Source organism: Paraburkholderia sp. A1BS-2L (assembly GCF_051125205.1).
Classification (GTDB): domain Bacteria; phylum Pseudomonadota; class Gammaproteobacteria; order Burkholderiales; family Burkholderiaceae; genus Paraburkholderia.
The window spans coordinates 173015-285922 of sequence record NZ_CP120429.1; the positions used below are offsets into that span (position 1 = coordinate 173015).

Annotated in this window: 108 protein-coding genes and 1 pseudogene (2 of these 109 only partly in view); 58 read left to right on the top strand and 51 right to left on the bottom strand. The window is 64.5% G+C overall.

From position 1 onward, the window contains the following. Positions 1-125: the 3' end of an MFS transporter gene (locus tag P5W98_RS15555; RefSeq protein WP_421042687.1), read on the top strand. It extends 1306 nt beyond the left edge of the window; the window shows 125 of its 1431 coding nt (coding positions 1307-1431); its start codon lies off the left edge, out of view; the stop codon is at positions 123-125. Positions 126-152: 27 nt separating this feature from the next. On the opposite strand, the gene P5W98_RS15560 is transcribed toward P5W98_RS15555, so the two are convergent. The 9 genes from P5W98_RS15560 to P5W98_RS15600 form a co-directional block, all read right to left on the bottom strand. Continuing rightward, the gene (locus P5W98_RS15560) at positions 153-977 is read right to left on the bottom strand and encodes a GntR family transcriptional regulator (protein ID WP_421025407.1); all 825 of its coding nucleotides are present in this window, start codon (positions 975-977) and stop codon (positions 153-155) included. Positions 978-1194: 217 nt separating this feature from the next. Further along, positions 1195-2013: a M55 family metallopeptidase gene (locus tag P5W98_RS15565; protein ID WP_421025406.1), complete on the bottom strand. Its 819-nt coding sequence runs from the start codon at positions 2011-2013 to the stop codon at positions 1195-1197. A gap of 3 nt (positions 2014-2016) precedes the next feature. After that, positions 2017-3141 (bottom strand): P1 family peptidase, encoded by a 1125-nt coding sequence (locus tag P5W98_RS15570; protein ID WP_421025405.1) that lies wholly within the window; start codon positions 3139-3141, stop codon positions 2017-2019. Positions 3142-3182: 41 nt separating this feature from the next. Next, on the bottom strand, positions 3183-4082 hold the full coding sequence (gene gsiD, locus P5W98_RS15575; RefSeq protein WP_421025404.1) for a glutathione ABC transporter permease GsiD: 900 nt from the start codon (positions 4080-4082) through the stop codon (positions 3183-3185). Between the two features lie 11 nt (positions 4083-4093). Then, positions 4094-5014, bottom strand: coding sequence for a glutathione ABC transporter permease GsiC (gsiC, locus tag P5W98_RS15580; protein ID WP_421025403.1), 921 nt, complete (start codon positions 5012-5014; stop codon positions 4094-4096). 70 nt (positions 5015-5084) lie between these two features. Further along, positions 5085-6632 carry a glutathione ABC transporter substrate-binding protein GsiB gene (gene gsiB, locus P5W98_RS15585; RefSeq protein ID WP_421025402.1) on the bottom strand — a complete coding sequence of 516 codons (1548 nt, stop codon included), beginning with the start codon at positions 6630-6632 and terminating at the stop codon, positions 5085-5087. A gap of 30 nt (positions 6633-6662) precedes the next feature. Beyond that, positions 6663-8600 (bottom strand): dipeptide ABC transporter ATP-binding protein, encoded by a 1938-nt coding sequence (locus tag P5W98_RS15590; protein ID WP_421025401.1) that lies wholly within the window; start codon positions 8598-8600, stop codon positions 6663-6665. 50 nt (positions 8601-8650) lie between these two features. After that, complete coding sequence (locus P5W98_RS15595; RefSeq protein ID WP_421025400.1) at positions 8651-9682, bottom strand: isoaspartyl peptidase/L-asparaginase family protein; 1032 nt, start codon at positions 9680-9682, stop codon at positions 8651-8653. Continuing rightward, positions 9679-10554: a MurR/RpiR family transcriptional regulator gene (locus P5W98_RS15600; RefSeq protein ID WP_421025399.1), complete on the bottom strand. Its 876-nt coding sequence runs from the start codon at positions 10552-10554 to the stop codon at positions 9679-9681. Before P5W98_RS15600 ends, P5W98_RS15595 begins: the two co-directional genes overlap by 4 nt. 217 nt (positions 10555-10771) lie before the next feature. Between P5W98_RS15600 and P5W98_RS15605 the strand changes: the two genes are divergently transcribed. Both P5W98_RS15605 and P5W98_RS15610 read left to right on the top strand, forming a co-directional pair. Beyond that, positions 10772-11473 carry an aspartate/glutamate racemase family protein gene (locus P5W98_RS15605; RefSeq protein ID WP_434716986.1) on the top strand — a complete coding sequence of 234 codons (702 nt, stop codon included), beginning with the start codon at positions 10772-10774 and terminating at the stop codon, positions 11471-11473. Positions 11474-11562: 89 nt separating this feature from the next. Beyond that, positions 11563-12345, top strand: a complete 783-nt coding sequence (locus P5W98_RS15610; protein ID WP_421025397.1) for an ABC transporter substrate-binding protein — start codon at positions 11563-11565, stop codon at positions 12343-12345. 88 nt (positions 12346-12433) lie between these two features. Here P5W98_RS15610 and P5W98_RS15615 read toward each other — a convergent pair whose 3' ends face one another. Then, positions 12434-13744 (bottom strand): tyrosine-type recombinase/integrase, encoded by a 1311-nt coding sequence (locus P5W98_RS15615; protein WP_421025396.1) that lies wholly within the window; start codon positions 13742-13744, stop codon positions 12434-12436. 343 nt (positions 13745-14087) lie between these two features. On the opposite strand from P5W98_RS15615, the gene P5W98_RS15620 reads away from it, so the two are divergent. The 4 genes from P5W98_RS15620 (at position 14088) to P5W98_RS15635 (ending at position 18750) form a co-directional block, all read left to right on the top strand. Then, positions 14088-15242 carry a pyridoxal phosphate-dependent aminotransferase gene (locus P5W98_RS15620; protein WP_421025395.1) on the top strand — a complete coding sequence of 385 codons (1155 nt, stop codon included), beginning with the start codon at positions 14088-14090 and terminating at the stop codon, positions 15240-15242. 76 nt (positions 15243-15318) lie between these two features. Beyond that, on the top strand, positions 15319-16110 hold the full coding sequence (locus P5W98_RS15625) for an ABC transporter substrate-binding protein (protein ID WP_421025394.1): 792 nt from the start codon (positions 15319-15321) through the stop codon (positions 16108-16110). A 3-nt stretch (positions 16111-16113) separates the two neighbouring features. Continuing rightward, entirely contained in the window at positions 16114-17538 is a 1425-nt protein-coding gene (locus P5W98_RS15630; RefSeq protein WP_421025393.1) for an FAD-binding oxidoreductase, read from the top strand. A gap of 39 nt (positions 17539-17577) precedes the next feature. Next, on the top strand, positions 17578-18750 hold the full coding sequence (locus P5W98_RS15635; protein ID WP_421025392.1) for an alpha-hydroxy acid oxidase: 1173 nt from the start codon (positions 17578-17580) through the stop codon (positions 18748-18750). 32 nt (positions 18751-18782) lie between these two features. Here the strand turns inward: P5W98_RS15635 and P5W98_RS15640 are convergent, their stop codons facing one another. Further along, positions 18783-19745, bottom strand: coding sequence for a hypothetical protein (locus tag P5W98_RS15640; protein WP_421025391.1), 963 nt, complete (start codon positions 19743-19745; stop codon positions 18783-18785). A gap of 137 nt (positions 19746-19882) precedes the next feature. Between P5W98_RS15640 and P5W98_RS15645 the strand changes: the two genes are divergently transcribed. Genes P5W98_RS15645 through P5W98_RS15665 form a run of 5 tightly spaced genes read left to right on the top strand, consistent with a single transcriptional unit; the run spans position 19883 to position 26859 of the window. Beyond that, positions 19883-20749 carry a M15 family metallopeptidase gene (locus P5W98_RS15645; RefSeq protein WP_421025390.1) on the top strand — a complete coding sequence of 289 codons (867 nt, stop codon included), beginning with the start codon at positions 19883-19885 and terminating at the stop codon, positions 20747-20749. 7 nt (positions 20750-20756) lie between these two features. Next, positions 20757-20960 carry a hypothetical protein gene (locus P5W98_RS15650; RefSeq protein ID WP_421025389.1) on the top strand — a complete coding sequence of 68 codons (204 nt, stop codon included), beginning with the start codon at positions 20757-20759 and terminating at the stop codon, positions 20958-20960. Positions 20961-20967: 7 nt separating this feature from the next. Then, positions 20968-24861, top strand: a complete 3894-nt coding sequence (gene tssM / locus P5W98_RS15655; RefSeq protein WP_421025388.1) for a type VI secretion system membrane subunit TssM — start codon at positions 20968-20970, stop codon at positions 24859-24861. Continuing rightward, positions 24858-25868: a type VI secretion system-associated protein TagF gene (tagF, locus tag P5W98_RS15660; protein ID WP_421025387.1), complete on the top strand. Its 1011-nt coding sequence runs from the start codon at positions 24858-24860 to the stop codon at positions 25866-25868. Before tssM ends, tagF begins: the two co-directional genes overlap by 4 nt. A gap of 1 nt (position 25869) precedes the next feature. Next, positions 25870-26859 carry an OmpA family protein gene (locus P5W98_RS15665; protein WP_421027001.1) on the top strand — a complete coding sequence of 330 codons (990 nt, stop codon included), beginning with the start codon at positions 25870-25872 and terminating at the stop codon, positions 26857-26859. An 81-nt stretch (positions 26860-26940) separates the two neighbouring features. Here P5W98_RS15665 and tssA read toward each other — a convergent pair whose 3' ends face one another. The 9 genes from tssA to P5W98_RS15710 form a co-directional block, all read right to left on the bottom strand. Next, complete coding sequence (gene tssA, locus P5W98_RS15670; protein WP_421025386.1) at positions 26941-28110, bottom strand: type VI secretion system protein TssA; 1170 nt, start codon at positions 28108-28110, stop codon at positions 26941-26943. 2 nt (positions 28111-28112) lie between these two features. Further along, entirely contained in the window at positions 28113-30812 is a 2700-nt protein-coding gene (gene tssH, locus P5W98_RS15675; RefSeq protein ID WP_421025385.1) for a type VI secretion system ATPase TssH, read from the bottom strand. A 37-nt stretch (positions 30813-30849) separates the two neighbouring features. After that, on the bottom strand, positions 30850-31944 hold the full coding sequence (tssG, locus tag P5W98_RS15680) for a type VI secretion system baseplate subunit TssG (protein ID WP_421025384.1): 1095 nt from the start codon (positions 31942-31944) through the stop codon (positions 30850-30852). Further along, entirely contained in the window at positions 31908-33746 is a 1839-nt protein-coding gene (gene tssF, locus P5W98_RS15685; protein ID WP_421025383.1) for a type VI secretion system baseplate subunit TssF, read from the bottom strand. Before tssF ends, tssG begins: the two co-directional genes overlap by 37 nt. A 63-nt stretch (positions 33747-33809) precedes the next feature. Continuing rightward, entirely contained in the window at positions 33810-34289 is a 480-nt protein-coding gene (tssE, locus tag P5W98_RS15690; protein ID WP_421025382.1) for a type VI secretion system baseplate subunit TssE, read from the bottom strand. A 107-nt stretch (positions 34290-34396) separates the two neighbouring features. Beyond that, complete coding sequence (locus P5W98_RS15695) at positions 34397-34900, bottom strand: Hcp family type VI secretion system effector (RefSeq protein ID WP_175196036.1); 504 nt, start codon at positions 34898-34900, stop codon at positions 34397-34399. An 81-nt stretch (positions 34901-34981) separates the two neighbouring features. Then, complete coding sequence (gene tssC / locus P5W98_RS15700; protein WP_421025381.1) at positions 34982-36481, bottom strand: type VI secretion system contractile sheath large subunit; 1500 nt, start codon at positions 36479-36481, stop codon at positions 34982-34984. Positions 36482-36494: 13 nt separating this feature from the next. Further along, positions 36495-37025, bottom strand: coding sequence for a type VI secretion system contractile sheath small subunit (gene tssB / locus P5W98_RS15705; RefSeq protein ID WP_421025380.1), 531 nt, complete (start codon positions 37023-37025; stop codon positions 36495-36497). Positions 37026-37091: 66 nt separating this feature from the next. Continuing rightward, a complete protein-coding gene (locus P5W98_RS15710) occupies positions 37092-37751 on the bottom strand; it encodes a hypothetical protein (protein ID WP_421025379.1) in 660 nt (219 codons plus the stop codon). 362 nt (positions 37752-38113) lie between these two features. On the opposite strand from P5W98_RS15710, the gene tssJ reads away from it, so the two are divergent. The 4 genes from tssJ (at position 38114) to P5W98_RS15730 (ending at position 41963) form a co-directional block, all read left to right on the top strand. Further along, the gene (tssJ, locus tag P5W98_RS15715; RefSeq protein ID WP_421027000.1) at positions 38114-38740 is read left to right on the top strand and encodes a type VI secretion system lipoprotein TssJ; all 627 of its coding nucleotides are present in this window, start codon (positions 38114-38116) and stop codon (positions 38738-38740) included. Between the two features lie 169 nt (positions 38741-38909). Then, on the top strand, positions 38910-40256 hold the full coding sequence (gene tssK / locus P5W98_RS15720) for a type VI secretion system baseplate subunit TssK (RefSeq protein WP_421025378.1): 1347 nt from the start codon (positions 38910-38912) through the stop codon (positions 40254-40256). Next, on the top strand, positions 40253-41047 hold the full coding sequence (icmH, locus tag P5W98_RS15725; RefSeq protein WP_421025377.1) for a type IVB secretion system protein IcmH/DotU: 795 nt from the start codon (positions 40253-40255) through the stop codon (positions 41045-41047). The genes tssK and icmH overlap by 4 nt, the downstream gene beginning before the upstream one ends. 283 nt (positions 41048-41330) lie before the next feature. Continuing rightward, complete coding sequence (locus P5W98_RS15730; protein ID WP_421025376.1) at positions 41331-41963, top strand: DUF4142 domain-containing protein; 633 nt, start codon at positions 41331-41333, stop codon at positions 41961-41963. A 58-nt stretch (positions 41964-42021) separates the two neighbouring features. Here P5W98_RS15730 and P5W98_RS15735 read toward each other — a convergent pair whose 3' ends face one another. Next, entirely contained in the window at positions 42022-42621 is a 600-nt protein-coding gene (locus P5W98_RS15735) for a TMEM175 family protein (protein WP_421025375.1), read from the bottom strand. 87 nt (positions 42622-42708) lie between these two features. On the opposite strand from P5W98_RS15735, the gene P5W98_RS15740 reads away from it, so the two are divergent. Next, on the top strand, positions 42709-43404 hold the full coding sequence (locus P5W98_RS15740) for a cytochrome b/b6 domain-containing protein (RefSeq protein WP_421025374.1): 696 nt from the start codon (positions 42709-42711) through the stop codon (positions 43402-43404). Positions 43405-43439: 35 nt separating this feature from the next. Here P5W98_RS15740 and P5W98_RS15745 read toward each other — a convergent pair whose 3' ends face one another. Beyond that, a complete protein-coding gene (locus tag P5W98_RS15745) occupies positions 43440-44513 on the bottom strand; it encodes a hypothetical protein (protein WP_421026999.1) in 1074 nt (357 codons plus the stop codon). A 133-nt stretch (positions 44514-44646) separates the two neighbouring features. Between P5W98_RS15745 and P5W98_RS15750 the strand changes: the two genes are divergently transcribed. Continuing rightward, a complete protein-coding gene (locus tag P5W98_RS15750) occupies positions 44647-44922 on the top strand; it encodes an H-NS histone family protein (RefSeq protein WP_421025373.1) in 276 nt (91 codons plus the stop codon). Positions 44923-44947: 25 nt separating this feature from the next. On the opposite strand, the gene gudD is transcribed toward P5W98_RS15750, so the two are convergent. The 3 genes from gudD to P5W98_RS15765 form a co-directional block, all read right to left on the bottom strand. Further along, complete coding sequence (gene gudD, locus P5W98_RS15755) at positions 44948-46309, bottom strand: glucarate dehydratase (protein WP_421025372.1); 1362 nt, start codon at positions 46307-46309, stop codon at positions 44948-44950. A 134-nt stretch (positions 46310-46443) separates the two neighbouring features. After that, a complete protein-coding gene (locus tag P5W98_RS15760; protein ID WP_421025371.1) occupies positions 46444-47778 on the bottom strand; it encodes an MFS transporter in 1335 nt (444 codons plus the stop codon). A gap of 279 nt (positions 47779-48057) precedes the next feature. Next, the gene (locus P5W98_RS15765) at positions 48058-48786 is read right to left on the bottom strand and encodes a FadR/GntR family transcriptional regulator (protein WP_421025370.1); all 729 of its coding nucleotides are present in this window, start codon (positions 48784-48786) and stop codon (positions 48058-48060) included. Positions 48787-49296: 510 nt separating this feature from the next. Here P5W98_RS15765 and P5W98_RS15770 point away from each other — a divergent pair. The 8 genes from P5W98_RS15770 (at position 49297) to P5W98_RS15805 (ending at position 56760) form a co-directional block, all read left to right on the top strand. Then, positions 49297-49968: a c-type cytochrome gene (locus P5W98_RS15770; protein WP_421026998.1), complete on the top strand. Its 672-nt coding sequence runs from the start codon at positions 49297-49299 to the stop codon at positions 49966-49968. 52 nt (positions 49969-50020) lie between these two features. Continuing rightward, the gene (locus tag P5W98_RS15775; RefSeq protein WP_421026997.1) at positions 50021-51385 is read left to right on the top strand and encodes a c-type cytochrome; all 1365 of its coding nucleotides are present in this window, start codon (positions 50021-50023) and stop codon (positions 51383-51385) included. 43 nt (positions 51386-51428) lie between these two features. Continuing rightward, a complete protein-coding gene (locus P5W98_RS15780; RefSeq protein WP_245004715.1) occupies positions 51429-51611 on the top strand; it encodes a hypothetical protein in 183 nt (60 codons plus the stop codon). Between the two features lie 77 nt (positions 51612-51688). Continuing rightward, positions 51689-52267, top strand: a complete 579-nt coding sequence (locus P5W98_RS15785) for a cytochrome C oxidase subunit II (RefSeq protein ID WP_421025369.1) — start codon at positions 51689-51691, stop codon at positions 52265-52267. Beyond that, the gene (locus tag P5W98_RS15790; RefSeq protein WP_421025368.1) at positions 52257-53882 is read left to right on the top strand and encodes a b(o/a)3-type cytochrome-c oxidase subunit 1; all 1626 of its coding nucleotides are present in this window, start codon (positions 52257-52259) and stop codon (positions 53880-53882) included. The genes P5W98_RS15785 and P5W98_RS15790 overlap by 11 nt, the downstream gene beginning before the upstream one ends. Then, positions 53879-54667 carry a c-type cytochrome gene (locus P5W98_RS15795; RefSeq protein WP_421025367.1) on the top strand — a complete coding sequence of 263 codons (789 nt, stop codon included), beginning with the start codon at positions 53879-53881 and terminating at the stop codon, positions 54665-54667. The genes P5W98_RS15790 and P5W98_RS15795 overlap by 4 nt, the downstream gene beginning before the upstream one ends. Before the next feature lie 87 nt (positions 54668-54754). After that, positions 54755-55129, top strand: a complete 375-nt coding sequence (locus P5W98_RS15800) for a cupin domain-containing protein (protein WP_421025366.1) — start codon at positions 54755-54757, stop codon at positions 55127-55129. 11 nt (positions 55130-55140) lie between these two features. After that, positions 55141-56760: a GGDEF domain-containing protein gene (locus P5W98_RS15805; protein WP_421025365.1), complete on the top strand. Its 1620-nt coding sequence runs from the start codon at positions 55141-55143 to the stop codon at positions 56758-56760. On the opposite strand, the gene P5W98_RS15810 is transcribed toward P5W98_RS15805, so the two are convergent. Together P5W98_RS15810 and P5W98_RS15815 are read right to left on the bottom strand one after the other, a co-directional pair. Then, positions 56732-58180 carry a cytochrome-c peroxidase gene (locus tag P5W98_RS15810; RefSeq protein ID WP_421025364.1) on the bottom strand — a complete coding sequence of 483 codons (1449 nt, stop codon included), beginning with the start codon at positions 58178-58180 and terminating at the stop codon, positions 56732-56734. The two genes, P5W98_RS15805 and P5W98_RS15810, sit on opposite strands and share 29 nt — an antisense overlap. Positions 58181-58292: 112 nt before the next feature. Next, the gene (locus P5W98_RS15815; protein ID WP_421026996.1) at positions 58293-59966 is read right to left on the bottom strand and encodes a phospholipase C; all 1674 of its coding nucleotides are present in this window, start codon (positions 59964-59966) and stop codon (positions 58293-58295) included. A 437-nt stretch (positions 59967-60403) separates the two neighbouring features. On the opposite strand from P5W98_RS15815, the gene P5W98_RS15820 reads away from it, so the two are divergent. After that, positions 60404-60670 (top strand): hypothetical protein, encoded by a 267-nt coding sequence (locus P5W98_RS15820; protein WP_421025363.1) that lies wholly within the window; start codon positions 60404-60406, stop codon positions 60668-60670. Between the two features lie 125 nt (positions 60671-60795). On the opposite strand, the gene P5W98_RS15825 is transcribed toward P5W98_RS15820, so the two are convergent. Both P5W98_RS15825 and P5W98_RS15830 read right to left on the bottom strand, forming a co-directional pair. Beyond that, positions 60796-61200 (bottom strand): DUF302 domain-containing protein, encoded by a 405-nt coding sequence (locus P5W98_RS15825; protein ID WP_421025362.1) that lies wholly within the window; start codon positions 61198-61200, stop codon positions 60796-60798. Positions 61201-61324: 124 nt separating this feature from the next. Then, on the bottom strand, positions 61325-62401 hold the full coding sequence (locus P5W98_RS15830; protein WP_421025361.1) for a M23 family metallopeptidase: 1077 nt from the start codon (positions 62399-62401) through the stop codon (positions 61325-61327). A 359-nt stretch (positions 62402-62760) separates the two neighbouring features. Here P5W98_RS15830 and P5W98_RS15835 point away from each other — a divergent pair, with 359 nt between their 5' ends. The 3 genes from P5W98_RS15835 (at position 62761) to P5W98_RS15845 (ending at position 64856) form a co-directional block, all read left to right on the top strand. After that, complete coding sequence (locus P5W98_RS15835; RefSeq protein ID WP_421026995.1) at positions 62761-63639, top strand: hypothetical protein; 879 nt, start codon at positions 62761-62763, stop codon at positions 63637-63639. 241 nt (positions 63640-63880) lie between these two features. Then, positions 63881-64498 (top strand): LysE family translocator, encoded by a 618-nt coding sequence (locus P5W98_RS15840; protein WP_421025360.1) that lies wholly within the window; start codon positions 63881-63883, stop codon positions 64496-64498. 55 nt (positions 64499-64553) lie between these two features. Then, complete coding sequence (locus tag P5W98_RS15845; protein WP_421025359.1) at positions 64554-64856, top strand: hypothetical protein; 303 nt, start codon at positions 64554-64556, stop codon at positions 64854-64856. Here P5W98_RS15845 and P5W98_RS15850 read toward each other — a convergent pair. Next, positions 64825-66237 carry a PLP-dependent aminotransferase family protein gene (locus P5W98_RS15850; RefSeq protein WP_421025358.1) on the bottom strand — a complete coding sequence of 471 codons (1413 nt, stop codon included), beginning with the start codon at positions 66235-66237 and terminating at the stop codon, positions 64825-64827. The genes P5W98_RS15845 and P5W98_RS15850 overlap by 32 nt on opposite strands. Positions 66238-66433: 196 nt before the next feature. Here P5W98_RS15850 and P5W98_RS15855 point away from each other — a divergent pair, with 196 nt between their 5' ends. Then, entirely contained in the window at positions 66434-67762 is a 1329-nt protein-coding gene (locus P5W98_RS15855) for an aspartate aminotransferase family protein (protein ID WP_421025357.1), read from the top strand. A 192-nt stretch (positions 67763-67954) separates the two neighbouring features. Next, positions 67955-68203 carry a hypothetical protein gene (locus P5W98_RS15860; protein ID WP_421025356.1) on the top strand — a complete coding sequence of 83 codons (249 nt, stop codon included), beginning with the start codon at positions 67955-67957 and terminating at the stop codon, positions 68201-68203. Positions 68204-68247: 44 nt separating this feature from the next. Here P5W98_RS15860 and pcaC read toward each other — a convergent pair whose 3' ends face one another. The 5 genes from pcaC to P5W98_RS15885 all read right to left on the bottom strand — a co-directional run bounded on the left by pcaC (position 68248) and on the right by P5W98_RS15885 (position 72330). Next, complete coding sequence (gene pcaC, locus P5W98_RS15865; RefSeq protein WP_421025355.1) at positions 68248-68664, bottom strand: 4-carboxymuconolactone decarboxylase; 417 nt, start codon at positions 68662-68664, stop codon at positions 68248-68250. Further along, entirely contained in the window at positions 68661-69452 is a 792-nt protein-coding gene (pcaD, locus tag P5W98_RS15870; RefSeq protein WP_421025354.1) for a 3-oxoadipate enol-lactonase, read from the bottom strand. The genes pcaC and pcaD overlap by 4 nt, the downstream gene beginning before the upstream one ends. 4 nt (positions 69453-69456) lie before the next feature. Further along, positions 69457-70836 (bottom strand): 3-carboxy-cis,cis-muconate cycloisomerase, encoded by a 1380-nt coding sequence (locus P5W98_RS15875; protein ID WP_421025353.1) that lies wholly within the window; start codon positions 70834-70836, stop codon positions 69457-69459. Positions 70837-70953: 117 nt separating this feature from the next. Next, positions 70954-71613, bottom strand: coding sequence for a 3-oxoacid CoA-transferase subunit B (locus P5W98_RS15880; RefSeq protein ID WP_421025352.1), 660 nt, complete (start codon positions 71611-71613; stop codon positions 70954-70956). A gap of 15 nt (positions 71614-71628) precedes the next feature. Continuing rightward, positions 71629-72330 carry a 3-oxoacid CoA-transferase subunit A gene (locus P5W98_RS15885; protein ID WP_421025351.1) on the bottom strand — a complete coding sequence of 234 codons (702 nt, stop codon included), beginning with the start codon at positions 72328-72330 and terminating at the stop codon, positions 71629-71631. 258 nt (positions 72331-72588) lie between these two features. Between P5W98_RS15885 and P5W98_RS15890 the strand changes: the two genes are divergently transcribed. Together P5W98_RS15890 and folE are read left to right on the top strand one after the other, a co-directional pair. Continuing rightward, positions 72589-73512, top strand: a complete 924-nt coding sequence (locus P5W98_RS15890; RefSeq protein WP_421025350.1) for a LysR family transcriptional regulator — start codon at positions 72589-72591, stop codon at positions 73510-73512. A 133-nt stretch (positions 73513-73645) separates the two neighbouring features. Next, the gene (folE, locus tag P5W98_RS15895; RefSeq protein ID WP_421025349.1) at positions 73646-74296 is read left to right on the top strand and encodes a GTP cyclohydrolase I FolE; all 651 of its coding nucleotides are present in this window, start codon (positions 73646-73648) and stop codon (positions 74294-74296) included. A 57-nt stretch (positions 74297-74353) separates the two neighbouring features. On the opposite strand, the gene epsC is transcribed toward folE, so the two are convergent. Both epsC and P5W98_RS15905 read right to left on the bottom strand, forming a co-directional pair. Beyond that, the gene (gene epsC / locus P5W98_RS15900) at positions 74354-75277 is read right to left on the bottom strand and encodes a serine O-acetyltransferase EpsC (RefSeq protein WP_421025348.1); all 924 of its coding nucleotides are present in this window, start codon (positions 75275-75277) and stop codon (positions 74354-74356) included. Positions 75278-75369: 92 nt separating this feature from the next. Next, positions 75370-75603 (bottom strand): hypothetical protein, encoded by a 234-nt coding sequence (locus P5W98_RS15905; protein ID WP_028222781.1) that lies wholly within the window; start codon positions 75601-75603, stop codon positions 75370-75372. A 320-nt stretch (positions 75604-75923) separates the two neighbouring features. Here P5W98_RS15905 and P5W98_RS15910 point away from each other — a divergent pair, with 320 nt between their 5' ends. Both P5W98_RS15910 and P5W98_RS15915 read left to right on the top strand, forming a co-directional pair. Continuing rightward, positions 75924-76238: a DUF3005 domain-containing protein gene (locus P5W98_RS15910; RefSeq protein ID WP_421025347.1), complete on the top strand. Its 315-nt coding sequence runs from the start codon at positions 75924-75926 to the stop codon at positions 76236-76238. Between the two features lie 526 nt (positions 76239-76764). Then, positions 76765-77469: a helix-turn-helix transcriptional regulator gene (locus P5W98_RS15915; RefSeq protein ID WP_421026994.1), complete on the top strand. Its 705-nt coding sequence runs from the start codon at positions 76765-76767 to the stop codon at positions 77467-77469. Here P5W98_RS15915 and P5W98_RS15920 read toward each other — a convergent pair. Then, positions 77453-77770, bottom strand: coding sequence for an XRE family transcriptional regulator (locus P5W98_RS15920; RefSeq protein ID WP_421025346.1), 318 nt, complete (start codon positions 77768-77770; stop codon positions 77453-77455). The two genes, P5W98_RS15915 and P5W98_RS15920, sit on opposite strands and share 17 nt — an antisense overlap. Before the next feature lie 169 nt (positions 77771-77939). On the opposite strand from P5W98_RS15920, the gene P5W98_RS15925 reads away from it, so the two are divergent. Further along, a complete protein-coding gene (locus P5W98_RS15925) occupies positions 77940-78530 on the top strand; it encodes an acyl-homoserine-lactone synthase (RefSeq protein WP_421025345.1) in 591 nt (196 codons plus the stop codon). Between the two features lie 132 nt (positions 78531-78662). Here the strand turns inward: P5W98_RS15925 and P5W98_RS15930 are convergent, their stop codons facing one another. Beyond that, positions 78663-80213: an MFS transporter gene (locus P5W98_RS15930; protein ID WP_421026993.1), complete on the bottom strand. Its 1551-nt coding sequence runs from the start codon at positions 80211-80213 to the stop codon at positions 78663-78665. 357 nt (positions 80214-80570) lie between these two features. Between P5W98_RS15930 and P5W98_RS15935 the strand changes: the two genes are divergently transcribed. The 3 genes and pseudogenes from P5W98_RS15935 to P5W98_RS15945 all read left to right on the top strand — a co-directional run. Next, entirely contained in the window at positions 80571-81041 is a 471-nt protein-coding gene (locus P5W98_RS15935; RefSeq protein WP_421025344.1) for a universal stress protein, read from the top strand. A 224-nt stretch (positions 81042-81265) separates the two neighbouring features. Then, on the top strand, positions 81266-82021 hold the full coding sequence (locus tag P5W98_RS15940; RefSeq protein ID WP_421025343.1) for a helix-turn-helix domain-containing protein: 756 nt from the start codon (positions 81266-81268) through the stop codon (positions 82019-82021). A 160-nt stretch (positions 82022-82181) separates the two neighbouring features. Next, positions 82182-83466 (top strand): annotated as a pseudogene (locus P5W98_RS15945) (SUMF1/EgtB/PvdO family nonheme iron enzyme); the annotation flags it as partial. 88 nt (positions 83467-83554) lie between these two features. Here the strand turns inward: P5W98_RS15945 and P5W98_RS15950 are convergent. Next, entirely contained in the window at positions 83555-83794 is a 240-nt protein-coding gene (locus tag P5W98_RS15950) for a hypothetical protein (protein ID WP_421025342.1), read from the bottom strand. Positions 83795-84256: 462 nt separating this feature from the next. On the opposite strand from P5W98_RS15950, the gene P5W98_RS15955 reads away from it, so the two are divergent. The 3 genes from P5W98_RS15955 (at position 84257) to flhC (ending at position 87298) form a co-directional block, all read left to right on the top strand. After that, entirely contained in the window at positions 84257-86194 is a 1938-nt protein-coding gene (locus tag P5W98_RS15955; protein WP_421025341.1) for an SMP-30/gluconolactonase/LRE family protein, read from the top strand. Between the two features lie 181 nt (positions 86195-86375). Then, on the top strand, positions 86376-86708 hold the full coding sequence (flhD, locus tag P5W98_RS15960; protein WP_421026992.1) for a flagellar transcriptional regulator FlhD: 333 nt from the start codon (positions 86376-86378) through the stop codon (positions 86706-86708). 17 nt (positions 86709-86725) lie between these two features. Further along, positions 86726-87298 carry a flagellar transcriptional regulator FlhC gene (gene flhC, locus P5W98_RS15965; RefSeq protein WP_421025340.1) on the top strand — a complete coding sequence of 191 codons (573 nt, stop codon included), beginning with the start codon at positions 86726-86728 and terminating at the stop codon, positions 87296-87298. On the opposite strand, the gene P5W98_RS15970 is transcribed toward flhC, so the two are convergent. Continuing rightward, positions 87255-88859, bottom strand: a complete 1605-nt coding sequence (locus tag P5W98_RS15970; protein ID WP_421025339.1) for a sensor histidine kinase — start codon at positions 88857-88859, stop codon at positions 87255-87257. The genes flhC and P5W98_RS15970 overlap by 44 nt on opposite strands. Before the next feature lie 179 nt (positions 88860-89038). Between P5W98_RS15970 and P5W98_RS15975 the strand changes: the two genes are divergently transcribed. Together P5W98_RS15975 and P5W98_RS15980 are read left to right on the top strand one after the other, a co-directional pair. After that, complete coding sequence (locus P5W98_RS15975) at positions 89039-89686, top strand: response regulator (RefSeq protein ID WP_421025338.1); 648 nt, start codon at positions 89039-89041, stop codon at positions 89684-89686. 128 nt (positions 89687-89814) lie between these two features. Then, complete coding sequence (locus P5W98_RS15980; protein WP_421025337.1) at positions 89815-90225, top strand: response regulator; 411 nt, start codon at positions 89815-89817, stop codon at positions 90223-90225. 18 nt (positions 90226-90243) lie between these two features. Here the strand turns inward: P5W98_RS15980 and P5W98_RS15985 are convergent, their stop codons facing one another. The 4 genes from P5W98_RS15985 to P5W98_RS16000 all read right to left on the bottom strand — a co-directional run bounded on the left by P5W98_RS15985 (position 90244) and on the right by P5W98_RS16000 (position 93562). Then, positions 90244-91044: a DUF2182 domain-containing protein gene (locus tag P5W98_RS15985; protein WP_421025336.1), complete on the bottom strand. Its 801-nt coding sequence runs from the start codon at positions 91042-91044 to the stop codon at positions 90244-90246. Continuing rightward, complete coding sequence (locus P5W98_RS15990) at positions 91041-91685, bottom strand: DUF1326 domain-containing protein (protein WP_421025335.1); 645 nt, start codon at positions 91683-91685, stop codon at positions 91041-91043. The genes P5W98_RS15985 and P5W98_RS15990 overlap by 4 nt, the downstream gene beginning before the upstream one ends. 185 nt (positions 91686-91870) lie before the next feature. Next, the gene (locus P5W98_RS15995) at positions 91871-92575 is read right to left on the bottom strand and encodes an SDR family oxidoreductase (RefSeq protein WP_421025334.1); all 705 of its coding nucleotides are present in this window, start codon (positions 92573-92575) and stop codon (positions 91871-91873) included. Positions 92576-92656: 81 nt separating this feature from the next. Then, positions 92657-93562 (bottom strand): LysR family transcriptional regulator, encoded by a 906-nt coding sequence (locus tag P5W98_RS16000; protein WP_421025333.1) that lies wholly within the window; start codon positions 93560-93562, stop codon positions 92657-92659. 154 nt (positions 93563-93716) lie between these two features. Here P5W98_RS16000 and P5W98_RS16005 point away from each other — a divergent pair, with 154 nt between their 5' ends. From P5W98_RS16005 to P5W98_RS16015, 3 genes are all read left to right on the top strand, one after another. Beyond that, positions 93717-95183, top strand: coding sequence for a M20 family metallopeptidase (locus P5W98_RS16005; protein WP_421025332.1), 1467 nt, complete (start codon positions 93717-93719; stop codon positions 95181-95183). A 17-nt stretch (positions 95184-95200) separates the two neighbouring features. After that, entirely contained in the window at positions 95201-96481 is a 1281-nt protein-coding gene (locus P5W98_RS16010; RefSeq protein WP_421025331.1) for an MFS transporter, read from the top strand. Positions 96482-96651: 170 nt separating this feature from the next. Next, complete coding sequence (locus tag P5W98_RS16015) at positions 96652-97749, top strand: branched-chain amino acid aminotransferase (protein ID WP_421025330.1); 1098 nt, start codon at positions 96652-96654, stop codon at positions 97747-97749. Positions 97750-97869: 120 nt separating this feature from the next. Here the strand turns inward: P5W98_RS16015 and P5W98_RS16020 are convergent, their stop codons facing one another. Both P5W98_RS16020 and P5W98_RS16025 read right to left on the bottom strand, forming a co-directional pair. Further along, on the bottom strand, positions 97870-98997 hold the full coding sequence (locus P5W98_RS16020; protein ID WP_421025329.1) for a WD40/YVTN/BNR-like repeat-containing protein: 1128 nt from the start codon (positions 98995-98997) through the stop codon (positions 97870-97872). A 24-nt stretch (positions 98998-99021) separates the two neighbouring features. Next, a complete protein-coding gene (locus P5W98_RS16025; protein ID WP_421025328.1) occupies positions 99022-99291 on the bottom strand; it encodes a MoaD/ThiS family protein in 270 nt (89 codons plus the stop codon). Positions 99292-99489: 198 nt separating this feature from the next. Here P5W98_RS16025 and P5W98_RS16030 point away from each other — a divergent pair, with 198 nt between their 5' ends. After that, positions 99490-99744: a hypothetical protein gene (locus P5W98_RS16030; RefSeq protein WP_421025327.1), complete on the top strand. Its 255-nt coding sequence runs from the start codon at positions 99490-99492 to the stop codon at positions 99742-99744. On the opposite strand, the gene P5W98_RS16035 is transcribed toward P5W98_RS16030, so the two are convergent. Beyond that, a complete protein-coding gene (locus tag P5W98_RS16035) occupies positions 99725-100402 on the bottom strand; it encodes a GntR family transcriptional regulator (RefSeq protein ID WP_421025326.1) in 678 nt (225 codons plus the stop codon). The genes P5W98_RS16030 and P5W98_RS16035 overlap by 20 nt on opposite strands. Positions 100403-100609: 207 nt before the next feature. On the opposite strand from P5W98_RS16035, the gene P5W98_RS16040 reads away from it, so the two are divergent. The 4 genes from P5W98_RS16040 to P5W98_RS16055 all read left to right on the top strand — a co-directional run bounded on the left by P5W98_RS16040 (position 100610) and on the right by P5W98_RS16055 (position 105253). Then, a complete protein-coding gene (locus tag P5W98_RS16040; protein WP_421025325.1) occupies positions 100610-101908 on the top strand; it encodes an MFS transporter in 1299 nt (432 codons plus the stop codon). A gap of 55 nt (positions 101909-101963) precedes the next feature. Beyond that, complete coding sequence (locus P5W98_RS16045) at positions 101964-102692, top strand: maleate cis-trans isomerase family protein (RefSeq protein ID WP_421025324.1); 729 nt, start codon at positions 101964-101966, stop codon at positions 102690-102692. Between the two features lie 51 nt (positions 102693-102743). Then, positions 102744-103952 carry a serine hydrolase domain-containing protein gene (locus P5W98_RS16050; RefSeq protein ID WP_421025323.1) on the top strand — a complete coding sequence of 403 codons (1209 nt, stop codon included), beginning with the start codon at positions 102744-102746 and terminating at the stop codon, positions 103950-103952. A 104-nt stretch (positions 103953-104056) separates the two neighbouring features. Next, the gene (locus tag P5W98_RS16055; RefSeq protein ID WP_421026991.1) at positions 104057-105253 is read left to right on the top strand and encodes a serine hydrolase domain-containing protein; all 1197 of its coding nucleotides are present in this window, start codon (positions 104057-104059) and stop codon (positions 105251-105253) included. A gap of 72 nt (positions 105254-105325) precedes the next feature. On the opposite strand, the gene P5W98_RS16060 is transcribed toward P5W98_RS16055, so the two are convergent. Then, positions 105326-106030, bottom strand: coding sequence for an NnrU family protein (locus P5W98_RS16060; protein WP_421025322.1), 705 nt, complete (start codon positions 106028-106030; stop codon positions 105326-105328). 158 nt (positions 106031-106188) lie between these two features. Between P5W98_RS16060 and P5W98_RS16065 the strand changes: the two genes are divergently transcribed. Further along, a complete protein-coding gene (locus tag P5W98_RS16065; protein ID WP_421025321.1) occupies positions 106189-106617 on the top strand; it encodes a DUF3830 family protein in 429 nt (142 codons plus the stop codon). Between the two features lie 7 nt (positions 106618-106624). On the opposite strand, the gene P5W98_RS16070 is transcribed toward P5W98_RS16065, so the two are convergent. After that, entirely contained in the window at positions 106625-107335 is a 711-nt protein-coding gene (locus P5W98_RS16070) for a GntR family transcriptional regulator (RefSeq protein ID WP_421025320.1), read from the bottom strand. A gap of 234 nt (positions 107336-107569) precedes the next feature. Here P5W98_RS16070 and P5W98_RS16075 point away from each other — a divergent pair, with 234 nt between their 5' ends. Genes P5W98_RS16075 through P5W98_RS16090 form a run of 4 tightly spaced genes read left to right on the top strand, consistent with a single transcriptional unit; the run spans position 107570 to position 111852 of the window. Continuing rightward, complete coding sequence (locus tag P5W98_RS16075) at positions 107570-108865, top strand: MFS transporter (protein ID WP_421025319.1); 1296 nt, start codon at positions 107570-107572, stop codon at positions 108863-108865. 41 nt (positions 108866-108906) lie between these two features. Continuing rightward, positions 108907-109635 (top strand): maleate cis-trans isomerase family protein, encoded by a 729-nt coding sequence (locus P5W98_RS16080; RefSeq protein WP_421025318.1) that lies wholly within the window; start codon positions 108907-108909, stop codon positions 109633-109635. A 20-nt stretch (positions 109636-109655) separates the two neighbouring features. After that, positions 109656-111071, top strand: a complete 1416-nt coding sequence (hydA, locus tag P5W98_RS16085) for a dihydropyrimidinase (RefSeq protein ID WP_421025317.1) — start codon at positions 109656-109658, stop codon at positions 111069-111071. Positions 111072-111099: 28 nt separating this feature from the next. After that, a complete protein-coding gene (locus P5W98_RS16090; RefSeq protein ID WP_421025316.1) occupies positions 111100-111852 on the top strand; it encodes an aspartate/glutamate racemase family protein in 753 nt (250 codons plus the stop codon). A gap of 76 nt (positions 111853-111928) precedes the next feature. Here the strand turns inward: P5W98_RS16090 and P5W98_RS16095 are convergent, their stop codons facing one another. Then, on the bottom strand, positions 111929-112908 hold the 3' portion of the coding sequence (locus P5W98_RS16095) for a cytochrome c (RefSeq protein WP_421025315.1). It continues 280 nt past the right edge of the window; the window shows 980 of its 1260 coding nt (coding positions 281-1260); the start codon falls outside the window, past its right edge — the gene reads right to left on this strand; the stop codon is at positions 111929-111931.

Below are 112908 nucleotides of genomic sequence, written 5' to 3' on the forward strand. Positions count from 1 at the left end.
TGGCTGCGATCTTTTTCGTCATCGCAATGCGCAGCTACGACACCGACGCGGCCAGGATCTCCGATGTTCAACCGGATGCGGCGCCGGCCCTCGCCGATACCCTGAGCACCGGCACTGCGGCCTGAGTGCAGGATATGGCCCAAGGGAGCCGCTTATTGCGCAGGGGCGGTTTTCCCTTTGGCGGACGGGATTTTCGCAGCACGCGTGCTGCGAGCGCCAGCGGGCTTTGCGGCAATCGCACTAACCGCTGCATCTCTTGCCTCGTCCAGGCGCGAGGCGGCGAGACTCAGCAGCAACTCGCTGTCTCGCTTGATAGCGGCCTTCTGAAGCGCGCGCCAGACTTTCAGGGAGGCGCGCATCGATTGAGGCGCCGCCACCAGTCCCAGCCGGACGTAACGGAACGTGCGCAACGAGATGGAGTGCAGGATATCGACCAGCAGCCGGTTGCGGCACAGACTGATGGTGGCGAAATTCAACTGGAAGCTTTCCACTGCGTAGGCGTCCACCGATTCGTCGGCCGCCTTGGCCAGCCTCGGCACATATTCGGTCAATAATGCCTCGAGCTCCGAGGGATTCTCGCGCGCCACCTGTTCGAGCATCGTGACGTAAAGTACGCTGCGCACACGGAAAATATCCCGCAGCTCGTTTTCGTCGGGTGCCGTCACGATCGCTCCGCGTCGGGCCTGAAACTCAACCAGGCGATCCCGCTCGAGTATGCGCAGCGCTTCGCGCACGGGCGCGCGGCTCACGTGCAGCACTTCGCTGATATCCGCTTCCAGCAGGCGTTGCCCGGATTTCACCAGATCGAGCGTAATGACCCCGGCCAGCCGGGCAGCGATCTGCTCGGCAATTGGCACCGATGCGGCCGCCCAGTCCTGCCCGCGCAGCACCGCTCGCTCGACGGCCAGCATCAGTGAATTCTTTGGCGTAAGAAGTGCAGAAAGGTCGGGCAGATTTTGCGTTTTATTTCGGGCCATGGCGCAAAGCGGAAACGATATTCATCGAATTTACCGTCTGGCATTATAGTCGGCGGCATAGTAGTGTCGACAAAAATTTCCCGCGATCCCTTCCGGATGCGCCCGGCAAGCTCGACGCACGCACTTCGCCACCTCGATCGATTAGCGCCGCCAGCCGTTACGGGCGACGCACGTTGTGCGAGCACCTCGACGACGCGTTCAACGGGCGAGGGCGGTCCTATCGCAACATGAACGACATCGCCGAGAGCGAGTTGAGCATCCGCACCGCGGACTGCATGCTCTCGGCGCTAAAGCGCAGTGCGCTGGCCTCGGTGCGCTGCAGCTGCGGCCATTGACAGAACAGGTCGGCCAACGCCGGCGTTTGCGTCGTCAGCTCGCACTCGATCGGGCCCGCGACCGTGAACGGCCGCAAGTCCGCGATGTTCGCGACGGCCGCCTTCGCGGCCTCGCGGATCAAGGTACAGGCGCGTTCCGGCGCGAGACTCAGGCACACGCCGTTGCCCAGGGCGCGCTTGGTCTGCACGCCGATCGAGCCGGGAAACGCGGAGTCCGTCTCCGCCAGGAATACGTCGTCGCCGCAGCGCAGCGCCACCGGCACGCCGAACTCGCCGGCCAGCGCACCATATAGATGCGCCTCGCCGAACGGCTGGCCGTTCACGGATACGTTTCGGAATGCAAAGCTATTGATCGTGTGTGCGAGCACGCCCTGGGTTTGCGCGCGCGAATGATAGCCGACCATGTAGACGGCGTCGCAACCGAGATCCACGCCGGTCATCATGCTCAGATAGCGCGGCTTGCCGGTAATGGTTTGCGCGCGGGCATCGAGCCGGTCCAGCAGCAGGTTGCGAAAGCTGCCGTGCGAGTCGTTGACGAATACCTGCGTCGCGCCGCCCTCGAAGGCGCCGCGGATAGCGGCGTTAGCTTCTTCGGTCATCCACGCGCGCGCCCGTTCGTATTCGGGGTTGCCGCTGTGCGTTTGCTCGGCGTGCGTGACACCCGCCACGCCTTCGATATCGGTGGAAATCAGAATCTTCAAGGCTCAGTTCTCGCTGGAGTTCATGTCGGCGAGGCGGCGCCAGTCGGGCACGGCCTCCGTTATCGAGCGGCGGTAGTGGCCATCGCGTCCCGTCACCGAAGCGGCGCGCCACATGGCATGCACGATGGCCTGCTCCACGGCCTCGGCACACGCCTCGAACAGCGCGTCCAGCTGAGTTTCGTGCAGCATGCTCAGCGCCGGCATCGGCGTGTCCGGTAGATGCGGAATCTGGTAGGCCGAGCTGAAGGCCAGCGCGATGTCGCCGCTGCCGTGGCCGTAGACCGAGCCCGTGCGGGCAAGCCCGGCGGCGCTGCGCTTCGCCACGCGACCAAGCTGGCGCACGTCGAGCGGCGCATCGGTGGCGAGGATCATGATGATCGAGCCTTTCTCCGGCCCGCCGCGATCGTCGTCGGTCTCGTTCTCGATGGCGGCGAGTTTGCGGCCCAGCGGCTGACCGGCAATGGTGAGGTTTTCCAGGCGGCCGAAGTTGGCGAGCACGAGTGCGCCGAGGACGAACTCGCGCCCGCCGGCAAGCGTGGCGACGCGCGACGCCGAGCCTATGCCGCCTTTGTGGCCGAAGCAGCTCATGCCGCGCCCCGCGCCCACCGAGCCTTGCGCGAACTCCGGCGCGGCGGCGTCGCAGGCTTGTGCGTAGTGTTCTGCGCTAACGGCCATCGCCTGAATGTCGTTGAGGTAGCCGTCGTTGCACTCGAACACGAGCGGGCTCAACGTCGGCCAGCTGCGGCCGATCTCGCGATGGCGGCTCACGGCGGCGCGAATTTGCGCGGCGGCCAGCGTACCGACGGAGAACGTGTTGGTCAGCGCAATGGGCGTTTCGAGCACGCCGAGCTCATCCAGCTGCATGAGCCCGACGCTCTTGCCGAAGCCGTTGATGATCGCGGCAGCGGCTGGCGTCTTGTGAAGGAAGACGTCGCGCTCGTGCGGCACGACCACCGTCACGCCGGTCTGATGCGCGCCGTCCTGGAGTGTCGCGTGGCCCACGCGCACGCCGGCTACGTCGCCGATCGAATCGCGCGGCCCCGAAGGAAGCACGCCCACTCTCGGCGCGTCGCCGGAGCAGGGGGAGGGAAAGCCAGCCGCGTGGGCCGGCGGTTGTTGTACGGACATGGGTGGGTTGTGCCGATGACTCGCGCCGGAGCCAGCAGGAATCATCGATCGAGTTTGGGGTCGAGCGCGTCGCGCAGGCCGTCGCCGAGCAGGTTGAACGCAAGCACGGTCATGAAGATCGCGAGCGCCGGAAAAATCGCCACGTGCGGCGCGAGCATCATATCCGCGCGCGCGTCGTTGAGCATCGCCCCCCACTCGGGCGTGGGCGGCTGCGCGCCCATGCCGAGAAACGAGAGGCTGGCCGCCGTGATGATCGACGTGCCGATGCGCATGGTGCCGTACACCACGATCGGCGAGATCGTGCCGGGGAGTATGTGCCGAAAGAGGATGACCCAGTCGGACGCGCCCACGCTGCGCATGGCCTCGATATAGGTCATGTGCTTGATCGACAGCGTGCTCGCGCGCACGAGCCGCGCGAAGGCGGGCACGCTGAACACCGCCACGGCGATGATCACGTTGGCCATGCTGGAGCCCAGCACGGCCACCACGCCGATGGCGAGCAGGATCCCGGGGAAGGCGAGCAGCACGTCGCAAATGCGCATGGCGATGCGGTCCCACCAGCCCTCGTAGTAGCCGGCCAGCAGACCCATGACGGTGCCCGCCACCGCGCCGAGCGCGACCGACACGAAGCCCGCCGCGAGCGAGATGCGCGAGCCCATGATGATGCGGCTCAGCTCGTCGCGCCCGAGCGCGTCCACGCCCATCCAGTGGACCCACGAGGGCGTCGCGTTCAGCGCATCGTAGTCGAAGTAGTTCTCCGGATCGAACGGCACGATCCAGGGCGCGAGAATCGCAATGGCGAGCAGCAGCAGCACGAAAGCGCCCGCAGCGAGGGCGAGCTTCTGCTTGCGGAACTTGCGCCAGAATTCGCGCGAAGGGGTGCGCACGCGGCCAGCCGGCACGGCGGTCGCGGCAAGCGCCGGGGTTTGGACTTGACTCATGTTCGCATCCTTTACTTGTAATGGATGGCCGGATTGATGAGTCCGTACAGCACATCCACCACGATATTGATTACGATGAATTCGATCGAGAAGAGCAAAATCAGCCCTTGAATCACGGGGTAATCGCGCATGTTCACGGAGTCGACCAGCAGGCTGCCCATGCCCGGCCAGGCAAACACCGATTCGACGACGATCGAGCCGCCGAGCAGAAAGCCGAACTGCAGCCCCATCATCGTGACGACGGGAATCAGCGCGTTGCGGAAGGTGTGCTTGACGACCACGATGCGCTCGGAGAGCCCCTTGGCCCGCGCGGTGCGCACGTAGTCTTCTTTCATCACCTCGACGAACGCGGCCCGCGTGAAGCGCGCCATGACGGCCGCCACGCCGGCGCCGAGCGTGATCGAGGGCAGGATGTAGTTGCGCCAGGAGCCCGCGCCGATGGAGGGCAGCCAGCCGAGCTGCACCGAGAAGATCTGCATCAGCACCATGCCGAGCGCGAAAGCCGGAAAAGAAATGCCGGACACCGCGAGCGTCATGCCGATCGCGTCTGGCGCGCGATTGCGCCAGACCGCCGAGATCACGCCGATCACGAGTCCAACCAGCACGGACCACACCATGCTGGTCAGCGTGAGCACGAAAGTGGGCATGAAGCGCTCGGCGATTTCGCGCGACACGGGACGCCGCGTGCGCAGCGATTCGCCGAGATCGCCATGCACCATGTTGTCGAAATAGCGCACGAACTGCTCGGGCAGCGGCAGGTCCAGGCCAAGCTGGTGGCGCACGAGGGTCACGGTTGCTTCGTCCGCTTCCGCGCCGGCTGCGAGACGCGCAGGGTCGCCGGGCAGCACGTGGACGAACAGGAAAACGGCGATCGTGACGAGCACCAGAGTGGGGATGGCGCCCAGGGTCCGTTTGACGATATAGGCAAGCATGGCTAGATCGGATGGGCGAAGCGCAGGCGGCCTGAGCCGCCAGCGCTTCGCGACAGGGGAGGCGAGCGGCTTACTGCTTCAGATCGATGTCGCCGTAATTGAACGAGCCGTCGGGCATCACATAGAAGCCGCTCAGGTTCTTGTTCTCCACGGACAGGTTGCGCTGGGTGGTCAGGAACACCCACGGCGCGTCCTTCCAGACGCGCTGCTGCGCGTCCGCATAGAGCTGCTGGCGCCTGCCGGCGTCGGTCGTCAGCAATGCATCGGCCACGTCCTTGTCGACGGCCGGGTTGGAGTAGTAGGCCGTGTTGTAGAAAACGGGCGGCCACGCATTGGTCGTGAGGAGCGGACGCAGTGCCCAGTCGGCCTCGCCCGTCGACGCCGACCAGGCGCCGTAGTACATGCGCACGGGCGCCGTTTTCGCGTCCTTCACCTGCTGCACGCGCTGCACGCGCTGGCCCGACTCCAGCATCTCGATCGACGTCTTGATGCCGACCTGCGCGAGCTGTTGCTGCAGGAACTGCACGACCTTGGCGGAGGTGCCGTCGTTATAGCCCGACCACAGCGTCGTGGTGAAGCCGTCCGGGTAGCCCGCTTCTTTCAGCAAGGCGCGCGCCTTGGCGGGGTCGTAGGGCCACGGCGCCATCTTGTCGGCGAACGCCACGCCTTGCGGCACCACGCCCTGCGAGGGGAACGCATATCCGGCGAAGGCCACCTTCGAGAGCGCGTCCTTGTTGATTGCATAGTTGATGGCCTGGCGCACGCGAGCATCGTTGAACGGCTTTTGCTGCACGTTCATCGACACGTAGTTCGCAAAGATCGACGGATTGACGATCAGATTGAGCTTCGCGTTCGCCTTCAGGATCGGCGCCTGCTCATACGGAACCGGAAAGGCGAACTGCGCCTCGCCCGTTTGCACGACCACCGCACGCGTATTGTTGTCGGTCACCGTGCGGAAGGTGAGCGCATCGACCTTCGGGTAGCCCTGGCGCCAGTAGCCGGAGAACTTCCTGACCTTCAGATATTCGGCAGGCTTCCACTCGACGAACTCGAACGGGCCCGTGCCCACCGGGTGGAAAGCGATGTCCTTGCCCCACTTCTTGAGCGCGGCCGGTGAGATCATCATCGCCGAAGGATGCGCGAGTGCGTTGATGAGCGCCGAGAACGGCTCGGTCAGCGTGATCTTGACGGTGTACGGGTCCACCACGTCCACCGACTTGATGCGGTTGAACTGGTTATAGCGCGCGAGCCCGTTGGACTTGTTGAGCACACGCTCCAGGTTGACCTTCACCGCTTCGGCGTTGAAGTCGGTGCCATCCTGGAACTTCACGCCCTGGCGCAGCTTGAAGGTATACACGAGCCCATCGGGGCTGGTGGTATAGCTTTGCGCGAGCAGCGGCTGGGCCTTGAGATCCTTGTCGAATGCGAACAGCCCTTCGTAGTAGGCCTTGCCCACCGCCTGGGCGAGCGTCGAGTTGGTGTTGTAGGGGTCCAGCGAATCGATGGTGATCGGCACGGCGATCGTCACGTCCTTCGCGGCCATCGCCAGCGGCGCCGTGAAAACACCGAAGGCCAGCGCGACGGCCCCGACCCATTGTTTCGTGCGAAAGGTTCGCATCTTTTTTGCTCCTCGTAACGGGATGGTGTATCAAAACTGCGCGGCAATCGCGTGCTGCGCGACATAGTGGTTCTCGCCGACCCGCTTGAGCGGTGCGACGACAGGCTCGTCGCCCACCTTGCGGATGGGGCTCGGAATCTCGCCCGACGACAGTTTGCGGTCGAGATGGCGCCGGCGCGGGTCCGCGACCGGAACGGCGCTCATCAGCCGTTTCGTGTAGGCATGCTGAGGATTTTCGAAGATGTCGCGGCGCGAGCCGATTTCGACGATCTGCCCCAGGTACATGACGGCCACGCGGTGGCTGATGCGCTCGACCACGGCCATGTCGTGCGAGATGAAGAGCAGGGCCATGCCCATTTCGCGTTGCAGGTCGATCAGCAGGTTCACGATCTGCGCCTGGATCGACACGTCGAGTGCCGACACCGATTCGTCGGCGATCACGACTTTCGGATTCGTGGCGAGCGCACGCGCAATGCAGATGCGTTGGCGCTGACCGCCCGAGAACTCGTGCGGATAGCGCTGTGCCGAATCCGCGGGCAGGCCCACGCGTTCGAGCAGATAGCGCATGCGCTTTTCGGCCTCGTCGCCCGGGTACACGCCGTGGATGCGCATGGGCTCCATGATCGAGTAGCCGACGCTCAAGCGCGGATCCAGCGAGGCAAGCGGGTCCTGAAAGACGAACTGGATATTGCGGCGCAGGTTGCGCAGTTGCGTGCCGCGCAGGCCGCTGATTTCCTGCCCCTCGAAGACGATGCGGCCCGCCTGGCTTTGCACGAGCTGGAGCAGCGAGCGGCCCGTGGTGGACTTGCCGCAACCCGACTCGCCAACCAGCGAGAGCGTTTCGCCGCGATACAGATCGAAGCTGACCTTTTCCACAGCATGCACGCGGCGCGTCACCCGGCTGAACACGCCGGTGCGGATATCGAAGCGCGTGGTCAGGTCGCGCACGCTCAGAATCGGCCCGGCGGTTTTGGCGTCGCTGGGCGCTGCGGCCGCTTCGGGGGCCACTTCGGGGGCCACTTCGGGGCCCACCTCGGCGGCCACGGTAGCCGGCTGCGCCGTCTTGGTCACAGGATTTCCGCTGTCGAGCAGGGTGAAGCGCGCGGGCTGGTCCGTGCCGCGCATCGAGCCAAGGCGCGGCACGGCGGCCAGCAGGGCGCGCGTGTAGGGGTGCGCGGGCTGGTCGAACACTTGCTGCACGTCGCCCGCTTCCACGGGTTCGCCCCGCAGCATCACGAGCACGCGGTCGGCCATCTCGGCCACGACGCCCATATCGTGCGTGATGAACATCACGCCCATGTTCATCTCGCGCTGCAATTCGCGAATCAGCTGGAGAATCTGCGCCTGCACCGTCACGTCGAGCGCCGTGGTGGGCTCGTCGGCGATCAGCAGCGCAGGCTTGCAGGCCAGCGCCATGGCGATCATCACGCGCTGACGCATGCCGCCCGACAACTGATGCGGGAAGCGCCCGAGCACGTTGCCCGCGTCGGGAATGCGCACCTGGTCGAGCATGCGCAGGGCCTCGGCGCGCGCCTCGCGGCCGGAGAGGCCCTGATGCAGGCGGATCGACTCGGCAATCTGCTCGCCAACCGGAAACACCGGGTTCAGCGACGTCATCGGCTCCTGGAAGATCATCGCGAGGTCGGCGCCGCGCAGCGAGCGCATCTGCTGCGCCGGGCATTGCGCGAGATCGACGAGCTGGCCGTTGCGACGGCGCAGCGCCATCTGGCCGCCCGTGATGCAGCCGCCGCCATATTCCACGAGCCGCATGAGCGCGAGCGACGTGACCGACTTTCCCGAGCCCGACTCGCCGACGATGGCGAGCGTCTCGCCGCTATCGACATGGAAGGAAAGATGCTTGACCGCGTGGACCGTGCGTTCGGATCCCCGGAACTCGACGTTCAATTCGTTGACCTGAACGACGCGGTTGCGCGGCATGTCCGCGAATGGGGCGACTGTGAGACTCATCGTAGGGCTTCTGCCGGAAAGCTGGGGACGGTTGAAAGTCGGCGTTCGATTTATGCGTAGATCGCGACGACGGGGGCCTGCCCGGCGCGGATGAAGCCGCGATACATGCCCTCGGTGTTGAAGGGCATGGCGACATTGCCCTGTGCATCGACAGCGACGAGGCCGCCGCGTCCGTCGATTTGCGGGAGTTTTTCGTGCACCACCGTATGCGCCGCTTCTTCGAGCGAGGCGCCGGCGTACTCCATGCGCGCCGAGATGTCGTGCGCCACGACCATGCGGATGAACATTTCGCCGGTGCCGGTAGTGGAAACCGCGCAGGTGCGGTTGTTCGCATAGCAGCCCGCGCCGATGATGGGCGAGTCGCCCACGCGGCCGGGCTGCTTGTTGGTCATGCCGCCGGTCGAGGTGGCGGCGGCCAGATTGCCGTGCGCGTCGAGCGCCACGGCGCCCACTGTGCCGAGCTTGCGGTCTTCTTCGAGCGGCGCGTCCTTCTGGCGGTCCGCAGGGAACGAGAGCGGCACGCCGCCGCTTGCGCCGCTCGTGCCGCCTGCGCCGTTCGCACCGGCGTCGTGATCGAGCGCGGTTTGGCCGTCCTCCGCGCGTTGCACGCGCTCGAGCTGTTCGCGGCGCAGCGGCGTCGAGAAGAAATCGGGCGCCACGCGCTCGAGTCCTTGAGCTTGGGCGAACGCCTCCGCGCCCTCGGCGACGAACATCACGTGCTGACTGCGCTCCATGACCGCGCGCGCGGCGAGCACCGGATTGCGCACGGTTTTCAGGCCCGCCACGGCACCGCTTTTGAGGTTGCGGCCGTCCATGATCGAGGCGTCGAGTTCATGCGTGGCGGCGCTCGTCAACACCGCGCCGTGACCGGCGTTAAAGAGCGGACACTCCTCGAGCAGCCGCACTGCTTCGGTCACCGCATCGAGCGCGCTGCCGCCTTGCTCCAGAATGCGACCGGCTTTCGTGAGGATCCCGGCCAGCGCCGTTTCGTAATTGGTGCGCACCTCGTCCGAGGCTTCGGCGCGCGCGATTGCGCCGGCGCCGCCATGAATCGCGAGTACCGCTTGTGCCGCCTGGGTCATGCTTTGTCGTCCCTATGAATAAGCCATGGCATGACCGATTCGGTCAGTTGAGCCACGTCCTTGAGTGAATCGGCGCAACGGTGCGCGACCGCCGCCGACAAGGCCTCGATCAGACCGAGCACGGCCGTTTCCGAGTTCGACAGGTACTGGCGTTCGCTGCGCGCGTACAGGCAGATGTCCGCGTGCGTGGCGAGCGGCGAGGTGGGCTTGTCGGTCATCGCAAGCACACTGATGCCGTTGGCGCGCACGTTTTTCACCAGCGCGACCGTGTCGGCCAGATAGCGCGGAAAGCAGATGGCGATGACGAGATCGCCCTTGCGCAGCCGCGACGCCTGGCGCGCCGTTTCCGATACGCCGCCGAGCGTGGCGAGGCTCTGGACCAGATCGCAGTGCACCGCGAGGTTGCGCTGCAGGAGGCCCGCGAGGTAGCCGCTCGAACCAAAACCGATGATGAAAATGCGTTGCGCCCCGATCACGGCCTGCACGGCTTTTTCGCACTGCTCAGCACTGAGCGACATGCGGGTGAGTTCGAAATTGCGCTGATCCTCGTACAGCGAGGCCGCAAAAATGTCCGCGGCCGACGCGGTTCGGGAACGCTCCAGCCGCAGACGCTCGACGGGCGCGAGCGCATCCTCGAACCCTTGCGCGAGCAGCGCCCGGAACTGCGGATAGCCTGGCAGGCCCAGCCGGCGCACGAAGCGGTTGGCCGTCGCGTTGGATACCTCGCACGCGCTCGCGAACTCGTCGATCGTCATGACGGCAACCTTGAACGGCTTGGCGAGCACGTAGTCGGCGAGGCGCCGGTGAGCGTCGCTCAAGGCCGGCAGCATCTCGGAAATTCGCTCGACGACGGAAAGGTCGGACTGGCTCATCGGCGGCAATGGATCGGTTGGGGGCTTGCGCATGTAAGTAAATTTTCGCCAGAATATATATATAGAAAATTGATTTTCATTAGGGGTAACCCTGGAGCAGCGCCGGAGACAAACGATGAATACCGCTCCCTTTTCACCCGGAGGCCATTGTCCCGCAACCGCGGCGCACCAAGGCCGGCGGTCAAGGCAAGTCCATCCGGTCGGCATACTCGGCGGCATGGGGCCTGCCGCCGGCGTCGATTTCGTCAGGCTTTTCCTGGAGGCGTGCGAAAGGCATCTGCGCGCGGCCGGTGCGCCTATCGTCGATCAGTCGTTTCCGGAGCACTGGCTCGTGCAGGTCCCGGTGGTGGACCGCAGCCGCGCCTTGCTGGAGCGCGACGCGCCGCAGCCGCTCGAAGGCATGGAGCGCGCAATCGCGCAACTGGCCGCCGTTGGTGCGCAAACGATCGCGATTGCCTGCAATACCGCGCATGCCTGGCACGCCGCGTTGCAGCGCGGCCGGCACGGCGTGGAACTGCTGCATATCGCCAAGGAGACGGCTGCGCATTTGCGAGCCGGCGGCGTGGACGCAGCGGTCTTGCTGGCTACCCAGGGCACTTACCGGATGCGGCTGTATCAGGACGCCTTCGATGAATGCGGTATCCAGTGCGTGCTGCCGCTGCCCGAGGAGCGGAAGACGCTGATGCAAGGGATCTACGAAGGTGTGAAAGCCGGCAGGCCCGACATCGCACGTGAGCGCTTCGGCGCGGTGGCGGACGCGCTGCATCGGCGGCATGGTGCGCTGCCCCTCGTCATGGCCTGCACGGAAATCCCGCTCGCGCTGCCTTTCGTGGAGGAGGCGCGCGAGTGGACGCTGGTCGATCCGGCGGACGTGCTGGCGCGTGCGCTGGCGCGGCGCGCCTATGGAGTCAATGGTTGAGAGGCGTTGGAGTGGCGCCGCCAATGCTCAGGATACCGAAGTCAAGTGTGCAGCAAAACGCAATTTCCCTATCTCTACGAGGAGTTGAAGTGAAAAGACTTTCCGCAGCCTTGATCGTTACCCTGTTCGCCGCGTCGGCAACGGGTGTGCAGGCGAAAACCTGGTCGACCATCCGCTTCGGCGTTGACGCGAGCTATCCGCCATATGAATCGAAAGCGCCCGATGGCCAACTCGTTGGCTTCGACATCGATCTCGGCAACGAAATTTGCCATCATCTGCATGCAAAGTGCGTATGGGTCGAGCAGGATTTCGACAGCATGATTCCTGCGCTGAAGGCGCGCAAATTCGACGCCATTCTGTCCACGATGTCGAAAACTGCTGCACGAGAGCAACAGATCGCTTTCTCGACAAAAGTCGCTCATTCGCCTGATCGCATGGTCGCGAGAAAGGGGGCAACGATCCTGCCCACGCCAGAAGGCGTGAAGGGCAAGCGGATCGGCGTGGAGCAGGGCTCGATTCAGGAGACCTACGCGCGCGTGCACTGGGAGCCGGCTGGTGCGACGATTGTCCCTTACCAGAACCAGGATCTGGTTTATGCGGATCTGGTTTCGGGCCGGCTCGACGCGTCCGTGCAGGACCAGGTGCATGCCAATCTCGGTTTCCTCAACACTGCGCGCGGCAAGGACTTCGCGTTCGTCGGCACGACGCTCGACGACCCGAAGATTCTCGGCAACGGCACGGCCATTGGCATGCGCAAGGAAGATGCGGATCTGCGGGAGAAGGTCGATCAGGCGCTTGCCGACATGCACAAGGATGGCACGTACGACAAGGTTGCCCGGAAGTATTTCGATTTCGACATCTACGGGAAATAAGCCGCGGGTTTTCGATGTCCCGTTGCCGGCGTGACGTCTCGCAGGATTGGCGAGTCATCACGCCGGCGCGGCTCGTATGGCCGCGCCATCAGCGCCAGTTCATCCGGTGGTTCCCGGTCGTTTCATCGTGACGGCGATCGTCCTCTTCATGCGCGTACTGGCTGGTGGTGTTGATCGAGTCGTGCCCGAGGTTGTCGCGCACCGTGCGCAGATCCAGATCGTTGTCCAGCATGTGCGACGCCGCCGTATGTCGAAGCCAGTGGGCGGACGCCTGGCGAATGTGGTCCGCGTGATCCGCATACTCGCCGCCCCGGGTTTCGGTCCAGTCCGCCGCTTTGGCGAACACCGCCTTGATCGCGTTATGCACGGTCTTGCGATCGACGCCTTCGCCTGAAACATTGCCGGCACGCTGGCGAAACGGCAGCAGCAGGGGCGTCAGTTCATTGCGCGCCGGCAACGGCCCCAGGCCATGCGCTTCGCGATAGCGCATCAGTTCGGCGAGCAGTTCCTGGGAAACCGGGATGCGCCGGTACTTCAGGCCTTTGCCCACCACCTCCAGCCACCAGCGCGGCGTACCGTCGGTGCCGATTTCGCGCACAAAGTTGCCCATCGTGCCCGCGGCAACTTCCGAAATCCGCAGACCGAGCAGATAGAACAGGGTGGTGAGCCACCGCGCACGCGCCTTTTCGCGCTGTTGCCGCGGATCCTGCTCAGGCATGGCGGCCACGTAGTCCTTGACGTGCTGCCACATGACTGCCGGGAGATAGCGCGTGATCCGCTGGGCCGGACGGCGCCGGCGCTGCCGCAGCAGGCCGAGCGGATTGCCGCGCAGGTAACCGGCCTCGACCAGCCAGCCGAACATGCTGTCGAGGATCACCACGGCCTGTTTGATGCTGGCCGGCTCGAGCCGGCCCGCGAACGGGCGCCAACGCGGATCGTCCGTGGCGTACCGGGCGCCGCCTTGCGTGACCCACGTGGAGGCCGGCTGGGGATCGGCGAGGAATTGACGGTAACGCGCGAGGTCCTCGTGTGTCAGTGACGACACCGGCTTGAGCTCGGCGATCACCGTCCAAATGGGATTGCGCCGGTCGGGCGCCGCGAGGAATTCACGGAACAGACGCAGGTCTTCCTGCGCGATCATGCCGGGTCCGCTGAGCGCCTGCGCGAGCGCCCAGAGCAGCAGACGGTCGGCTTCCTTGCGGTAGTTCGCGTGCGTGGCCGGGCTGTCGACATAGTTGGCCAGCCACAGGGAAATGGCTTCCAGATCGGTCTCCGCGCGAATCTGCCGGCGCGCGGCGTCGCCCAGGTTCGCGCCGGCGCCGCCAGTCCCGGCTGCGCGTAGCTGGAGCGCCGAGGCGTATCGCAAAGGCAAAACGGGCAAGGAGTTTTCCGCGCTCATCGAGCTTCCTGATCTGTTTGGGTGCGTTTTGGTGTGCGTCTAGCTGCGCCGGACGAGGCTCGGCGGCTTGAATATTGTATCTCCTGCTTCCATTCCTTCAATTCCCCATTATATGCATAATGTGAATTAAATTGAACGTGTGGTTGTATTTTTGCCGTATTACGTTGGATTATCAACTATTTTGGCCTATATGGGCATTGCGCATCCAACCAACGCCCGCGGCATGCATTTAACTCATGCCCACCATGCAAATTAGTCGATTGGCGTCGAATACCGCTCCGAATACAGTGTCGTGATCGTGCGCACGCGCATCGAGCCACACCCGATCCCAGAAGGAGAATTCATGCGAAGCGCCACCGTACCCCGTTCCAAGCTGCCCGATGTCGGCACCACGATCTTCACCGTGATCGGGCAGCTCGCGGCCGAGCACGACGCGCTGAACCTCTCGCAAGGCGCACCGAACTTCGCACCCGATCCGGCGCTCGTCGAAGGCGTCGCGCGCGCGATGCGCGACGGCCACAATCAGTACGCTCCGATGGCCGGCGTCGGCGCGCTGCGCGACGCGCTTGCCGAGAAGACCGAGCGCCTGTACGGCACGCGCTACGACCCGTCCACCGAAATCACGGTGATCGCGAGCGCGAGCGAAGGCCTCTATGCATCGATCAGCGCCCTCGTGCACCCCGGCGACGAAGTGATCTACTTCGAGCCCTCGTTCGACAGCTACGCGCCGATCGTGCGGATGCAGGGCGCGACTCCGGTTCCGATCAAGCTCGTGGCGCCGCAGTTCCGCGTCGACTGGAACGCGGTTGCCGCCGCGATCACGCCGCGCACGCGCATGATCATCGTGAATACGCCGCATAACCCGACCGCCACGGTTTTCTCCGCCGAAGACATCGCCCAGCTCACCCGCCTCACCCGCCAGACCGACATCGTGATCCTGTCCGACGAGGTGTACGAGCATGTCGTGTTCGACGGCGCGCGGCACGAAAGCATGGCGCGGCACCGCGAGATCGCGGAGCGCAGCGTGATCGTGTCGTCGTTCGGCAAGTCGTTCCACGTGACCGGCTGGCGCGTCGGCCATATGCTCGCGCCCGCCGAACTGATGAACGAGATCCGCAAGGTTCACCAGTTCATGGTGTTCGCGGCCGACACGCCGATGCAGGTCGCGTTCGCGGAAATGCTCGCGCAGCCCGCCAGTTATCTCGGCCTGGCCGCGTTTTATCAAAGCAAGCGCGACCTGCTCGCGCGCGAGCTCGCAGGCTCGCGCTTCGAGTTGCTGCCGAGCGAAGGCTCGTTTTTCATGCTCGCCCGTTTCCGTCATTTCTCCGACGAGCACGACAGCGACTTCGTGCTGCGCCTGATCCGCGATGCGCGCGTCGCAACGATTCCGCTATCCGCGTTCTATACGGACGGCACCGACAATGGTGTAATCCGGCTCAGCTTCTCGAAGGACGATGCGACGCTGGTGGAAGGCGCGCGGCGGCTTTGCAGCATTTGATGTGACGGTTGAAGCACCGGCGGGGCAACCATGCGCCGGTCACTGATATTCCCTGGACCTGGAAGAGTAAATCACAATGAGACACCTGAAAATTTGCCTCGCCCTCGCTTGTACGTTCGGCTCCGCGTTCGGTTCCGGCGCGGCGCTCGCCGGTTCGGATACGCTGCGCTACGGCCTTGAAGCCGAATATGCTCCGTTCGAATCGAAGTCGCCGAGCGGCCAACTGGTCGGCATGGACATCGACGTCGGCAACGCCGTATGCAAGACCGCGCAGCTCAAATGCACGTGGGTCGAGACGTCGTTCGACGGCCTGATCCCTGCCCTGAACGGCCGCAAGTTCGACGCGATCAACTCGGGCATGAACGCGACCGACAAGCGCCGCGAAGCCATCGACTTCACGCACGTCATCTACCGCGTGCCGACGATGCTGATCGCGCGCGCCGGCAGCGGCCTGCAGCCGACGTCAGCATCGCTGAAGGGCAAGCGCGTCGGCGTGCTGCAGGCGTCGGTCCAGGAAACCTATGCGAAGGTTCACTGGGAGTCGGCGGGCGTTTCGGTCGTGTCTTACCAGGACCAGAACCAGGCCTACGCCGATCTGGCCGCCGGCCGTGTGGACGCCACCCTCGTGCAGGCGCCGTCGGGCCAGTCCGGCTTCCTCGACCGCCCCGAGGGCAAGGGTTTCGCGTTCGCCGGCGGCGCGGTGCGCGACGACAAGATCCTCGGCGCCGGCATCGCGTTCGGCCTGCGCAAGGGCGACACGACGCTGAAGGACAAGCTCAACGCGGCAATCGACAAGCTGAAGGCCGACGGTACCGTGAAGTCGCTCGGCCAGAAGTATTTCGGCAGCATGGATATCTCCGCGGAGTAATGCATGCCGATTCACGATATGGCGGCCACGTGCGGTGTACCGGGCCACGCGGCAACGGACGCGCTCGACGGCGCGCTCATTGCCGAACTCGGCGCGGACATCGTCACGCGATCGGCCGATATCGATCCGCACTACTTCACCGCGTATAACGAAGCGCCCGGCGCGCGGCCGCGCGCGCTGGTGCGGCCGCGCAGCGTCGACGACGTCTCGCGCACGCTCGCGCTGTGCACCAAGCTCAACCAACCCGTGGTGCCCCAGGGCGGGCTGACCGGCCTCGCGCGCGGTGCGGTCGCGCTCGGCGGCGAGATCGTGCTGTCGATGGAGCGCTTTGCCGGCATCGAGTCGATCGATGCCGCGGCCGGCACGATCACGGTGCGCGCCGGCACGCCGCTGCAAGTGGTTCAGGAAGCCGCGGAAGCAGCCGGCTTCACGTTCGGCGTCGATCTCGGCGCGCGCGGCTCATGCCAGGTCGGCGGCGCCATCGCCACCAACGCGGGCGGCACGCGCGCGATCCGCTATGGCGTGATGCGCGAGCAGGTGCTCGGGCTCGAAGCCGTGCTCGCCGACGGCACGGTCGTTTCATCGATGAGCCGGGTGCTGAAGAACAACACCGGCTACGACCTCAAGCAGTTGTTCGTCGGCAGCGAGGGCACGCTCGGGATCATCACTCGCGCGGTGCTGCGGCTGCGCCCGAAGCTCGCGCCCCCTGCCACCGCGATGTGCCGCGTCGCCGATTACGACGCCGTCGTGCGGCTCTGGGACCGGATGCGCGCGGAGCCGGAGGTCGTCAGCTTCGAGGCGATGTGGCCGTCGTTCTATCGGTATGTCGGCAGCCATACGCCCGATGTCACCGCGCCCTTTTCCGGCGAGGAGGGTTTCGCTGTGCTAATCGAGTGCGCCACGAGCGCGCCGGGCGGCGATGCGGCACAGACGCTCGAAACGTGCCTTGCCGACTGCTTCGACGCGGGGCTCGTCGACGATGCGGCGCTCGCGACGTCGGAGCGGCAAATGCGCGACATGTGGCTGCTGCGCGAGGGTCTCGCAATCGACGCGCTGCCGAACCTCATGAATTTCGACGTGAGCCTGCCGACCGGAGAACTCGGCGAGTTCGCGCGGCGTTGCGAGGCGGCACTGCATGCGCGCTGGCCGGAGGCCGTGTGCCTGTTCTTCGGGCACGTCGGCGATGGCAACGTGCATATCGGTGTGTCGCTCGCCAAACTCGACGAGGCGCTCGCGCACGAAATCGATCGCACGGTCTACGGTGTCGTGCAGGAAATGGATGGATCGATTTCTGCGGAGCACGGGATCGGCGTATTGAAGCGGCGATACCTGGCCTGCACGCGCAGCGACGCCGAAATCGGCCTGATGCGTCGCTTGAAAGCGGCGCTCGATCCGCTGCAGATCCTGAATCCGGGGAAGGTCCTTTGAGCGGCAGTAGCGCTTGACGCGATCAGGACGTACACCGAAATGAAACGCAAGCTCTATGGCGGACGGAATCCGGCCCGCGCGGTCGCGATTGCCGATCTTCAGGCGATGGCGCGCCGGCGTCTGCCCCACTTCGCGCTCGAATACCTCGAATGCGGTGCCGAGGACGAACTTGGGGTCCACGCGAATCGCGCGGCGTTCGAGTCGCTTCGGCTCGTGCCTCGCACGCTGCGCGACGTCTCGGTTCGTTCGATCGAAACGCAGTTCAAGGGCGGCCATTCGGCCGCGACGATGGCGGTCGGCCCGACCGGTTTCAACGGCATGCTGTGGCGCGATGCCGATATCGCATTGGCGCGAGCCGCCGCTCGAAGCGGCGTGCCGTTCTGCCTGGCGACGCTTGCGAGCGCGAGCATCGAGCGCGTTGCCGCAGCCACGCGCGAGTGGCCCGATATGCCCCGCTGGCTTCAGCTCTACATGTTCCAGGACCGGCAATGTACGCTGGAACTGATGCAGCGTGCCCGTGATGCGGGATACACGTCGCTCGTGCTGACCACCGACGCAACCGTGTACGGCAATCGCAACTGGGAGGCGCGCAATTACCGCGGCTTCAAGAAACCGGACTTCCGGAACCTGCTCAATACCGCAACGCGCTGGCGCTGGCTCGCCAACGTGTACGCACCAGGACTGCCGCGCTTCGAGAATCTCGACGGCTTCATCGGCAAGCGCGCAAGCGCCCTAGACGCGGCCGAGTGGATCGAGCGTCAGATGGACACGACGCTCGCGTGGCGCGACGTCGCATGGCTGCGTGAGCGCTGGGACGGCACGCTGATCCTGAAAGGCATCCTCAACGCCGACGACGCGGCGCAGGCCGTGCGCTGCGGCGTGGACTCGATCGTGGTGACGAACCACGGCGGCCGGCAACTCGATGCGGCGATCCCGAGCATCGCGGCGCTGCCCGTCATTGCCGATGCGCTCGGCGGGCGTGCCGAGATTCTGCTCGACTCCGGGGTCCGGCGCGGAATGGATGCGCTCAAGGCGCGCCGTCTTGGCGCGCAGGGCGTGCTGCTCGGGCGCGCCACGCTTTACGGCGTGGCAGCGGCGGGCGAAGCGGGCGCGTTGCGCGCGCTGCAGATTCTTCGCGATGAAATCGACAACGGGCTCGCGCAACTCGGATGTGCGAGTCTGGATCGGCTCGCCGATATTGCAATAGCGTAACGCCCCTGGGTGGGGCGCGCGCCGCTGCAACCTCAATGCTCGTTACTTGCCCGCGCCGCCGAGGGGCATGCTGGATCCAGACCCCAGTGACCATCGCACACGCGCCAGCGGCACAACTGGTCTTCGAAGAAGCCGCGCTCGCCGCATGCCTTCACTTGCTGCGCAAGCGATGCGGTGCTGTCGGCCTTGGCTCCAGCCTTCTGCGCGCGCGCGGCCGACTTCGTATCGGCCGGCTTGGTGCGCGCAACGAGCACGGCCAGCAGATCGACATCGGAATCGTCCTTCTTCACGGCATTGCCCGGCTTCTTCGATTGCGCAACCGTGCTCTTGCTTTCTGCACGACGGGCGGAGGGCGTCTGCTGCTTTGCGCCCTTCTCGTGTGACTGCGCGTGTGACTGCGCGCGTGACTGCACCTGCGCCCGGGGCACCTGCGCCTGCGCCGCTTTAGACGTTGCTGCCGCAACCGTGGCGCCGCTCGCGTTGCCCGCCCCATTGGCCAGTGCGCGCGAAAGCCTGTCCGCATCGCTAGCCGGCGCAGCGGACGCCGAGCTGTCGGCAGCCGACCTGGCATTGGCCGCATCGTCGTCGGCGACGATCTTTGCCGCTTGCGACGCCGAGCCCGCATCGGGCGCGCCCGCCTGTGCGCTCGCAACGACTGCCCGCGATGCAGTTGCGTCCGCAACGGCAAGCGTGGCGCTTGCCGGCGCGGCCACACTCGCTGCCGTGGATGGCGCGCGCGTCATTAGATGCCATGCGCCGAATGCGCCGGCGCCGACCACGAGCAGCGCGACGAGCGCGCCGGTCTTCGAGGAACGCGACGTCTTGCCTGCCGGCGCAGCAGGCGGCACGACGCGCCCTTCGAGGTTCGCCAGAATGCGCGAGCCATTGGGTGCGCCGTTGGCAGGCGCACTGGACGCTTTGGCGGCGCTGTCGGCTAGCAGGCTGGGGGGAGCGCTGGATGAAGCTTTAGGGCGGGAGTTGTCCGGCACACTCATTAGAGTCTCATTCGAATCGTGCACATTGAATCGGGCCTGTTTCGCCGTGATAATACGTGTCGGCCCGACTTCGGGCAAGCCTGATTCTAAAATCAAGCATTACAAAAAACAATTACCTCTAGTTCACGGGGTTGCTTTTGGTCGCCATTGCACTCGTTGTCTATTTCGTCGTTACCGTTCCCCTGGCAGCAATACTGCTTTTCCCGGACGTGCGGGCCGCGTTTACTGAGACAATATTCAATCTGCATAGCCATATTGCACGACGCGCTTCAGCAAGCGCCACGCATGCGCGTAAAGGAATTTCAAAGTCGGCAAAATATTCCCAATCAACTGTAGCCGGCATGCAAAATTTGCTGATTAAACGGCGCTTGCTGATTTTGTCGACGACGGGTATTCTTGCGACGCCGCCGCTAATTGCTATTGCGCTTCGCGGCCACCAGTTATTCCAATACGATGACACGCTTCGTGCGCCCGATGAGAAAATCGCGGCGTTGCTCAATGGCGAGCAGCTCGTCCCGCCGCCGCCATTACCGCCCGAAGCGTTCGCCTCACGGGAGGTCGAACAGGTTCGCCCCGCATTGGTGGATGCGAGCCGCGACTGGAATCTGCTCGATCCCGACTTCCGTACGCGTCTATTGCTCGCTTATAAAATCATGCACGAGCAATACGGTTATCAAATGGCCTTGCTGGAAGGTTATCGGAGCCCCAACCGGCAGGACCGGCTGGCGAAAATGGGAAGCAACGTGACCAATGCCGCGGCATTTCAGAGCTATCACCAATATGGTCTCGCGGCGGATAATGCATTTTTACGTGACGGAAAACTCGTCATTTCAGAAAAAGATCCTTGGGCCATGCGCGGCTATCAGTTATATGGACAGGTTGCCGAGCAAGTCGGGCTAACGTGGGGTGGCCGGTGGAAAATGATGGATCTCGGGCACGTCGAATATCACAAGCCCGGTTTCGTGCTCGGGCGCAAGGCCGCGGCTCTTCAAAAAGTCCAATAGCGCGCCAATGAAAATGCCATTGACACGCCTTATTATTGCCCGCTTCATGGCCTACTTCATGGCCTACTTCGCGGCTCGTTTCACGACCCATTTCACCGAATTCGCTCAATCCGCCAACACGCGCGACACGGTTTCGCAACCGAACGCCGATAAGCTCATGCGGCCCGCCGCCGCGGATCATCAGAACAGCATTCAAAGCACCAGGACCTGACCGGCTTATGCAACGCTTCCTCAACGGGCTGACCGACAAGCGCACGATTTCCATTCTCGGCTTCATTGCGCTGGCCGCGATCCTGTCCTTTTTCGCCGAGTCGGGGCAAATCTCATACGCGTGGGTCGGGGTCGTGCTCGGCGCGGTGCTCGTCCTGTGGCTGCTCGTGTGGATCGTGCGCCGCGTCCGCGTGCGCCGCGCCAATGACAATCTCGGCAACATGCTCGAGCAGCAGGCCCAGGCCGAGAGCCCCAGCAGCGCCGCCACCGCCGCCGCGAGCGGCAAAGAGGCCGAACTCGACGTGCTGCGCACGCGCCTCGTTGACACGGTCAAGACCATCAAGACGTCGAAGATCGGCCAGCTTTCGGGCGGCTCGGCGCTCTACGAACTGCCGTGGTACATCGTGATCGGCAATCCGGCGGCGGGCAAGAGCAGCGCCGTGCTCAATTCGGGCCTGCAATTTCCGTTCGCCGACAAGAAAGACGCCATCGTGCACGGCATCGGCGGCACGCGTAATTGCGACTGGTTCTTTACGACCGAAGGCATTCTGCTCGATACGGCGGGCCGCTACTCGGTGCACGAGGAAGACCGCGGCGAATGGCTCGGCTTTCTCGGTCTGCTCAAGCGCTATCGCCCGAAGGCGCCCATCAACGGCATCATCGTGACGGCCAGCATTGCCGAGCTCACGGGCAACCGCCCCGAGTTCGCGATCAATCTCGCAAAGAACCTGCGCCAGCGCGTACAGGAGCTCACCGAAAAGCTTGAAGTGTTCGCGCCTGTCTACGTGATGTTCACGAAGGTCGACCTCATCACGGGCTTCACCGAATTCTTCAGCGGCAGCGACCGCAACGAATATGACCGCGTCTGGGGCGCCACCCTGCCCTACGAGCCCGACGAACAGCGCGACGTCGTCACGCTGTTCGACGAGCGCTTCGAGGAGCTCTATGACGGCCTCAAGGAAATCAGCATCGCGCAGATGTCGATCAGCCGCGGCAACGCGCTCACGCCGGGTCAATTGAGCTTCCCGCTCGAGTTTTCCACCATCAAACCCGCGCTGCGCGCGTTTCTCGCTACGCTGTTCGAGAACAATCCCTTCCAGTACAAGCCCATTTTCCGGGGCTTCTACTTCACGAGCGCATTGCAGGAAGGCGAGACCAATAGCGCCGCCGCGCAGCGCATCGCCAATCGCTTCACGCTCTCGACCGATAGCCTGCCGAAGCCGCAAGCCGCGTTCTCGAAGAACGGCTTCTTCCTGAAAGACCTGTTTTCCAAGGTGATTTTCGCCGACAAGCAAACGGTCCGCCAATTCATGAGTCCCGCCAGGACGCGCCTGCGCTACGCCACTTTCTTCGGTGTGGTGGCCGCGCTCGCGCTGGCGCTCGGCGGCTGGACGTGGTCGGCGATCAACAACCAGCAACTGGTGGCCAACGTGCAGGCCGATCTCGACAACGTCGAAAAGCTGCAGCGCAACCGCAACGACCTGCAATCGCGCCTGCAGGCGATGGACATCCTCGAAGACCGCATCGAGCAGCTCGAGCAGTTCCGCCGCAGCAAGCCGCTCGCGGTGTCGCTGGGTCTGTATCAGGGCGACCGGGTCGAGCAGCATTTGCTGCAGGAATACTACAGCGGCGTTCGCCAGATCCTGCTCGCGCCGGTCTCGCAGAATGTCGAAGGCTTCCTCAAGGAAGTCGACGCGCATCCCGACCAGCTCGCGCCCATGACGCGCGCGCCCGATTCGGGCGTGGCGCCGGTTTCCGCGCGTGCAGCCATGGCGAACCCGAACCAGGGCGGCCTCTATAGCGACGCGTCGCCCACCAGCGTCGAAGACGCGTACAACGCGCTCAAGACCTATCTGATGCTCTCCGACAAGCGTCACGTGGAAGCCGCTCACCTCACCGACCAGATCGCGCGCTTCTGGCGCGGATGGCTGGAGCAGAATCGCGGCAACATGCCCCGCGATGAAATGATCAAGAGCGCGGAGCGCATGATCACGTTCTATCTCTCGCGCGTGTCCGACGACGACTGGCCGATGATCAACGCGAATCTCGCGATCGTCGACCAGACGCGCGAAGACTTGCGCCACGTGGTGCGCGGCATGCCGGCGCGCCAGCGCGTCTATGAAGAAGTCAAGGCGCGCGCCTCCACGCGGTTCGCGCCAATGACGGTGGCGCGCATCGTCGGCGACGGCAACTCGTCGCTCGTGGCGGGCAGCTACGCGATCCCGGGCACCTTCACGCGCGAAGCGTGGTTCCAGTATGTGCAGCCCGCGATTCGCGAAGCCGCCACGAAGGAACTGCAGGCGAAGGACTGGGTGCTCAACACCTCGGCCAGCGACGACCTCACGCTCGAAGGCAGCCCCGAGCAGATCCAGAAAACCTTGGTCGGTATGTACAAGACCGAGTACGCGCAGCACTGGCAGAAGTTCATGCAAGGCATTGCCGTGCAGGATTTCGGCAGCTTCGGCCAGGCCGTGGACGCAATGAACCGCCTCGGCGACCCGCAGGATTCGCCGATCCGCAAGATCCTCGAAACCGCGTACGACCAGACCTCGTGGGACAACCCCTCGCTCGTCAACACCACGCTGAAGCAAGCGCAAAGTGGCGTCACGGGCTGGTTCAAGAATCTGTTCTCGCGCGCCACGAGCGGCCCGATCCAGGCCAACATCGACATCAACGGCAATCCAGTCCAGATGCCGATGGGGCCGGTCGGCCAGGCGTTCGCGGGGCTTGGGCGCATTGTCGTCACGCACGACAACGGCTCGATGCTCAAGGGCTATATGGACTCGCTCTCGAAGGTGCGCACACGCTTTAACACCATCAAGAACCAGGGCGATCCGGGGCCGGGCGCGCGCCAGCTGATGCAGCAGACGCTCGACGGCAGCGGCTCGGAACTCGCCGATTCGCTGAAGTTCGTCGACGAACAGATGCTCACCGGCCTCACCGACGACCAGCGCAAGGCGCTGCGCCCGCTGCTCGTGCGCCCGCTCATGCAGGCGTATGCCGTGGTGATCCAGCCGGCCAGCGCCGAAGTGAACAAGGTTTGGAACGCGCAGGTGTATCAGCCCTTCCAGGCGTCGCTCGCGAGCAAGTATCCGTTCTCCAGCACGGCGAAGATCGAGGCGGGCTCCAGCGAAATCGCCCAGACCTTCGGCCCGGACGGCGCGATCTCGAAGTTCGTGAGCACCACGCTCGGGCCGCTCGCGGTGCGCCGCGGCGACACGCTCACCGCGCGCACATGGGGCGACATGGGTCTCACGCTCATGCCCGACTTCACCAACGGCTTCGCGCGCTGGGTCGCGCCGCTCGCGGGCGGCGCGGCAAGCACGAGCGCGGGCTCGAGCGAGCCGCAGACCGTGTTCCAGATCCTGCCGCAGCCTTCGAGCGGCACGACCGAATACACGATTGCGATCGACGGCCAGCAACTGCGCTACCGCAACACGCCGCCGCAATGGGCCAACTTCGTGTGGCCGAACCCGCAGGGCACGCCGGGCGCGACGCTTTCCGCGACCACCTTCGACGGCCGCACGATCCAGCTCGTGAACGAGCCGGGCCGCTACGGCCTCGAGAAGTTGATCAATTCGGCGCAGCGCAGCCGCAAGCCGGACGGCACCTTCGACCTCACGTGGACGCAGGGCAGCGTGACGGTTTCGGTGAGCATGCGCATCATCAGCACCTCGCAGCCCACGGCCTCGGCCGGCAATGCGCCCCAACCGCAGGGACTGAGCGGCGTGCAGCTGCCGTCCTCGATCGCGAACGTAGGCCCGGCGGGCGGCAACCCCAATGCGCAGGGTGCGCCTGGCGTGCCCGGCTCCGGCAACGCGCAGAACAACAACGCGTCCGGCGGCGCGGTCACGACGGCCAACGCCACAGGCGCCAACAATAACGCGGGAGAGGCGCAATGACGCAAACCGTTCAGGCGCAGATCGCCTACTTCGGCAAGATCCCGTCGCGCGGCGACTTCGTGAAGAGCCCGCACAATCCGCAGCTTCTGCAAACGCTCGACCGCTGGATTGCCGAAGCCATGGACATGCTCACCGACGATCCGCGCTGGAAGATCGTCTACGAAGAAGCGCAGCCGATGCACTTCGCCTTCCTCGGCTCGCAGAGCAAGCTCGCGATCGCGGGGCATATGGTGGCGAGCCACGACCAGTCGTCGCGGCGCTTTCCGTTTCTCGCGGCCACGGCGCTCGAAGTCGAGCAGCCGCTCGCGTTTCTCGCGCGCAGCCCGCTCGCGCTCGCGCGCCTGTGGTCGCGCGTCTCCGCGCAGATGCAGCCGCTGCTGGGCACGAGCGAGCCGTCCGGCGCGCTGCAGGCGCTCGGCGAAATGCACGTGCCGGTGGACGTGGGTGGCGCAGGCAATCCGCACGACGGCACCTTCGCCGATTTCGTCGACCATCAGACGCTCTCGGGACTCGAGCAAATGCTGCTCGCGAGTGGTCATCCGGTGCGCCTGCGCGGCGCGATGCTCGCGCTCGGCTCGCTGCTGCGCCCCGTGATGACGAGCGGCACCGCGCATCTCGAACGCGGCCTCACGCTGCCCTTGCCCGTCGATCCGTTCTATCGCAGCCTCGTGGCGGCGTTCTGGCTCGAGCTGATCGCGCCGTTCGTCTCCGGGGCCGATTTCGAACTGGCCATTTTCATGGGCACCATCGCGCAGCGCGAACGGCTTATCGTCGGCTTTAACGGCGCGTCCCCGAAAACCCTGCACAGCGTGGTCGATCCGCAAACCTACGCCGCCCATAACATCGATATCGACGATCCCGAGTGGGTCGACGAACATGCACAGAACGACCATGGCATCAGCAAACTCGTCAGCTACCTCGACCAGCCGCAACTGTCGCTGCGCGTCTCGATCGACACGTTCCGCGAGGCGTTCATCGGGGAGACGCCCGATGGCCGCCGTGCTTGAGATGCATAAGCGCGGCGCGCTTGCCGCAGCCGTCGCGCTGGCGCTTGGAACCTTCGGCGCGCTCGACGCATTCAGCGCGCCCGCGGTTGCCGATGAGGCCAGCCCCGCGCGCGTTACGCCCGTGGACACCAGCGGCGCACAGATCCGCACCACGGCGCTGCTCGCCACGGCATCCTCGGGCGATGTCGCCAGTGCAACTGGCCTCGCGGATGGTGCTGGCAATCCTGGCAATCCGGTAAATCCGCCCTCCGCTTTCGGCGCGCGCGGCGCCGCGAGCCCGGCGCCCGCGAATACGGTGCCGGGCCAGGTCGTGGTGGGCGGCAAGGTGCCAGATGAAGCGACTCATTCCGCCGTGCTGCAACGCCTGCGCGACACCTATGGAGCGGCGAATGTGGTCGACCAGATCGAAGTGGGCGACGTGGCCACGCCGCCCAACTGGTCGGCGAACGTGCAGAAGCTGATCAACGCTCAGCTCAAGCGGGTGCACAAAGGACAACTGAAGATCGACGGCACGCAGATCGAAGTGCGCGGCGAAGTGGGCAACGAAGCGCAACGCCAACAGATCGCGAGCGACATGGCCAATGCGCTCAATCCCACTTACACCATTCGCAACGGCCTGCGCGTGAGCGCGTCCGAGCAAGGGCTGCTCGACCAGACGCTGGCGAACCGCACGATCGAATTCGAAACCGGCAGCGCCACGCTCGCGCCCCAGGGCCGGGCGATTCTCGACCAGATGGCGGCCGTGCTCGCGAAGATGAACACGCGCACTGTCGAGATCATCGGCCACACCGACAATTCGGGTAACCGCGCGTCGAATATCGCGCTGAGCCAGGCGCGCGCGGATACGGTAAAGGGCTACCTCGTCGGCAAGGGCATCTCGCCACAACAGCTCACGACGGATGGCGTCGGCCCCGACCAGCCAGTGGCTTCGAACGACACGTCCGAAGGGCGCGCGCGCAATCGCCGAATCGAGTTCCGCGCGGGGCTTTGAGTCCTTTGAAGCCTTCGAGGCTTCGCCCGCGCCGCCTCAACGCGGTCGACCGGGTGTGCGTTTCCCCCGGTAGACGCCGCATCACTCTTCGTTCTTCACGCCCAGCATCTCGCGGATATGCGAGAGCGTGCCGTCGTCCTTCACCACCGTCGCCAACCACTGATGCAGTGGCATGCCGGCCCATTCGGCGGCCTTGTCGGCGAGATAGGCCACCGGGCTGTGCGGCTCCGTGGCGCGGAAATAATCGGCCACTGCGCGCAGTTGCGCGACAGCATCGGCACGGCTCTGAATGCCGCCATGCGCGTGGCCATAAATACGATGGGCGGTCTGCTGCACGGGTTCCTCGTGAGGCAAGGCTGTCTTGAAGCTCGGTTCTGTGCGCTCCGGCGTGGCGCGCGCATCGTTTTGGACTGCTTGTGAGGCATGCTGCTGGGCATCTGCGGGATGCGGTGATTCCGCCTGCTTCGCCGCCGCGTCGAGATCGACACCGACGTCGCGCGCAAAACGCGTCACCAGACCGTAAACGCTCTCGAATGCATCGCGCGTCTGCCGGAAGCTCGGCGCGGCGTCGCCCGCACGGCTCTCCAGCTCGTAGTCGAGCGCCGCAAGCGCCGTCTGGAACGCCCTGAATTGCGAGAGCAGCGCATCATAGAACGCAGGCGCGGTAGCGCGCCGCGAGGCGTCGATCTGCTCGACCGACGGTTTGCCGCGCGCAATGTCAGCCGCGTTGTCGGGATCGCGCTTGATGGCCTGCGCGACATGCTGCGCGACCTCCCAGTCGAGCGCGCTGAACGGCGTGCCCGACTGCGTGAGCGGCACGGCGCGCAGCAGTTCGGCCGAACGCCCCGCTAGCCACGCGACGTTGCCGAGGCGCGACTCGATGTCGTCGCCTTCGGGCAGTGGATGCAGATGATCCCAGAAACGCTCGACGAGCCCGGTGAGCACCGCATAGCCCTGGGTGAGACCGGGCATGCCGTCCTGGATCGCCAGGGCCTCGGTGAGCCACACGGCCACGCGCAGATCCTTGGTTTGCGCGGCAAGCAGCGCCGTGCAGCGTTCCGCGACGAAGCCCCAGTCCGCCTCCTTGATCTCCGTGACCCATTCGCCCTGATCAAGCGAGGGATCGTCGAAACGGCGCGCATGCGAAATCGCGTCGAAATCCGCGGAAAAGAGCAGGTCCTCGCCGCACGGCGAGCTTTCGTTGATAGGCGCGAAGATTGGTGCGAGTTGCGTGGTGTAGTCGGTCGACATGGTCAATTCACGGTGTATTCGAATTCGCCGGCCTCATTCGCGCGCACTGCCACGCTCGCGAGTGCGGTACCCTGCGCAATGCGTTCGAGCACGTGCTGCGCCAGCTCGGGCAGCAGCGTGCCGTTCAGGATGTGGTCGACATTGCGCGCTCCCGAGTCCACTTCGGTGCAGCGGGCCAGCACCGCTTCCACGAGCGAGTCGTCCCACTCGAAGGCGGCGCCGTGATTGACCTCGATGCGCCGGCGAATGCGTTCGAGCTTGAGTTCGATGATCTCGGCGAGAACGTCGTCGGAGATTGGATAGTACGGAACGACTTTCATGCGCCCGAGGAACGCGGACTTGAACGTCTTGTAAAGTTGCGGCCGCAACAATTCGGCGAGCGCATCGGCGTCCGGCAATTCCTCGGCTGGCTTGTTCAGGCATGCCTGCATCACGGCGGTCGAGCCCACGTTCGAAGTCAGGATGATGAGCGTATTGCGGAAATCTATGGCGCGCCCTTCAGCGTCGTCCATCGTGCCTTTGTCGAAGATCTGGAAGAACATTTCCAGCACGTCGGGGTGCGCCTTCTCGACCTCGTCGAGCAGCACGACCGAATACGGATTGCGGCGCACGGCCTCGGTGAGCACGCCGCCTTCGCCGTAACCCACATAGCCCGGCGGCGAGCCCTTCAGGCCCGAGACGCTATGGGCCTCCTGGTACTCGCTCATGTTGATGGTCACGAGCTTGCGTTCGCCGCCATAGAGGATATCGGCGAGCGCGAGCGCGGTTTCGGTCTTGCCCACACCGGAGGGACCCACGAACATGAACACGCCGCGCGGCTTGTTGGGGTCTTCGAGGTTCGCGTTCGCCGTGCGCACGCGCTGTGCGATCGCCTCGAGCGCGTGGTCCTGGCCGATCACGCGCTCGCCGAGCAGCGGGCTCAGGTTGAGCACGGTCTTGATTTCGTCCTTCACCATGCGGCCCAGCGGAATGCCGGTCCACGACGCCACCACTTCGGCCACCACGTGCGCGTCCACCTGGAGCGGCACCATCGGTCCGTCGCCCTGCAGCGTATGCAACTGCTCGACGAGCGCGGGCAGATCCGCGCGTGCGGCATCGGCGTCGCGGCCGAGGTCCGCGACGCTGTCGTTTGCATTGTCTTGAGCGCCCGCTTCCCGTGTCGCGTCGATGCGGCCGCGCAGCGCCGAGATCCGCGCGACCAGTTCGCGCTCCTTCGCGTAGCGCGCCTCATCCTCGGCAACGGCAGCCGCGGCCTCGTCGCGCTGCGCGCGCAATTCGCCGAGGCGTTCGTCGTGCTCGGCACCGTTGGCCGCTTCGCGTTCGAGCGCCGCGATCTCGGCCTCGATGCGTTCGATGCGGCGCTTGCCGTCGTCGATCGCGCCGGGTGTCGAGCTATGCGCGAGCGCGACCTTCGCGCACGCGGTGTCGAGCACGCTCACGGCCTTGTCGGGCAATTGGCGGGCGCTGATGTAGCGATGAGAAAGGCGCACGGCTTCGGTAATGGCCTCGTCGAGAATGTGCACGTTGAAGTGGCGCTCCATGAGACTCGTCATGCCGCGCAGCATCGCCGCCGCGAGCGCCTCGCCGGGCTCTTCGATCTTCACCACCTGGAAGCGCCGCGCAAGCGCCGCATCCTTTTCGAAGTACTTCTTGTACTCGCTCCAGGTCGTGGCCGCGATCGTGCGCAATTCGCCGCGCGCGAGCGCGGGCTTCAGCAGGTTGGCCGCATCGTTCTGGCCCGCCTGGCCGCCCGCGCCGATGATCGTGTGCGCTTCGTCGATGAACAGCACGATGGGCTGCGAGCTCCTTTTCACCTCGTCGATCACGCTTTTCAGGCGGTTTTCGAACTCGCCCTTCACGCTCGCGCCAGCCTGCAACAGGCCCATGTCGAGCATGCGCAGCGCAACCTTGCGCAATGGCTCCGGCACGTCACCCTCGGCGATGCGCAGCGCGAGCCCTTCGACCACCGCGGTCTTGCCGACGCCCGGCTCGCCCGTGAGGATCGGATTGTTCTGGCGGCGGCGCATCAGGATGTCGATGGTCTGGCGGATCTCGCCTTCGCGGCCGATCACCGGATCCACATGGCCGTCTCGCGCACGCTGCGTGAGATCGGTCGTATAGGTGTCGAGCGCCGGCGTCTTCGAGGGGCCGGCACTCGCCTGCGCCGGGGCATCGCCCGATGCGGCGGCGTCTTGCGCCGTGTTGCGTTCGGCATCTCGCGGCACACCTTCCACCGACCCTTCGGTCAACTCGTCGAAGCGATGCTTGAGTTCGGCCCCCGGCACGCCGGCAAGGCGCGTGGACATGCGTTGCGCGAATTGCGCGAGATCCGGCGCGCTCAACAGCGCGAGCAGCAAATGGCCCGAGCGGATGCGGCCGATTTGCGTATCGAGCGAAGCAATCAACCACGCCTGCTCGAACAACGCAACCAGATGCGGCGAGAACACCGGTGTGCGCGCATTGCCCGTCTTGAAGCGCTGCAATTCGCGCTCAAGATCGGCGCGCACCGCATGCGGATCGATGCGCGACGCTCGCAACGCACGCACGAGATCGGACGCAGGCTCTTCGAGCAGCGCCAAAAACAGATGCTCGAGATCGACTTCGTAATGCCCGCGAGACAGGCATGAACTGGCCGCCCGCTCGGCCGCCAGGCGGCTAGTCGTGTTGAGCTTGGTAATCAGGGTTTTAAGGGGCGTGCTCATGTCGTGAAGTCGGAGGAGGCGTGATTCCGGTCAATCGTCATTGGGTGACATGCAATTCGTAGTGTGCATCGCTGCGGTCGCGATCGGCTTCGTGGGTGCAGAGGAACGCGTCCCAGCCCAGCCGCGAGCCCGCGCCTAGCTGGCTCGCGCCCACGTCCGAGCGGCGCAGCACCAGCTGCACTTCGTACTCGAGGGTCATGCGCCCGAGCAGCATGAGCATGCGTTCGAGCGCCATGGCACGCTCGCCGCCAGGCAAGAATGCTTCGTAATCCTTTTTTGTCAGCGGCCCGATCACGAGACGCGCGCGCATGTCGCGCTGCCAGACGCGCTCGCCAGCGAGCGCGGTCGCACCGAGCACGACATTGCTTGTGCCGAGTGAGGAAAGCTGCTCGGGCGGCACGTCGTACCATTTGCCGACGAACTGCTCGACGCGAACCGGCGCATTGAAATAATCGGAGAGCGTGTTCTGCAGATACGCCGCCGACACAGGCCGATGGCGCGCGGCAATCGCGTGCCCGGCAATGGCCTCGTCGAATAGCGCGCCTGGGCCATCATGGCCGTCGCGCAGACTGTCGCGCGAGTCTCCGTTGGCCACGCCCGCGAGCGCGAGCAGCAACGGCAAATAGCGCTCGTCGCGGTCGAGTTCGTAATGAAACGGCAGACGGTACTTTTTCCACGCTGCGTAAAAGAGTGCCGTCGCGCGATTGGAAAATACGTCGAAGAACTCGCGCGCGGCGCGCTCGCGCTTGACTTGCTCGCGCGCAACGATCTGCTCCGTGTAATGGAGCGGCAGCGCACCGTGCGCGCCCAGCAGGCCAAAAAACGCAGGTGTGATGGCGACCTGCTCCAGCTTGCCTTCCTCGAGCGCTGCCGTGCGCGCGGCTTTTTCCGCGAGAGGACGCCCCGCTTCGTCGTACGACATGGCCTGCTCGATCTCGCTGGGCGGAAAGCCGAGTGAGAGCGTATTGCGAAACGTCACGCGCTGCCCGAGCACGTCGCGCTGGCGGTCTTGCGCCTTGTCGGCAAACCAGCGTTCGAGCAGGCGCACCGCCTGGAAAAACTCGAAGCGGTGCGGCTCGTCGAGCAGACGCTCGATTACACCAGGATCGATTCGCCGCTGCGGGGCTTGCATCGCAGGATCTCCTCGCCGGTGAGTTCCGAAATCACCACCAGTTGAATAAAGCTGTTGATATGCACATAGAGCCCGAAAAATACGTCGAGCACGCGTGCGAAGGTGCCGAGGCTCGTGCCGACGAAATGCTCCTTCTGCACGGTCACGCGAATTTCCACGCCGCGCACGAAGGTGGCGAACGGCTTGCCGGGTAGCCATTGCACGGCAGCGCGCTGCTCTACGTTCACGATGCCGTCGATGTGCCGCGACGAAACCGCCGAACGGCGCATGTCGTAGAGCGTGAGCATTTCCTTGAGCGTGGTGGCACCCTCGCTCGCGAGCGACACGTGACTGAGCGAAAGATGCGAGATCAGACGCCAGTGCGCGGCCTGGCGGCGTTCGAAGCGCACGCATGGCGTGGGTCGCGCGAGCAGCGTGATCGGGCTCGTGTGCGAGCCGCCCTCTTGAAACAGGTCCCCGCCTTCGAGCCCCACCGCGAGCCCCCCGGGCAGATCGCGGTTGGTGCAGGTGAGCGCCAGGCTCAGCGTGTCAGTCTGCTCCGCCGACGGATCGAAGTCGATGTCGACGATCGATATTTCGGTTTCGTAACCTGGACTCTTTTGCGCTACCCATTCGTCGCGGCGCGCGAACCAGTAATGGCCCGCGCGCGCGGCCTCGCCGTGGCGCAGCGAATAGAATGGCCGGAATTCCACGACCGATTCCTCATTGGCGCGCTGCTGCACGAGCTTCACGGAATCGATCGAATAAACCTCGTAGGCGAACGCGCGGCGCCCCTCGGCAATCACCGGATATGCAATCGCCTGATGGCTCAGGCGAATCGGCTCGCCGGGCTGCTTGAAGAGATTCACGACCGGCGTGCAGAAGAGCCGCAGATGATGGGCCGCGAGCGTGTCGAGCAGACGCGCCTCGTGCGAGTCGCCACGCACGTCCTTGAGCACGATGTGCAGCGTGAGACGCTGGCAGTGGCCCGTGGCGGCGCTCATGGCGGCAAGATCGAAATCGACGAAATCGAATTTGGCCGGAAACGCGAAGTACTCGGTGAGCACGCGGTAGGCCGGATGCGATCTCGCGGGAAAGTCGATGAGCGCGTCGTGTTCGGCAAAGCCCGCCTGGCTGAACGGCATCTCGCGCAGCGCGCTCCAGCGTCCGCTGCGCTCGGGCTCGACCCATGCCCCCAGCGCATTCACGAACAGACAGTCGCCGAGCGCGGCAATGAACGATTGCTCGCCGTGTAGATAGGTGCGCAATTGCGGCAGGTTCAAACTGACGAGGTCGAGTTGCGGCGAGAGCGACTCGAACGTGATCGAAATGACACCGCTGGCGTCGCCTGGCAGCACGATGGAGGCAGGCGCCATCGCCACGGGCATGTAGCGCGCCTCGGCAATGCGCACCGGCGCGAGCATGACGTCATAAGCGGTGCGAAAGCGGCACTGCACGCCGCGCAAGGGCCGCGATTTGAGCTCGGTGCCGCGCTCGACCACCGTGGGCGCAGTGAGATTGACGAATGAAGCAGCGGTGCCGAGCTGTGCGATCGAGCACGAGGGAAAAGGCCGCAGATAATGCGGATAAAGGACTTCGAGCAGCGCCTCGGTGAATTCGGGGTAATCGTCGTCGAGACGCTTGTTGATGCGCGCGCCCAGCAGCGCGAACGACTCGATCATGCGTTCGACGTGCGGGTCTTCGCAGTGCTCGCCCGTCATCGCGAGCCGGGCTGCGATCTTCGGGTAGCGCTGGGCGAATTCGCACGAATAGCGTCGCAGGAACGACAGCTCGCGCTCGTAATATGGCAACAACTCTTCCATCGCGGCTCCCCGCTCCCCAAAAAATGCCTGCCGCGTGATCACGCAGCGCCGGCCATTGCTGCCTTATGTCTTAGCGCGTGCGCGCGTTACGGAATACTGCAGCGTGGAGGGCTGCAGCAATGCATCGAAATTGACTGGCTCTTCGGCCGGGTGAACGACCAGCATCGCCTGAATAACGAAATTCAGCGAGCTGGTCGAGCGCGAATTCGTCTCGAGCCTCACGTTAACACTCTGCAAACGCGGCTCGTGCCGCTCGATGGCCCGACGGATCGAGCCGCAAATAAAGGTGCGATCGCAGTGGCTCGCCAGACTGAGCCCGGCAAAATCATTCAGCCCATAAGTCAGCAAGGATCGGGTGCATTCCGGAAATTGCCCGAGGTCTTCCTCCGAAAATGCAATGCGCGTGTTCAGGATCGACTCTAGATCGCGCGCGACGGTCGCCTTGAGCTCGTCCAGCGACAATTGCCGCATGGCGGCGGGCGCCGGCACGTGCGGTTCGTCGTCGAACAACTTGTCGAAGAAACTAGGTTCGAAGCGCTTCATCAAACCGGGTGACGCCGTTCCGGCGTCATATAAGGCAACGCCCGAACGGCGCGCACTGCACGCCGTTCGGGCTTTCGGACATCAAATCCGGACGTTGGTCCGGGACATCAGACCGCGTAGGTCTTGTCGTTCTTCGTGAGGCTCCACGCACCCTGAGCATTCCCGCCCTGGTTGCCGCCGATCTTCTGCTGCGTGTACTTCCATTGCACGGCGGCATACTTGAGCGAGAACGCTTCGCTCGGCAGCCCTTCGCCGGCAACCGACGGCGTGATGCTCGAAATGATCACGTACTTGAGCTTGATTTCGAGGTACTTGATGCGGTTGCCTTCGCCGTCCGAGCGCATGAAGTCGATCGTGACTTCGTCAAACGTCGTGCCGCCCGAAGCGTGCTGATACAGCAGCGGGCTGACCACGTCGATGTCCTTCGTGAAGCACATGTCGGCATGCTCGCAGCGCTCCGACGTGTGGCCGCCTGCGGTCGAAGCCGTCGCCGAGCGCGGCTGCAGGATCGAGTGATTCCACGTGTCGATTTCGATCCAGTTCGCATGGTCCTTGTCCTGCGACTCGCCCTTGATCGCCGGATTTCCGAATTTTAGATAGATATCCTTCATAACGCATCGCTCCCCATAGAGGTGGTTTGTACCGCAGTTTTACGCGCGGCTCTACGCAGTTTTACGTGCTTCTACGCGCTGCTACGAATTAGCCGGCTTCGGCAGATCTGCCACGAGCCGCAGCGAAATCGACAGCTCGTCGAGCTGGAAATGCGGACGCAGGAACGCGACCGACCGGTACGAGCCCGGACGCCCCGGAATTTCCGCGACCTGGATCGACGCTTCGCGCAACGGGAACTGTGCCTTCTGCTCCTGCGTCGCGTTGTCGTCGAGCAGCACGTATTGCGAAATCCAGCGGTTCAGGAACACCTCGACATTTTGTGCCGAGGCGAAGCTGCCGATCTTGTCGCGCATCATCGCCTTCAGGTAGTGCGCCACGCGCGACACCGAGAAGATGTACTGAAGCTGGGCGGACAGCACGGCATTCGCGTTCGCACTATCGGTGCTGTATTTTTTTGCCTTCTGCACCGATTGCGCGGCAAAGAACGCGGCGTAGTCGGAATTCTTGCAATGCACGAGCGGGATGAAGCCGAGGTCGCTCAGCTCCTTCTCGCGGCGGTCCGTGATCGCGATTTCGGTCGGGCACTTGAGCGCGATTTCGCCGTCGTCGGTCTTGAACGTATGGGTGGGCAGGTCCTGCACGAGACCGCCGCCTTCCACGCCGCGGATCGCCGCGCACCAGCCGAATTCGTCGAACGCGTCCGTGAGGCGCGCCGCGAAGGCCCAGGCTGCATTGCACCAGAGGTACTTGCTGTGGTCGGTGCCATCGACTTCTTCGACGAAGTTGAAGCCCTCGGCCGTGGCGCCGTCCTTCGGGTTGAACGGCAGGCGGCCCAGAAAGCGCGGCAGTGTGAGGCCCACGTAGCGCGAATCCTCGGCGTCACGGAACGACTTCCACTTCGCGTACTCGACGGTGTCGAACACCTTGCCGAGATCGCGCGGCTTGCCAAGGTCGGCAAACGATTCGAGGCCCATCAGCTCGGGCGAAGCCGAGCAGATGAACGGTGCGTGCGCGGCCGACGCGACATGCGACATCTGCTCGATGAAATACATGTCCTCGGGCTGGCGGGTAATTTCGAAATCGCCGATCAGCGTGCCGAACGGCGCGCCGCCGAAGGTGCCGAACTCTTCTTCATAAACCTTCTTGAAGAGCGCGCTCTGGTCGAATTCCACGGCGGTCTTGAAGTCACGCACGATATCGCGCTTGGGCGCGTGCAGCGCCTTGATCTTGATGGTCTGGCCGGTGTTGCTTTCCTTGCACAGATAGTCGAGGCCGCGCCAGGTGCTTTCGAGGCGCTGGAATTCCGGCGCGTGCATCACGGCGCTCAACTGCGCCGAGATGAGGCGGTCGAGCTCGGCCACGCGGGCGTCGATGGTGGCCGAAAGATTGTCGGACACGACCACGGTGCCGTCGAGCACCTGGTGCACGAGCTCGCCGATCAGATCCTTTGCGCGCGCGTGCTCCGAGTCGGACTTCGCGACCTTGCTTTTCTCGACGATCTCGTCGAGCAGCGACGGCGAGGCTTCGTCGTCGGCCGACTGCGCTTGCGACTGCTGTGCCGCTGTGCTTTGCTGGTTCATGTTGTCCCCTGCCTCATTCGCCCTTGGGCTCGTCTTCTGCAGAACGCTGGCCCGCGTTCTCCGCCAGCGCCTGCAATTGCTGCGTATTGGAGAGCACTTCGCTCAGCAGGTCTTCGAGCTTGTCGTTGCCGGCGAGCTTGTTGCGCAGGTCCGCGAGCTTCGAGCGCGCCTCGAGCAGGCGGCGCAGCGGCTCGACCTGGGCGACGACCTCGTCCGGATTGAAGTCCGCCATCGATTTGAAGCGCAGGTCGACGGCGAAATTGCCGCCCTCGCCGCTCAGGCGGTTTTCCACCTGATACGCGGCGCGCGGCTCGATGCCCTTCATCACGTCGTCGAAGTTATCGCGGTCGATATTGATGAACTTGCGGTCGCGCAGCTTCGGCTGCTCGATTTCCGATTGACCGGCCAGATCGCCCATCACCCCGACGACGAACGGCAGTTCCTTCACTTCGATCGCGTCGCCACGCTCAACCTCGTAGGTCAGCTGGACGCGCGGCGGCCGCACTTTCCCCAAGCGCTTCTGAATGCTTTCTTTCTTTGCCATCGACGGCTCCCTGCTTCCGTTACGAGCTTCGTTGTGCTCGCGTTAGCGAGTGGTGTTATGGGCGGTTTAGCGCAGCGCGCTGAACGGGTCCGCGCCGTTGCCGGCCGCCTTGGCGGGCGCCGCTGCCGCGGCAGGCGTCGCAGGCGCGGTCGCCGCCGGTGCTGCAACCTCGGCCACGACACCGGTTTTGGGCGCGGTTTTCGAAACGTGGCGGACGTACCTCTTTTTCTTCACGACTTTCGCGTTCTGGTCGGGCGGGAACAGTGCGTCCTCGCCAAGCGTGTCGCGCAGCTCCTTGGCGAGCGCCTGGGCGTCGGTCTTCGCATCGCCTTGCAGCGAGGCGTCCTGGCGCAGCTCGCCCAGCGATTGCGTGGCCACGCGCAGACCCGCCACGGCGAGCACGCTCTTCGCGGCGCGGTCGGTCTGGTCGCGCTGCAGGGCTTCCTGCGCAGCGACGATGGCCTGCCCGTAATGCTGCTGCTGGAACTGGATCTGCGCGATGCGCGACCACGGCTCTTCACGCGTGGGGTCGGCCGCAGCGAGCTTTTGATAGGCTGCGATAGCCTGGTCCTGGCTCCCCCCCTTCGAAAGCGTGTCCGCGTCCGCAAGCGCCTTGTTGAAGGCCTCGGGCGATGCCGAAAGAGAGTTGCTCTGGGAAGCGCAACCAGCGATTACACCGCAAGCGATCACTACCCCCGTTAGCCTCGAAAAGACCCGCTTTTTCATCGTTCTTTCACCGCCGTTCGTCGATTAATTTTAATTCAGGGAGAGAAGCCAGAGTTTTACTTATCCCCCAGCGCGCCGTATAGTACAGGCCAATTTTGTTATTTTCAAGGCAGTTTAACGGTGTTTTAAAAACGAGGGAATTGACAATCGCACTGAAATTGTGACGCCGACTATAAGCGGCGTGCAAAGCGAGAAAAAAATACCGGGCACATCATTGGACACTGGGGTATGCGCAGGAAAATTTTTCTGCACATTAAATAATCGAGGCATCACGGGGTTAATGCCGCGCAATGCGCCAGGCATTACCGGCGCCGGGCATATTAACGCAGCAGGAGAGCACGGGCCGAGCGCCCGCGATAAAAATGACTTCGCATATTATTCAATTCGCATCGAATGCAGCGGCGCTGTGCGCCGCTGCCGTCTTGCTGGGCGGTTGTGCAGCGGCCATTCCCGCCATTGGCGGCGCGGCCTCGGCCGCCCTGCAACTCGCCGGAGTGGGCAAGCCTGAGGTGCCGGACAGCCAGAAGCCGCCGCGCGATCTGGGCCTCACGCTTTATGCCGCGCGCAATCTAAATGCGGCGAACGACAACAAGCCGCTTGCATTAGTAGTGCGCCTCTACACGCTGAAGGACCCGACCTCGTTCGAGCAGGCACCTTTTGACACATTTACCGATCCCGCGAAGGAAAAAAGCACTTTGGGCGCCGACTTGCTGAACGTGCGTGAAATCACGCTGATCCCGGGGCAGCGCTATAGCGCGACCGAAAAGGTCTCGCGTGAAGCGCAGGCATTCGGGATCGTCGCGCTATTTCGCGATCCCGCAATGGAACGTTGGAAGTTCGCATTTGATCCGGCGAAATCGGAGAAATCCGGCATAATGGTCGGCCTGCACAACTGTGCCATGACGGTTACGAGCGGCACGGTAATTCCGACGGGCGCGGGGCAATCGACGCAAACGCTCAATCTGCTCTCTTCGGTGACTTGTGGATAAATCGGCGCCCGCGGTCGCATTAAAGCGTGCCGGAAGCAAAGAACAAGCGGCTCTAATAGCGGGCATTTGGAACGCTATAGGGAACGCGATGGAAACGAACCACCTTAACCCATCCAGTCCGTCGGCACGCACGCGGCGAGACTCGATCGACGCATAACGCTGAATCAACATGAGCTATTCCTCGAAAGTGCTATGGGGGGAAGGCCTCTTTCTGAGGCCGCAGCACTTCCAGCGGCAAGACGCCTATCACGAAGCGCGGCTCTTCGAGTCGATCCAGGCCATGCAGCCATATAACTGGGGCGTGCGCTCGGTCCGCATCGACCACGATTCGCTCGGCAGCAACATCCTGCGCCTGAACGAACTCTCGCTTGTGTTTCCCGACGGCACGCTGTACTCCGCGCCGCAGGCCGACAGCCCGCCGCCGCCCGTCGCGCTCGACGCGTTGCCCGAAGGGCTCAACGAATTCACGTTCTATCTCGCGCTGCATCAGGTGCGCGAGAACGGCTCGAATTACTCGGTCGACCGCGACGCCGGCTTCGCGGCGCGCTACGTGAGCGAGCAGGCGAGCGTGGCCGATCACTATACGGATGCCGCGCAGGCCGACGTCACGTTCCTCAAGAACAACGTCAGGCTCGTCGCGCACACCGAGCCGCGCGACCAGTTGCTGACGGTGCCGGTCGTGCGCGTGCGGCGCACGGCGTCCTCGGGTTTCGAGGCCGACGAGAGCTTCGTGCCGCCGAGCCTCGCGATCGAAGCGTCGGCGCTTCTGCATCAGCGCCTGCGCCGCCTGATCGACGCCTTGCAGGCCAAGGTCAATGCGCTCTACGGCTTTCATCGCGAGCCCACCAAGAACATCATCGAGTTCCGCTCGGGCGACATCGCATCGTTCTGGCTGTTGCATACGGCAAGCGGCGCATTCGCGACGCTCGCGCATCTGTACCAGCACGCGGCCCTCCATCCTGAGCGGCTCTTCCAGGAACTGCTGCGCCTCGCGGGCCAGTTGCTCACGTTCTCGAAAAACCACACGCTCGCCGACCTGCCCGCCTATCGTCACGACGATCCGGGCCCGGGCTTCGCACGTCTCGACGCCATTTTGCGCGACCTGCTGGAGACGGTAATCTCTACGCAGTACTTTGCGATCACGCTCGACGAAGTGCGCGCGTCGTTCCACGTCGGCCGTCTCGATTCGGGCAAGATCGACGATAAAACCACGTTCTATCTGGCCGTTTCCGCCGACATGCCCGCGGTCGATCTCGTCGAAGCCGTGCCCGCGCGCTTCAAGGTGGGCGCGCCCGACGACGTCGACAAGTTCGTGCTCTCCGCCATGCCCGGCGTGCGCCTCGTCTATACGCCGCAGGTGCCGCCGGCCATTCCGGTGCGCCCGGGCGCATGCTACTTCGCGCTGGAGTCGCGCGGCGCGCTCTATGAGCGCATGATCCAGGCACAGTCGGCCACGGTCTACACGCCGTCGGGCATCAACGATCTCAAACTCGAACTCATTGCGGTGACGTCATGACGAACGCGCCTTCCCTGTTCGGCGGCGCGACCCCGCCGTCTTCCGCCTCGCCTGCCCCTGCGATGCCCGCGAGCGAGCCTGCGTACCAGGCGCGCTCGCTGCTCGACCTGCTGTACGACGGCTTCTTCATGCTGTTCCTGCTGAAGAACGGCCGCGAGCCCGGCAGCGCGAGCGACTTCGGCTCGCGCGTGCAGCAGTTTCTCGGCGACTTCGAGCGCGGAGCGAAAAAGCTCAATATCGCAGCCGAAGATGTGTATGCAGCGAAGTTCGCATTCTGCGCAGCCGTGGACGAGTCGGTGCTCTCCTCGCCGTTCAAGATCCGCTCGGACTGGGAGCGCAAGCCGCTGCAGCTTTCGCTATTCGGCGAGCAGCTCGCGGGCGAGAAGTTCTTCCAGTACCTCGAGGAATGCCGCGCCCAGGGCGCGGCACGGCTGCAATCGCTCGAGGTCTTTCACATGTGTCTGCTGCTGGGCTTCCAGGGCAAGTACATGCTCGAAGGGCCCGAGAAGCTCGCGTACCTCACCGCGCGCATCGGCGACGAGATCGCTCACATGAAGGGCAAGCGCGCCGCGTTCGCGCCGCATTGGGCGCTGCCCGATCTCATCGCGCACCGCCTCAAGCGCGAGGTGCCGCTCTGGGCCATCGGCGCCGTGTTCGCGCTCGTCGGCATACTCGCGTGGACGGGCCTCAACACCTGGCTGCGTGATAGCACGGTGCGCGCACTCACGCCTTATACGAACATCGTCAAGCTCGGGCCGCAATCGGCCAATCTCACGATTTCGCTGCCTTGATCATGCTTCGATGATGTGAAAGCGGCTCCTGCACGATGCCTGTGACATCACGATGATTCGCGTGCTACCTGCACGCGAATCCCAGCGCCTTTACCAACCGTTACAGAAGCGACGCCATCGTTTCACCTGGTTTCACCTGTACGCATCGAGCCTTTCTAGAATTCATCTGACCGTTGCGCAACACACTCGCACAGCGGTCGCGAACGTTGCCTCGCGCAGTACATGCACCTCGCATTGCACTGGGCCTCGTTTGCGAAACCGATAATTCACGAAAGGAGTTCGTATGTCTCGCCTCTCGCTTGCTTCGCTCGCCACTGCATCCGCTGCCGGCCTGCTTGTCCTTTCGCTGGGCGCTCAGGCCCAGACCACGGCGCCCGCCGGCACTGCCGCAACCAATACGGCCACCGCCGCCGCGGCCAGCTCTACCGGCACGACCGCTATGACCGCTACAACCAATGCGGCGGCGGCCGGAGAAAAGCTCCATGGCTCCGACAAGGCGTTCATCGCGGACGGCACGCAAACCGTCGCCACGCAACGCGACGCCGCGCGAATTGCCAATTCGCGTTCGAGCGACCGCGAAGTGAAGGCCTTTGCCGATCAGATCGTCGCCGACTACACCAAGCTCTCTAACGCAATGCGCGCCGCGAGCCCGCGCGGCGTGGATGTACCGCGCAACGACCCTGATACTGCGGTGCTCGACAGCATCAAGAATCTGCGCGGCGCCGATTTCGACAAGGCATATATCGAGCAAGTGGCGCTGGGCGGCCAGCAAAAAGCGCTGTCGGCCTTCCAGGCGGAAATTGCCCAGGGCCGCGATGCGGGTCTGAAGAAGGTGGCGACCGAAGGCCTGCCCGTGATTCAGGCGGACATCGCCAAGGCGAAGGAACTCGCGCAACGCAAGCATATGGCCAGCTAATTCATCGGCCTGCAGCGCGGAAAGAACGGGCCCGGTCTTCTGAACCGGACCCGTTCTTTTATTCTTTCGGCGCTTCGTGCGCGGCCATCACGAGCCGCTCCATGCGGCGGTCCGGCACGAACCACAGCAATGCCATCGCTGCGAAGAACAGCGTGCCGACATGCGGCCACCCCAGCGCCGCCAGTATCATCCCCAGCACATATCCCGCCACCGAGGCCTTGCCCTTCAGGTCGTGCCGCAATGCCTGCGCGAGCGCGCTTTGCGCACCGTGATGGCGCACCAGCGTGCCCTGGAGCATCACGTAGGCGAGCGCGCAGAGCAGCAAATTCAAGCCGTAGAGCATGGTCGGCCAGCGCCCGAAATGGTTTTCGCCCATCCACCCGGTCGTGAACGGCAGCAGCGAAAGCCAGAACAGCAGATGCAGATTCGTCCACAGCACCGCACCGTTCACGCTGCTCGAGGCGTGCAGCATGTGATGATGATTGTTCCAATAGATGCCGACATACATGAAGCTCAGGATATAGCTGAGCACGGTCGGCCACAGCGGCACAAGTGCCGCGAGGTCCTCGCCATGCGGCACCTTGAGTTCCAGCACCATGATGGTGATGATGATGGCGAGCACGCCATCGCTGAACGCTTCGAGTCGGTTCTTGTTCATCGGCTTTGCAGTTCGAGGTCGGGTCAAGCTGGCGCAAGTATGGCCGAAAGCGCCCTCGCGCGCGAGCCGCAACGCAGAGGAAATGACATGGATGCCGGACCGCATGCCTCGCCTGAGCCCGGCGCTTCGCCCGCGCGCCGTATTCGCGTTTGGGACCTGCCGGTGCGGCTCTTTCACTGGCTGACCGTCCTGCTCGTGGCCGTCGCTTATGTCTCGCAGCGCATGAACTGGATGCAGCTGCACGTGCGTGCGGGCGAGATGCTGCTCGCGCTCGTGCTGTTCCGTTTGCTTTGGGGCTGCTTCGGCAGCGAGACCGCGCGCTTTGCCCGCTTTGTCGCGACGCCGATGGCCGCGTGGCGACATTTGCGTCATTTCTCGCGCCGCGAGCCCGACGTGCAGGTCGGCCACAACGCAGCAGGCGGCTGGATGGTGCTGCTACTGCTCGCGCTGCTGTTCGCCGAGACGCTCTCCGGCCTCTACGACTACAACGATATCGCCGACGAAGGCCCGCTCTCCGAAGTCGTCCCCGCCGCCGTTGCGAACGCAATCGCTGCGATCCACGCCTGGGGATGGGACGTGCTGGCCGCGGCGATCGTACTGCACGTTTGCGCGATCGCGGCCTATGCGCTCGTCAAGCGCCACAATCTGATCGGCCCGATGGTGACGGGCGCGAAGCGCCTGCCCGCAACGGCGCAGGCGCCCCGGCGCGGCCCGTTCTGGCTCGCGGCGCTGCTGATGGCGGTTGCCGCGCTCGTGACGGCGCTGCTTGCCGCGTATCTGTGAGCGCCCGCCCGCACGTCGATATCGGCAACGCGCCCCTAGCCCGCCGGCACCGTGAGTATCGGCGCCTTCTGATCCTGATTGGCCTGCGCGAGCGCGATGACGTTCTGCAACACCGTCAGCGCGTACTTCGAATCGAAGTCGTCGTTGTCGATCCAGTAGGTGGCGTTGTGATAGACGACCGCTGCGTAGGCATCGGGCGGCGGCTTCTTGCCCACATGCACGACGACGGTGGGCCGCGTCTCTCCGCCGACGAGATGCACGGTCGGAACGGTGGCACCGCGCTTGACGTCGTCTTCGGGCACCGCGATCTGAGCGCCGAGGTTGGTCAGGATGCCCATCACCGATCTCGTCACCATGTTGATGGTGCGTCCGTTGCCCGACGCGGGGCCATACATCACCGCATATTCGCGCATGGCAGGCAAGAGCCGCAGCAGCCGGCGCACTTCGGCGAGGTCCCTGGCCGTGCCGGGCGGCGCGGCGTCGCTGCCGAGCGTCATCGTCACCTGCGCCGAGCGGTCGTGCGCGCCCTGCTTGTAGTTCACGGTGAGCTGCCCCGCGAGTTGCAGGCGGCGCAGCGCGCGCAACAGCGCAAAGAAGCCGGGGCTCCCGTCGCTTTCGGGGCCGCCGAGCGGCGCGGCATTCTGCAGCCCGCCGATCGATTGCACCGAAAGGCGCAGCAGCACGTCGACGGGCACGCCGCTATCGGCGAGCGGCAGCAGCAACTCGGGCGGCAGGGGGCGGATATAGCCGGTAGCGAGCGCCTCGCCCGTGGTGGGCACGAACGTGAAGGTCGGATGATTCGAATACGAGGCGCTCGCGCTGGCCTGGCCGAAACTCGTGCCGGCGGCACTCGATCCGCCCTCGGCGAGCACGCCCGCGCTCGCTTCGAACGTGTACGAGGCGATGATCTGGCTCACCGCCACGAACGATGGCGAATCGCCGAAGCGCAGACCCACGACGGTTGCGAGCATCTCGCGCTTTTTCGCGTCGCCGAGCGCGCGTTCGTAATCGACCTGGTCGGTACGCAGCAGATGCGGGCCGAACCACGCGCAACCGGTTGTCATGAAAAGCGGACACAATGCAGCGGCGACGAGCCGGCGCCGGATCAGCAAATGCAATGCAATCATGCGGGAAGTCCGATGGTGTGAGCACGAAAGGCGATGCGTGCAGCAAGCTCCATGCCTCGCACCGCATTTCGCGTAAAATCTGGCGCTCCTTTCACACCATTCGACAACACCGCAGATGGCTACCTACCTCGAATTGCTCGCCGAAAAACGCGCACTGGACGCGCGCATCGAAGCGATGCGCGCGGAGGCGGCTCAAGAAGCGCTGGCGGCCGCGCGCGCCGCCATCGCCGAATTCGGCTTCACGCCGGAGGATTTGTTCGGCAAGCCGCGCCAGCAAAAGCGTTCACGACAAGGTACGCGGCGCAAGCGCAACGTCGCGCAAGGCGACGCCGCGGCGCAAGCTCCCGACCAGGCCAACTTCGATCTGTTCAGCGACCCGGCCGGGCATTAAAGCCGAACCTTAAAGCACGCGGCGCTCAGCGCACGAGACACGGACGCTTGTTGTCGAAGGTCCAGTTGGGGATGAGGTATTGCATGGCAATGGCGTCGTCGCGGGCGCCGAGTCCGTGCTGCTGATAGAGCGCGTGCGCCTGCTCAAGCGCGTCCATGTCGATCTCGATGCCGAGGCCGGGCTTCTGCGGCACCTGCACCTTGCCGCCCACAATCCGGAGCGGTTCGCGCGTGAGGCGCTGACCGTCCTGCCAGATCCAGTGCGTGTCGATCGCCGTGATCTTGCCGGGCGCAGCGGCGGCCACATGCGTGAACATCGCGAGCGAAATATCGAAGTGATTGTTCGAGTGCGAGCCCCACGTGAGCCCCCAGTCGTTGCACAACTGCGCGACGCGCACCGAACCCTGCATGGTCCAGAAGTGCGGGTCCGCCAGCGGAATGTCCACCGATTGCAGTTGAATCGCGTGGCCCATCTGGCGCCAGTCGGTGGCGATCATGTTGGTGGCCGTGGGCAGGCCCGTCGCGCGGCGGAATTCGGCCATCACCTCGCGGCCCGAATAGCCGTTTTCCGCGCCGCACGGGTCTTCCGCATAGGCGAGCACGTCGTGCTTGTCGCGGCACAGGCGAATCGCTTCTGCGAGCGACCACGCCCCGTTCGGATCGAGCGTCACGCGCGCCTGCGGAAAACGCTCGGCCAACGCCGTGACCGCCTCCATTTCCGCATCGCCCGCCAGCACCCCGCCCTTGAGCTTGAAGTCGTTGAAGCCGTAGCGCTGTTGCGCGGCCTGCGCAAGACGCACGATGGCCTCGGGTGTCATCGCCTCTTCGGTGCGCAGGCGCTCCCAGTCGTTGCGGCCATCGGCGCCGCTAGCATAGGGCAGATCCGTCTTGTTGCGATCACCGATGAAGAACAGGTAGCCGAGCATCTCCACTTCGCTGCGCTGCTGTCCTTCGCCCAGCAGCGCAGCCAGCGGAACGTTCAGATGCTGCCCGAGCAGGTCGAGCAGCGCCGCTTCGAGCGCAGTCACGGCGTGGATCGTCGTGCGCAGGTCGAAGGTCTGCAGGCCGCGGCCGCCTGCGTCGCGGTCGGCGAACCGCTTGCGCACGGCGTTGAGCACGGCCTGGAGATTGCCGATCGACTGGCCGACCACGAGCGCGCGCGCATCGTCGAGCGTCTTGCGGATCGACTCGCCGCCCGGCACCTCGCCCACCCCCGTGTTGCCCGCGCTGTCGCGCAGCAGTACGACGTTGCGCGTGAAGAACGGGCCGTGCGCGCCGGAGAGATTCATCAGCATGCTATCGCGGCCCGCGACGGGCACGACGCGCAATTCGATCACGACGGGCGTGGCGCTCGGCGCGATATTCGGCCGGACGTTCTGTGTAGACATGGAAGCATTACCTCTGGAAATGCGGCGCCACATGGCGCCTGACAAGCATGACAAATCGGATCATCAGGAAACCGCCGGGGGCGCGCCCGGGCGCTTCGCTGCATCCGTGAATCGGCCCGCGCGGCAAGCCCGGCTCACCGCGCGCCGCCCTGCACCGGCGCCTCGTCGCCAAAGGCGCGACGCGAAGGTTTGTTGCGCGCGAGGAACGCGAGCGCGGCGGCGATCAGCGAAGTCACGCCGAGACCGTAAAGCCCGCCCGCGATCGAGCCGGTGTGCTGCTGCAAATAGCCGAACGTGGCCGGCGCGAAGAAGCCGCCCAGATTGCCGAGCGAATTGATGAGCGCAATCACGGCGGCCGCCACGCGCGTGTCGAGGTAGCCCTGCGGGATCGGCCAGAACAGCGACGATGCCGCCTTGAAGCCGATCGCCGAAAAACAGATCGCGACGAACGAGAACACCGGATTCGCCGAGGTCGAGGCGAACAGGCCGCACGCGGCAATCACCAGCGCGACGGCGAGCCAGGCCTGCTGAAAACGGTATTTCGCCGAGAGCAGCGCGAAGCAGTACATCGCGACGATGGCGATCATCCACGGAATGGTGTTGTACAGGCCCACCTGGAAATCCGTGAGGCCGCCCATTTTGCGAATGATGGTGGGCAGCCAGAAGGTGGCCGCGTAGATCGTCAACTGGATCGCGAAATAGAGGAAGCAGAACAGCACGATCTGCGGGTCGCGCAACAGGCGCATGACCGGCACATGCGCGCCCGTCACGGCGACGCGCTCAGCCTGCTCTTTCGCCATGCAGGTTTCGAGCGCGCTCTGCTCGGCGCTGGAGAGCCAGTGCGCGTCGCGGATGCGCGACTTCAGCATGAGCCAGCTCGCGCCGCACAGCAGGACGGAAAACGCGCCTTCGATCAGGAACATCCACTGCCAGCCCGCGAGGCCGAGGCCGCGCACCGAAAGCAGCGCGCCCGTCACCGGCCCGGAGAGCACCGAGGCGAATGCCGAACCCGCGAGAAAGATCGCCACGGCCTTGCCGCGTTCCTTCTGCGGCAGCCACTGCGCGAAGTAATAGACGACACCCGGAAAGAAGCCCGCCTCCGCGATGCCGAGCAAAAAGCGCAGCGCGTAGAACGAGGTGTCGTTGCGCACGAAAGCCATGCACGCCGCGACAATGCCCCACGTGCCCATGATGCGCGTGAGCCAGGCGCGCGCGCCGTACTTCTGCATGAGGATATTGGACGGCACTTCGAAGAGCGCGTAGCCGACAAAGAACAGCCCCGCACCCAGCCCGTATGCCGCAGCCGAAAGACCGATATCGGCCTTCATGTGCGCGCCGGCGAAACCCACGTTCACGCGGTCGATATAGTTCGCGATGAACATGATGAGGAACAGCGGCAGGACGTGGCGCTTGACCTTGGCGCTGGCGGAGTCCAGCAGGTCCTCGTTGTGGTCGGGCAGAGTGGACATCGAAGTTGTCTCCAGTTTCGCGCTTCGCGCCCCGGCCGGAGAATCGGCATCGATGAGGCGCATTGTGGTACGTTGTCTGATGACATTCTAGCGATGTTGTACGATCACCCCAACGGGGTGTTTACCCTCCTTTCCTCCGAAACCTGTACATTACGACGCATGGGCCAAGCCCGGAGCGTTGCTGAATTACCCACGTTGTACGATGACTCATCTCACGAGGTAAACCGATGAAATGGCGGGCAAATTAACTGCGATATAGATCAGCAGCGGACGCCGGTATCAAGCCCCCTCCGCAGCCCGCCGCAGCCGCTCCCTGCTGCTCGACAGATGCATGCGCATCGCGGCGCGCGCGCTTTCGGAATCGTGCCTTGCAATGGCGTCGAAAATGCTCTCGTGCTCGCGGTTCACGAGCTTGGCATAAGCCTTGGGATCGCTGTGCGCGATGCCGGCCGAATCGATGCGATGGCGTGGAATCAGCGCAGCGCCCATCTGCGTGAGGATGTCGACGAAATAACGATTGCCGGTGGCGCGCGCCACCGAGACATGGAATTGCAGATCGGCGCCGGCGCTGTCACCGCCTGCGCGCGAGGCCACCGAAATCGCATCGAGTGCCGCGCGGATATTCGCGAGGTCGCGCTCGCTCGCGCGCTGCGCCGCGAGTCCCGCGCATTCCGTTTCCAGGCTGATGCGCAACTCCAGCACCGAGAGCAGATCGTTGAGCGTGCTCGCGGGCACGACTTCGAGATCGAGCGGCTCGCGGCGCGGCTCCAGCACGAAGCTGCCGATGCCATGGCGCGTTTCGATCACCGACATAGCCTGCAGCCGCGAGATGGCCTCGCGCACCACGGTGCGGCTCACGCCCAGCGTGCTCATGAGACTGCTTTCGGTCGGCAGCTTGTCGCCGGGCTTCAAGGTGCGCGAAGCGATCTGCTCGCTGATGTAATTGACGGCATGCTCCGCAAGATTGCGACTGCGGGCGGGTATGGGCGCGGCGCTCGACTCGGCCATCGTCCTCTCCTTCGAATGCGAATTTCGTTTCATTATACGTCGTCGGACAACCAAGCGCCTGCTGCCGTGCCCCGTTCAGCAGCGGGGATTCGTGCGGTTCGCCGGCGCTCCGAAGACATCGGACAACCGGGTGTGTCAGCTCGGCGATCGGCATACCCATCAATCCCGCGAGCGCTTCTTCGAAAAGCAAGCACTCGCGCAAATTAATTTGGATTCCATATTTATTAGCGCATGCCGCAATGCAGCCAACGAATCGGTGCGTTAGCAAACGTTTTTATATAGAAATCGCTTGAATAAACCTCTGTAAATAATTTGTACACGTTCACTCGACAGATTGCGCTTTTTTACGATAATGTCCCCAAAGAGGATGCGCGCCGGAACGCAAGTCGCCACGCCGGTCGACGCCTCAACTGATATCGAATCGCATCGCGCTTGTGCCGTACATGCCGTCCACAATCCGCAACGAGGGAATCATTGAGAAACCGCATCGTCCGCGTTGTCCTCTGCGCCATGGCATTCGCGCTGCCGTGCGCCGCGTCGTTCGCGGCCCCGCCCGCGGAACCCGCGCCTGACACGATGCAAGCCCGCGTGATGGGCTGCGCTGCATGTCACGGCGCGCACGGCGAAGGCACTGACAACGACTACTTTCCGCGCCTCGCCGGCAAGCCTGCCGGCTATCTCTACAACCAGCTCATCGCGTTTCGCGACGGCGGCCGCAGCTATCCGCCGATGAACTATCTGCTCGCGTATCTGCCCGATGCGTATCTCAAGCAGATGGCCGAGTTCTTCGCGCACGAGCGCCCGCCTTACCCGCCGCCCGCCGCGCCCAAGGTCGATGCGGCCATGCTCGCGCTCGGCAAATCGCTCGTCATGAACGGCGCGCCCAACCGCAAGGTGCCCGCGTGCGCGGCCTGTCACGGCGCCTCGCTCACCGGCATGCAGCCCGCCATTCCCGGCCTCGTGGGCCTGCACGCCGACTACATCAGCGCGCAGTTGGGCGCGTTCCGTTACGGCACGCGCCGAGCCGCCGCCCCGGACTGCATGCACGACATCGCCTCGCGTCTCGCCGAACGCGACATCACGGCCATCGCCGCCTGGCTCGCCTCGCAGTCCGCGCCCGCCAATCCAGCGCCCGCGGCGCCCGCGCCCTTGCCGCTCGCATGCGGCAGCGCCCACAACTAGCCGAGGCCTCGACGTGCGCAAACTTCGATCCCTCTTGCCCATTTTCCCGACGATGCCGGTCCCCGCGCCAAAGCCCGCGCTGGCCGCGCACCTCGCCCGCGCGAGCCGCACGCTGGCGCTGAGCGCCACGCTCCTGTACGCCGGGTTCGCGCATGCGCAAAGCGGCGCGCCGGTAGCCAATTCGGCGGATGCGGCAAGCGCTGCCGCCGCCACGGCAATAGCCAATGCCAAGCCCGTGGCAAGCAATTCCGTATTGCTCGCGCGCGGCGAATATCTTGCGCGCGCGGGCGACTGCGTCGCGTGCCACACGGTGCCTTCGCAGAAGATGTTCGGCGGCGGCCGCCCGATGGAAACACCGTTCGGTACGCTCTATACGCCGAACATTTCCTCGGACAAGCAATACGGCATCGGCGCATGGAGCGCCGACGAGTTCTATCGCATGCTGCACGAGGGCAAGTCGCGCGATGGCACGCTGCTCTATCCCGCGATGCCGTTCGCGTCGTACACCAAGGTCACGCGCGCCGACTCCGATGCGATCTACGCGTACCTGCTTTCCACGCCCGCGGTCAATCAGCCCAATCGCGCGCATACGCTGCGCTTTCCGTATAACCAGCGCCAACTCCTGATCGGCTGGCGCGCGCTGTTCTTCCGCTCGGGCGAGTTCAAGCCCGATCCGAAGCAGTCGGTGGAATGGAATCGCGGCGCGTATCTGGTGGAAGGTCTCGGGCATTGCACGATGTGCCACACGGAGATCAACGCGCTCGGCGGCAACACCGCGTCCAAGGAATTCCAGGGCGGTCTGATTCCGCTGCAGAACTGGTACGCGCCCTCGCTCACCTCGAACAAGGAAGCGGGCCTCGGTGACTGGAGCATCGGCGATATCGTCGATCTGCTGCATGCGGGCGTCTCGAATCGCGGCGCGGTGTACGGGCCGATGGCCGAGGTCGTCTACGACAGCTTCCAGTACCTCACCGAGGACGACGTGCGCGCCGTGGCCGTCTACCTGAAGTCGCTGCCGGGCCATTCGGGCGAAGTCGACAAATCGCCCAAGAGCCAGTTCGTGACCGAGGAAGCCAACCGTCTCTCGCCGCTAGGCAAGAAGATCTACGACGCGCAGTGCGCCACGTGCCACGCGTCCGAAGGCCAGGGAAAGCTGCCGCATTTCCCGCCGCTCGCGAACAACCAGTCGATCCAGATGAATTCGGCGGTGAACCCGATCCGCATGGTGCTCAACGGCGGCTATGCGCCGGGCACGAAGAAGAACCCGATGCCCTATGGCATGCCGCCGTTCGCGCAGTTGCTGTCCGACGAGGAAGTGGCTGCCGTGGTCACGTATATCCGCACGGCATGGGGCAACCATGGCACGCCGATTTCAGGGCGCGAAGTGAACGCGCTGCGCTCGGCGCCGCTGTTCTGAGCTTTTTTGAGCCGCCGTTGCGAACCTTCAAGCTGAGGCCGTGATGATCGAAACACCCGCCCCTCAACAACCGGGCGCGCCCGCGCAGCACGAGCAAGTCGACGAGATCGTGCGCCGCGGGCCATGCGGCGCGCTCGCGCTCGCCGGCATTGCCACGGCCATCGTGGCCGCGATCTGGTTTGCGTTCTACTTCCTGGTGTTTCTGCCTCGCGGTGTCATTCAATAACCGCGACGCATAACCACCACGAATAACCGGACCATCCGCCGGCAACCCTTCCACTCCATCTCGCGCCAACCGCCCTCATGTCCACGCATCCAACCGATCCCCATGCCAGCGCCGAAGTGGCCGCGCGCGTGGAGCGCCGCTGGGCCACGCTCATGGTGGCGCTCGTTCTCGTGCTGGTGGCGATGACCGTCTACACCGGCCTGCACTGGGCGATGATGCCGCCTTCGCGCGTCGAGACCATCGACCCCGAAACGCTGCACGTCTCCGGCGAATTCGTCGAAACCAATCTCGGCAGCGCGCTCGAGCCGGACGGCTCGGTCACGGTGCGCGTGATCGCGCAGCAGTACTCGTTCACCCCGCAATGCATCGTGGTGCCGGCGGGCGCGCCCATCACCTTCCGCGCCACCAGCGCCGACGTCGTGCACGGCTTTCTCGTGACCGACACGAACCTCAATTCGATGGTCGAGCCGGGCTATGTCTCCACCTTCCGCACGACCTTCGACAAGCCCGGCGACCATCTGATGCCGTGCCACGAGTACTGCGGGACAGGTCATCAGGGCATGTGGGCGCATGTGAAGGTCGTCGACCGCGACGCCTTCATGCAGATGGCCGCCCTTCCGGAGAACCATTCGCGGAGACTGAGCTGTGTTAAATAACAAGCGACTCGTGCTCGCCCACTTCTGGCTCGCGTTCATCCTGTTCGGGGTCGCGCTGCTGCTCGGCGCGTGGCAGATGCTCGTGCGCAGCCCGCTGCATCCGTGGCTGCGCGATCCCGAGCTCTACTATCGTTCGGTGACCGAGCACGGCACCGTGATGGGCTACGCATTCCCCACCCTCATCGCCATGGGCTTCGGCTACGCGGTGACCGAGCTCTCGCTCAAGCGCCCGCTCATCGGTGCGCGCTGGGCGTGGCTCGGGTTCATCCTGCTCGCGCTCGGCGCCGTCACCGCCTCCGCACCGGTCGCGCTCGGCCGCGCCTCGGTGCTCTACACCTTCTATCCGCCGATGATCGCCAATGCGTTCTATTACATCGGCGTCGTGTTCGTGGTGGTGGGCTCGTGGGTATGGGTCGCGCTGATGGGCGTGAACTTCACCGCGTGGAAGCGCGCGAACCCCGGCAAGCCGGTGCCGCTCGCGATGTTCGCGACCACCGCGGGCGCGTATCTGTGGGGCTGGACCGCCGTGGGCGCGGCCATAGAAGTGCTGTTCCAGATCCTGCCTGTCGCGCTCGGCTGGCGCAACACCATCGACGCGGGCCTCGCACGCGTGTTCTTCTCATGGACGCTGCATGCCATCGTCTACTTCTGGCTGATGCCCGCGTACATCTGCTACTACACGATCATTCCGCGCGCGATCGGCGGCCGGCTCTATAGCGATTCGATGGCGCGCATCTCGTTCATCCTGTTCCTCGTGGTGGCCATGCCGATCGGCCTGCACCATCTCTTCACCGATCCGCAGGTGGGCTCGGGCTTCAAATTCGTGCAGTCGGTGTTCACGGCGCTGGTGTCGGTGCCCACGCTGCTCACGGTCTTCACGATCTGCGCCTCGGTCGAGATCGCGGGGCGGCTGCGCGGCGGCAAGGGCGTGTTCGGCTGGATCGCCAAGCTGCCGTGGCAGAACCCGCAGATGCTCGCCGTGGCGTTCTCGTTCGTGATGCTCGGCTTCGGCGGCGCGGGCGGGCTCATCAACATGAGCTACCAGCTCGACCAGCCGGTCCACAACACCCAATGGATCACGGGCCACTTCCACCTGATCTTCGGCGGCGCGATCGTCATCATGTACTTCGCGATTGCCTACGATCTGTGGCCGCAGCTCACGGGCCGCGCACTCACGAACTGGCGGCTCATGCGCTGGCAGCTCTGGCTTTGGTTCATCGGCATGATCGTGACGACCTTTCCGTGGCACCTGGTCGGCATCATGGGCATGCCGCGCCGCATGGCCTACTTCGATTACAGCGACCCCGCGCTGGCCGCCCAGGCAAGCCTCGTGACCGCCTCGGCGGTGGGCGGGCTGATTCTCGTGATCTCCGCGATCCTGTTTTTCGTGGTGCTGCTGCAAGGCCATCGCAGTCCGGCGCAGGCGCCCGAGGAATACCGCTTCAGCGCACCCGTGCATGAATCGCCGGTGTTGCCGCGCGCGCTCAACGGTTTCGCGCTGTGGGTCGTGCTGATGATCGCGCTCACGATCACCAACTACGGCTACCCCATCGCCCAACTGCTCGCGGCACCCAACACGGCCGTGCCCGCGATTCCGATTGGAGCGCCGCGATGAGCGAAGAACGCCTGTTCACCTTACGCAATGTGTGGTTCCGCGCGAGCGTGGGCGCGACGATACTCGCGTTCGTCGGCGCCGCGTTGATCGGCTTCGTCTGGCTGCCTTCCGCGCAACGCGATGCGCAGTTCCAGGGCATCTGGAACGCCATCTGCAGCGCGGCCGGCGTGCCGCGCCAATGGTCTCAGGCGGGCGCCACCATCACGCCGGGCTACAAGGTCAGCACGGTCGAGCTCACGCCGCACATGCTCGAGAGCGCCAGCACCCTGTCGATCGGGCGCGGCGCCACGCTCTCGCTGCGCTGCACGATGTGCCACGGCCCGCAGGGCATGAGCCAGGCCAATTCGCCGAATCTCGCGGGCCAGTTCGCGAGCGTGGTGTACAAGGAGCTGCTCGACTTTCAGAGCGGCGCGCGCAAGAACGCGGTCATGACGCCGATGGCGCAAAATCTCGCCGACCAGGACATGCGCGATCTCGCGGCCTACTACGCCTCGCTGCCGCCCGCGGCGCGCGTGGGCGGCACGCCGCCGGGAATCGTCGCGCTCGGCGCGCCGATGCGCAATATCCCGGCGTGTGCCTCGTGCCATGGCGGCGTCGACCACAAGGTGGGCACCCCCTGGCTCGACGGCATGCCGGCGGCCTACACCAAGGTGCAGCTCACGGCCTTCGCGGACGGCACGCGGCACAACGACATTTCCGAGCAGATGCGCAATATCGCGCGCAACATGACCCCCGCGGAAATCGACGCCGCGGCGGCCTGGTACGCGGGCGGTGTGCGTCCGTAGCGCATCCGCCGCGACGGGACACACGCGGAGCGCGGCACGCCGCCTGCACGCTCCGCGCGTTCCCCCACACTCTTGCCTGGAGACATCATGGCCCTTGCTCACGCCAAGCCTGGCGAAGTCTTCGACGTGCGTGCGCTCGGCGGCGCGCTCAAGGACGCGAAGTCGACCACGCTGATCCGCGCGGCGCAGCTCGAGGTGATCCGTCTCGTGCTGCCAGCCGGCAAACGCTTGCCCGAACACAGCGTGCCCGGCGAGATCACGGTGCTGTGCGTCGAGGGGGTAGTCCGCTTTTTCGTGCGTGGCGAGCCGCGCGCGATACAGGCGGGTCAGATGCTGCTGCTCGGCGCGGGCGAGCCGCATGCGCTCGAAGCGCTTGACGACGCCTCGGTCATCGTCACGATTCATCTCGCTCATCCCGCGAGCGACGGCAAACCCGCGAGCGCCCCATCAGTCCACCCATAACGTCCAGACCGTTGCACCTCCGCTTTACGCGTGCCGTGCGCGACGCCTGCGCTGCGCCGTTCCGCTGGATCGTGCGCCATCCGTTCGTGCCTGGGTGTGCGGGCACGCTCGTGGGCATCGCCATCGTCGCGCTTGCGCTCGCGGGCTTCGCGCAGCAGCGCGAGCAGGCGCTCGCGCACGCGCGGCAAACCTCGGAAACGCTCGTCTCGCTGATGTCCGCGCATCTCGAAGAGAGTTTCGGCGTCTACGACCTGATCCTGACCGAAGCACTCGAATCGATTCGCGACCCGCGCGCGGCTGCGCTGCCGCGCGACCTGCGCCGCCAGCTCATGTTCAGCCGGGTGGCGGGCGCGGCCTATCTCGACGGCGCGCTCTATATCGACGCCGGCGGCAAGATCGTCGAATCGCTGGACGGCGCCGACTACCCGAACGTGGATCTCGCCGACCGCGACTATTTCCGCGCCCAGGAGCGCAGCCCCTCGGTGGGCATGTACATCTCCGATCCATTCCGCTCGCGCGTGAACGCAGGCCAGTACGCAATCGGCCTCTCGCGCCGCGTGAGCACCTACGACGGCGCGTTCGGCGGCGTGGTACTGCTCACGTTGCGGCTCGCGTATTTTCAGCGCTTGTTCGAGCGCATCGACGTGGGCAGTCGCGGCGCCCTCTTCATCATGCTCGATGACGGCACGCTGCTCGCCCGCAAGCCGTTCTCCGACTACGACGTGGGCATGAACTTCGCCTCGCAGCGGCAAATCGCGCCGATGCTCAAATCGAGTGCGGGCACCTTCGTCGCGCGCGACGACGAGGACGGCACGGCGCGCATCCACACCTGGCGGCGCGTACCGCACACCTCACTGATCGTGGCCGTGGCGCCCGCGCTCGACGACGCGCTCGCGGCCTGGCACGAGCGCGTGTCGATCTACAGGCCGATGTCGCTCGTGTTCGGCGCGGTGGTCGCGCTGTCCTCATGGCTGCTCGCGTTCGGGCTGCGCGCACGCCTGCGCGCCGAGTCGGAGCTCGAACGGCTATCGGTCACGGACGCACTCACGGGCCTCGCGAACCGCCGCGCGCTCGACCTGCATATCGTCAACGAATGGAACCGCGCGCGCCGCGCAAACGAGCCGCTTTCGGTGCTGTTCATCGACATCGACCGCTTCAAGCTCTTCAACGACTTCTATGGGCATGCCGTGGGCGACGAAGTGCTCGCTGCCGTGGCGCACGCGATCCAGGCCGCCGTGCATCGCACGACAGACATGGTGGCGCGCTACGGCGGCGAAGAATTCGCGGTGGTGCTCGCAAACACGCCGCCCGATGGTGCGCTGCATATCGCGGAGCAGATCCGCGCGAACGTGCAGCGCCTCGGCATCGCGCACGGGCACAGCGAACACGGCTCGGTCACGGTGAGCGTGGGCTGCGCAACCTGCATGCCGCGCGAAGGCACCGGCGCGCATGCACTGCTGCGCGCCGCCGACGAGGAGCTATACGCGGCGAAGCAGGCCGGCCGCAATCAGGTCAAGGCGAAGGCCTTCGACGGGCCGCCGCCCGATCCGCGCCACGCGCTGGCCGACGACGGCGCGCCGCGGGCGGCCCCTGTCGGCCCGGCTAGTTCGACGGCAGCGGATCGTCGTTGAGGGTCTTCAGGAACGCGACGATGTCGCGGATCTCATCGCCGGACATCGCGGGCTTGTCGCCGAACTTGCGGTCGAATGGCGCGTCGGTCACGTCCACATTGTTTCGGTATTGCGGCGGGATATCGTCGTATTTGTCGATCTTGCCCTTCGCATCGCGCGGATAGAACTTGCCCGGGTCGGTGTTGCGCTCGTTGTAGAACGCCATGACGTGGTCGAGGTCGTGATAGATGCCGTTGTGGAAGAACACCGTGCGCGTGGCCGCATTACGCAACGTGGGCGTGAGGAACATCCCGCAGTACTGCGTCTGGTCTCGCAAATCCGCACGGAACGGCCCGCACACGCCCAGATCGTAAAAGCGCGGATCGCGGTTCTGCGCAAGCTTGCGGTTGCGCGGCACGCCGAGCGCCTCGTACTGGTAGTCGGTGAACATCGGCGGCAGGCCATCCCTGCCCGGCTTCGAGAGGTGGCAGCCCGCGCAGTTCGCCCGGCCCGGATCGTTGAAGAGGCGCAGACCGCGCAGTTCGGCGCGTGTGAGACGCGCGCGTCCTTCGAGCCAACGGTCGTACTTGCTGTTGTACGGATGGAACGACGGATCCTCCACCTGGTAGCGCGAGATCGCGAACATCGCTTCGGAAACCAGCAGCTTGCCGTTGCTGAAAATTCGTGGTCCGAATAATTCCGTGAAGCGCTTCGCGTATGGCGCCTGATCGAGTTTTCCGGCCACCTGATCGACGCTCGTGTTCCCCATTTCCACAGGGTTGAGCAGCGGGCCGTAGGCCTGTTGTTGCAGCGTATCGGCGCGGCCGTCCCAGAACAGGCCGCCTTGCGGCACCTTCTCCGTGGAGGTCGACGGACCGCCCGCGGTCTTTTGCGACTTGACCACGCCCGCGGCGGCCGCGGCCTGCTCGGCGACCGTGGGCGCATCGTCGCTTTCGCCCGCATCGGGCCCGATGCTGAAATTCGGCTGGCGATACAGATACATGAGCGACGGGGGCGGACGATAGCCCTGCTGCGTCATCGCGAGTCCGCCTTGCTGCACGTCGAGCCCGTTGGGCGGGCCATAGGCATGCGCGGGACTGTGGCACGAGGCGCACGACTGTTTGCCCGAGGCCGACAGCGCCGGATCGAAAAAGAGCTGCTTGCCGAGCTGCGCCATGGCCGAAAGCGGCGCCACGGGCGGACGCTGCAACACGACCGGATGCGGATTGGCGCCGGTGAGGTTCTCGACGATGACGCCCACGGGCGCGGGCACATTGGCGGGAAAGACGACGGCGTAAGCACCGAAGCCGAGTGCGGCAACCGCTAAAGCGGCAGCGGCGCGCGGTAGTGTGAGCCCACGGCGCGCGGGCTTCGCCTTGACGCTGGCCGACGACGATGCGGAAGAAGCAGACGAAGAAGCAGACGACGAAAACTCGGACATATTGCCTTGTTCCTTACGGAACCAGAAAACCAAAAAGCCGTGGGCGATCGCGAGGATGCGCCACACGGCGTCAGGGCGCGCTGCGCACGCCCTTGCGGACTTCGAGCGCCGGTTACATCGCCGGCGCGGCGCTCAATTGCGTGCCTTGCGTGCCGTCGAGATACAGAACCGGCAGGATGCCCTTGCCCGCGAAATCGAACATGCCGCGCATGTCGCCCGCCACGGCATCGAACGATCCGCCGCCAAGACGCGCGCCGCCCAGCCAGTTGTCTTCGATGAAGCGCACCACCGAGGCCTGGTCGATGAAGGTGTGATCCACGTAGTTCGCCTTTGCCCACGGCGAAATCACCACGAACGGAATGCGCGTGCCAGGGCCGCAGCGGCCATTGACCGGCGCGCCCGCGACGCCCGTGGGCTGGGTCCCGCTGCCGCACACGCCATTGCCGTTGAGCTGGTCGGCCGAGGCCATCGACGAATGCACCGGCGGCATGTATTGATGGTCGTACCAGCCATCCGAGTCGTCATAGGTCACGACCACGGCGGTGTTCTGCCAGTCGGGCTGCTGCATCAGAAAGTTCACGACCTTCGTGACGAACTGCTGCTCGTCGAGCGGGTCCGAGTAGCCCGCGTGCGCGTCCTGTGCGGCCGGTGCCTTCAGGAAGCTCACCGACGGATAGTTGCCGGCTTTCACGGCGGCGAAGAAGTCGTCGGTGTCGTACTGGTGGTTCGCAGGCTCGGCCGTCTTGCCGTCCGTTTCCAGGCTCGAGCCGATCGCGGCCGTCGAGCTCGGGCGCGTGTGCTGCGGGTTCGAGGTCGATTTGAAGTATTGGAACCAGTTGTGGTGCGGAATGTAGTCGGCCGTGGCGGCATTCACGGCGGTTGCGACCGTGCTGCGCTTGCAGCCCGTAGTGCCGTTCGGGTTGGCCGTCTGCAGATTGAAGCCGCCCATGAAGCCGCCCCAGGTGATCTGCTTCGCGTTCAGCAGATCACCGATGTTCTTCGCGTTGATCATGCCCGTGTCGGTGGTGCTGGAGCACACGTCGTAGCCGGGGTCGACGTCGTTGATCATGGTGAGCCCGCCCGCGCCGTCGTTAATGTAGTAGGACGAAGTAGTTGCCGTGGCCGGCTGCTTCGACGAGACCACGATCTGGAACCCGTTGGTCTGGCCCGCCACCACTTCGAGCGCGCCGGGCGTGGACGGGCCATACGTCGTGGTCCACGCGTTGTCGCTCATCGCGAACTTCTGCGCATAGTTCCATAGCGCCGTGACCGTGTTGCCGTCGAAGTAGCCCATCACCTGGCCCTTCGTGCCGAACGCGCCCGCGCCGCCGCTCGTGGCGTGGCCGGTGTACTTCGGGAACAGGTCGAGCGCGCCGTTGTCGGCGGCTTGCTGCTCGGCCGTGTAGGCATGGTTCTGGTCGGCGGTGGCCGCCTGGGTGCGGTCGAGGCGGAACGGGTTCGCGGCGTCCGCGCCGTTGGCGGTGTTCGTGAAGTTGGGGTTAGCCGTAAGCAGCGCGCCCGTGAGGCTGTTGACTGCCGGCGTGCCCGCGGCAGCCGTGAAAGCCGGTTCGCCCGCCGGATTCGTGGCGCTCGGATAGGTCGCAAAATAGTGGTCGAACGAAACGTTTTCGCCGTAGATCACTACGAGGTGCTTGATCGGCGTGGCCGTCGCGAGCGCGTCCTGCGCGGACACGGCCGGCGAGTTCGACGAATTGCTGCTGCCGCAGGCGAACAGGGTGGCGGCAAGTCCAACGCACGGCGCGGCGAGTAATGCCCGGCGGTACATGCGATCCATGGTGTGGGGCTCCATCGAATTCTGAATTGAGTTTGCTTCGGCGTGCGCATTACACCACCCGAACATGACCCCAAAACGACCATCTCATTTCTTCAAGCTTTCGTTTCATTTCGATACTGAAAGCATCGCCGCTGCCGTTGCACTCTTTCGCGCGCGAGCTATAACAGAAAGTGCAGCGCGGATGTTCTCTGCGCGCCCGCCTTCTCCTCCTTGTTGCGCCGCGCCACGCTGCGCCGCCTCCCGAGCCCGCGGAGGCTTGCCTGCCGAGCAAGGCAGTCAGGACCTGTTCCCGTCGATGACAGGTTCGATAACACGTCCGGCAGCCCGGTCCCAGCGCCGGCATCCCGGCTTATGCTCGAAGCGCGCATGGCGCAGCGCCGTGTGCGCGCCGGGCCGTCCTGACATCGCGTTCAGGAAGGAGTGTGGAGATGAAGATCCGTTTGGCGTCGATCGCCGCCTGCTTGACCGCCCTTGCGGCCCTCGCGGCTGGCGCGCCTGCCACGGCGCAGACGAACGACGAGCCCACCTCGCAGCAGCGCGCGCATCAAATGATGATCCGTGACGCGGATGCTTCGGCACAGGCCGCCACCGACATGTCGTACGGCGGCACGCCCGACACGCACAGCGCCGCCGGCCATCCCACCGGTAAAGCCTGCTTGACCCGTTCGGAGTGCGATCTATTTTCCGGCCATTGAGCCGTGCTGACGCGCAGCCGGCGCGCGTGCCGCCCGAGCCGCCCTGCGGCTGCGCCTTCGAATATCGGTTAGCGCCGCCGCTGCTGGGGTGCCGGCTTTTCCTGCACGCGCCCGCGCGGCGCGCTTCACTGCACCGTGGCCCGCAGCAGTTCCGCCACGCGCTGCAGCGGCACAAGCAGTTCGGGCGCGATGCCGTAGAGCGGGCCGAGGGTTTGCGCGACGTCGCGATAGTCGACCTGCACGCGGCCTTCGTCGTCCTCCCAAACCACGAGCCGCAGCGGCAATTCGAGCGCCGTGTGCGGATTGGCCAGCATAACCGGCGTGCCCGCCGTCGGGTTGCCGAACATGAGGAGCCGCGTTCGACGCAACTCGAGCCCCGCGAGCACCGCGGCCTCGCGCTGGTCCACATCGGCGAACACTCTGGCGCCTGCGCGCTCGAGCACCGCCTTGAGGCGTGCGATCGTGGTGTCGAAATCGTGCGCGCTCGTGTAAGTCAGAACGGATGAGGGATGCTGCCCATGTTCGGTCATGGCGAGACTCCGGGGAACGAAACCGCGTGTCGGTTTTAACTCGGCTTGAGCTCGAACTGTAGCCCATAAGACGCACGCTCCGGGCCCAGCATGAACGCGGCCCGCCAGGGCCGCCCCGGGGCGCTCACAGCATCGGCGTCAGTTTCTGGACCTGCTGCGCGAAGTGCACCATGTCTTCGCCGTTCAAAGCCGTGCGGGTCGGCAGATCGACCGTGAGCGGGTCTTGCGGCACGTCGGCCACGTGGACCTCATAGTGCAGATGCGGACCGGTCGCCCAGCCCGTCCTGCCCACGTACCCGATCACCTGGCCCTGGCGGATTTCGCTGCCCACGCGCAACGCTTTCGCGAAGCGCGAGAGATGCGCGAAGGTCGTCGAAAAATCGCCGAAATTCTTGATCTGGATAACGCGGCCATAGCCGGTCTGCCAGCCCACGAACGTCACGGTGCCCTGCGCAGTCGCATGCACGGGCGTGCCCATGGGCGCAGCGAAATCGACGCCTTCGTGCGGCGCCCAACGGTGCGTGACAGGATCGAGCCGATCCGGCGAAAAGTCCGACGAGATGCGTGTGTACTCAACCGGGTAGCGCAGGAAGGTCGGCGACGCCGGCTGGCCGTCGGCGTTGTAGTAGAACGCCTTGCCGTCCAGCTTGCGATAGAGGAACACATCGTGCGCGTCGTGGCCGCTGGCAATGCGCACAGCAACAGGCCGGTCGTCCTGCGCGGCGGAGTCGGCCGCCGCGCCCTGGGTCGCGGGGCCGGCGGCCGGCGCGGCTTCGGTGAATGTGTGCACGGCGTTCGCCGCGCCGTTGCGGAACACGAGGCGCATCTCGCTGCCCGGCTTCAGATCGTGTTCGACATCGAGTTGCCCCGAGAGCGCGTGGGCGAGCCGCGCGGCCACGGCAGCGCCGACGCCCAACTGGTCCGCCGTCGCCGCGAAGTTCTGCGTAACCTCGGCGGATGCGACACGGAAAGCGGGAACCGGCGGGCCGACAAACACCGGCGCGGCGGCGGCCGGGGCCAGGGTCGGGGCCGGTTCGCGCTCGGCGCGATCGGGGATTTCGTCCGACGCGTGCAGCGAAACCTCGGCGGCCGGCCGGGGCAACTGATGCGACAGCCACGCCGTGCACGCGGTGCTGAGCGCAGCCACGAGCATCGCTTTGCCCGCGACTCCCTGCGGCGTCGTCGATACGAATTTGGACATCTACGGAAACAAACTGAGTACGGATGGCTGGCGGAAAGCCGCGCGCGACGCGCCGCTTTCGCAACGACATCGGCGCCATTGCAGCACCGATGGGCGAGTGGGCGAGCGTATGACAGATTTCTTAAACGAATCTTAAAAATAACAAATAGTATCAATTCCCCATTTTTAACGGATGGTTCGCAGTAATTCGATGGCAATTGCACGCTGTAGACGACTCGAACCCGGTTCATTGCATGGCGCGCGGTTCGACCCGGCCGGCCCCGCGTTCGGCGCGCCGGAACCCCGGTCGAGGTAGGATGGGGGCCATGAACAAGCGCGCCCAACTTTCAGCGGACAACCGGCGAATCCGACCGTGGTGGATGATCGTGATGACGGTGGTGATCTGCTTTCTGTGTCAGAGCGCCTTCGCCGAGGCAGATGGCCGCGCCGCGAGCCTGCGCAGCAAATATCGGAGCCTGACGCAACAACTCGCACACAACCCGTTTCAGCGGCCCTTGTACCTCGAATCCAAGGAGTTGCCGTCAGCACTCAACGGCGAGATTTACGGCGTGGTCAATTATCCTTTCACGACGGTCGACGGCACGCTCAACGACCCGGCTCAAGGCCCCGCCAACTGGTGCGACGTATTGATCCTGCACCTGAACACCAAGTACTGCCACGCGTCGACCGGCGCCAACGGTACGGTTCTGGCCGTGAATATCGGCAAGAAAACCGCGGAATCGCTTTCCTCGTCCTACCGGGTGCAATTCGACTATCGCCCGGTAGTCAGCACGACAGATTATTTTCGCGTGGAACTCACCGCCGCCACGGGGCCATTTGGCACGAAAGATTACCGGATCGTGCTCGAGGCGATACCCGTGGACAATAGCCGTACCTTTATCCATCTGACCTACGCCTACGGTTATGGCACGGCGGGACGGATCGCGATGAAAGCCTATCTGGGGACGATCGCGAGCGACAAGGTTGGATTCTCCTCCACCAGCGATCCATCGACGAACGAGCCGCGATACATCGGGGGGATGCGCGGCCTGGTGGAGCGCAATACCATGCGCTATTACCTCGCCATCGAGGCTTATCTTGGCGCGCTCTCCAGCCCATCCAACGCCCGGCTCGACAAACGGCTCGCTGACTGGTTCGACGCGACGGAGCAGTATCCGCGGCAATTGCACGAGGTCAGCCGCGCCGACTATATGCAAATGAAGCACGACGAATATCTGCGTCAGCAAACGGCCCAGTAGTCTGCCAGGTCGTCCGCCGGCGCGGCGGCGCCATGGGGACATCGCCGTTCACGCGGCCGGACACGATCGCGCCGCCGTCAGGAGCGTGTCGGCGGGTTATCAGGGCGTTCCGTACCGGTTTTCGTGCGCGCATCTGTATCGGTACTGTACCGATTGCCCCCGCTAAACTGGCTGCCAGTCAATTGCGGCGATCGCTGACAACGATCAGCGGTCGCCGCCCTGCCCCTGGAGCCATCGCACCATGCTGCCCGAAATGCTCAGCGCCTTGCCCGCCGGCATGCTCTTCGTGGTGGTCACAACCATCACGCCCGGCCCCAACAACACCATGCTGCTCGCCTCCGGCGTCAACTTCGGCTTCAAGCGCACGGTGCCGCACATTCTAGGCATCAGCGCGGGCGTCGTCGTACTGATGCTGTCAGTGGGATTCGGCCTCGGCGAAATCTTCCGTCACGTGCCCTGGCTTTACACGGCGCTCGAAGCCGCGAGCGTCGCCTATCTGCTGTGGCTCGCATGGAAGATCGGCACCTCGGGCATGCTCAAGGAAAGGGGCGGCGAACGCCGCCCCATGCGCTTTCACGAAGCCATCGCGTTCCAGTGGATCAACCCGAAGGCGTGGATGATGGTGCTCACTGCCGCCACCACGATCCGCCTCTCGGCGGACTTCGGCGTCAACACCGTCGTGATGGCCGCGCTGTTCTATGTAATCGGCCTGCCCTGCATTTGCGTGTGGGCCGCCTTCGGCACCGGCATGCGCCGCTTTCTCGGCGACTCACGCCGCCTGCGCCTGTTCAATATCGCCATGGCGCTGGCGCTCGTCGCTTCGATGTATCCGCTGTTCGCGCACCTGCTGCAGCGCTGAGGCGGTCTGGCGCTGAACGCGGCTGCAGGAACTGCTCAACAGCGACCCCACGTGCATGTTCGTCTGGTTGCGCGTGCCCGGGCCGTATCGCTTCAACGATTTTGCCGCCACCACTCAGGCGCGCGACGCGAGCACGATGCCCGCCGCGGCGGTTGCCGTCGATCGCTCGACCACCTGGCACGGCGTGCGCATCAAGCGCGCCGACGCGAGTTCGCGCGAGCAGTTGGCGCACGGCCTTGCAGATACTCGCGCGCACGCTGCGCGACCGGCCACCGGAGCTATTCGGGACGATCCAGGGTTGGGTGCTGCGTGGGGCGCATGGCGCTTTACGACGCGTGATGGTCCACCCGCTCGATGAAGCGCCACAGCGCGTCGTCGAGCGAATACGGCGCGTTGAAGCGGAACCAGGCGCTGGCCGCGTCATCGGCGCGGAAATAGGAGCCGGGCGCGAGCCAGATGCCGTCGGCCAGCGCCGCCGTGGCAATCGCGCCGGCGCGCGCGGCCTCCACCGGCAGGCGCACCCATATGAACAGCCCCGCGCGCGGCCGGCAGAACGATTCCAGCCCCAGCGCGTCGAGCCGATCCTCCAGCGTTGCATGCGCGACCTTCAGGCGCTCGTTCACGATCTCGACGTGATGCGCGTAACGCCCTTCGACCAGCACCTTGTCGACGATGCGCTCGATCGTCTCCGACGACGTGAGCCCCACCGCCATCTTCGCGCGCGCCAGCTCGCGCAGCACGTCGCGCTCGGCAACCACGTAGCCGCAGCGCAGCGAAGGCGTCACCGTTTTGGAAAAGCCGCCCACGTAGACCACGCGCCGCAACCCTTCCATTGCCGCCAGCAGCGGTGCGCCGGGCGGCGCGAGTTCGCGGCTCACGTCGTCTTCCACTACCCAGATGCGCTCGCGCTCGGCGATCTGCAGCAAGCGGAATGCATTCGCCATTGAGTAGGTCGCGCCGGTAGGATTTTGCAGCGTCGTGTTTACGAAAATCGCCTTGGGTCGATGCGCCGCCACCTGCTGCTCCAGCACCTCGAGATCGATCCCGGCCGGCGTGCGCGGCACGCCATGCACCGTGAGCCCTGCGAGCTTGAGAATCTGCAATAAATTGCAGTAGCCCGGATCCTCCACCAGCACCGCGTCGCCCGTACGCAGCAAAGTGCGCACGATCAGATCGAGCCCCTGGGTCGCGCCCTGCGTGAGCAGCACGTTGCCGACCTCCACCGGCAGCCCCTGGCGATCCAGTTGCGCGGCAATGCGCTCGCGCAGCGGCGCGAAGCCGTATGGGTGCCCATAGTCGCCCAGCCGCACCGCCGGCACGCGGCTCGTCGCGCGTAGCGCGTGATGCAGCCCCGTCTCGTTGATCCACTCGCTCGGCATCCAGCCGCAGCCCGCCTTGATCGGCACGGAATGATCGGCGAACACATCCGAGAGCAGCCAGTTGGCCGTGAGCGTGGGCGGCTGCCAGACCGCCGCGCTCGGGCGCGGCGCGGTCTCGCGCGGCGCCACGCGGTAGCCCGAGCCGCGCCGCGCCACCACGAGCCCCATCGAGACGAGCCGGTTGTACGCCTCGGTCACCGTATAGGTGGAAAGCGCATGCGACTGCGCCAGTTGCCGCACCGAAGGCAGCAGCGCGCCCGAGCGCAGTGCATTCGCTTCGATGGCGTGAGCAAAACCGTGCACGATCTGCTCGACGAGCGTGGGAGCGGCGCGGCCGCGTTGCAGTTCAAGTTCGATCATCGGGAAAGGGGGTGGCGCACGCCGACCAATACAGTTGCGGCAAATTGTCCAGCACGGTTATCAGCGCAGTATAGAGACTGTATATGCCGTCGTCCAAATCCGGAGGCTAGAGTTTGTGAAATCACAACCGCAACCCTGTTGCATGGAACCGGAGCATGCGCACACGCGCCAACGCCGGTCGACACTGGAGGAAACAATGACTTCGCGCCCCGTCATCGACGACCTGTCGTCGTTCTGGATGCCGTTCACCGCCAACCGCCAGTACAAGGCCGCGCCGCGCCTGCTCGAATCAGCCAAGGGCATGTACTACCGCACGAGCGACGGCCGCGAGGTGCTCGACGGCAGCGCGGGCCTGTGGTGCGTGAACGCCGGCCATGCGCGCGACGAAATCGTCGCTGCCATTACGCAGCAAGCCAGCACGCTCGACTACGCGCCCACCTTCCAGATGGGCCACCCGCTTGCCTTCGAAGCCGCGCGCCGGATCGCCGACATCATGCCTGCCGGGCTCGACCGCATCTTCTTCACGAACTCGGGCTCGGAGTCCGTCGACACGGCGCTCAAGATCGCCCTCGCCTACCATCGCTCGCGCGGCGAAGGCCAGCGCACCAAGCTCATCGGCCGGGAGCGCGGCTATCACGGCGTGGGCTTCGGCGGCATTTCGGTGGGCGGCATCGGCGGCAACCGCAAGACCTGGTCGGGCCAGTTGCTCCCCGCTGTCGATCATCTGCCGCACACCCACGACCTCGAACACAACGCGTTCTCGAAGGGCCAGCCGGCATGGGGTGCCCATCTCGCCGACGACCTCGAACGCATCGTGGCGCTGCACGACGCCTCGACCATCGCGGCCGTCATCGTGGAGCCGGTGGCGGGTTCAACCGGCGTGCTGATTCCTCCGCAAGGTTATTTGCAACGCCTGCGCGACATCTGCACCAAGCACGGCATCCTGCTGATTTTCGACGAGGTCATCACGGGCTTCGGCCGCCTCGGCAAGGCCACGGCGAGCGAATATTTCGGCGTGACGCCCGACATCATCACGATGGCCAAGGCGATCAACAACGCAGCCGTGCCGATGGGCGGCGTCGCCGTGAGCCGCACGATCCACGACACGGTGGTGAACAGCGGCGCGCCTGGCGCAATCGAACTGTTCCACGGCTACACCTATTCGGCGCACCCGCTCGCCGCCGCATCCCTGATCGCAACGCAGGACCTGTATCGCCGCGAGGGGCTCTTCGAGCGCGCGCACAGCCTCGCGCCGAAGTTCGAAGCGGCGGCCCACGCGCTGCGCGATGCGAAGCATGTGAAGGACATCCGCAATCTCGGCCTCGTCGCGGGCATCGAACTCGATTCGCGCGACGGCGCACCGGGCGCGCGCGCCTATGAAGTGTTCGTGAAGTGCTTCGAGGCGGGCGTGCTGATCCGCTTCACGGGCGACATCCTCGCGTTCTCGCCGCCGCTCATCGTCACCGAAGAAGAGATCGAGCGTCTCTTCGGCACGGTGCGCGAAGTGCTGGCGAAGGTCCAGTAACGAAAGGCAACTCGCGCGCGCAAACCATGCGTGCAGCCAGACGGCCCGCGGCATGACCCTCGCGGGCCGTTTTTTTCGCCTGACCTTTCAGTTTGCTTTTTTTACGCGCACGCGCACGGCGTGCGGCATCGGCGTATCGTTTGTATATCGACACTGCGATGCCGCTCGCGGGCGGCGGCCGGAGGAAGGGCAATGAAGACACCGATCCGTATGGGCGCGCATATCGAAGGCGTCCACTGGGTGGCGGAATATCTCGCATCGACGCATGAAATCCGTGTGTTCCGCGATGGCCGCGAAATCGACACGTTCTCCGCGCCGGCCGCACTGCTGGGCGAAGAGGACGATGCGGGATCGGCCAGCGATGAAGCGAGCCGTGCCGAAGACGCTGCCGTGCTCGCAATCCTGCGGCGGTATGTGGCCGAACTCAATGCCGAAGAGTGAGGAGATGAGTGTGGCGCGCATGCTGCGCGCCACGTGATGCGGAATCAGCCCGCGCCGCCGGAGGGCGCTCCGCCGGAGGGCGCTCCGTCTTCCTCGCGGAAGATGCGATCGGCGAGATGGAACGCCGAATTGGCTGCAGGCACGCCGCAGTATATGGCCGTCTGCAGCAAGACCTCCTTGATCTCATCGCGCGTCACGCCATTGTTCTTCGCGGCGCGCAGATGAAGCGCCAACTCCTCGCTGCGATTGAGCGCCACCATCATGGCGATCGTAAGCAGGCTGCGCGTGTGGCGCGGCAAGTCCTCGCGCGTCCAGATCTCGCCCCACGCATAGCGCGTGATGAGCTTCTGGAACTCCTCGGTCACCTCATTGCGGTTGGCGATGGAACGGTCGACGTGCGCGTCGCCCAGCACCGCGCGACGCACCTTCATCCCCGCTTCGTAGCGCTCGTCTTCGTTCATTTCGACTCCTGCAGGAAGCCCAGCACGGTCTGGTTGAACTCGTCCGCCAGTTCGACGTTCGAAATGTGCGACGCGTTCAGTTCGACGTAACACGCGCCCGGCACCGATTCCGCGAGTTCGCGGCCTTGCGCGGGCGTGGCGGCCACGTCGTGGGTGCCCGAGATCACGAGCGTCGGCGCCTTGATCGACGCCGCCTCGCCACGCAGATCGGCGGCATTGATCGCTTCGCAGTTCGAAGCATAGCCATCCGCGTCGGTATGCACGAACACGTCGCGAGCCTGGTCGATCACGAGCGGATTGCGCGCCATGAATTCGGCCGTGTACCAGCGCGGCAACACAGCATCGGCGAGCGCGCGCATGCCTTCGTTGCGTGCCTTCGCCGCGCGCGGCAGCCACACTTCGGGCGTGCCGATCTTCGCCGCGGTGTTGCACAGCGCGAGGCGGTCAATGCGATTGCCAAAGCGCGCGCCGAGACCCACGCCCGTGAGGCCGCCCATCGAAACGCCAGCGAAATGCGCGCGTTCGATACCGAGGTGATCGAGCAGGCCGATCACGTCGCCGGTCAGTTGCTCGATGGTGTACGGGCCCGCCGGCGCCGCCGAATGGCCGTGGCCACGCGTATCGTAGCGCAGCACGCGGAAATGCTTCGAAAATGCAGCAAGCTGGGGCGTCCACATCGACACGTCGCTGCCAAGCGAATTCGACAGAACGAGCCACGGCGCGGTGGCGTTCCACGCACCGTCGATGCGGTAAAACAACTGGGTGTCGTTGACGGCTGCATGAGGCATGCGGTTACTCCTGATGAATCTGCGATGGTGAATGGGAAGCGCGCTGCACATACGACGCGAGCACCGCATCGACAAAGGCATGCGCCTGCCCCACATAATTGGCGGGATCGAGCAGCGCTCTCAGGCGCGCTTGGTCCAGATGTTGGGTAACGGCGGGGTCGGCCGCGAGTACGTCGTAAAGCGTACGCCCGGTTTGCACCGCCGCTTTCGATGCGTGCTCAACGAGATGGTGCGCATCGAGCCGGCCGATGTGATCGCCGAGCGCGAGCATCACCGCCTCGCCTAGAATCAGGCCGTGCGTGACGCCCAGGTTGGCGGCGAGACGCTCGGGCCGCACTTCCAGGCCGCCGGCGATCTGCTCGATCTGCGCGAGCGCACCGCCCGCGAGACGCGCAAGATCCGGCAGCGCATCCCACTCGGCCTGCCAGCCGCCGAGCGCGCGTTCGTGCTCCTGAACCATGCCCGAAAAAACCGTGGCGACAAGACCCGGCGCGCGCGCGGCAGCCGTCAGGACTGCTGCACAACCCACGGGATTGCGCTTGTGCGGCATGGTCGAGGAACCGCCCTTGCCCGCCGCCGCGGGCTCGCCCAGTTCGCCGACCTCGGTTTGCATCTGCAGCGAGATGTCGCGCGCGATTTTTCCGAGCGTGCCGATCAGCATGCCGAAGAAAGAAGCGGCCTCGGCAATGCGGTCGCGTTGCGTATGCCAGGGCAGCGCGGGCGCGGCAAGCCCGAGCTCCCTCGCGAGCTCCGCGCTCACCTGAGGCGCCGCTTCGCGCAGGCTCGCGAGCGTGCCCGCCGCGCCGCCGAATTGCAGCACGAGCGCGCGTTCGCGCAACGCCGCCAGACGTTCGCGGTGACGCAGCATCGCGTCGAGCCATTGCGCGAACTTCAGGCCGAGCGTGATCGGCAGCGCTTGCTGAAGCCAGGTGCGTCCCACTGCGGGCGTCGCGCGATGCACGCGCGCCAGATCGGCGAGCTTCGCGCAGGTCGCGTCGATGCCGGTTTCGATCAGCGCGAGTGCATCGCGCAATTGCAGCACGGTCGCCGTATCGATGATGTCCTGGCTCGTCGCGCCCCAATGCACGTATTTCGCAGCTTCGGGGTCGGCGGCCTTCACGCGCGCAGTCAGTTGCTTGACGAGCGGAATCGCCAGATTGCCGCCCAAGGCGGCGTCGCGCGCCAGCGCATCGGCATCGAGCTGGTTCGCCTCGCACGCCGCGACAATTGCCGCAATGGCAGTGCGCGGAATCACGCCGTGCGTGGCCGACGCCCGCGCCAGCGCCGCCTCCACGTCGAGCATGCGCTGCAGCGTGGCTGCGGGAGACCACACGGCGTTCATCGGCTCGGTGCCGCAGATCAGGCTCGTCAAGCGTTCAATCATGGATCGGTATGAATCGATTAGGAATGCGCGCAAACACAGATGGCGCGACGCCTGGCCACTATGCAGCCGGACATCGCGCCACGCGGGGCTTCATGCAATAAACTGCATTGCAGCAGTTTAAGCCGCGCGGCGATTCTGCGTCGCGTCGATCAACGGCACCCCGGCGAGCTTTTGCAGTGCATCGAAGTCGATATCCGAATAGATCTCGCGCACCGCGAGGCCTTCGAGCGTCACATCGAACGCGGCGAGATCCGTATAGATGCGGCCCACGCAGCCCACGCCCGTCACCGGGTACGAGCATTCGCTCACGAGCTTGCTTTCACCCTGCTTCGTGAGCAACTCCATCATGACGAACACTTGCTTCGCGCCGAGCGCGAGGTCCATCGCGCCGCCCACGGCCGGAATGGCATCGGGCGCGCCGGTGTGCCAGTTCGCGAGATCGCCCTTCACCGACACCTGGAACGCACCGAGCACGCAGTAGTCGAGATGGCCGCCGCGCATCATCGCGAACGAATCCGCGTGATGGAAAAATGCGCCGCCCGTAAGCAGCGTGACGTGCTGCTTGCCGGCGTTGATGAGTTCGTCGTCTTCCTGGCCGGGCGCAGGCGCGGGGCCCATGCCGAGCAGACCGTTTTCGCTGTGCAGGAAAATTTCCTTGCTCGGGTCGAGGTGGTTGGCCACCAGCGTCGGCACGCCAATGCCGAGATTCACATAAGCGCCCTCAGGAATGTCCTGAGCCACGCGTTGAGCCATTTCGTCGCGATTCAACCGTTTCATTTCTTGACTCCTCACTCAGGCGGCCTGGCCGGCTTGCAGCGATTGATGCGCCGTCTGCGGCACTGCCACGACGCGCTGCACGAAAATGCCGGGCGTCACGATGTTTTCCGGATTGAGCGCGCCGAGTTCGACGACCTCCGAAACCTGCGCAATAGCGACCTTGGCCGCACTCGCCATGATCGGGCCGAAATTGCGCGCGGTCTTGCGATAGACCAGGTTGCCCCAGCGATCGCCCTTATAAGCCTTGATGAGCGCGAAGTCGGCATGCAGCGGCGACTCCAGCACGTAATGACGGCCGTCGATGAGGCGCGTTTCCTTGCCGTCGGCCAGTTTCGTGCCATAGCCCGTGGGCGTGAAGAAACCGCCGATGCCGGCGCCCGCCGCGCGGATGCGCTCGGCCAGATTGCCCTGCGGCACGAGTTCGAGTTCGATTTCGCCGGCGCGATAAAGCGCGTCGAACACATACGAGTCGGTCTGGCGCGGGAACGAGCAAATGATCTTGCGCACCCGTTTGGCCTTGAGCAGCGCGGCAAGGCCGGTATCGCCATTGCCCGCGTTGTTGTTCACGATCGTGAGCTCGCGCGCACCTTGCGCGATCAGCGCGTCGATCAGTTCCGCGGGCATGCCGGCCGTGCCGAAGCCGCCGATCATCACCGTGGCGCCGTCGTGCACGTCGGCGACGGCGGCTTGAAGCGAATCGAAAATCTTGTTGATCATGCCTGTTCCTGAAAGCGATGCGCACCGCGGAGAGTCCACGCCACTTGATCGCGAAAAAGTTCTATATACGAACACTGATTCGTTTAGCGAACGTTCAGCGCATTATCGGAGCCTAAATGTGGACTTGTCAAGGCGGGAGTTCCTGACGCGGCAGTCGAGTGCATGTCGGGACGCGCGAGTATCGCGCAATCAAATTCTTGCACTTATGTTTATTCGATTTCGATATAGTGCATCTGACTGCCTACGCGCGCCCGCCCCATGCAAGAGCTCGACCTCAATCTAATCCCCTACCTCGTGGCGATGGACGAAACCCGCAACGTGAGCCGCGCCGCCGAGCGGCTGGGCGTTAGCCAGCCGCGCGTAAGCACGGCGCTCGGCAAGCTGCGGGAATATTTCGGCGACCCGCTGTTCGTGCGCACCTCGCACGGCATGGAGCCCACGCCGCGCGCGCTCGGCCTCATCCCCGCCGCGCGCGACGCCCTCATCCGGATCGAGAAAGGCATGCTCGAGGCCCACGACTTCGACCCGGCCACCAGCACACATACGTTTTCGATCGCGCTCTCGGACGTGGGCGAGATCGTGTTCCTGCCGCGCCTGTTGCAAATGTTTGCCGAACGGGCGCCCAACGCGAATCTGCGTTCAGTTTCGCTACCGCACAACCAGGTGGAGCGCGGCCTCGAGTCGGGCGACATCGATTTGGCCGTCGGCTACTTCCCCGACCTCGGCGGCAACAACTTTTTCCAGCAGCGCCTTTTTACGCATCGGTTCATCTGCCTGATGCGCAGCAGCCATCCGCTCGCCGGCAAGCCCCTGACCCTCGAGCAGTTTCTTGCACTCGGCCATGCCGTCGTGCGCGCCGAGGGCCGCAGCCAGGAAGTGCTCGAACGCTTCCTGGAGAAGAAGCGCCTGCACCGGCGCGCCGTGCTCGAAACCCCTCACTTCATGAGCCTGCCGTTCATTCTCACGCGCACCGACCTGATCGCCACCGTGCCGCATGCAATCGGCTTCGCCTATGTCTCGGAGCACGCCTCGATCGCGCTGGTGGAGCCGCCGCTGCCCTTGCCCCGCTTCGACCTCAAGCAGCACTGGCACCGCAAGTATCACAATGCACCGCGCGGAGAATGGCTGCGCGGCGTGGTGGCCGAACTGTTCAATGACGCGATGGACGAATGGCCCAAATGAAGCGCGCACCCGCACACGACGGCGCAAGCCATTGCAATATGCGCCATCATGCACGGATGCGCGCGAATCATGAAACAATGGTCGCCGGTGGTACGCGTCGCCGCGGCGTGGCCCACATGACAGGAGCCAATGCATGAGCGACGCAAAGAACGCAGAAAAAAACACTCGAAAAAAACCGAAGACCGGCGCGGGCCGGCCATCGCGCGAGCAGGCGGAAGAAGCCGTGCGCGTGCTGCTGCGCTGGGCCGGCGACGACCCCGCACGCGAAGGCCTGATCGATACGCCGGCGCGCGTCGTGCGCGCCTATGAGGAATTCTTCGCGGGCTACAACCACGACCCGCGCGAGATCCTGTCGCGCACCTTCTCGGAAGTGGACGGCTACGACGAAATGATCGTGCTGAAGGACATTCGCTTCGAGAGCTACTGTGAACACCACATGGTGCCGATCATCGGCCGCGCGCACGTGGCGTATCTGCCCGAGCATCGCGTAGTGGGCATTTCGAAGCTTGCGCGGCTCGTCGACGCTTTCGCCAAGCGCCTGCAGATTCAGGAAAAGATGACCGCGCAGATTGCCGACACGCTCAACGAGGTACTCCAGCCCAAAGGCGTGGGCGTGATTCTCGAAGCGGCACACCAATGCATGTCGACGCGCGGCGTGCACAAGGCGGGCGTGACGATGGTGACGTCGCGCATGCTCGGCACGTTCCGCAGCGACCCGTCCACGCGCCGGGAATTCCTGGCCATCGTCGGCAATCCGGGCGTAATGAGCGTGCCCAATACCTGAGGCCCTAGACACGCCCGGGCCGGCGCCGACAGACGTTCAGTGGCGCTTCAGCGGCACTCAGGACGCGCCGCTGTCACTGGCGATTTCGCGGATCTTGCCCTGGCGCACGCTGCTGCCCGGTGGCACGCTGTGCGTGAGCCATACATTGCCGCCGATCACCGAGCCCCGCCCGATCGTCACCCGGCCCAGAATGGTCGCGCCGGCGTAGATCACCACGTCGTCCTCGACGATCGGATGGCGCGCATTGCCCTTCACGAGCGTGCCATCGATATCGGCAGCGAAGCTCTTCGCACCCAGCGTCACCGCCTGGTACACACGCACGCGCTCGCCGATGATCGCCGTCTCGCCGATCACGACGCCCGTGCCGTGGTCGATGAAGAAGCTCGGACCGATCTGCGCGCCCGGGTGAATGTCGATGCCTGTTGCCGAGTGCGCGATTTCGTTGATGAAACGCGCGAGCAGCGGCACACCGAGCCGGTGCAATGCATGCGCAAGCCGATGATGCGTCATGGCCCAGACGCCGGGATAGCAGAGCAGGATTTCGGTGATGTGCTGCGCAGCCGGGTCGCCCGTGAACGCGGCCTGAATGTCGCTCACGAGCAGCGCGCGAATGCCGGGGAGCTGGTGACCGAATTCGCGGGCAATGTCGAAGGCGCGCTTGCGCAGCACCTCGTCGCCGGCTCCGGCGTTTTCGGGCAAAAAGCGCAGCGCGCGGCGAATCTGCTCGGCAAGCAGGCGCAGCGTGCTTTCGAGCGTATGACCGACGTAATAGTCGACGCTTTCGTCCGTCAAATCGGGCGCACCATAGTGCGTGGGGAACAGCGCGGCACGCAGGCCGGCGACAATGTTGATCACGCCGTCACGCGACGGCAGTTCGCGAATGCCGAGCGGGTGGCGGGTGCGGTGAAGCTCTTCGCGCGAAGCGCGCAGATCGGTGACGATCTGTTCGAGGCCCCAGTCGGGGTAAGCGGCATTGGACATGATGAAGCTGCGGGACGGCGCCGCCAGTAAGTGTATCGACCCCAGAGATTACCGCTTTTCGCGATAGTCCGCCGGGCGTCCCGAGCGCCGCCTCAGAGAGTGACGCTGCTAGCGTCGATCCAACGCACCGCCCAGTCGCGCGCATGGGCAATGGCGGCGGCTTCGTCGGAGAAGCGCAAGTCGGCTGGAAAGAAACGATTGGCAACGAGTTCGCCATCGCTCGAGCGCGAGATCACCACATAAGGCTGATATGTGCCGTCGCCGGCACGCGCCGGCGCACAATTGAGCAAATAACCGCGATGCGTGAATGCAGCGTCGAAGTGCATGTGTCTCATCCGCCCCTGACTGCTTTGTCCGTTTTTGTGAGCGCGTACAGGATCGTGCGGCAAAGCCACAGCCCGGCTATCGCTTAAGCCGTTAATTCTTATGCGCGCCAACTCGTTGAAAGAGGATCATACTCCCAGTAAATACGCCGATCCAACGAAAAAAATCCTGGATCGCTGGAGGCGTTCTCCTGGCGCACAGACTTGCATTTCCGCTGGATTCCGGGTTCGCTTCCAGTATTTTTGGAACACTTCGTGATGCAGTTTGATGCATCTGTTTGGTGCATCCGGTTCTTCATTGGCTTTCCTACGGAGGACACACCATGAACGGCTCCGACCGCAGCAATCACCCCGACGAAGCCACTACCAGCAACGCGTCGCTCGACAACAGCGTGCCGGAAGCGCCCGACGGTTTCGCGGGCTTCGATAGCCGCAGCCTCGCGCATCGCATGCCGTTTGCGCTCCAAACAGGCTTCGAGGCCGTCGACATGGGCATGGCCGCGCCGCCGGCGTACGACCTCGACGGACAGTTCGACGACCCGCGCGAGCTGGGCCAGCGCCGCAGCCCGGGACGCATTCACTTCGCCATCAACCATATGCGCCCGACGCGCGTGGTCGAACTGCATCGCAAACCCTGAGCTGCCCAAACATGCACTGAAACGCCTGGCGGACGCGTCTCGCCAGGCGAGCCGCAACGTGCCCGTGAACTTGTCAGGTCATTCGATCTGCATATCCCAGGTGCAGTGCGTCGCTACAACGCCGGTTCAATATTGCAGGCACAAAAATTCGCTCATGCGCATTAACAATCTTTCAAGTTCACGCGACGCATATTGCCCAGCGTTATTGCTCATTTAGATCAAGTCATCTATCGAATAAGCAATAAACCGCAAAAACCTATTCTGCGCGCCTGCCGCCGGAATTTTATGGCGAAAAAACAGTAGTTTTTGTTCTGTATTTGCAGAATAAGCACGCGGACGCGCGATGCGCGAGCGGAAACTCAAGGCGGAAGACCTTTGCTGCGGGGAGAAAAAGACGAGCCCTGCGGAATTTAGTGATAAATTGTTACATCAGAAGAAGCAAGGCGGCAGCCTGCCCAGGCGCCGCTTGCGGTCTGGCCCACCGCCGATGGAGAGTGTTGACGTGCCTCTACATTACATTGAGCAGATGTCATCCGTGCTCGACGCGCCCGAAGATGCGGCGTGGTTCGAGGCGGTGTCTCGGCTCGCCGCCTCATGGGGTTTCGGCCAAGTCATGCTGGCCATCCTGCCGCGTCCGGGCATGCGGCTCGAGGACGCGTTCATCCGGACCAATTACTCCGCCGTCTGGCGGCAAGCCTATAACGACCACGGCATGGCATATTTCGACCCGGTGGTCGCGCATTGCACGACGCGCTCGGCGCCGCTTATCTGGTCACCTGAACTCTTCGCCACCGAACAGCAGCAATCGATGTATGAAGAGGCGCGCTCGCACGGGCTACGTGCCGGCATTACATTGCCGATCCATGGCCCGCGTCAGGAGTCGGGCATGCTGTGCTTCGTCAACGACGCCAATCCGTCTGACTCGTTCTGGCAGGACGTGGACCGTGCGCTGCCGAATCTCGTGTTGCTTCGGGATCTCGTGCTCGACACGAGCCAGCGGCACCTGAACGATCACGCCCAGTCGCTGATTCCCAAGCTTACGCCGCGCGAAAAGGAATGCCTCAAGTGGACCGCGCTGGGCAAGTCCACTTGGGAGATTTCTCACATCCTGAATTGCTCCGAAGCCGTGGTGAACTTCCACATGAAGAACATTCGCGGGAAGTTCGGCGTAAATTCACGGCGGGCGGCAGCCGTGATTGCAACCCAGATGGGCCTTATTGACCCGGGCTGAGCATGGGCGTATCGGTGCGTCGAAGCACACGTTCCGCACGGCCCAGATCGCCATCCGAAATCGTTTTGTTGAAGTACAGACCCAGCAGGATCGATACCGGCGGCGGAATCTCCGCGCCCGACTCAAACCGGCTGCCGCGTGACTGCGTCACGCCGAACCGCGCCCAGAAGCGGCGCTGGCTCTCTTTCTTCTTCTTCCGATACGCGATGATCAGGACACGGTCGATTACCGACGACAGGTCCCCTCCAGTGTGAGAGGAATTCGCGCCCGCCTGCCATTGATGATTGTCCAGAAGTTCCATTTTGACTCTCGCTGTGTCAGAGATATGCCTGATGAGTGACTGCCGCCCAGCCATTCTCCAGAACTGACCCTCCCCGCGCACCTACCTATCTTGATAGGTGTTTTTTTATATTCATAACGCATAGCTTCGATCCATACCGCTACCCCCACACGCAAACGGGAGAGTTGTCATGCAAGCTGCGATTCGGATCGGACTACGCCAAGAATTCGACAACGAAGATATCAACGAGATGTACCGGCTGCGCGCGCGCGTATTTCGCGACCGCATGGGCTGGGATATTCCCACCATCGCGGGAATGGAAATCGACGGATACGACGCGCTCGGGCCCCACTATATGCTGATCCAGGACAATGACGGCAAGGTGCGCGGCTGCTGGCGCCTGATGCCGACCGAAGGGCCAAACATGCTGCGCGACACGTTCCCGCAGCTGCTGCACGGCCAGGCGGCGCCGGCGGGCCGGCATATCTGGGAGCTCAGCCGGTTTGCCATCGAGTCGGGCAATGACCACGCGTTTGGCTTTGCCGACGTCACCATGCATGCGATCCATTCGCTGGTCTCGTTTGCCGACCGCATGGGCATTTCGCGCTATGTGACCGTCACCACCACGCCGATCGAGCGGCTCCTGCGCCGCACCGGCATCGAGGTCGCGCGGCTCGGCGCGCCCGTGCGCATTGGCGTCGAAAACGCTGTCGCGCTGGAAATCGCCGTGGGCGCACAGACCCGCAATGCCCTTTTCGGGCCGATGGCCGCCGCAGCCTGAGATCCGCCACGGCCTACGGCATCGAGTCAGACGATTTTTTATTTTGTCTGACGAATCACGCGAAGGGTGGCCAAACGCCGCTGCAGTGGGCGAGCCGCCCAAGCAAATGTCAGGTCCAGTCCGGCGACGCTGTCACTCACTCACCCGAACCGATGCCGGTGCAGCGGCTACCGCGGCGACGCGGCTAAAGCGAATATGCGCGATGCGGCGCACGCACAGCGCCGCCACCAGCGCCGCGAAACCGGTCAGGCCGATGCCTAGATGAATGGCGTCAACCAGCACGTGCCGCACAGCTTCGATGAGCGCGGCACCGTCAAGGCCAGCGTCCTTCATGTGGGTCGTCAGCGCGCGGTGCAGCGCCGGGTCGATCAGCACACGCGGATCCGCGAGTTGCGGCTGCCAGCGCGCGGCGCCGGGCGCCCCCAGTACCGCGAGCGCGTCGCCGACGCCCGACGCATAGCGATGGTTCACGATCGTCGCCACGATGCTCGTGCCGAGCATGCCGCCCACCATGCGCGTGGATTGCAGCAACGCCGTCGTGATGCCGAAGCGCTCGCGCCCGGCAATCTCCTGCGCGAACACATTGAGATTGTTGAGGATGAAACCGAGCCCGATGCCCACCGCCGCCATCGCAAGCTCCAGCCACGGATGCGGCGTCGCGCGCGTAGCGAATGCGAGCCCCGACGAAGCACACACGAGCAGCCCAAAACCGACGCTCAAAATGCCCGTCGGCTTCTTCAGATGGATCACGATGCGCGTGTTGACGAGACTGCCGAGCGCAATGCACGCCGCGATCGGCGTCGCCAGCAGGCCGGCCTCCTGAGGCGAAAGACCGAACCCGCCCTGCAGCAGCAACGGTGCGAAAAAGATCAGCGAGAACATCACGAAGCCCGAGAGCGTCGAGAGGGTAAACAGCGTGACCAGTTGCGGATCGCGGAAGAGATCGAGCGGAATGATCGGATGCGTCGCGCGCCGCTCGCAAACCAGCAGGGCCACGGCCCCAACCGCCACGACAGCAATCAGCGCGAGATTGGTGGGTGTGGGGCCGTCTTTCGGCACGGCCTCGATGACGGCCTGGAACGCGCCCAGCACAAGCGCGACCAGCGCCGCACCAGTCCAATCGATGCGGACTTCGCCGGTCCGCCCATGGCGGTACGCGGGCAGATGCGCCCAAATGAAATAAAGTGCCAGTACACCGACCGGCAGATTCACCATGAAGGTGGAGCGCCATCCGAAATGCTCGGAGAGCCAGCCGCCCGACGAAGGCCCCGCTGCCGTGCCGATGCCGTAAGCCGCCGCCATGACCACCTGCCAGCGCACCCGCGCACGCGGGTCGGGAAAGAGATCGGGAATCGAGGCGAACGCGGTGCCTACCATCATCCCCCCGCCCACCCCTTGCAACGCGCGTGCCGCTGCCAGAAATCGCATGTCGGTGGCGAGCCCGCATAGCGTCGAGGCGACGGTAAACACGATCACGGCGGCAATCACGAAACGCTTGCGCCCGAAGTAGTCGCCCAGACGCCCGAACACCGGCACGGTCACGACCGACGCCAGCAAATAGGCGCTCGCGATCCACGCGTAATACTCGAAGCCGTGCAATTCGGCGACGATCGACGGCAATGCGGTACTGACAACGGTTTGATCGAGCGCGACCAGCATGTTCACGAGGCCGATGCCGAGCATGGCCAATAGCGCGTCGCGAAACGGCAAGGGGGTGTGTGCGGAAGTCACTGATTGGAATGCTGCGGCGCGCCGGTACGAAAGAGAGGCAAAGATAACGGGCTGGCAGGACATGCGCAACCGGGCAGATGGCAGAGCACCGTCCTACCTACTGACAGCGCCGAAGCGACCCAAGACGGACAACACGCCACACTCCGACGCGATTTTTTTGATATTCCTTCTGGCACATTCCATTTTTCATACTGCGGCACTGCAATTTTCTGAGCAATCATTTAAGCTTTTTAGAGTTAACGAGACACAGCACAAGATCACGGGCGGGCATGCCCCGAATCCGTGCAGTCCCACTCTAGCGGAGGCTCCATGTATCAACGCATTCTGGTAGCGGTCGACGGCAGCGAAACGTCGCGCCGCGCATTCGACGCCGCGCTCGAACTGGCGAAGGCTATGGGGTCGACGCTGCAACCGTTCTACGTGATCGAAAACACGCCGATGTATTTCGATGCGCCGGGCTACGATCCTTCCATCCTGCGCAATCAAATGATCGCTCAGGGCAAGGAACTCGCGGACCACATGAACAAGGTGCTGCGCGAGCGCGGCGTGCAGGGCGAGATGCTGACCGGCGAGGCATCCTCGCTCGACGACGTGCCCACGCTCGTGCTCAACGCGGCGAAGGCGAACGGCGCCGACCTGATCGTGATGGGCACGCATGGGCGGCGCGGTTTTCAGCGGCTGATTCTCGGCAGCGTGGCCGAGCGCTGCGTGCGCCAATCGACCCTGCCGGTCCTGTTGATTCCTTCTGCCGCAGGTGTATCCGCGACGGATACCGAATAGCCACTGGATAGCCATCCGGATAGGAAGCGCCGAATGGCCACGAATTAAAAGATAACGCTCGAATTCCCACCTTTTTGAATCCGCTTGAGCCCGATCACTTGCCGCGAAACCGGCTTCTGACAAGGCGCAAGCGGATCTATCTCATATGCGCGGCGTTTTGCCGCCATTTTAAGATTTAAGCGCGGTGTGACAATGCTCCAAAAATCGATTACAGGAGCAAGCCAATGCTGACCCCTACCGTCGTATCGCACACCACTGTGCGCCGTGCCAGCCGTAATTCCCCAACGAGCCCTCGCACTTCCGCGCGTTGCTCGAGTTGCGCCATGCGTCATCTGTGTATGCCTCAAGGGCTAGCCGCCGATGATCTGCCGAAGCTCGAAGCGCTCATCTGCAATGCGCGCAGTGTGCGGCGCGGCGAAGCGCTCTATCGCGCCGGCGACCCGTTCGACACACTCTATGCGGTTCGCTCCGGATCGCTGAAAACCGTCATGGCACACCGCGACGGCCGCGAGCAGGTCACGGGCCTGCGCCTGGCCGGCGACCCGCTAGGCATCGACGGCATCAGCACCGATTTCCACACTTGCAGTGCCGTGGCGCTCGAAGACAGTTCGGTGTGCATCATCCCCTATTCGGCGCTCAAGCACCTGTGCCGCGAAACCGGCGCCATGCAGGACCGCCTGCACCGGCTCATGAGCGAGCAACTCATTCGAGAATCGTCGCAGATGATGGTGCTGGGCTCGCTTTCCGCCGACGAACGCGTGGCAGCCTTCTTGCTCGACGTCTCAGAGCGCAACGGCCAGCGCGGCTACTCGCACGCGGAATTCAACCTGCGCATGACGCGGGAAGACATGGGCAGCTATCTCGGCATGACGCTCGAAACGGTCAGCCGAACCCTGTCAAGATTTCAAAAGCGTGGCCTGATCGACACGCAGGGCAAGCTCATCCGCATCATCGACATCGAAGGCCTGCGCCATCTGTAAACGAAGGTCCCTCACGCGCGCCGCCCCGGTTTGCGGCGTGTGGCCGGTTACGTCTCCAGAATCTCCCATTTACGCGCCCCCGCCCGGGCGCGTGTAACAGCGTTGGCACGGCTCCTGCGCAGCGGTAAAGTTCGTTCACCGCCCCAGTCAGGAGACTCGCCGCAATGCAGCTCCCGTCCCCGCCCACACTCGCCGCACGGCTCGCCCAAGCGCGCGCCGCCAGCGACGCGCTCTTTGCCGTCGTCAAGCCCGAATTCCTCTACGAACGCCCGATCCGCGAGCGCCACCGCATCGTGTTTTACATCGGCCATCTCGAGGCGTTCGACCGTAATCTGTTCGACAAACGCCTGTTCGACCTGCCGTCCGCCGATCCGCGCCTGGACCAGTTATTCGCGTTCGGCATCGACCCCGTCGACGGCGCGCTGCCCACCGACACCCCCGCAGATTGGCCCAGCCGTGCCGAAGTGCGCGACTATGCTCGCGACGCTCGCGCGCGCATCGATGCGCAGCTCGCCACGCTCGACTTGCCGCCCACTGTGTCCCAGCACGATATCGGCGCTCAATTGCTGAATGTGGCCATCGAGCATCGCCTGATGCACGTCGAAACCCTCTCCTACATGCTTCATCAATTGCCGTTCGCGCAGAAGGTCGCCCCCGCCTCGGCACGCGAAATCGCCGATCACCTCTACGTTGCGACGCCGTCGATGGTGCGCGTGCCGGCGGGCCGCATCGAGCTCGGCATGACGCATGAGCGCGGTGTCTTCGGCTGGGACAACGAGTTCGGCGAGGAGCAGGTGGAGGTGGCTGCGTTCGAGATCGATCGCTACATGGTGACCAACGGCGCGTGGCTCGAATTCATCGTCGATGGCGGCTATCGGCACAAGGCGTTGTGGAACGACGACGATTGGGCGTGGAGGGAAGCCGAAGGCATCGAACACCCGGTCTTCTGGGTGCGCACCGACGACGGCTGGCGCCTGCGCACGATGTTCGAGGATGTTGCGCTGCCGCGTGCATGGCCGGTCTATGTGAGCCACGCGGAAGCCAGCGCGTTCGCGCGCTGGCGCGGCGCCCGGTTGCCGACCGAGGCCGAATGGCAGCGCGCGGCGCACGGCGCATTGCCAGGCGCCACCGACAACTTCGACTTCCGGAACTGGAACCCTGTCGCCGTGGACGCGACACCGGACAGCGCGAGCACATGGGGCGTGGAAGGGCTATACGGCAACGGCTGGGAATGGACCTCGACGCCATTCGGCCCGCTGCCCGGATTCGAGGCATTTCCGTTCTACGAAGGCTATTCGGCGAATTTCTTCGACGGCCAGCATTATTCGATGAAAGGCGGTTCCGCGCGCACCGCGGGCTGCATGATGCGCCCTACGTTCCGCAACTGGTTTCAGCCGCACTATCAGTATGTTTATGCGGGATTTCGTTGTGCACGCAACGTGTAGCCATGAAAACATAGGTTGACGCGAAACGCGCACTTCGCACCCATGCGGGCGGGCAGTGCGCGCGAGTAAGTCGTGTCCGCATCGAAGATCAAACCGATACGAATGTTTTATCGACGGCGGGTTTCCAGTGCTCCGCAACGGCCTTGTCAGGTATGCGCACCGTGGCAAGCAGCGGCACGTAGCCATGCAGCCTTGCTTCGCTCACCGCCAGTCTCTCGGAACGGAGCAGTTCCGCCGAGAGCTTCGTCCCATCCTGGGTTTCAATGCGGTATCCATCGATGGGGCCCCACTGGCCCTTCGGCACGGGTTCTATATAAACATGCAACATCTCGTCTCTCCACAGGTTTAGAAAATTCCGGAACGCGCGAACGTTCGCCATGGCTAAAGCGTATCGGGATAAACATCGCTCGCGGCTCCATATCCGACAGAAATTAGTAGAAATAAAATTCATTAATTTCAATGAGATAGGAAAAATATATTGCAATGTGAAATTACATTCGCCCATATGCAATGCACACATATTGCATCGCCGCAGATTTTTCTGGCATACGCGACATCATTTCATAATATGAAATTTAGACGGAAGTATCGCACGCGCGAAGATTTCCTCTTCATTTAATTGCAAGGCTAATTATTCGTTATCCTTATTTTTATTCGAATCCAGGCGGCATAAAAAAATTGCGTGGCTTGTAAAGACGTAATGCGCTGCCTATGTTCATAACTGCGTCACCGTGCCCGTGCGAAGCTCCAGCGCATAGCCAAGGGCTGCCCTATTCAGGAGAGCATGCTCATGCTCGAAAGAACACGCATTCATGCTGCGCTCTTCGTCGCTACGATCGCGGCCGTCGCGCCTTCCGCCCAGGCGCAAAACACCATTGACTGGATTGCCAATACCTATGGCACCCTCGCCGCCCATGTGGGTAACACCGCGCGTTCCATGTGGGTTGCGCCCGAAGGTGTCATCTATACGTCGTCCATGTGGGACGAGTACGAGGGTGGCGTGGCGATCTATCAGGATGGCAAGAGCTTCGGCTCGATCGGCTCGCATGGCGAATTCCAGGGCAGCGCGATCACGGGCAACGCCACTTCGATCTTCGCGGCGCTGCAATACAGCAAGTCGTACGGAAGCGGCGCGGTCGGACGATACAACCGCGCCACCAAGACGCGCGACCTGCTCATTCAGGTCAGCGCAGCGAACAACCAGCCCCGGGTCGATGTAGTCACCGGGCTCGCCACGGCGGGCTCGCTCCTCTATGCAAGCGACTTCTATGGCAATCGCGTGCGGGTCTTCACCACCAACGGGGTCTGGCAGCGGGACATCTCGGTCCAAAGTCCAGGCGCGCTCGCGCTCGATCGCGCCGGCAATGTCTGGGTCGCACAGAAAAGCGAAGGCACGGTCGTCGGCTTCAGCCCATCCGGCGCGCTACTGAACACCATCCGGTTGCCGAGCGGTTCGCGGCCGTCGGCGCTCTATTTCGATGCGTCGTTGGGGCAACTCATGGTCGGGGACGAAGGCCCCGACATGAACATCAAGCGCTACACCCTTTCGCGCACGCCCACGCTGGCGGGCACTTTCGGCGTGCGGGGCGGCTATCTCGACACCACGAAGGGCATCAAGGGCCAAGTCGGCGCGCAGCGCTTCACCCGCGTTGCAGGCATCGGCAAGGACACTGCGGGCAACCTCTATGTGCTCAACAACCCGTGGGGCGGCAGTTGGGATCTGGGCCGCGACGGCGGCACCGACGTTCATGCGTATGACCCGGCCGGCGCCCTGCGCTGGACGCTCCAGTCGCTGAACTTCGAGGGCGTCGCGGCCCCGGACCCGGCCACGGACGGCGCCCTGTTCTATGGCGGCACCAACATTTATTCGGGCAGCGCGGGAGGCACCTTCGTCGCGAACACGGTCGATCCCGTTGCGTATCCGTCGGATCCGCGCATCAACGTCAACGACACCCAGCGCGACGAGCATTTCGGCCAGCTCGTCGCCGTCGGTGCGAACCGGATTCTCGTGGCGTCCGGACAGAATCCGCCGATTTTCTACTTTTTCCACTTCAACGCGGCGAACGGCTATATCGCCATTCCCGATGCATCGATTCCCGGCCCGGTGTTCCAGACCAGCCTGCGGGTCACCCACGGCTTCAGCCTCGACAGCAAAGGCGGCGTGTGGGCCGGCCTGGACAAGACCGGCAATATCTACCACTATCCGCTCGCCGGCTTCGACGCCAGCGGCAAGCCCAGTTGGCGAGCCGGCGTCCCCTTTCGCATTCCCGCCAGCGTCGAGCCGCTCACGCGCATCGTCTACCTCGCCGACAGCGACACCATGATCCTCGCCCAGGGCATCATCGGCAGCACCGACTGGACGGCGATCGGCACGCGCATCGAGGTGTATCACGGCTGGCTCGCGGGCAACACCACCGTGCCCAATCCAGTGATCGAGCTGCCCAGCACCGGCGCCAAGGCGATCGATGCGGCCGGCAACTATCTGTTCGTCGGCTATTGGTTCAGCAGCATCAGCGGACCGGCCAGGCCAAACATCGACGCCTTCAGCCTGACGACCGGCAAGCTCGACGCCACGCTGGTCAACCCCCGTCCCACGACCGTGGACGCCAGCAGCGCCATCGATTCGATGTACGGCATCCGGGCCTACCTTCGCTCGACCGGCGAGTACGTCGTCACGAAGAACAATGTCAAGGGTAACAGCGTCACGGTGTATCGCTGGACGCCCTGAATTCGTCTGGCTATGTAGGAAAACGCTGACAGCCCTACTGTTGCGACTACATCAAGTTCGCTGGCCGCTGATTTCATTTACCCCCCGCCAAAGCAATACTTCCGTCACCCGAGCGACACACGATCGCGCCAGCGCCAGCCGGTCGCCGGGAAACATCGAAGTGGCCCTTGAGCGGGGGAACATCATGAATAGCGCCGACACTCTGCAGTCCATTCAGGAACTCAATCTGTCCTACCTCGCGCTTGCGCAGCGCCTGCTGCGCGACGACCGCCCGGCGGGCATGTTCCGGCTCGGCCTGTCCGAGCAGGTGGCCGACCTGCTGGCCGGGCTGACGCTGGCGCAAATCGTCAAGCTCTCGGCCTGCAATCAGTTGCTGTGCTTCTTCCGGATCAACGACCATCAAATGCTGTCCGTGCTGGCGACGCCCGGAAAGGACGCCAACAAGCACATCGATATTGCTCACACACATGCAGCCGTGCTGCTCGCGGGCCAGCCCGCCGAACAATTCGCGTGACCGGACTGAGGCGAGCCATGGCCAGGATCAGCATTATCGAAGACGCAAGGGAAGTGGTGCGCGCAAGCGCATTGATCGAACTCGGCGCACGGATGCAGGTGCTCGAAAGCGAGCTGGCACTGCCGCGCGACCGGTTGATCCGGCTCTATCACGAGATCAAAGGGGAGTCGCCGCCAAAAGGCATGCTGCCGTCTTCCGCCGACTGGTACATGACGTGGCAGGCCAACATCCACGCCTCGCTGTTCTACAACACGTATGTGTTCCTCAAGGACTCGGCGGGCTGCTCGCATCTCGACGCACTCACCAAGGGATTTCGCCTGTATCGGGAACACTGCATGCACAACAGTCTCGAGATGCAGCTCGATCTGACCCGCGCCTGGACGCTGGTGCGCTTCTTCAACGGCGGAATCCTGCAGTTAACTTCATGCCGCCGCTGCGCGGGCAAGTTCGTGATCCACAAATACGATGCACCGGAGGGCAAGGTCTGTGCGATTTGCCAGCCGCCTTCACGCGCGGGCAAGCCCGCGAAGGCCAAGCGGCCCCTCCCTACACCGGTTCCTCTCGATTCAGAGCGCTCGCCGGCAGGCTGACCGACAAGCGGAATCCCTCACCCGGCGCCGTATCGACCGACACCGCGCCGTTCAATTGCCGGACCCGCTCGCGAATGCCGAGCAAACCGAACGACTGCTCCTTGTGCATCGCGCTAACCGCCGAACCGCGCCCGTTGTCGGCCACCCCGACCCGGCACGCATCGCCGTCCAGCACGACCTCGACCTGCACTTCGGTGGCTTCCGAATGCTTGGCAATGTTCGTGAGCGCCTCTTGGACGATCCGGTACACCGCCGTGGCCGCCGCCGAATCGATATTCAGATCGTCGATGTCGATGAGCAGATCCACCACGATCCCATTGCGGCTTTCGAAATCGCCGGCGAGCCATTCGAGCGCCGGCACAAGCCCGAGGTCGTCGAGCACGGTCGGGCGCAGCCCCGCCGCGATATGGCGCACCGATCTCACGGTTTCGTCGATCAGCGTCATCATCGAGCGCGCCCGGCCGCGCAGCGCGGGCGCCATCGTGCGGTCGTCGAGATCGCTTTCGAGCATCGTCAGGTCGATCTTCAGCGCGGTCAGCCGCTGACCGAGATCGTCGTGCAGCTCGCGCGCGATGCGCTTTTGCTCCTCCTCGCGCGCCGCCTGGATACCCGCCGAGAGATGCCCCAGATGCTCGAGTTCCTTCACGCGCATGCGCTCGCGCATGTCCCGGCGCATGTCGCGGCGCGTGAGCGCGACGAGCCGCGCATAGAGCGTGCCGCTCTCGACCAGCAGCACGATCAGCACGAAGCTCGCCGCCAGCAGGCCATATATCCGCCCCGCATAAAACCCGAGATCGAAGCGGCCATGGTTGAGCATCGCGGCGAGCGCGATGTCGATCATCCACGCCACCATCACGACCATCAGCCACATGTCGAGCGCCGTGCGCTTGCCGTGCCGCCACAGCATGGCGAGCGCGAACGGGCTCGCCAGCCACACCGCGCCGATCACCCAGCGGTACGCCCAGGTAAAGCGCCCGTTCACGAGCAGATCGGGCAGCAGCGCCTTGCCCATCGTGGCGAAGGCGGTCAGGACACAGACGAGCGCCGCCGCAGCCAGCACGCACCATGCGATCGATGCGCGCGCGGAACGCCGCGGCATGGCGCGACGTTCACCGTGAGCGGCCTTGCCGAGCAGCACATAGGCCGTGACGAAGCAGGGAAAACCGGCGTGCCAGAACATATAGATCCACGCGGTGCTCTGCGAGCCGGCGCCTAGCAAGCCGGCGGGCGCGAACAAGCCCGGGAACGTGAGGCCATGCACAATGGTCATGCCGGCGGTGAAGAGATAGCCGCTGCCGAGCGCGAGCAGCGCACGCGAGCGCAGCGAACTGAACTGGCCGAACAGCAGCATGGCCGTAATCAGGTCGTTCATCACCAGCGCCGATTCGTAGATCGGGATGAATGCCCCCACCACCGGCAGCGGACGCTTCGCAAACGGCGCAAATACCGCGAATAGCGCGCAACTCGCGAGAATGACCGTGAGCGCGAGCCGCCGCTCGCTGCGCCCCGCGGGCAAGGTCGAAAGAAACATCTGGTTGCCGTCGTCTCGATCGCGACCCATGCGCCTGCCTGGAAAAGAATCGGGAAAAGGCATTTGAGCAGAGGATGCATGTCGAAGGCAACTATTGCATACTGGCTCCTGGCAACAGGATTACCCGCAGCGGGATGACCCACAGCGACTCGCCGTAGCCATCGCATGACTTTCCCGCGACCAGCGGCACAGCTGGAGGACACTCACTCATGATCCAAGTTTTGATCGCCGACGACCACGCGCTCGTGCGTGACGGTCTACGCCATATCCTGCAGAACGCCAGCGGATTCGACGTGGTCGGCGAGGCGCGCGACGGCGCGAGCACGATCGCGCTGATCCGCTCGACGCCGGCGCGCGTGCTGCTGCTCGATCTGTCGATGCCGGGACGCAACGGCGTTGAGTTGATCAAGCAGATCAAGGAGGAAAAGCCCGAACTGCGCATCCTCGTGCTGACCATGCACGCCGAGCAGCAATACGCAGTGCGGGCGTTCAAGGCCGGCGCATCCGGCTACCTGACCAAGGAAAGCGCTGGCGCGGAACTGGTCTCGGCCGTCACCAAGGTGGCGGCGGGCGGCGTGTACGTGAGCCTGGCAATGGCCGAGCAGTTCGCGCAGAGCCTGAACGAACCGGCCGACGCACTGCCTCACCAGCGTCTCTCCGACCGCGAGTTCGACGTGTTCCGGCGCCTGGCCGCCGGCGAGACCATCACCGAAATCGCCCAGGCGCTCTGCGTGAGTGCGAAAACGGTCAGCACTTACAAAACGCGCATCCTGGAAAAAATGCGTGTACCGCACGAGGCCGCGCTCGTGCGCTATGCGATGCGCCACAAGCTCTTCGAAGATAACGACGAGGTCTAGCGCGACCCGGTCTGGCGCGCCCCCATGCCGATTGGGTAGGAATCCGCCTACACGGCTTCCGTTTCGCCTACCCGAAGTTCAACCGTCGCCGATTCCCTTGCGCGACGGCGGGCCCGATACTTCGGCACATGGACGCGAACGCCAAATTGACTGAATTGACCGTCTTCCTCGTCGAAGACTCGGCATCGTTGCGGCGCCGGATCGCGGCATTGCTCCATATGGTCGACGGCGTCCGCGTGGTCGGCGAAGCGGAGGACATCCAGACTGCACTAAGGTGCATCGCCGCGTGCCGCCCCGCTGTCGTGATTACCGACTTGCGCTTGCCCGGCGCAAGCGGGCTCGAATTGATATCGGCACTCGCCCGCCGCGGACCGCCGGTGGTCACGATGGTGCTGACCAATCAGTCGAGCCAGCCCTTTCGCGAAGCCTGCCAGGCGGCTGGCGCACATTACTTCTTCGACAAAACCCAGGAGATCGACAAGGCCCGCAGGGCCATCGAGCGCCTGGCCGAGGCGCACCGCCGGCGTGCGGTGCTGTAGCCTCGCTCCGCGCATCGCTTACACGAGCAGCGTCGCGCCCGCCCACACGATCAATACCACGCCCAGCGCGTGACCGATGCGCTCGCCGCCGGGCAGGATCTTTTCCACGAAAACGATCAGCGAAAGCGCCGCGATCCACAGCACGTTCATGACACCGCCGACAAATAGCAGCGCCATCAGCAGCCAGCAGCAGCCGACGCAGTACATCCCGTGCCGCACGCCGAGCAGGAAACCACCCGCGACACCGGAGCGCCCATGCCCGATCAGGAAATTGACCGGCGAGCGGCACTGGTGGAGACAAGCGCGCTTGAGCGGCGTGAACTGATAGATGCCGGCCGCCGCGAGAATGATCGCGGAAAGCGCCGCACTCTTCGACCACAGCATCATTGCCGAAATGAGACCGCGTGGTTGCAGGGTCATCTGCAACCACGACGCGCCAATCGAAAACGCGAGCCACGCGCAGAGATAGCCGGCCAGAAGCCCTAGCGAAAGCACTGCGGCATACGATTCCGATGCGCCGCGATGCCGGATGACACGGCGATACAGCAGGATCAGCGGCAACGCGCTGGGCGTCATCATCGCGATCATCATGATCCACCACATGACGATCACGGCGGGCAGCGACATCGCCATGCCGCCGCCGCTGGCGAGCCGATGCGGGAACAGCGCCGCCGCTGTCATGGCCAGCGCCGACATGCCGGTTCCCGCCCCTGTCCACACGTAATACCACGACGCCGCCACCACGCCGGCAACGCCGGCACAGCCAGCAATGCCGGGCGCCGTCAGCGCATGACCACGCCAGCGAACGACCGTGTTCATACCGCGGCGCGATGCCGGATCGGCCCCTGGTTGTTCAGATGCAGGCGCGCGAACTGCGCATAGGTGCCGTCCAGTTGCAGCGCGATGTTGCCTTGCGAGCTGCCCGAGCCGGAGCCGATTTCGGCAAGCTCGTATTCGAAACCGTTCGGCAGGTCGATGCGCACGCGATGCTCGGCGCCCGTCGCCGGATTGCGAATCGGCTCGCCGACGACGTCGAAGACACCTTCGACATGAACCCGGCCGCGCCTCGCATCGACATCGGCTTCGAAATCGATCTTCGTGAAGATCGGCTCGAACGCCTGCTCGATCGTCGATGAGTAGACTGCGAACATCGTGGCGAATGGTTCGGTATCCTGACCTGTCATGATCTTCAGGATAGCGTCGCGTTGTTCAGGGCTGGCCCGCTCGTCGACGATCGGCTGGCACTTTCCCCTGCCTTCGTGAACCGCTCCGGGCCATTGAAATACCACTGCGATATTGATGCCGTCGAGCCGCACGTCGCCGTAGAAGCCCTGGGCGATGGATATCGCTCCCATGGCCTCGCACCAGCCACGAGTCGGCAGCGCATTGAACTGGCAAGGGCAACCATATGAGCAATTGCAACTGATCAACTCGGTGCCCTGGATTTCCCAGGAAATCACGGTCGTTCTCCTGTCATCGGCGCCTTGCCCTTTGATTTGCTTGATGAAAACCTCGGCACGCCGGGCTGCGTGATTTGAATCTAGTGGACGCCCCAGGCAAAGTCAAAGCCGTGGCGCGCGGTTATTTTCCACGCGCCACGAGTTCAAACCGACGGGTTCAGACCGACGTTTTCAAACCGACGTTTTCAAACCGATTTGGTCACGCCGCCATCGACGCGGATATTCTGGCCGGTAATGTAGGCCGCGCCATCGGAGGCCAGGAACGCAACAGTGGCAGCGATTTCCTCGCTCGTTCCATAGCGCTGCAGCGGCACGGTTTCGCGGCGCGCTTCCTGCGCGGGCAGGCTGTCGATCCAGCCCGGCAGCACATTATTCATGCGAATGTTGTACTTGGCCTGCGTATCCGCGAAAAGCTTTGTGTACGACGCCAGGCCGGCGCGGAACACAGTCGAGGTGGGAAACATCTCGCTCGGCTCGAAGGCCCAGGCGGTGGAGATATTGATCACGACGCCGCCGTGCTGCTTCTGCATGATGGGCGCAACGAGCCGCGTCGGCCGAATCACGTTCATCAGGTAGGTGTCCATGCCGCGATGCCAGTCTTCGTCGGAGATATCGAGAAGCGGGCCGCGCGGACCATGGCCCGCGCTGTTCACCAGCACGTCGACGCGGCCCCAGCGCGACACGGTCAGGTCGACGAGCTTGCGAAGGTCGTCGTTCGACTGATTCGAGCCCGTCACGCCCACGCCGCCGAGTTCCGCCGCCAGCGCCTCGCCCTTGCCCGAGGACGAAAGAATCGCAATCTTGAAGCCGTCGGCAGCCAGGCGCCGCGCGGCGGCCGCGCCCATGCCACTGCCGCCCGCGGTAACCACTGCCACTTTTTCTACTGTCATGGTGTTGATCTCCGAATGTTGGACCACGCCCAGAATATGCGCACACAATGCGCTGCGTACCGAAAAGAACCCAAAATCTGGTCACGCCAATGACGCGCTTTCGATCTCCGCGATCAACGCCTTCAGCACCCCCTCGATCGGCCGGGAAAGCCGCCGTTCGCGCATCGTCGTCACGCAGAGATTGCGCTGATTGAGCAGCGGTTCGTCGAAGCGCTTTGCGATCAGCGAGAGATCGCTGCCGAGCCCCGCGAGCGAGAGCTTGCTGCCCAGCGTGATCGCGCCGGCCAGCGAAGCAAATGCATGCAAGGCGCTCGAACTGTTGCTCGTGAGGATGGGTTCGAGCGTAATGCCATGGCGCGCACAGCACTCGTCGAACAACTGGCGAGCAGTATTGCCGCGCGCTAGCAGCGCGATCGGATAGTCGCGCAGATCCGCAAGCGTGATCGACGCGTGGCGCGCCAGCGGATGCCCCGGCGCGACCAGCGCGCAAACTGGCGACTCGGCGCTGTATTCCACATGGACCTTCGCGGGGTCTCCGCTCGAAAACGACAGCCCCAGATCGACTTCGCCGGTGGCCACCCACTGCTCGACCTGCGAAGGGGTGCCCGAGCGCATATGGAAATGCACCTGCGGCGCAACGGCATGATGCTCGGCCAGCACATGCGGCAGGAACGAGCGCGTGAACCCCTCCGTGCAGCCGATGCGCACGATGCCGCTCCCTAGCGCTTGCGCCGTGGCGATCTCGGCGAGCACCGCGTCGCCTTCGAGCAGCGCGCGCCGCGCGTGCCCGGCCAGCCGCTCGCCTGACTCGGTCAACACCATGCCGCGCGGCATGCGCTCGAACAGCGCCGTGCCCACGTCCTCCTCAAGCTTGCTGATCTGCCGGCTGATGGCCGAGACGGCCACGTGCAGGTTTTCCGACGCCGCCGCCAGCGACCCCGTGCGCGCGACCTCGACGAAGTAGCGCAAAGCAATTCCATGAAGCATGGGCTGATCCGTTCAATGCGCATCGAGCGCGTTGCCATTTCGGCAATGCTAACTGCAAATATTGAAATTGTTGCGAATTTTTGATCTTCCTAGACTGGCTGCATTGCGTGCAATTTATTGCAGTTTCCCGCGCGAGCGCCAGAGAGGAGCCCCTTTGACCGAATCCCGACAAATCGCCATCGACCGCGCGCTGCGCATCTATGACAGCGGCGCGTTTCTCGCCGATCTCCAGCGCCGTATCGGTTTTCGCACGGAAAGCCAGAATCCCGCGCAGGCCGCCGCCGTGCGCGCCTATCTCGCCGAAGAGGTCACGCCCGCACTCGCCCCGCTCGGCTTCACGAGCCGCATCGTCGAAAATCCGGCAGCCGCGCGCGCGCCGATGCTGATCGCGGAACGCATCGAAGACCCGGCCTTGCCGACCGTGCTGACCTACGGCCACGGCGACGTCGTGCGCGGCTACGACGAACAGTGGCGCGAAGGCCTCGCGCCATGGACGATCACCGTGGAAGGCGACCGCTGGTACGGACGCGGCACCGCCGACAACAAGGGGCAGCACTCCGTGAACTTCGCGGCGCTCGCCGCCGTGCTCGGCGCACGCGGCGGCAAGCTCGGCTACAACGTGAAGCTGATCTTCGAAACCGGCGAGGAAATCGGCTCGCCGGGCCTCGACGACGTTTGCGCCGCGCACCGGGACGCCCTCGCGGCGGACGTGTTCATCGCCTCGGACGGCCCACGCGTGCTGGCCGAGCGGCCCACGCTGTTCCTCGGCTCGCGCGGCGGCGTGACTTTCGAGCTGCTCGTCGACCTGCGCAAAGGCGCGCATCACTCGGGCAACTGGGGCGGCGCGCTGCGCAATCCGGCCATCGTGCTCGCGCACGCGATCGCGAGCGTCGTCGACAAGCGCGGCGCCATCGCCGTGGACGGCCTGCGCCCGCCGCCGATTCCGGCGAGCGTGCGCGAGGCACTCTCCGACATCGTGCTCGGCGGCGACGAAGACGCCCCCGCGATCGACCCGGACTGGGGCGAGCCCGGCCTCACGCCCACCGAGCGCGTGATCGCCTGGAACACGCTCGAAGTGCTCGCGTTCAAGTCCGGCAATCCCGACGCGCCCGTCAACGCGATTCCGCCCATGGCCAAAGCGACCTGCCAGCTGCGCTTCGTGGTCGGCACGGACGCCGCGCGCGCGGGCGAACACCTCGAAGCGCATTTTGCGCGGCTCGGCTTCAGCGACGTGCAAGTGCGCGTCACGCAGACTTCGGCGGCCACGCGCCTCGACCCCGACGACGCCTGGGTGCGCTGGGCGCTCGAATCGCTGCGCACATCCACGGGCAAGAAGCCCGCGCTGCTGCCGAACCTCGGCGGCACCGTGCCCAACGACGTATTCGCGTACACGCTCGGCCTGCCGACGCTCTGGGTCCCGCACTCGTATCCCGCTTGCGCGCAGCACGCGCCGAACGAGCATCTGCTCGGCTCGGTCGCGCGCGAAGCGCTCGCCGTGATGGCAGGACTCTGGTGGGACCTCGGCGACGACGCCGCGCGCCTCGCCGCCGGTACAACCGCAACAAGTCCGCAAGCAAAAACGAAACCGCAAGCGCCGCAATCCTCCGGCGCCCTGCTCTGAGAAAAAGGCCCGCCAACATGTCCGCCAGGAAACCCGTGAGCCTCGTCAGGCTTGTCATCGCCACCTCCGCCGGCAACGCGCTCGAATGGTTCGACATCGCCATTTACGGGTTTTTCGCGGTGTACATCGGCAAGCACTTCTTTCCGGCCGTCAACGAAACCGTTTCGATGCTGCTCACGTTCGGCACCTTCGGCGCGTCATATCTCGTGCGGCCGATCGGCGGCGCGGTGCTGGGCGCCTATGCCGACCGGCGCGGACGCAAGGCGGCGATGATGCTCTCGGTGGTCCTCATGATGGTGGGCACGGCGATCATCGCGCTGATTCCCGACTACGCGGCGATCGGCGTAGCCGCGCCGCTCGCGGTGTTCGCCGCGCGGCTCATCCAGGGCTTTTCGGCGGGCGGCGAGTTCGGCGCGTCCACCGCCATGCTGATCGAGCACGCCCCGCATCGGCGCGGCTTCTTCGCGAGCTGGCAGTTCGCGACTCAGGGCCTCGCGACGCTGCTCGCGGCCTCGTTCGGCTTTGGGCTCGCGCGCATCCTGACGCCCGCCGATCTCGCGGCATGGGGCTGGCGTCTGCCGTTTTTCTTCGGATTGCTGATTGGTCCGGTGGGTCTCTATCTGCGCAGCTACATCGACGACGCCGAGGACTTCAAGCGCGCCGAGCGCACCGAGACACCCGTGCGCGACGTGATGGCCAGGCAAAAGCGCCTCCTGCTCACGGCCATCGGCCTGCTGACCGTCTCCACGGCAGTCAACTACCTGCTCCAGTACATTCCGACCTTCGCGATCCGCCAGCTCCATCTGCCGGCGGCGACCGGTTTCGCGGCGACCATGGTGGGCGGCGTGATTCTCACGGTCGTCACGCCGTTCGCGGGGCATTTGTCGGACCGCATCGGCCGCCGCACGCAAATGACCTGCGTGGCGGTGCTGTTACTCGTCAGTGCGTACCCCGGCTTTGCGTGGGCGACGAGCTATTCGAGCGCGCTGCCGCTGTTCGTGCTGATCGCATGGCTCGCGCTTTTGAAATCGATCTATTTCGGCGCGCTGCCCGCGCTCATGGCCGAGATCTTCCCGGCCGCGACGCGTGCGACGGGCATGTCGATCGGCTACAACATCGGCGTTACCGTGTTCGGCGGCTTTACGCCGGCCATCGTCACATGGATGCTCAGCGCGACGGGCGACAAGAGCGCGCCGGGCTACTGGCTGATCGTCACCGCCATGATCAGCCTCGCCGCGCTGGCCTACGTGAGCCGGGTGAGCGTCGCGGCCCCGGTCTCGCCGCAGGCGGCAGCTTAAAAGCGCTCGAGGGCGCTTACCGTGCCCGCCCCGCGGAGCCGGCATCGCTCGAACTGCGATAATTGCGGGAAACCCAGACGCCGGACTGCCGAATATTCGCCGAACCCCGCGATATCTGGTAGAACATCGGCCTGGGCTTTTTCGATCAATAACCGCGAGAGACGACGCAAATGAACACCCCCCGTCCCCTTGAAATCGCCGTGGAACGGCACCCGAATCCCACGCCGGCCGATGAAATCGCCGCCCGGCTGACCAATCCGGTGTTCGGACGCGTTTTCACGGATCACATGGTCACGATCCGCTGGACGGAAGGCATTGGCTGGCACGACGCCAAGGTGGAAGCGCGCCGCCCGTTCCAGATCGACCCGGCCTGCGCGGTGCTGCACTATGCACAGGAAATTTTCGAAGGCATGAAGGCATATCGCGGCGAAAATGGCCAGATTTCGCTGTTCCGCCCGCAGGAAAACGCCAAGCGCTTCCGCAACTCGGCCGCGCGCATGTCGATGGCCGACTTGCCCGAAGAGCTGTTCCTGCGCGCCGTCGAGGCACTTGTCGACATCGACCGCGCCTGGGTGCCGGGCGGCGACGGCAGCCTCTACCTGCGCCCCTTCATGTTCGCCAACGAGAGCTTCCTCGGCGTGCGCGCCGCCAGCGAATACATCTTCTGCGTGATCGCCTGCCCGGTCGGTCCCTATTTCAAGTCGGGCAAATCGGCGGTCACGGTCTGGGTTTCGGACCAGTACACGCGCGCGGCGCCGGGCGGCACAGGCGCAGCCAAGTGCGGCGGCAACTATGCGGCCAGCTTGATCGCGCAGACCGAGGCGTCGGCGCATGGCTGCGATCAGGTGGTCTTCCTCGATGCCGCGCAGCATCGCTGGATCGAAGAACTCGGCGGCATGAACGTGTTCTTCGTGCTAGACGACGGCTCGCTCGTCACGCCGCCGCTTTCCGGCACGATCCTGCCGGGCATCACGCGCGCGTCGATCATCGAGCTGGCACGCAAGGAAGGTCTGACCGTCAACGAAACGCCCATTTCGTTCGATGACTGGCGCGACGGCGCCGCATCGGGCCGCGTCAAGGAAACGTTCGCGTGCGGCACGGCGGCGGTCGTCACGGCGATCGGCACGGTGCGCCATGCGGGCGGCGAGTTCTCGATCGGGGACGGCGGCGAAGGCGAAGTCACGCGCAAGCTGCGCACGCTGCTTACGGGGATTCAGCGCGGCAAGGTCGCGGATCCGGCGGGCTGGGTGTGGAATGTGAAGGGGTAATCCCTTTTCGGGGGCGCTCGTGCACACCGAATTGCCGAACGCCCCTGCTCGATCAAGCACGCAACTGCATCACACGCATGTCCATTACGGCCATCGCATCAGGATTTTGATCAGGAATCCTCACCCAAACCGCACGCAATAAATCGGCGGAAAATGCGCGGAAACCTGGTGCCAGTTTTCGCCACTATCGCTGGAAGTCCAGAGTGCGCCGGTGGTGGACCCCATCGCGAGACGCGTGCCCGAGTCGTCCACGACGAGGCCGTGCCGATACACGAGGTCATAGGCCGGCGCGGGCGGCAAACCGTTGGAGAAACGCTCGAACGTGCGGCCACCATCGCGCGTGCGCGTGACCACGAACTTGCCGTCGACCGGGATCCGGCAGGCGTCCTTCACGGCCGGCACGAACCATGCGATGTCGGGCTCGCGCGGATGCACGGCCACCGCGAAGCCAAAGCTCGACGGCTGCGCTTCGATGCGCTGCCAGTGCTCGGCGCCATCGGTCGAGCGGAAGATCGCGCAGTGATGCTGAGTCCACAGCACATCGGGGTTCGACGCACATTGCACGACGCGGTGGGGGTCCTGCACATTGGCTTCGCCGCGCCGCTCGGGCGGCATGTAGTCGGCTTCCATGCCCTCGGAACTCAGTTGCCAGTTCGCGCCGCCATCGACGGTCTGCCAGACGCCGCCACACGAGATGCCGATTGTCACGTGACGGCTGTCGCGCGGATCGACCATCACGGAATGGATGCCCGGCGCGTCGTAGCCGCCGCCGAACCATTCGGGACGCTCCGGACGCTCCCACAGCGCGCGGTTGAGTTCCCAGCTGTCGCCGCCGTCGCCGGAGCGGAACAGTCCTCCGGGAATCGTGCCGGCCCACAGCACGCCCCGCTCGTCCGGGCCCCCCGTCTCTAGCGACCAGATTTGCTGCAGCGTCCAGGGTGGCGATGGCGGGCGGGGCTCTGCGTCGCTCGCGCCGTTGCTCGCGCGCGCCTCCTCGGGCGGCTGCGGCGGGTAGACCGGAACCGCGCATTCTTCCCATTCGGTCATGCCCGCGCGCATCCGGTGCAGCTTCACGCCGAAATGACCGAGATTGAGCGCGGCGTAAAGCGTCCCGTCGCGCGAGTCCGGTAGCACCATGCTCACCGGCTCGCCCGCGAAATGCGGCGCGCCGTACGTCCAGCCGCCCGCGCCATCGTGTTGCAGTATGAATAGACCCTTGCGCGTGGCGACAAATAATCGATCGCTCATGTGGAATGTCTCCTGGGCGGATAGCTACCCGCCCGACAACGCTTGAACGACGTAGACGCGGCTTGCCTCGCTCAAGGTGTCGGAAAGATGTTGCCGGTCGCGCACGGGGTGGCCATCCACGAACACGGACAGATGCCGCCGCAGTGCGCCTTGATCGTCGAGAATGTAACCGCGCAGCCTCGGCTGCGCGGCGAAAACGGCCGCGAACGCTTCGCCCAGCGTGCGCGCGTCGATCTCACGCTCGGGCGTTGCGACGTGCCGCTGAATCGAGGCAGCGAAGAATATATGGGCCATGGCGGACCGGCGGCGCGGAAAGGCCGTCGCCGCCGGTTTTGTAGTTTAGGCGATTTGCCGGGCGAGTCCATGCAGGCAACCCGTGAAGCATGCGCGGTACGCGCCCGCCGCCAAACCTGGCACAATCACACATGATGTACGCACTCACGAACGGTTCATCACCGCAAGCTCAAGAAACGCCCCAAACCCAGGACCCCCATGGCCCCGCTGGTCGCCACACTCGCTCTATTGATCGTCGTCTTTGTCCACGTGAGCCTTCCTCGCGTCACGCCCCGAGGGCCGAAGCGGCTCATCGCGCATGCATCGCTGCTGCTCGTGGGTTTGGGGTTCGGTGTAGTCAGCGCGATGCTGACTGGCCCGGCTGCGCCGCCGTGGGCCGTGATCGCATGCGGCATGGGCATCGTTCACGTGCCGGCGCTATGCCTGCTCGTGCTCAAGCGCATGAGGCGATGACTTCATCCCGCGCAGCAGGCGCACTGGCGCGCGCCCGATTCAACACCGCGAGCACCTCGCTCGCCGTATTCTCCGAATGCTCGCGCAAAATCCGCGGTAAATCAGCGTGCGCAGGATCTTCAAGCGCAGCCAGAATCGCGTCGTGCTCATCCATCGATTCGGACCAGCGCAATACGTCGGTATTCGCCGCGCCACGCGCGCGATGCACTTTCGACATCAGCGTCGCGTAGATATTCGAAAGCACCGGATTCCCGGCCGCATCCACGATCATCTGATGCACCTGCTGATTCAGCCGGAAATACTCCAGCCGCTTGCCCGCATGGTGGCACTCCACCATGCGCCGGTGCTTCGCGCCGATGGCGGCCACCTGGGTGATGCTCATGCGCTGCTGCAACAACGCCCCCGCCATCGCTTCGAGCCCGTGCAGCATCTCGAAGGTGCTGGCAAGGTCCTCGAGGTCGATCGCCGCCACGCGGTAACCGATGTACTGCCGGTGCGTCACGCGCCCTTCCGACACCAGCACCTTGAGCGCCTCGCGCAAGGGCGTTTTCGACACGTCGAATGCCTGGCACATTTCCTTTTCGTCGATGCGCGCGCCCGGCGGCATCTCGCCTTCATCGATCATGACGCGCAAGCGCGCAGCGACCTCCGCAGCCATGCCGCGGGTGCGCAACAACAGGGGGGAGCTATTCGACTGACTATTCATGGCAATAGCTTAACATGCCCCTAGTACATACCCTGAATATCAAATCAATCTTATATAAATCAATATGTTAGTATATTTGTAATTATAGATTCTTAATCCTATACTCTGTCGGACGTTGCGCGACGCCATGAAAACATCCGCCTCTCCCAGGAGCTGTTCATGTCAACAACATCCGGTGTGGCCGCCATGGCGGCCCACAAGTCCAGCGTGCGCTGGAAGATTTTTCTGGTCATGCTGAGCCTCATTTCGATCAACTACATCGACCGCGCGTCGCTGTCGGTTGCCATGCCGCTGATCTCGAAGGAGTTCGACGTCGGACCGGCCATGGAGGGCCTCATCCTCAGCTCGTTTTTCTGGACCTATGCGTTCATGCAGATTCCGGGCGGCATGCTGGCCGACCGTTTCAAGCCGCGCATCGTGATCGCCTGCGCCACGGTCTTCTGGGGCTTCTTCCAGGCCATCGCCGCGCTCTGCACGAACGCCCCGGCCCTGCTGCTCACGCGTCTGGGCCTTGGCGCATCCGAAGCGCCGATCATGCCCGCGGGCGGCAAGCTCAACGCCATCTGGATGACGCAGACCGAACGCGGCCGCGGCGCCACCCTGCTCGACGGCGGCGCGCCGCTTGGCGCGGCGCTCGGCGCGATCCTGATCACCGGGCTCATCGCCATGCTCGGCTCGTGGCGTCTGGCCTTCGCGGTCGCGGGCATCGGCACCGTGCTCGCCGGCATCCTCGCGTGGTTCTATGTGCGCAACACGCCGCGCGAACATCCGGGCGTGAACGAACTGGAAGCCGCCTATATCGAGGAATCGCACGCACAAGACGCGGCGCTCGAACCGGCCTCGCTCTCGGGCCGCACGAGCGACTTCTTCAAATACCGCTCGGTGTGGGGCATGTTCTTCGGCTGGATGTGCTTCAATACGGTTTTCTACGGACTCCTGACCTGGATGCCAAACTATCTGCACATGGTGCACGGCTTCGACATCAAGCAGATGGGCGGTTCGAGCTTCATCATCTTTTTCAGCGGCTTCATCGGCGAGCTGATCGGCGGCTGGATCGCCGACAAGTGGAAGGCGGCGGGCGGCCGTCCGAATGTCGTGATGCGCACGCTGTTCGGCGTCGCGGCGGTGATCGCCACCGTGTCGATCTTTTCGGTCGCCTACGTGACCAATGCGGTCGCGGTGGTCGCGCTGCTCTCGACCACGCTGTTCTTCCTGCGCTGGTGCGGTCTTTACTGGTGCATCCCGTCTTCGCTCGGCACGCGCAGCAAGATCGGCTTCCTCGGCGGCTTCATGAATCTCGGCGGCAATATCGGCGGCATTTCGGTGCCGATCATCGTCGGCGCGATCGTGCAGCTCACGCACTCGTACTTCCTCGCGCTGATGTTCTTCGCGGCGGCCGGTGTCGGCTTGCTGGTGTGCTCGAGCGTGATCGACTACGAAAAGAAGATTCCGGTCTGACGCGATCCGCTGCATGCCGCTTCATTTATTCAGCCATTCATCTTTAGATATCGACATGAACAAGCGCTCTCTTCTCGGCATGCTCACGCCGTCGTCCAATACCGCGCTCGAGCCGCTCACGAGCGCGATGGTCGGGGGCCTGCCCGATGTCTCCGCACACTTCGCACGCTTTCCCGTGACGGAGATTTCACTCTCGGACCAGGCACTCGGCCAGTTCGACGACACGAAAATCCTGCAAGCCGCCGAATTGCTCGCCGACGCCAAAGTCGATGTGATCGGCTGGAACGGCACGTCCTCGGGCTGGCTCGGCTTCGAAGCCGACGAGCGCCTGTGCCGCCGCATCACCGAGGCCACCGGCATCCCCGCCACGACCTCCGTGCTCGCGCTCAACGAGATCCTCCGCAAGACCGGCGCCGAAAATTTCGGCCTCGTCACGCCCTACCTCGAAGAGGTGCAGGAAAAGATCGTCGCCAACTACCGCAGCGAAGGCCTGAACTGCATCGCCGAGCAGCACCTGGACCTGAAGGTCAATTTTTCGTTTTCCGAGGTCACGGCCGACCAGATCCGCGAGATGGTGCTCGCGGTGGCGGCGGCCAAGCCGCGCGCGATCACGACGTTCTGCACGAATCTCAAGGCTGCGCATCTCGTGCGGGCGCTTGAGGAAGAGACCGGCATTCCCGTCTACGACACGATCTCCACGGTGGTCTGGAAGTCGCTTCAGATCGCGGGCTATGACACCCGCCAGGTCAAGGGTTGGGGGCGGTTGTTCAGCGAAGTCGTTTAAGGACCGGGCAAACGCGCTGCGTTATCCAGCAAAACGAACAAGGAGCAATCGATGAGAGTGCCTCATACGTTGTGCAGAATGGCCGCTGCAGCGATCGTCGCCGGCTCGGCGGCGCACGCTGTGCATGCTGCCGGCGCCGCCAGTGCGGCATCGCCAGACATGCCTGCCGTCGTGCCGGAATCAGTCGGCGTCGATTCGGCGCCGCTCGTGCGCATGTCGCAATGGCTGCGCAACGACAAGATGGACGTGCGCAGCCTCGTGGTCGTGAAGGACGGCAAGATCGTGTTCGAGCGCTATGGCGACGGCCTCACGCGCGAGAACAACTACGAGCTGTACTCGGTCACGAAGACGATTACCGCGCTGCTCACCGGCATCCTGGTGGGCGAAGGCAAGCTCAACCCCTCGACGAAAGTCGCGCCTATGATCGCGCAGGCGCGGCCCGACCTCGCGGGCGAACTCACCGACAAGCAGAACATCGAGCTGCGCCACCTGATGTCGATGTCGAGCGGCCTCAGCTATCAGACCCGCGAAGGCACGGACCCGCTCTACTACGAAGCGCCCGACCGGCTGCGCGTCGCGGTCACGAGCCACGCCACCGATGCGCTGCCCGGAACGCGCTTCGACTATATCGACGTGAATCCCGTGCTCACCGGCACGGCCGTCTCGATCGCCGCGCAAGCGCCCGAGGACCAGTTCGCGCGCGAGAAGCTGTTCGGGCCGCTCGGCATGTCGCATTACCGCTGGAGCGGCGCGGACAAAACCGGCGCGGTTTCGGGTGGCTGGGGACTGCGCCTGCGCGCCGTGGACATGGCCAAGATCGGCATGCTGCTGCTCGACGGCGGACGCTGGCGCGGCAAGCAGATCGTGCCCGCCGCATGGATCAAGCAGATGGCGACGCCCTCGCCCGCTGCCGCCGACTACGGCTATTACTGCTGGATTCAGCACGTGGTCGAGAAGGGCCAGCCCGAATACGGCGCGATGGGCTTCAAGGGGCAATTCATCACGGTGCTGCCCGCGCAGCACGCGGTGGTCGTGATGACGAGCCTGCTGCCGACCGAAGGCGGGCTGCGCGACGCGACCTACCTCCAGCAGTATCGGCGCATAGTCAACGACTACATTCTTCCCGCGCTCTCGCCCGCGAGCAAACCGGCGCAGACCGCCGCGAAAACCCAGGCGCTGCACGAGGAACTCGAAAAGAGCCGCCGGACCCAGGGGATTCCTGGCACGGCCGCCGCATTCAACGACGCCCCTGAAACATGAAGGAAACCGCGACGATGACAACCCTGCCGGTCCCGCCGCTCCCCGTGTTTTCGCCGCCCCGCTCGCGGCGCGCATCGCCGGTCCTGTGCGCGCTGCTCGCGCGCATGGCGCCGCTCGTGTTCGGCGTATGCGCGCTCGTGCCGTTCGCGGCTAGCGCACAGCAAGCGAGTGCCACAAGCACCACGAGCGCCCCGCTCCACGAAGCCGGCATCGAAGCCGCGATGCCCGAGGACGTGGGCGTCGATTCGAGCGAACTCGTGCGGCTCTCGCAATGGATCCACGATCAGAAGCTCGACGTCTACAGCCTGCTCGTGGTGAAAGACGGCAAGCTGATTTTCGAGCGCTATGGCGCGGGCGCGTCGCGCAACGCCAACTACGAACTGTATTCCGTGACCAAGTCGGTGACGTCGCTGGTCGCGGGCATCCTGATCGACGAGGGCAAGATCGGCCTGAACGATTCGGTGGGCGACAAGCTGAGCGCATGGCGTCCCGACTTGCGCGCGGATTTCGCAGACAAGCGCGACATCGAGCTGCGCCATGTGCTGTCGATGTCGAGCGGCCTGCACTACGACTTCCGCCCCAAGGACGATCCCATCTACTACACGGCGCCCGACCGCCTGAAGCTTGCGGCCACAACAAGTCCGAAGGCCGCGCCCGGCACGGCGTTCGAATACACGGACATCAATCCGATCCTGACTTCGGCCATGTTGAGCGCAGCGGCGCGCGAGCCGGTCGAACGGTATGCCCAGGCGCACCTGTTCGAGCCGCTCGGCATGCAGCACGCGGCGTGGGAACGCGCCGACCAGAAGGAGCTGGTCTCGGCAGGATGGGGCTTGCGGCTGCGCGCGGTGGACATGGCGAAGATCGGCATGCTCGTGCTCGATCACGGCCGATGGCAGGGCCGCCAGGTGGTGCCGCAGCAGTGGATCGCGCAGATGACGACGCCGGCGGTGTCGCCTCACTTCGGCTACTACTGGTGGGTCAACAACATCGTGCAGAACGAGCCCGAATATGACGCGATGGGCTTCAAGGGGCAATTCATCACGGTGCTGCCCAAGCGCAACACGGTGATCGTGATGACGAGCATGCTGCCGATCGAGGGCGGCCTGCGCGACGCGAAGAACGTGCAAATGTTCCGGCAGATGGTAAGCGGCTATATCGTGCCGGCGCTCGACAATACGCAGCACGCGAAGCCCAGCGACGCGCGACGCGCGGCGCTCGCGCAAGAGATCGAGGTGAGCGCGCGCACGCAAGGCATTCCGGGCACTTCGATGGACCCGACCGACAAGCCGAAGCTATAAGTTGCTGACGCACCGCACGCGCGACGCGCTCGCGCGGCCACGCTGGAACTCGCGCTAGCGCTGGCGCGAGTGCTAGAACCAGCGCCAGATGCCCGCAGCCATGCCGGCAATCGGCCTATGGGCCCAGGTAGCGACGAGCCAGACGACGAGGCCGCCCGCCAGCGCGTGCATGCCGAAGCCGCCCAGCCGCGCACGGCCCGCCACGATGGCCGCGAACGGCAAGTAGCTCGTTTTCGCTTCCCAGGCGGGCCATTGCTCGGGCTGCAGGCGCTCCTTCTTGCGGTCCTGCAAGGCGGAACCCACGAGCGCGAGCACGATCATCGCCACTGCAACCACGATGTTCTTCCCGACCGGATACACCGCGATATGACACAGCCCCCAGAGGGCGAACGCCCACATCATCGGATGCCGCGTGACCGCGTAGACGCCGCGCGCCGCCTCGGGAAACGCGCCGGGCCGGCCGCCCGTGGGCAGCGCGGGATTGCGGACCAGCGAGCCCATCAGCAGGATCGAGGCGATCAGCATCAGCACCGTCACCACGGCCCAGAGGCCGTTGCCGACCGCCCAGAGCGGCTCGGTCAGCGGCGCGCGCCGGTAGGCCACGATCATCCAGCCGAGCGTCGCGAACGAGACCAGCGAGTAGATGCCCTGGAACACGGTCTCGCCGAGCGCGCCCACCAATGGCTTGCGCAATGGATGGGACAGGATGAAGTGGCTGCCCACGAAGGCGGCGGCCGCCGCCACGACTGCGGTGATGCTTCCGTCAGGGCTTGGCATGAGCGTGGCTCCTCAGGTCAGGTCATATCGTCAGCAATTCGTCAGGGTTCGATGCACGCGCATACGAACGTACGCGAACGTATGCGCGTGCGCAGACCCGGCAAGATTAGCGCCCTCACGTGGCGTATCGAAGACTACTCCCAACTTTCGAGGACAACATGAAAAAGATCATCGTGAACGCCGGCCCGTACCGCTTCGTCGGCCGGCTGGAAGAAGAACGCGCGCCGCGCACCTGCGAGCGCTTCCTCCAATTGCTGCCACTCAGGAACAAGGTCATCCATTCGCGCTGGAGCGGCGAAGCCGTGTGGATCCCGCTGGGCGACTTCGATACCGGCCTCACGTTCGAGAACCACACCAGCCACGCATCGCGCGGCGATATTCTGCTGTACCCCGGCGGCTTCAGCGAAACCGAATTCCTGTTCGTCTATGGCAGTTCGAGCTTTGCGAGCAAGATGGGGCAACTTGCCGGCAACCACTTCTTTACCCTGCTCGAAGGCCACGAGCATCTCGAGGCGTTCGGCAAACTCGTGCTGTGGGAAGGTGCGCAGGACATCGAGCTTACGCTTGCCGACGCGAACGACCAATGACTGACGATTACCGGCGCCGGCCCGTCTCGCCCGCGGGCTGCAGCACTTTCATGACTTCCGCTGCCGTGTGCTCGGAATGCTCGCGCAGCAGCCGCGCGAGGCTCGCGCCGTCACGCTTGCCGAGCGCTTCCAGGATCGCGCCGTGTTCGCCGAGCGATTCGGCCCAGCGGAACACATCGGCGTTGGCCGCGCCGCGCGCGCGGTGAATCTTGCTCATCAGCGAAGCGTACAAATCGGATAGCACAGGATTACTCGCGACATCGACGATCTGCTGGTGCACTTTCTGGTTGGCGCGATAGTAAGCCGTGCGTTTGCCTTCGCGGTGAAACGCTTCCATCGCGTGATGGCGCTCCAGCAGCACCTTCATCTGCTTGTCGTCGATGCGCTGCGCGGCGAGCCGCCCAGCGATCTCCTCCAGCCCGTGCAGGACTTCGAAGATCGCGGCGATCTCGTCCTTGTTGATCGGCGCGACCTGAAAGCCCATGTGCTGCCGGTGCGTCACGTGCCCCTCGGTCACGAGGGTCTTGAGCGCTTCGCGCAACGGCGTTCTGGAGATGTCGAACTGCTCGCATAGCGCTTTCTCGTCGATATGTTCGCCTGGCGGCAACTCCCCTTCCAGAATCATCTCGCGCAACCGCTCCGCGATCGCCGCGTACATCCCCGTGCCGCGCAGGCTGATGCGCTTGCGTGTGTCCGCCGGTAGTGACTTCGTGTCCATGTTGTTTGCGTCTCGCTTGCTTGCGTGTGTCTTCCGTCTTTGCTTAATTTTCCTACACTCCCAATCGACTATCCACAAAAATTAAAACACAATAAAATCATAAACTTACGTCGCTTGTAATTTATAATTAGAAATCATATACTGCGTTTGCGCAGACAGCGCACCGGGCCGGAAGCGGTCCGGCCACACACATGAAACCCGAAGGCCGTGACCAGGCGTACGGAGGAGACATCGATGCGAACCGCAAATGCGGCCGTCCAGGCCGAGGCGAAGACCGGCGTACGCTGGCGAATCTTTCTGATCATGTTGATGCTTATTTCGATCAACTATGTGGACCGGGCCTCGCTGTCCGTCGCCATGCCGCTGATCGCCAAGGAATTCAACATCGCCCCTGGCGTGCAGGGGCTGATTCTCAGCTCGTTCTTCTGGACCTACGCGTTCATGCAGATTCCCGGCGGCATGCTCGCTGACCGTTTCAAGCCGCGCATCGTGATCGCGTTCGCCACGCTGTTCTGGGGCTTTTTCCAGGGCATCGCTGCCATCTGCACGACGGCCCCTGCGCTGATCCTCACCCGTCTGGGCCTGGGCGCGGCGGAAGCGCCGATCTACCCGGCCGGCGGCAAGCTCAACACCATGTGGATGACGCGCCACGAACGCGGCCGCGGCGCGACCCTGCTCGACGGCGGCGCGCCGCTGGGCGCGGCGCTTGGCGCAGTGATCATTTCCGGCTTGATCAGCGAGTTCGGCTCGTGGCGCACCTCGTTTGTGGTGGCCGGTGTGGGCACCATGCTGGCCGGCCTGTTCGCGTGGTACTACATTCGCAACAACCCGCGCGAGCATCCGGCCGTGAACGAGGCCGAAGCCGACTATCTCGAAGCGGCGCTGCGGGAAGAGCATGCGGAAGAGCCGATCGATGCGAGCGGCCGCAGCCTCGACTTTTTCCGCTACCGCTCGGTGTGGGGCATGTTCTTCGGCTGGATGTGCTTCAATTCGCTGTTCTACGGCCTGCTCACCTGGATGCCGAACTATCTGAACAAGTCGTACGGCTTCAACATCCAGCAGATGGGCGGCGCGAGCTTCGCGATCTTCTTCAGCGGCTTCGTGGGTGAACTCGTGGGCGGCTGGATCGCCGACAAATGGAAGGCCGCGGGCGGCTCGCCCAATCGCGTGATGCGCACGCTGTTCGGCATTGCCGCTGTGTTGGCCACCGCGTCGATCTTCTCGGTCGCCTATGTGCGCGATCCGGTCACGGTGGTGGTGCTGCTCGCCTCCACGCTGTTTTTCCTGCGCTGGTGCGGCCTGTACTGGTGCCTGCCCTCGATCCTCGGCACCCGCAACAAGGTCGGCTTTCTCGGCGGCTTCATGAATCTCGGCGGCAATATCGGCGGCGTGCTCGTGCCGATCATCGTCGGCCTGATCGTGCAGACGACCGGCTCCTACTTCCTGGCCCTGATGTTCTTCGCCGCCGCGGGCGCTGGCCTGTTCGTCTGCTCGACCCTGATCGACTACGAACGCAAGCTGCCTGTTTGAGCTTTCCCTAATTTAGTAACTGACTGATTGCAGACTTCATCATGAGCAAACGCGTCCTGCTCGGCATGCTGACCCCGTCGTCCAACACCGCGCTCGAACCCATTACAAGCGCGATGGTGGCCCAACTGCCCGGCGTCAGCGCCCATTTCTCGCGCTTCACCGTGACCGAGATTTCGCTGTCCGAGCAGGCGCTCGGTCAGTTCGACACCACCAACATCATTCAGGCCGCGCGCCTGCTGGCCGACGCCAAGGTCGATGTGATCGCATGGAACGGCACCTCGTCGGGCTGGCTCGGCTTCGAGAGCGATCGCCGCCTGTGCCGCGAAATCGAAGAAGCGACCGGCGTTCCCGCGACCACTTCGATTCTGGCGCTGAACGAAATTCTGGTGCAGACCGGCGTGAACAAGTTCGGCCTGGTCAGCCCGTATATCGAGGAAGTCCAGCAGAAGATTGTGGCCAATTACCGCGAGAATGGCATCGACTGCTCGTCCGAAAGCCATCTCGGGCTGAAGGTGAATTTCCAGTTCTCCGAAGTCACTCAAGAAACCCTGCTCGCGCAGATTCGCGAAGTCGCGGCCCAGGGCCCCGATGCGATCGTCACCTACTGCACCAATCTGCACGCCGCGCATCTGGCCGACGAAGTGGAGCGGCAGCACGGCATTCCGCTCTATGACACGATCTCCACCGTGGTGTGGAAGTCGCTGAAGCTCGCGGGCTACGACACGACCCGGCTCGAGGGCTGGGGCCGCCTGTTTACCGAAGTTGCGTGAGGGATTCCATGACATCAACCATGACAACCGGATACGACCTCGTCATCCGCAATGCCGACGTGGTGACCGCGTCCGAGCGTTTCAACTGCGATATCGGCGTGAAGAACGGCGTCGTCGTGGCGCTGGCCCGCGAGCTGGGCGCAGGCGCGCGCGAGATCGACGCGACCGGCCTGCTGGCGCTGCCCGGCGGCATCGACGCGCACTGCCATCTCGATCAGCCCATGCCCGAAGGGCTGAAGATGGCCGACGACTTCCTGAGCGGCACGCGCGCCGCCGTGTGCGGCGGCACCACCACGGTGATCCCGTTCGCCGCGCAGGAAAAGGGCCAATCGCTGAAGGCCGCGGTGGCCGACTATCACCGCCGCGCCGACGGCCGCGCGGTCGCCGACTACGCGTTCCACCTGATCGTCTCCGATCCCACGCCCGAGGTGCTGGAGCGCGAGCTGCCGGAACTGATCGCCGCCGGCTATACGTCGTTCAAGATCTATATGACCTACGACGACCTCAAGCTCAGCGACCGCGAGATCCTCGAAGTGATGGACGTGGCGCGCCGCAACCAGGCGCTGGTCATGGTGCACGCAGAAAATTCGGACTGCATAGCGTGGCTGACCGACAAGCTCACCGAAGCGGGCAAGCACGCGCCGAAGTATCACGCGCTCTCGCGCCCCGCCGCCGTCGAGCGCGAAGCGACGCATCGCGCGATTGCCTTCTCCGAACTCGTCGACGTGCCGATCCTGATCGTTCACGTGTCGGGCCAGGATGCGATCGAGCAGATCGAATGGGCGCAGCGGCGCGGCCTCCACATCTACGCCGAGACCTGCCCGCAGTATCTGTATCTGACTGCCGAAGACCTCGGCCATGACGACGGCTATCACGGCGCAAAGTGCGTTTGCAGCCCGCCGCCGCGCGACACGTCGAGCCAGAAGGCCGTGTGGGGCGCGCTGAAGCGCGGCACTTTCAGCGTGTTCTCGTCCGACCACGCACCGTTCTCGTTCGACGATCCCCAGGGCAAGAAGCCCGGCGGCGAAGAAGTCTCGTTCGAGCACATTCCGAACGGCATCCCTGGCATCGAGACCCGGCTCGCGCTGCTGTTCGACGGCGTGAGCCACGGCAAGCTATCGCTGCACAAGTTCGTCGAGCTAACGTCGCTGAATCCCGCGAAGCTGTACGGCCTGTATCCGCGCAAGGGCACCATCGCGGTGGGCGCCGACGCCGACATCGTGCTATGGGACCCGAACAAGCAAGTCGCTATCGCGAACGACGCCCTGCACCACAACGTCGACTACACGCCGTACGAAGGCCGCACCGTGCATGGCTGGCCGAAGCACTGTCTGTCGCGCGGCGAACTGCTGGTCGAGGACGGCCGCTATCTCGAGCCCGCAGCGGGCCGCGGCCAGTTTCTCCCGGCCGGCAAGCCGCAGTATCTAGACCTCTGAATCTCGGCCTCTGAACCTGGAGCTCGCCATGAAGATCCTCGTGATCAACCCCAATATTTCCGAGAGCGTTTCGTCGCTGATCGAGGCAGAGGCGCAACGCAGCGCCTCGCCCGGCACCGAGATCGAAGTGGCGACCGCGCCGTTCGGCGTCGCGTACATCGAGACGCGCTTCGAGTCGCTGGTGGGCGCGTACGCGACCTCGTGCGTGGCGGCCGAGCGTGCGGGCACTTACGATGGCGTCGTGGTCGCGGCATTCGGCGACCCGGGCCTGCAGGGCATCAAGGAGCTGCTCGACGTGCCAGTGGTCGGGCTGACCGAAGCCTCGCTGATGACCGCCGCCACGCTGGGGCAGCGCTTCTCGATCATCGCGATTTCGCCGCGCATCAAGGCGTGGTATCGCGAGACGGTTGAACGCAGCCATCTGGGCAGCCGGCTCGCCAGCATCCGCTCGCTCGAGGAGCCGCTGCGCGATATCGGCAGCGTGCAGGAGGACTACGCGCAGCGACTGAAGGCGCTGTGCAACGAGGTGGTCGAGAACGACGGCGCCGATGTCATCATCATCGCGGGTGCGCCGCTCGCAGGGCTCGCGCGCGAGATCCGCCACGAACTGCCGGTGCCGGTGGTCGATGGCGTGTCGAGCTCGATTACCCAGCTTGAGGGCCTGGTCCGCCTGAACCCGAAAAAGGCGACCAACGGCAGTTTCGCCCGGCCGCCGGTCAAGCCGAACCGTGGCCTGCCTGAACCGCTGGAGCGGTTGTTGAGCGCAAGGAACACGGACTGACGCGCACAAAAAAGCGGGCCTCGAAATTTCGAGGCCCGCTTTTTTTCGGCTGGCGCGTGCAGCGCCTGTACCGCGCTTAATGTGGCGACAGCTCGCGCAGCGCCTTCACATCAGTAGCGGTCACATTGGCACTCTGCCCGCCCCACGTCGCGCGCAGGTAGTTCGACAGTTGCGAGAGCTCGTCGTCGCTCAGCGTCGACGCGAACGCCGGCATCGCCTGCATGCTTTCGAGACCCGCGAAGTGCTGCGTGTCGATGCCGTCGAGCATCGCCACGAGCAGATTGTGCGGATCGGCCTGACGCACCGTCGAGTTGCCGTTCATCGGCACCGCCACGTGCGGCTTGCCCTCGCCCGCCAGCCCGTGACAACCCGCGCACACGGCCACATAGACCGAGCGGCCCGCCGCCAGCTGCGCGGCGTCAGCGGCCACGGTCTTCACCGGCTGCGGTGCGGGCGGCGTGTCGCCGAGCAGATAGACGGACAGCGCGCGCGCATCGTCCTTGTTCAGGTACTGCGTGCTCAGGTGCACGACCGGATACATCTCGCCGAACGCCGAGCCTTGCGGCGCAATGCCGACGCTGAAGAACGTCTGCAGGTCGGCGCCGTTCCAGCCGCGGCCAGCAAAACCCGCAGGCGTGATGTCCGGCGCGACCACGCGGCCCAGTGCTGCGCCCGAGAGCGGCTTCGCACCCACGAGCCTGCCGAACAAGTCGCGCGGCGTATGGCATTCGGCGCAGTGACCGAGCGCGTTGGCGAGATAGCGGCCGCGCTGCCAATCGGCCGATTGCCCCGCGGAGGCGTCGGGCAACGTGTCTTTCAGGAACAGCATGTCCCACAGCGCCATGCCGAAGCGCATGCTGTACGGGAACTTCAGATCGTTGGCCGGCGGGTCTGCCGCGACCGGCTTCACGGTCATCAGGTAGGCGTACATCGCGTCGGCGTCGGCACGCGACAACTGACGGTACGACGTATACGGCATCGACGGATAGAGCCGCTTGCCGCGCGCGTTGCCGTCGTGCAGTGCGGCGTAGAAGTCGTCGGCACTCCACTTGCCGA

Bases quoted from the DNA above. Each gene is read 5' to 3' on its own strand.
- P5W98_RS15880 (WP_421025352.1), bottom strand. From the start codon at position 71,613: ATGAAACGGTTGAATCGCGACGAAATGGCTCAACGCGTGGCTCAGGAC.
- P5W98_RS16075 (WP_421025319.1), top strand. From the start codon at position 107,570: ATGCGAACCGCAAATGCGGCCGTCCAGGCCGAGGCGAAGACCGGCGTA.
- P5W98_RS16045 (WP_421025324.1), top strand. From the start codon at position 101,964: ATGAACAAGCGCTCTCTTCTCGGCATGCTCACGCCGTCGTCCAATACC.
- P5W98_RS15735 (WP_421025375.1), bottom strand. From the start codon at position 42,621: ATGAACAAGAACCGACTCGAAGCGTTCAGCGATGGCGTGCTCGCCATC.
- tssF (WP_421025383.1), bottom strand. From the start codon at position 33,746: ATGGAAGAGTTGTTGCCATATTACGAGCGCGAGCTGTCGTTCCTGCGA.
- P5W98_RS15950 (WP_421025342.1), bottom strand. From the start codon at position 83,794: ATGTTGCATGTTTATATAGAACCCGTGCCGAAGGGCCAGTGGGGCCCC.
- P5W98_RS16090 (WP_421025316.1), top strand. From the start codon at position 111,100: ATGAAGATCCTCGTGATCAACCCCAATATTTCCGAGAGCGTTTCGTCG.
- P5W98_RS15855 (WP_421025357.1), top strand. From the start codon at position 66,434: ATGACTTCGCGCCCCGTCATCGACGACCTGTCGTCGTTCTGGATGCCG.
- P5W98_RS16030 (WP_421025327.1), top strand. From the start codon at position 99,490: ATGGCCCCGCTGGTCGCCACACTCGCTCTATTGATCGTCGTCTTTGTC.
- P5W98_RS15760 (WP_421025371.1), bottom strand. From the start codon at position 47,778: ATGTCCACTCTGCCCGACCACAACGAGGACCTGCTGGACTCCGCCAGC.
- P5W98_RS15830 (WP_421025361.1), bottom strand. From the start codon at position 62,401: ATGTCCAAATTCGTATCGACGACGCCGCAGGGAGTCGCGGGCAAAGCG.
- tssE (WP_421025382.1), bottom strand. From the start codon at position 34,289: ATGAAGCGCTTCGAACCTAGTTTCTTCGACAAGTTGTTCGACGACGAA.
- folE (WP_421025349.1), top strand. From the start codon at position 73,646: ATGAGCGACGCAAAGAACGCAGAAAAAAACACTCGAAAAAAACCGAAG.
- P5W98_RS15795 (WP_421025367.1), top strand. From the start codon at position 53,879: ATGAGCGAAGAACGCCTGTTCACCTTACGCAATGTGTGGTTCCGCGCG.
- P5W98_RS15605 (WP_434716986.1), top strand. From the start codon at position 10,772: ATGGGGCCTGCCGCCGGCGTCGATTTCGTCAGGCTTTTCCTGGAGGCG.
- P5W98_RS15750 (WP_421025373.1), top strand. From the start codon at position 44,647: ATGGCTACCTACCTCGAATTGCTCGCCGAAAAACGCGCACTGGACGCG.
- P5W98_RS16010 (WP_421025331.1), top strand. From the start codon at position 95,201: ATGTCCGCCAGGAAACCCGTGAGCCTCGTCAGGCTTGTCATCGCCACC.
- P5W98_RS15860 (WP_421025356.1), top strand. From the start codon at position 67,955: ATGAAGACACCGATCCGTATGGGCGCGCATATCGAAGGCGTCCACTGG.
- P5W98_RS15785 (WP_421025369.1), top strand. From the start codon at position 51,689: ATGTCCACGCATCCAACCGATCCCCATGCCAGCGCCGAAGTGGCCGCG.
- P5W98_RS15625 (WP_421025394.1), top strand. From the start codon at position 15,319: ATGAGACACCTGAAAATTTGCCTCGCCCTCGCTTGTACGTTCGGCTCC.
- epsC (WP_421025348.1), bottom strand. From the start codon at position 75,277: ATGTCCAATGCCGCTTACCCCGACTGGGGCCTCGAACAGATCGTCACC.
- flhC (WP_421025340.1), top strand. From the start codon at position 86,726: ATGGCCAGGATCAGCATTATCGAAGACGCAAGGGAAGTGGTGCGCGCA.
- P5W98_RS15665 (WP_421027001.1), top strand. From the start codon at position 25,870: ATGCATAAGCGCGGCGCGCTTGCCGCAGCCGTCGCGCTGGCGCTTGGA.
- P5W98_RS15935 (WP_421025344.1), top strand. From the start codon at position 80,571: ATGTATCAACGCATTCTGGTAGCGGTCGACGGCAGCGAAACGTCGCGC.
- tssH (WP_421025385.1), bottom strand. From the start codon at position 30,812: ATGAGCACGCCCCTTAAAACCCTGATTACCAAGCTCAACACGACTAGC.
- P5W98_RS15825 (WP_421025362.1), bottom strand. From the start codon at position 61,200: ATGACCGAACATGGGCAGCATCCCTCATCCGTTCTGACTTACACGAGC.
- tssG (WP_421025384.1), bottom strand. From the start codon at position 31,944: ATGCAAGCCCCGCAGCGGCGAATCGATCCTGGTGTAATCGAGCGTCTG.
- P5W98_RS15695 (WP_175196036.1), bottom strand. From the start codon at position 34,900: ATGAAGGATATCTATCTAAAATTCGGAAATCCGGCGATCAAGGGCGAG.
- P5W98_RS15570 (WP_421025405.1), bottom strand. From the start codon at position 3,141: ATGTCCGTACAACAACCGCCGGCCCACGCGGCTGGCTTTCCCTCCCCC.
- P5W98_RS16080 (WP_421025318.1), top strand. From the start codon at position 108,907: ATGAGCAAACGCGTCCTGCTCGGCATGCTGACCCCGTCGTCCAACACC.
- P5W98_RS15740 (WP_421025374.1), top strand. From the start codon at position 42,709: ATGGATGCCGGACCGCATGCCTCGCCTGAGCCCGGCGCTTCGCCCGCG.
- P5W98_RS15970 (WP_421025339.1), bottom strand. From the start codon at position 88,859: ATGGGTCGCGATCGAGACGACGGCAACCAGATGTTTCTTTCGACCTTG.
- P5W98_RS16035 (WP_421025326.1), bottom strand. From the start codon at position 100,402: ATGGCTGCGGAGGTCGCTGCGCGCTTGCGCGTCATGATCGATGAAGGC.
- P5W98_RS15780 (WP_245004715.1), top strand. From the start codon at position 51,429: ATGATCGAAACACCCGCCCCTCAACAACCGGGCGCGCCCGCGCAGCAC.
- pcaC (WP_421025355.1), bottom strand. From the start codon at position 68,664: ATGAACGAAGACGAGCGCTACGAAGCGGGGATGAAGGTGCGTCGCGCG.
- P5W98_RS16060 (WP_421025322.1), bottom strand. From the start codon at position 106,030: ATGCCAAGCCCTGACGGAAGCATCACCGCAGTCGTGGCGGCGGCCGCC.
- P5W98_RS16025 (WP_421025328.1), bottom strand. From the start codon at position 99,291: ATGGCCCATATATTCTTCGCTGCCTCGATTCAGCGGCACGTCGCAACG.
- P5W98_RS15850 (WP_421025358.1), bottom strand. From the start codon at position 66,237: ATGATCGAACTTGAACTGCAACGCGGCCGCGCCGCTCCCACGCTCGTC.
- P5W98_RS15915 (WP_421026994.1), top strand. From the start codon at position 76,765: ATGTCATCCGTGCTCGACGCGCCCGAAGATGCGGCGTGGTTCGAGGCG.
- P5W98_RS15890 (WP_421025350.1), top strand. From the start codon at position 72,589: ATGCAAGAGCTCGACCTCAATCTAATCCCCTACCTCGTGGCGATGGAC.
- tssC (WP_421025381.1), bottom strand. From the start codon at position 36,481: ATGAACCAGCAAAGCACAGCGGCACAGCAGTCGCAAGCGCAGTCGGCC.
- tssB (WP_421025380.1), bottom strand. From the start codon at position 37,025: ATGGCAAAGAAAGAAAGCATTCAGAAGCGCTTGGGGAAAGTGCGGCCG.
- P5W98_RS15650 (WP_421025389.1), top strand. From the start codon at position 20,757: ATGAAAATGCCATTGACACGCCTTATTATTGCCCGCTTCATGGCCTAC.
- P5W98_RS16050 (WP_421025323.1), top strand. From the start codon at position 102,744: ATGAGAGTGCCTCATACGTTGTGCAGAATGGCCGCTGCAGCGATCGTC.
- P5W98_RS15710 (WP_421025379.1), bottom strand. From the start codon at position 37,751: ATGAAAAAGCGGGTCTTTTCGAGGCTAACGGGGGTAGTGATCGCTTGC.
- P5W98_RS15595 (WP_421025400.1), bottom strand. From the start codon at position 9,682: ATGACCCAGGCGGCACAAGCGGTACTCGCGATTCATGGCGGCGCCGGC.
- P5W98_RS15835 (WP_421026995.1), top strand. From the start codon at position 62,761: ATGATCGTGATGACGGTGGTGATCTGCTTTCTGTGTCAGAGCGCCTTC.
- P5W98_RS15770 (WP_421026998.1), top strand. From the start codon at position 49,297: ATGGCATTCGCGCTGCCGTGCGCCGCGTCGTTCGCGGCCCCGCCCGCG.
- tagF (WP_421025387.1), top strand. From the start codon at position 24,858: ATGACGCAAACCGTTCAGGCGCAGATCGCCTACTTCGGCAAGATCCCG.
- P5W98_RS15920 (WP_421025346.1), bottom strand. From the start codon at position 77,770: ATGGAACTTCTGGACAATCATCAATGGCAGGCGGGCGCGAATTCCTCT.
- tssJ (WP_421027000.1), top strand. From the start codon at position 38,114: ATGACTTCGCATATTATTCAATTCGCATCGAATGCAGCGGCGCTGTGC.
- P5W98_RS15975 (WP_421025338.1), top strand. From the start codon at position 89,039: ATGATCCAAGTTTTGATCGCCGACGACCACGCGCTCGTGCGTGACGGT.
- P5W98_RS16000 (WP_421025333.1), bottom strand. From the start codon at position 93,562: ATGCTTCATGGAATTGCTTTGCGCTACTTCGTCGAGGTCGCGCGCACG.
- P5W98_RS15800 (WP_421025366.1), top strand. From the start codon at position 54,755: ATGGCCCTTGCTCACGCCAAGCCTGGCGAAGTCTTCGACGTGCGTGCG.
- P5W98_RS16020 (WP_421025329.1), bottom strand. From the start codon at position 98,997: ATGAGCGATCGATTATTTGTCGCCACGCGCAAGGGTCTATTCATACTG.
- tssA (WP_421025386.1), bottom strand. From the start codon at position 28,110: ATGTCGACCGACTACACCACGCAACTCGCACCAATCTTCGCGCCTATC.
- P5W98_RS15995 (WP_421025334.1), bottom strand. From the start codon at position 92,575: ATGACAGTAGAAAAAGTGGCAGTGGTTACCGCGGGCGGCAGTGGCATG.
- P5W98_RS15910 (WP_421025347.1), top strand. From the start codon at position 75,924: ATGAACGGCTCCGACCGCAGCAATCACCCCGACGAAGCCACTACCAGC.
- P5W98_RS15630 (WP_421025393.1), top strand. From the start codon at position 16,114: ATGCCGATTCACGATATGGCGGCCACGTGCGGTGTACCGGGCCACGCG.
- P5W98_RS15940 (WP_421025343.1), top strand. From the start codon at position 81,266: ATGCTGACCCCTACCGTCGTATCGCACACCACTGTGCGCCGTGCCAGC.
- P5W98_RS15815 (WP_421026996.1), bottom strand. From the start codon at position 59,966: ATGTACCGCCGGGCATTACTCGCCGCGCCGTGCGTTGGACTTGCCGCC.
- P5W98_RS15955 (WP_421025341.1), top strand. From the start codon at position 84,257: ATGCTCGAAAGAACACGCATTCATGCTGCGCTCTTCGTCGCTACGATC.
- P5W98_RS15840 (WP_421025360.1), top strand. From the start codon at position 63,881: ATGCTGCCCGAAATGCTCAGCGCCTTGCCCGCCGGCATGCTCTTCGTG.
- gudD (WP_421025372.1), bottom strand. From the start codon at position 46,309: ATGTCTACACAGAACGTCCGGCCGAATATCGCGCCGAGCGCCACGCCC.
- P5W98_RS15635 (WP_421025392.1), top strand. From the start codon at position 17,578: ATGAAACGCAAGCTCTATGGCGGACGGAATCCGGCCCGCGCGGTCGCG.
- gsiB (WP_421025402.1), bottom strand. From the start codon at position 6,632: ATGCGAACCTTTCGCACGAAACAATGGGTCGGGGCCGTCGCGCTGGCC.
- tssK (WP_421025378.1), top strand. From the start codon at position 38,910: ATGAGCTATTCCTCGAAAGTGCTATGGGGGGAAGGCCTCTTTCTGAGG.
- P5W98_RS15765 (WP_421025370.1), bottom strand. From the start codon at position 48,786: ATGGCCGAGTCGAGCGCCGCGCCCATACCCGCCCGCAGTCGCAATCTT.
- hydA (WP_421025317.1), top strand. From the start codon at position 109,656: ATGACAACCGGATACGACCTCGTCATCCGCAATGCCGACGTGGTGACC.
- P5W98_RS16040 (WP_421025325.1), top strand. From the start codon at position 100,610: ATGTCAACAACATCCGGTGTGGCCGCCATGGCGGCCCACAAGTCCAGC.
- P5W98_RS15640 (WP_421025391.1), bottom strand. From the start codon at position 19,745: ATGAGTGTGCCGGACAACTCCCGCCCTAAAGCTTCATCCAGCGCTCCC.
- tssM (WP_421025388.1), top strand. From the start codon at position 20,968: ATGCAACGCTTCCTCAACGGGCTGACCGACAAGCGCACGATTTCCATT.
- P5W98_RS16070 (WP_421025320.1), bottom strand. From the start codon at position 107,335: ATGGACACGAAGTCACTACCGGCGGACACACGCAAGCGCATCAGCCTG.
- P5W98_RS15590 (WP_421025401.1), bottom strand. From the start codon at position 8,600: ATGAGTCTCACAGTCGCCCCATTCGCGGACATGCCGCGCAACCGCGTC.
- P5W98_RS15905 (WP_028222781.1), bottom strand. From the start codon at position 75,603: ATGCACTTCGACGCTGCATTCACGCATCGCGGTTATTTGCTCAATTGT.
- pcaD (WP_421025354.1), bottom strand. From the start codon at position 69,452: ATGCCTCATGCAGCCGTCAACGACACCCAGTTGTTTTACCGCATCGAC.
- P5W98_RS15615 (WP_421025396.1), bottom strand. From the start codon at position 13,744: ATGAGCGCGGAAAACTCCTTGCCCGTTTTGCCTTTGCGATACGCCTCG.
- P5W98_RS15980 (WP_421025337.1), top strand. From the start codon at position 89,815: ATGGACGCGAACGCCAAATTGACTGAATTGACCGTCTTCCTCGTCGAA.
- P5W98_RS15730 (WP_421025376.1), top strand. From the start codon at position 41,331: ATGTCTCGCCTCTCGCTTGCTTCGCTCGCCACTGCATCCGCTGCCGGC.
- P5W98_RS15560 (WP_421025407.1), bottom strand. From the start codon at position 977: ATGGCCCGAAATAAAACGCAAAATCTGCCCGACCTTTCTGCACTTCTT.
- P5W98_RS15620 (WP_421025395.1), top strand. From the start codon at position 14,088: ATGCGAAGCGCCACCGTACCCCGTTCCAAGCTGCCCGATGTCGGCACC.
- P5W98_RS16015 (WP_421025330.1), top strand. From the start codon at position 96,652: ATGAACACCCCCCGTCCCCTTGAAATCGCCGTGGAACGGCACCCGAAT.
- gsiC (WP_421025403.1), bottom strand. From the start codon at position 5,014: ATGCTTGCCTATATCGTCAAACGGACCCTGGGCGCCATCCCCACTCTG.
- P5W98_RS15845 (WP_421025359.1), top strand. From the start codon at position 64,554: ATGTTCGTCTGGTTGCGCGTGCCCGGGCCGTATCGCTTCAACGATTTT.
- P5W98_RS15875 (WP_421025353.1), bottom strand. From the start codon at position 70,836: ATGATTGAACGCTTGACGAGCCTGATCTGCGGCACCGAGCCGATGAAC.
- P5W98_RS16055 (WP_421026991.1), top strand. From the start codon at position 104,057: ATGGCGCCGCTCGTGTTCGGCGTATGCGCGCTCGTGCCGTTCGCGGCT.
- P5W98_RS15820 (WP_421025363.1), top strand. From the start codon at position 60,404: ATGAAGATCCGTTTGGCGTCGATCGCCGCCTGCTTGACCGCCCTTGCG.
- icmH (WP_421025377.1), top strand. From the start codon at position 40,253: ATGACGAACGCGCCTTCCCTGTTCGGCGGCGCGACCCCGCCGTCTTCC.
- P5W98_RS15775 (WP_421026997.1), top strand. From the start codon at position 50,021: ATGCCGGTCCCCGCGCCAAAGCCCGCGCTGGCCGCGCACCTCGCCCGC.
- P5W98_RS16065 (WP_421025321.1), top strand. From the start codon at position 106,189: ATGAAAAAGATCATCGTGAACGCCGGCCCGTACCGCTTCGTCGGCCGG.
- P5W98_RS15885 (WP_421025351.1), bottom strand. From the start codon at position 72,330: ATGATCAACAAGATTTTCGATTCGCTTCAAGCCGCCGTCGCCGACGTG.
- P5W98_RS15810 (WP_421025364.1), bottom strand. From the start codon at position 58,180: ATGTCCGAGTTTTCGTCGTCTGCTTCTTCGTCTGCTTCTTCCGCATCG.
- P5W98_RS15600 (WP_421025399.1), bottom strand. From the start codon at position 10,554: ATGAGCCAGTCCGACCTTTCCGTCGTCGAGCGAATTTCCGAGATGCTG.
- gsiD (WP_421025404.1), bottom strand. From the start codon at position 4,082: ATGAGTCAAGTCCAAACCCCGGCGCTTGCCGCGACCGCCGTGCCGGCT.
- P5W98_RS15930 (WP_421026993.1), bottom strand. From the start codon at position 80,213: ATGCTCGGCATCGGCCTCGTGAACATGCTGGTCGCGCTCGATCAAACC.
- P5W98_RS15985 (WP_421025336.1), bottom strand. From the start codon at position 91,044: ATGAACACGGTCGTTCGCTGGCGTGGTCATGCGCTGACGGCGCCCGGC.
- P5W98_RS15925 (WP_421025345.1), top strand. From the start codon at position 77,940: ATGCAAGCTGCGATTCGGATCGGACTACGCCAAGAATTCGACAACGAA.